Here is a 115,343-nt window from a genome sequence, read left to right on the forward strand (position 1 = left end):
TTGGACATTCCCCTAGGCCATAATCTGTCTACTAAAATTCTATATCCATCCTGTGGGGCAGGTTCTTCGTAGACACGTTTGATAAAAATATTTTTTACCATTCCCAGCTAAAGAGCTCCAGTCCTCCCCCTGGAGTCATCACCTCGGTACTGTTAATTGTCCAGGTTGGATGGGGTTGTCTTGGATCCTTGGCCATGAATTGCTGGCCATAACCCATTTCCTTGGGAGCCAATGGATTAATAATTTGAGGTCCTTGCCTTATTCCCTCTGGAATGATTCCTTTAGCCTTAGGTGGAAGTCCCATAGGAGCTTTTGGAGCTTTTTCAGGAGCAGGCTTTAAAGGAATTGGCTTGGGACGCTTTTCAATCTTTTTAGCCTGTGATACCTCAGGATCTCTTTTTGGAGGTTCCGCTGCAGAGGCTACAGTTAAGACTACAGATGCAGAAAAACCTATGAAAAGAAGGATGAGAAAAACCGATCCCCACTCTTTTTTCACAACTTATATTATGACACTAAAGGGGCTAAGAATAAAGAAAAATCATACCGAAATTAACCGGACATTATAAATGTCTTCAACTTTGCGTATCTGCTCTAGAACTTCAGAAGGAGGAACATTATCAAGGTTAAGGATACTGATCGCTTTTTCTTTTGCTTTTGCCCTAGCAAGGGACATCGCTGCGATGTTGATATTATGTTCTCCCAGTATTGTCCCCACTTTTCCGACTATACCTGGCCTATCTTTGTTTTCAAGAAGGAGTAAAATACCTTCCATGGAGGCTTCTATAGGATTGAAATTAAGCTGAACCAGTCTGTGTGATTTTCCATAGAAAGTTGAAGCAGCTTGATAGGTTTGTTCATCGGTCTTTGCTTCTATGCCTATGATTTCAGTAAATTCTCCACCACTACTCATTTTGACTTCCTGAACCTCGATACCCAAGGTGTTGATCAAGAACATCACGTTAACCTCGTTGACTTCTTTGCCAGCAACCTTTCTTAAAAGTCCTTTCAGAACAGCTCGGGTAATGGGGCTTGTATCATATTCGTTAGCTCTTCCTGAATAATAAATGTTTAAGGTATCAATTCGATCAACGATCCATTGACTCATAAAAATTCCCAGTTTTTCACCCAAGGCCATATAGGGACTAAGGATGGAAAGAACTTTAGGATCAATGCTGGGCATATTGACTGCATTCCTAATGATATTATGGCAAAGAACATCTGTTATCATAACCGCTATTTCGGTTCCGACATTTTCTTGTGCTTCAACAGTGGATGCGGCAAGATGAGGAGTGAGAATAACGTTGGGCAGTCCCCGGAGGGGAAAATCAGCTGGCGGGGGTTCGGGTTCATAGACATCGAGAGCTGCGCCCGCGACCCATCCCGATTTAAGGAATTCAGCCAAGTCGGCAACACAAATCAATCCACCACGAGCACAATTAATTATCCGGATACCCTGTTTACATTTTTTTAGGTTTTCTTTGTTGATAATCCCCTCGGTTTCAGCTGTCAAGGGAGCATGAAGAGAGAGAAAGTCAATCGCAGGGAAAAGTTCATCAAGGCTGTTTACCAGTTCGATTTGGAGGTTTTTTACTTTTGTAGGTGATAGGTAAGGATCAAAACATTTGACCTTCATTCCAAAAGCAAGAGCTCGTTTGGCAACTTCTCTACCGACTCTACCAAGGCCTAGGATTCCAAGGACCTTTCCATAAAGCTCGATGCCTTCAAAATTTTTCCTTTTCCATTCCCCTAACTGCATCGAAACATGAGCTTGGGGAACATTCCTAGCTAAAGCGAGCAGCAGAGATAAGGTGTGTTCGGCTGTGGCTATGGTGTTCCCTCCGGGCGTATTCATGACCACGATACCGTGTTCGGTGGCGGCATCTACATCAACGTTATCTATTCCCACTCCGGCCCTTCCGATAACCTTTAGCTTTTTCCCCGACTCAATAACTTTTCGGGTTATCTTCGTCTGACTTCTCACAATAACAGCATCGTAGTCAGCTATGATCTGAGAAAGCTCATTTTCCTTTAACCCATACTTTTCATCGATTTTAAATTGAGCTACAGACCGAAGTTCAGCGATTCCTTTTTTGGAAATCTGATCAGCAATAAGAATATGATAGATATTAGACATAGGCTTATACTTTCTTAATTAAAGATTCACGAAAAGATTAAATAAGTAAGAAATAGGGTTTTACTTTTTTTCATTGGAAAAAGGTAAAAAATAATGAATTCTCAATTTTTAAAATTTTTTCAATATAAAAGAGAGATTCATGTTTAAAATATTTTCGTAACCCATTTTTTTTAGACTAAATTTAGTATTTTTCTTTTTGTCCATAGGTATGAACAGCCTTTTATCCAATCTGATAAAAGATTCTCGGTATAATATACTTTTTGAGTTAAAAAGAAATCCAGGACTTTCTATCAGTGAATTGACTAAAAAAATTAACTTGTCTTACATGGGTGTAAAGCAACACTGCTTGGCATTGGAAAAGGAAGGCTTTCTAGAAACCCATAAAAGACAGAAATCGGTTGGTCGACCCGAGATTGTCTATTGTTTAACCGAAAAAGCCGATGTTTTTTTTCCAAAGGACCCTTCCTTTTTTGTCGAAAAATTGCTCAATGGAATCGAAGCTTTATATGGTTCTTTGGTTTTGGATCGGCTGCTATACTGGGTTTATAGAAAGGATGGAGAATACTTAAGCCAAGCTGTAAAAAATTTACCCCTGGAGGACAGAGCGAAAGAGCTTTTGAGTTTTAGGGAAGAAAAAGGATATATGGGAAGGCTTGTGATTGATAATGAGATAGAATATAAGATTATCGAGTTTCATAATCCTATTTTAGCTCTTTTAGATAAGTATCCGATAATAAGGAGTTTTGAAAAGAAAATGTTTGAAAAGGTATTAGGGGTTCCTGTTAAGCGCATCGAAGATAGGTCTTTTGGAAGCTATTATTGTACGTTCTTATTTCAATACCCACCCTCTAACTCAGTCCATCCCAATGCAGAACAGAATGGTTAATGTTTAATTAATCCTATGCAAGAGAGACTGTTCGACTAATTTTAGCAGGTATCCTATGTGCAAGTATTCTACTCCCCAAAAAAAGCTGTAAAGTTTTCCATCGAATCGGGTTTTATTCAACTTGGACTTTTTAAGGTTTTCTCAACAGCTCCTTAGCGTTGGTGTCCATTGCCCATGCTCTTCAACAAATGTGAAAATAGGGAAAGAAAAAAAGAAATTTCGCATATATAAAATTAATTAAATTATTTTATACTTGTTATAATTTGTAATTTTATTAAAATATATTATGATATGACAACAGAAGCATTTGCTATTATTTCTAATAAAGAAAATCTTGAATGGGAACAAAATATTAATTCAAATAATCTTACTGAAGGTACTTATTGCTTGCACAAGAGTTGGGGGTTAGGAAAGATCCGCCAGATAGATGAAAATGGGGGATGGCTTATTGTTGACTTTAAAGGGAAACCCGCTCACCAGATGGCTCTTGATTTTGCCATAAGTTCTTTGCTTCTTCTCTCTGCTGATCATCTTCTTGTTTTGAAGGAAGAAAAGCTTTCTTATGTTCAAAAGCTCTCGCTAGAAAATCCTCTTGAGCTGATAAAAATATTTGTATTTTCTTTTCGAGATAAAGCGACTTTAGAAAGATTACAACACGTATTATGTCCCGATGTCATTCAGGCCGAGCAGTGGAAAAAATGGTGGGAAAATACAAAAAGGATTTTAAAGAAATCCACTTACATTCATATTCCTTCCAGGAAGTCAGAGCCTTTTGTAATTTTAGAAAAAGCCCAGGATCATTTTGCTTCCTTCATGCATACTTTAGGCTCTAATCTCTCACCACGGAAAAAGCTAGAGTCTTTAAACAAGATTCTTAAAGAAATAGAGAAATGGGATGACCAATCCCTGGCTTTGAAAGCGGTTAGCAGCATAGATGAGCTATTGAATAAGCCAAATATTGAGCCTTTTCCCCTTTTGGATTTTGCTCTTTTAAAAGTTGAGATTATTCAGAAAGCAAAGATTCAATCCACCCAGAACACGGATTTAGATCTTTATACTTATATCCCCGAGCGGTATGAAAGCTTGTTGACCTCACTGCTGGGGCTATCCTCGGTAAACCAAGAAAAAGTTTTGCAGCTAATTTGGGAAAGAAAAAACCAACCTATCGATCTCTTTTTAAGCCTATTGAGTGAGGCGGATGGAAGGCTTGCGGACAATATCGTCAAGATTTTGGTAGAGGCTGGCTTAACGGATCTTGTTCTAGAACAATTCAATCGACTCATCAGAGAAAGAACTTTATCTGTGGAATTATTATATTGGTTATGTAAAAACAAGGATCAACTTTTCCAGCCTCTTTTTAATATCCATCTGTTTTATTGTATCCTTTATGTTTTAGAAAGAGAGCTCGGATCGGTGGGTAAAAAGGCAGAAAAATTATACGATCTTTTGACTACAGGGACAGAACTCATTTACTGCTTGCTTTCCAATGCCTCGCTCGATGACATCAAAGATGTCACCCGAACCATACTTCTTAGCCCAGTTTTCAAGGAACTAGATAAAAGATCATTGCTAGGAGCCATTGTTAAGATTACTCCAGAAGTACAGGAACTTATCAGCAATAATCGGGGGACTGAAGCCGAAAGCTTGCTTATCGTTTCGTGGGAAAGTTTAGAGCAAAAGAAAAAAGAACTAGATGAGTTAGTACGGAAAAAAATTCCCGAAAATAGCAAGGATATTGCTCATGCCCGATCCTATGGAGATCTGAGGGAAAATCATGAATATAAAGCTGCAAAAGAGATGCAGGTAGTTTTAATGAGAAGAAAGGCTGAGCTAGAATCCATGATCAGCAGAGCTCGGGCTACTGATTTTTCCAATGTGGATACTTCATCGGTAAACATTGGAACGGTTGTTCAGTTTAGGGATTTAAAAACAAATAGCACAAATTCTGTAGCGATCCTTGGAGCCTGGGATAGTAATCCGTCTAAGGGGATAATTTCTTACCTTGCCGCTTTAAGCCAGTCCCTATTAGGCCATAAGCCCGGTGATATCGTTCAGGTATCCCTTGACGATGGGACACAACGGGAAATTAGGATAGAAAAGATTAGCCGGTGGAACCCCAAATCTTAAAGGGACTGAGTTGATAGTTTTAAGATAAAGCTCTTAGAACGAAAGGAGTACTTTATGCCTACTTATCAATATGAATGCGTTCAATGTGCTCATCGGTTTGAAATCTTTCAACCCATCACAAAACAGCCTTTAGAACATTGTGTAGAAGAATGCTGTCCCATGAAACCTTGGGGCAAAGGAAAAGTAAAGCGGATAATTTCAGGAGGCATGGGTCTTCTCTTTAAAGGATCGGGTTTCTATATTACTGATTATCGCAGTCCAAGCTATCTTAAAGCCGCTAAAGCTGAAAAGGAGGTGTCCTCCAAGGCTTCTTCTTCAACAGGAAGTTCTTCAGTCAACCCGACACCGAAGCCTTAAACGGGCAGATTTTTAACCTTCAATTGTACTGATTTCGACAGGTTCAACATGCACCCCCTGTGATTCAAGCCAGTTCACAGCCTCCTTAATCACCTCTGCGCTGCCTTCAAGCTCGATACCTATGATCCCGATCTCTCCTGTTATACTCGCGTTTCTAATGTTAAAAACAAGATCAAAATTTCGGCTTAATTCCCAAATTAATGGCCTCTTACAGAGGTTGCCATCCAAACTTAACCAGTAGCGTTGTTTAATCATATTATCCCCCGGCAATGGCGGGGACAATGCTGACTTCATCACTTCGATGAAGCAGGGTATCCTGTCCATTTAAAAATCGTATATCCTCTCCATTAAGGTAAATATTTACAAAACGCCTGATCTCTCCCTTTTCATCACAAATGCGGTTTAATATTCCTGGAAATTGAGCTTCAAGGTTAGACAGAAGTTCTCGAATCGTAGTTGCAGAAACATGAACAACCTCTTGGTTTTGAGTTAACCCACGAAGTGGAGTTGGGATACGTACCGCAATTTCGTTTATAGTGGTATTCATAATTGTTATTTATTTCCTTTCTTTTTAATTTTCAAAGTCAATAATTTTATCGAAATCCTGAATGGTTGGGTCGATAACCTCTATGGGTTGCAGATGATCTTTAAGCACATCGGCTGTTTTTAGTCCATTGCCCGTTATACATAAGACGACTTGACTCGTTGAGGGAATATGCCCTTTTTCGATTAGCTTTTTTGCACAACCAACGGTTACTCCCCCTGCGGTTTCCGCAAAAACCCCTTCGGTCTCAGCTAATATTTTTATGCCTTCAATAATTTCATGATCATCGACATCTTCAGAAAATCCTCCTGTTCTACGAATCGTTTGTATAGCATAGTAGCCATCGGCAGGGGTACCAATTGCCAGAGATTTTGCTATGGTATTGGGATGAGCGACGGGCCTAATTAAATCCGTTCCCTTTTTGAAAGCTGCGGTGATTGGATTACACCCTAATGCTTGTGCGCCGTGAATGGCGTAGGGTTTTTCTTCAACCAGTCCACAGATAATCGCCTCTCTGTAAGCTTTATCAATCTTTGTCAGCAAAGAACCACTTGCCATGCAAATTACGGTATGATCGGGGATTTTCCAGCCCAACTGCTCAAGGATTTCAAATCCCATGGTTTTGGATCCTTCAGCATAGTAAGGCCTAAAGTTAACATTTACAAAAGCCCACCTGTATTTTCCAGCTATTTCTGAACAAAGTCGATTCACTTTGTCATAAGGCCCTCTGATACCGATGACTTTTGTATTATATACAAGACTACCGATGACTTTTGCTAGTTCAAGGTCTGCGGGGATAAGTACATAACTTTTCAATCCGCTGCTTGCTGCATGTGCGGCCAAGCTGTTGGCAAGATTTCCTGTTGATGCACAGGATACAACATGGAAATCCAGTTCTTTAGCCCGAGAAAGGGCAACAGAGACAACCCTGTCTTTAAAAGAGAGGGATGGGATATTGACGGTGTCATTCTTAAGATAGAGATCTTTGACGCCCAAAGCTTTTGCAAGCCTTTGAGCGTGGATCAAGGGGGTCATGCCTGTGTGTAATCCCACCGTTGGACTTCCTTCCAGGGGAAGGAAAGGTTCGTATCTCCACATCGAATGAGGTCCCGATTCGATGAGGTGGCGGGAAATGTATTTTTTGATCTTGTGGTAATTATAGGTTGCTTCAAGAGGACCAAAATCAAACTCGCAGACATGAAACGCTTCTTTGGGATAAGTTCTTCCGCATTCCTTGCACTTAAGGCAATCAAAAAATTCTTTCACCGTATTTTTCCTTTTATGAAGCTTATCGAGAAAAACGGAAGAAGCTGAGGGCAAAAAAGAGAAAGAAAATAATGTTTTCCTCTCATCCTTCCCTTACACTTCAAAGGGCTGGGATTGGCACCTAGACGAAAAGAATCCCTTTTCCGGTTGCCGCGGCTTCACAGGGCCAGTCCCTCCACCGCTCTCGATAAGAGATTTTAAAGTTCAAAAATAGAATAATAAAAAATAATGTCAAGAAGAAATGAGCTTGAATGATATTTTTGGTCGAACAAGATTGAAAAGATTGGCTATGAGAGAGGTAATTTGTTTTAGGTTTTAGCTTTTCTTTAGTTTTTATTCTGTCCATTAAACTATTCTTGCAATTCCCATTTTTAAAGCGAAGATTTTTTCTGAAAATAATGAATAAGAAAAACTCTAAATCCGATCCATTTTGGTATATCGCTTTTGAAGAAGCAAAAAGAGGCTTTGAAGAGGGAGGAATACCCATTGGGGCCTGCCTAGTTTATCAGAATAAGGTTTTGGGCAGAGGAAGAAACCGTAGGGTACAGCTTGGCAGTGTTGTAAGACATGGAGAGTTGGATTGCTTGGAAAACGCAGGAAGATATCCTGCTAAAGTTTATCACCAGGCGACTCTTTATACCACCCTTTCTCCTTGCTGGATGTGTTCTGGAGCTATTCTTCTATATGGAATAAAAAGGGTAGTTATTGGAGAAAATCGAAATTTTAAGGGGCCAGAAGAAATTCTCAGCCAAAATGGCATAGAGCTAATTCATCTGGATGATCAGGAATGCACAAGATTACTCTCTTCATTTATAGAAGCCAACCCCCAATTGTGGAATGAAGATATTGGAAAAACATAAAATAAAACAGTGGCGATGGACACGGCGGACAAGAAGCTATCTATCCTGAATGAAAAAGTCATTTCCTGTCGGCTATGTCCTAGGCTTGTAGCCTGGAGGGAAGAGATTTTAAAGAACAAACCGAAGAGATTTTCCACTGAGTCCTATTGGTCCAAGCCAGTTCCAGGATTTGGAGATCCCTTAGCAGAGCTCCTGATCGTGGGCTTGGCTCCTGCTGCTCATGGTGGAAATCGCACAGGACGCATTTTTACAGGTGATAGAAGTGGAGATTTTCTCTTTGATGCCCTTTATCGTTTCGGCTATTCGTCTAGCCCAAAATCGGTAAGCAGAGATGATAGGCTACAATTAAAAAATGTTTATATTACGGCCTCCGTGCGCTGTGTTCCCCCAAAAAATAAACCCACACCTGAAGAAATTGTTAATTGCAGGCAGTACTTAATTGAAGAGTTATCGATTTTAAAGAACTTAAAAGTGATTTTGACCTTGGGACGTATCGCTTTTGACAATGTTTTAACGACAGTCAAAAAGGTAGCTGAGACCGAAGGTAAGCATTTTGCTTGGAAAAAACTCTCTTTTATACACGGAATCGAACATAGTCTTCCTGATGGAAAAATCCTCATCGGTTCTTTTCATCCAAGCCAACAAAATACTTTTACAGGAAAACTTACCAAAAGTATGTTCGACTCCGTGTTTTCTCGGATTAGCAGCCTGTTGAAAAGCCTTTAAAGTTCAAAGTTAACTTTTACTGGATAGCCATGGTTATGTTCGCCTGAGCAAGCTTGATCAATGGGAACATCCACAGGCTTGTCAATTTTCTTAACATAATTTTTAGCGATAAGCCATTGTTCCAGTTCTTGGCCGCTAATATCAGCCAGCATCTCTCCATTTACTTCCACGCAAGGAGAAAAAGGCTGGCCACTTTTCATAATCATTTCTTCCCTGTATTCAGGAAAGTTGATTATGTCTTTATCTTCATAAGGAAGATTGTATTTTTTTAAGATTGCTCTTACCCCATTACTCCAACCGCAAGAGGGTTTTAAATAGGCAACAATATGTAGATTACTCATGTCATTCACTATATCCATGTTAGAATTTTTGACTAGAAATTTTTTTAATCCTCCAAAATTTTTCTTAAATTCATGCAATCGTCATCTAATCCATTTTCCTTTGGGGTTTCCAGTATCATGGGCAGACTAGAAAATCTTTTGTCATGGATTAATCTCCTGAAAGGCGCAACCCCTAAGGTTCCTTTCCCGATATGGGCATGTCTATCTATCTTTGAACCAAATGGGCTCGCTGAATCGTTAAGATGGATTGCTGCAATTCGAGATAAAGCCAACTCCGATGAAATTTTTTCTATCGTTTTTTCATAACCTTCAGGGGTTTTCAAGTCGTAACCCGCTGCCCATAGATGTGCGGTATCTAAGCAGAAACAGAATCTTTCAGGCCGATCTAGCTTTTCAAAAATTTCTCTAAGTTGTTCGAGTTTCCATCCAAGCTGTCCTCCTTGTCCTGCCATTGTTTCTAAGGCTATTTTAACCGTAGTTTTTCCAGTGATTTTAAGAGCTTGGTTTAAATGATAACAAAGGGCTCCTATCGCTTGAGAAATTTCGTTAATGTCCTTGGTTGCTGTTCCTGGATGAAGGACTACAAAAGGCAAGGTCAATTTTTCAGCTATCGCTAGCTCTTGGATCAATGCCGTGATGGATTTTTTTACCGTCTCTTTAGATGGAGAACAAAGATTAATTAAATAGCTGAAATGGCCAAAAAAAAGGATGCCTTCTTTTTCCTTGAGCAAAACAAAATCCTCTATGTCTTTTTCATCCAGTTTAGGCTCTTCCCACCTCCGGCAGTTTTTTAAGAAGATTTGAGCGGCTTTAAAACCACAAGAGCAGGCTCGTCTTGCCGCGCAGTGGAATCCTCCTGCAATCGATACATGTGCTCCAAGAAGAGCAGATTTGAGTTCATTGGGTAAAAGGGGTTGCGTACAGGTATCGGTAGAGGGAAGATTTTTGGATGAAGATCTCATATTTAAAAAACTTTTGATTTCCAAACTGGAGAAGCAAGCTTTCCTGTTCCATGGAATTCAAAGAGTTCACTCAAGGGATAAAAGAGATAACCTATAGGACCACGCATTGTGACTTTCATGTCCATATCTAAATTATCTTTGACAAAATTGTATTTCCCAGAACCGAGAACCGAAAAGGTAAAGCTCGAAATCTTTAGATCCCTGGTGATAATAAATCCATCCTTTATATTGAAGTGTCCTGAGGCTTCATCCGCTTTGGCCATAGCAAATTCGGTATCTTTTGAACTAAGAGCTTGGGAAATGATCCCTAAAAAAGGGATGGACATAATATAGCCATCGTGAATGTTTATTTTCCCATCCCCTTTGAGTGAGTATAAATCACCTAAATGACCACCAAAAGAAGTCTGAAAATTAAATCTTCCCGAGTCCTTATCTATATTGAATATGGTTAACATGGCTTTGTGGAAATCCCCATTATTGATATGGAAATTTGTTCTAAAAGGAATATTTTTTTTCCACAAGCTCGATTCATAGATTCCTTGGATTAGCCCGTCAAATAGGTAACCATGGTGAACTTTTATAGTGAGCTCTCTACCCTTTAATATAATTTCTCCTTTGGGCTTGGTTAAAGGGAATGTGACCTTAAAAATATCAAAATCCATGATTGAATTGGAATCGACATCTATATGGAGATCTGTTCTGGGTTCTTTTGAATATTTATCAATGTCTACAACACCATTAACTTTCAAAAAGGGAGGAGCGTGAAATCGGTAAGGCTTAACGTAAGAAAAAAATTCATTCCCTAAAGCAGGAGCAGATTCTATGACATTTACCGAGGAACAGAGATCTGTAATCCAAACAAGTTTTTTTTGAAAGTTATGACGGACCGTGCCGCTTACTGTTCCTTCGGGCCGACTTACATGTAAATTGGGTAAAAAAAGCTCAAAATTAGAAAAATGAAAATCTGATTCTGTTGAGCTTATAAAAACACCTTGATAGACAAAGTCCTTGAGTAGGTAGTGCCCCGAGAAGATCCAGTGTTGAGGGTTGAGAGAGTTGCCACGAATTTCAAAATTGACTATGGGAAATTCTTTTTTGAATTCCGTAACATCAAGGATGCGGTCAAATTCGGTACCAAAGACTTTTTTGAATATTTTGGGATTGATCTGCTGGCTATTGATTTTTGCCCAGAAACTATCATTTTGTCTGTCCCAGAGTATTTCACCCGAAAGGATGCCGGTATCTGTCTTGAGTTTAAGCTCCGGTGCAAAGAGTTTTTTCCCATCATAGGCGATGGGTAAAGAAAGTTCTTTTAAGGCGTGGTCTTGAAATGAGAAATTATGACAACGGATGTCAACGATCAGGTTGGTCATTTTTTGAGTGCCCCATTTTGTGGTGAATCTTCCACTAAAGGTAGGTAAATCAGTAAATTTTAATGTTTCAGTCAGGGATTGCCAGTTTTTGGGTAAAATGGATTTAATCAAGGATAGATCGGCGCTACTGAGAAACTCAAAAAAAGAGCTGGATCCTTTGAAATCCACTTCTCCCCAGGAAGAGATCTGTCCCCGGGGCAGTTCTAGAGTTAATTCTTCGAATTTGATCGCTCCTCCAGCAATCTTGAGTTCACTAAACGCATTTTCAATGGGAACATCCTTAAACAAGAATTTCTTGGAATAGAGTTGAAGTGAAGCGGTGACATTTTCAGGATCTTTAGTATTAAGACTAAAGCTCCCTTCGAGTTGAAGCGGTTTTTGGGTTTCGAATAAATCAACAATAGAGAGGATCTTACTCCAGAGAGAATCAAGGAATTGGATTTGTTCTTCGGTTAAAGGCTTGAATAGAGGAAAACCGTTGATAACGATTTTACCTTTTAAATCGAAATTGAGATTAAGCACTCTTCCTTTAGCTTTTTTAATTTCTATCTCATCGGCATTTAAATTAACTGAAGCATTGACTTGATGGATCTCTATTTCATTGTGGGGGGACAAAGGGATATCGATGGTGGCATTAGAAACGACAGCACTCTGGATAAGGGGATTGCCTTTCAGCCAAGAATACCAGTCGACCGATAAATGAACCTTGTCTACTTGAAGCCAGATCGATTGCCTATCTTTTTCACGAAATACAATAACTCTATTGGCAACAAGATTTCCTCTTGGATCTATGGATAATTTGTCCAGTGAGATAATCATTCCTCGCGACTCCAGTTCCGAGAGGACCAATTGTTTGACTTGGGGAGGAAAACCAAAAAATCGAAGATACAAAAATATAGCTAAAACAATTCCAAGTAGTGATACAATAAAGGAGATGAGAAGCTTTTTTAAAAAAGAACAACAGTAATGCCAAAAGGCACTGTAAAATCGATAGGGAATAATTTCAGCAGACTTTTGTTCTTTTTTTTTGACGACAGAATGAGATTTTGATGTCTTTTTATGCACGTGCAATTAAGATATACTATTTGTTTTTGTTATTTATGACAGAATTATCGCTTTTAGAAAAGATTGTTGCGCTTTGTAAACGGAGAGGAATTATTTTTCCTTCGTCAGAAATATATGGAGGGATCAACGGGGTTTGGGATTTTGGGCCGCTGGGTGTAGAACTCAAGAGGAATATCAAAGAGTCCTGGTGGAAAGCCATGACTCAGTTGCGGACAGATGTCGTAGGCATGGATGGTTCTATCTTGATGAACAGGGAGGTTTGGAAAGCAAGCACACATGAAGATCAATTTGTTGATTGGTTTGTCGATTGTAAAGTGTGTCATGCTCGGTTTAGACTGGATCATTTAAAAGAAAGTAGTTGTCCTTTGAAACCTTCAAAACATCCTGGAGAATGTGGAGGCGAACTGACCGAGCCGAGGCGATTTAACCTTCTTTTTAAAACTTATGTGGGTCCTCTTGAAGAAGAAAGCGCTCTGACATATCTTCGTCCAGAGACCGCCCAGTCTATTTTTGTTCAATTTAAAAATGTACTGGAAAGCTCCCGCATGAAAATCCCTTTTGGGATAGCCCAGATAGGAAAAGCTTTCCGGAATGAAGTCAATCCTCGCAATTTTATATTTAGATCTCGTGAATTTGAGCAAATGGAACTGGAGTATTTCGTTCCTCCAGATACCGGTTTGCAGTATATCGAGCAGTGGAAAGAAGAAAGGGTTAGATGGTATGAGTCTATTGGGATAGCCAAGGAACATATTCATGTGCGCGAAGTCCCGGAGGGAGAGAGAGCGTTTTATTCTTTAAAAACCTATGATTTAGAATACGATTTTCCTTTTGGCAGACAGGAGCTTGAGGGTATAGCTTACCGAACGGATTTTGATTTGAAACAACATCAAATCTTTAGTGGAAAACCCCTAGAATATTATGATGAGGAAAGAAAATGTAAATATATTCCTCATGTTGTAGAACCCAGTGCAGGGGTTGATAGAACACTTTTAGCCCTACTCTGTGAATCTTACAGTGAAGAAGAAATCATCGGGGAAAATGGACAGAAAGAAAAAAGGGTTGTGTTACGGTTTTCTCCTCGGATCGCTCCCATTAAAATAGGGGTTTTCCCTCTATTGAAAAATAAAGCTGAACTTGTCCAAAAAGCTCAATCAGTGTTTTCTCGACTTAAAGTTCATTTTAAGTCCTTCTATGATGAATCGGGGGCGATAGGCAGGCGCTACCGGCGGATGGATGAAATTGGAACCCCTTTTTGCGTAACCATAGATTTTGAAACCCTTGAAGGAGTTAGAGAAGGAAAGCTTGCGGGGAAAAAAGACACAGTAACGGTTCGCTATCGGGACAGTATGAAACAAGACCGGGTAGGAATCGAAGAACTCGTTGATTTTATAAGACAAAAAATAGGATAGTTTATCGGATAGAGCTTAAAGGAAAAAAGTGGCGGAGAGGATAGGGGTCATAACATTTTCTCTTCATCGACCGAGAAATCGGCTAAGGATGGATCATCATTCTGGATAGTGATTTGGAAAAACTCAAGGCAGTGTGTCTAGGGCATAGCATATCTAATCTGGAGAATTTTTAAAAACCGGCTGTGCCCTCCGGCTCAAGTGCTTGGAATGGTAATTTTTGGTTTTGATGGGCTAACTGAACTTTCGAAACTCTGAGACATAAAGTGTTGGAGCAGAATGATATTGACTTTTTATTCTGCCTACAAGGCTCACTTGGGCAGATGAGCAAAGAGCGTAAGCAGGTCGAGTTTTTGAAGCAACGCGTTGAACTCTTTATGGATCCAGGATAAGAGCCCAATCACAGTCTTTCCCTTGGTAGAGAGTTAGAACAAGCGGATTGCCTGTAGACCGCGGAGCCTTGGGTTATTCTTTAGATGAATCTTCGATAAAATTCTTTGTAACTCATTAAGGAAGATGTAATTTGGAAAACTAAAAATACAGCTATCTTCATATCCTTTTCGGACATAAGAGCTTAATAACTGATCTTCCTTATAATTTTGAGCATTATTTAGGCAGATCTAGGACTTAGGGCCAATAATGTAGGACGTAATATGTGAATAAATATTAACAATTCTTCTCTTTGACAGTACACATATAATGCTGGTAGACTGACGGCTGAATCGTCCGCAACACAGATTGCTCGGTAGAATAACCGACTTGGGCGATTTCAGGAAACACCCAGAAGGAGAACAACATAATGAGCGAATACGAAGAGAAGTGCTGTTGCGAAGAGAGGTGCCGTCACCATGAGGAAGCAGAAACGTGCCACGAAGGGGGCGACATCGTAGAACATGTCGCCAAGATGTGGCAGTCAGCCGGTTGTTCCGCCTGGTCGGAGGTTGTGAAGGAGATCCTTAAGGAAAAGATCCGGGCGCGGTGGGGCGCTGAGCTCGAGAAGGGGGCCGAAGCCTTTGTGGCTTCTATGGGTGCTGGCTGGCAGGCGAAAGTCGCTAAGGCCAAGGCGGAAGAGGAGTTTCGAAAGGCGATCGAAAAGGCGATTTTGGGCTAGCCAATTGCGCAGGGTTTTCGTCTTTTTTTGAACACGATGGCTGTTCCTTGAAAGGAGCAGCCATGTTTTTTACAGTCTCCGACGCCCCGCCAAGGCCTTTTTGTAAAAATCGATTTGCCGGCCGGGCTGGGCGGTTTAAGATCAAGAAAGAGGATGAGCCTTTCCAACCGAAAGGTGATTTTGGTCTGGCGACCGGAGGGAGCCCTCCGGAAAGAAAACTTCATCTTGCCGATACTCTGCGAGCGCGCAGTTTTCCTGAGCAAGCTACTTTTCTACACATCTAGTGATCACACCTTGCAATGCCGCGACTTTCGAGGGCCTGTAGGCAAGGCGGTCGGACAAAGCGATGTTTTTCATCTTCCACATAACATGCATCGATTCTTCATGGCGCTATTTTGCTCAGGGAAGTACTCCGCGGATGTTTGTGCCGATCCCTTACAGTGATCGAAGGCAGGCTAATTCCTGCACGCAACATTTTCAGGGCTAAAAGCCGCTGGGTACTTGGGGGTAAGAACGGGGTTTTTTAGATTTGAGAAGTGATATCGAAAATTTCTTCTATTCAACTTAATGATATTCTTTCTTTATCTTTGGCTTTAATTTCAGCAAGGATCTGTAGAGCCCTTTCTTTGGCCTTTTCCATTTTTGGGTACCGAACCTCTCTATATCCTGTAATTGCTTCTGGGAGTTCAAAAAATTCAACCCAGAGTTGGTATTCCCTTGAGTTGGAGTATTCAAATTGCTTGCAGCTATATAGAAACCAATCTCGAAATTCTTTTTCTCGCTTATGCCAACCTGGCAGAATACGCCTCAGGAATTTTGCTTTGCTCATGATTTTGAGCATCCAGGGTGAAGATTTTAAACGAAATCTGATCCTGAAATTACCCAATACAAATTCGGGTTTGGTCCAATGCTTGTATTCTACGCGATCTCCCTTGTCGAGTTGAATATGAAAAAGTTGTAGATTCTGAGATAAAGTCTGACTGTCTGTCAAGAGCCTAGCTACTTCTACTTCGTCTTTTATAGCCATGATCTTGTAAATGTTTTTTATTGCTGCTTTGGTTGCTGCAAAGCCAAGCTGTAAACAATCCTTGGTCAGTATGGTTTTTAGGGTCTCATAATAAAGCTGGGCGTACTCGATATCCTCGTAAAGATAAATATTTTTTAGTCTTAGGCTAAAGGCTTCAAGAATGGATTTATCAAGAGGAAAAGAGGAAATTTCAGAATGCCATTTCCAAAGCTTTTGAGCTTCTTCTTTTTTGGATTTTTGCAGATGGATTATAAAGCTATCCCAAGGGTTAGCAAAGAGCAGTTGCTCGGTATGTTTCTCGTTATTATTAAAAGTATTTTCTTTATGATTAACCACAAGAGCTCTTCCAAGCGAAAATGCCTCTATGTTGATCGGGCTTTTTTTGCCTAAGGTTTCCTGGATTGCCCATTCGATACTTTCTAAAGAAAAAGGAAGATAACCGGCCTGAAAAGCTACTCCAAATGCCATAAGGTTGGAATAAAGCTTGTTGTCAAAATATTCTTCAGAAAGTTGAGAAAAAGGGAATTTTAAGTAGCGCCGTTGATCAATCTTTGAAAGAATTTTGCTTTCTATTTCAGAAAAATTAAGGGTGTCTTTTCCGATTAAAGAACGGACGGTTTGAGTCAGTGTTTCATTGAGGATCAGGGCAGTTTTTTCAGGGTCACCAACCTTGTATCTTCCTCCTGGATCAATAATCCGGGCGGTTTCTAAGGGATCCAGGCCTAGAATTAAGTCTCCTTCACCATAGTTTCCGATTGGAGTTATAGGCAGATCCTCCTCTTTATTGGGTTTTTGATAGAAGACGATTTGAGAAACCACTGACCCATTACGAATAGCTAAACCATTTCGATCACAAAACTGCACACAAAACCCATCCCTGTGTGCTGCTCTAACGATAACTGCCGTCAAACTAGCAATTCCCATACCTCCAACACCAGCTATTAAAACTCTATAAGGCTTCTTCAATTCATCTTTTTGAGGGGGGATATCGATTTTTATGGGCTCTTCTTTAAAATGTGACCGGGGAGATGACCGAAAGACTGTTAGTTCTGCAAAAGCCGGGCAAGCCCCAACCCTTGCACAGGCTCCATCAGCAACACACCAGGATAGATCTGTAGCCATTTTTTTACCAAAATCGGTATCAATAAAGGTCAATCCAGGGCAGCCCGTAGACATAGTACATTCAAGACAGAATTCACAAACGTCGGGATTAATAAAAACGTATTTTTTTTGCGAAATGTATCCCTTTTGCCTTATTTCTTCTCTTTCTTTTTTTGTCTGTCGCCTTTGGGAAATTATTGCACATTCCTTTTCAGCAATAATGATCTTTACTCCCTCTTTAAGAATCGTCTGTTCCAAGATTATTTTGTACTGTTCTCTTTGTGAAGGATTGATTCGATATACGGGAAGCTTTGTTTTTTCAGTAATAGCGGCGATAATTTTATTGATATCCTGACAGGCTGTCTTATCCCCAAGAAGATCCTTATCCACTCCCGGCGTAGTTTGGTGTCCTGTCATCGCCGTAGTTCGGTTATCTAGGATGATATAAGTGATATCCTGTCCATTTTTGACAGAATTGGATATCGCAACTAGCCCAGAATGAAAAAAGGTGGAATCACCCATAAATACCACCTGTTTGTTCTTGATGAAAGGATCTATTCCTAGTCCTGTTCCTCCCCCAAGACCCATTCCACTATAGTTGTGCATAAGGCTTTGGTAAGGTTCGAACATCAACATTGTGTAACAGCCAGTATCTCCATGAAAAACCAGATCTATGGGGTCAGTTTTGTGATGGATTTTCATGTAGTGAGGATCTTTAAAGTTTTTTTGAATTTCAAGGAGTAGGGCTGCAGAATCCCTATGAGGACATCCAGGGCAGAAAGTGGGTGTCCTCAAAGGCAACTGGAAAGAGGGAGTTGGATTGTCATCCGAAAAACGATTGAATTGACACAGGCTTTTCCCACTAAGAGAAATCTTAGACAAAAGAGGATCTAAAATGTCTACTAGCAAAGAGGGATCAAGCCCTCCGGTTGAGGGTATGCCTCCTAGACCTAAAGGAAAACGTTTACCATAGATCTTTTTATGAACCCGTTCCTGGTTCAGAATGAGAACGATGGATTCTTCAAGGAAAGCTCTTCTTTCTTCTATGACGTAAAGTTCATCGACAGTTTGCGCAAATTGAACAATAACCTGGGGATTGAGAGGGTAGGTGAGACCAACTTTTAAAATGGGAATTTTCCCATAAACACCCAGATAATCGAGTGCTTGGGCTAGATAGCAAAAGGATAATCCTGAACAGACAAAACCGATTTTGGAATTTTGATCGGCAAAATAAGTTTTATCGAGTTGGAGTTCTTTGGCCTTTGACCAGAGTAGCTGGTATCGAAAGAGAAAATCTTTTTCTCTTTGTGAAGTCCTTGGAGGAAGAATCACTCTTTTTTCAAAGTCTATGGTTGAACTGTCCAGGGAAAATGCATTAAGAGAATGGTTAAGAGGGAAATGGTTTTTTTTAACCATGACTGTCCCCCCTCCGTCTGCTTGATTGGTTGTGACTAAATAGCCAATGAAAAGGTTAGAATACCGAGAAAGAATAAACCCCAAATTTACCCAGTCCTTGATTTCTTGTATAGTTGAGGGTTCCAAAATAGGCATGTGTAAATGTTTACAGAGAAAACGAGAATCGGCTGGAGTCTGGGTTGAGTCATTCCATGGGTCATCTCCAATAATAACGATTGCTCCTCCTTCAGGATGACTTCCACCTAAATTACCCAGTGCAAGGCCATCTGAAGCCACATGAAAGCCTACACTTTTCATTGCTGCAACAGCTCTTAAGCCTGCCATTTGAGAACCATTTAACATAGCCGCAGCCAAAGCTTCGTTATTCGCAAGAATAGCTTGAATGCCATGTTCTTTCAGAAGGCCAGAAATGGATTCGACAGTATCGAAAATTCCAGAGATGGGAGAGCCAGGGTAGCCGGTGATAAGATGAATTCCGCCATGAGTTTCAAGTAGGCCTTTTACGATCGCTTCATTACCCGTATAAACTTCTAAGCCTTCCTCTTTGAGAAATCTTGGATCAGCCGCTGCAATTACACTTTTAGTAGCCATGACTCTTTTCATTACTACTCTAATTTCTTTATAAAGTAAAACATTATAAAAAGGTTAGATTCAATAAAAAGGACTTGCCGATTTTCTTTCTCAAGTTAATATTTTGACTAGGGATCAAGCTAGACTCTGAAAAAGAGCTGGTTTGTGGATGAAGTATTTGAAAAATGAGTAAGTTAAGGACAACTTTCGAAACTTCTCCAATATTGAATTGAAAGAAAAAGACAAAAGGAGGCTTTTGAATATGAAGAGATTTCTTAAGGGATTAACCGTTTTCTTCTCTCTTGTTGTTTGTGGTTCGTTCTTTGCCACTCAGGGACATGGAAGAATGATTCAAACAACCCGAGGGGATATGGTCATTGTGGGAAAACAAGGGAATAATTATTTAGGAAAATCTGGAGAGTGTCCTTCCTGCAAAAAAGAGAAAAAACAAAAGAAAACGACTGAGTAGCATCGAGTTTTCTTTTGTTGGGAACATAGCCAAAGGATATTTATTCCTTTGGCTTTTTTTTTAAGCCTGTAGAGTCTTTGAATTTTTGAGGTTTCTATAGATAAACTTTTTATCTTCAGAAGGAGTTTCGGCCGGGTTTTCTTCTTGGATAATGCGCTCAATAATATGATGATGAGGAGAATAGATACAGGCTGGGTCTGTTGCCGCTGCATCAGAGGTAAGTAAGAAAGCTTGACAGCGACAACCTCCAAAATCGATCTCTTTTCGAGGACAGCTCTTACACGGTTCAGGAAGGAAATCGGTTCCTCGGAATTTGTTGAAGGCTTCAGAATTCCACCAGATATTTTCTAAACTGTCTGATCGAATATTTGGAAAAGAAAGAGAGCGAATGTCGCGTGCACTTTGACAGGGCAAAACGGTTCCATCGGCTGAAACAGTCATATAAATTTTCCCCCAGCCTTGCATGCAGGGTTTAGGAAAAGGACTATAGTAATCGGGAATTACAAAAAGGATTTCCATTTTTCCTTTGTATTTTTCTTTTGCCTTGGATGCTTCTTGAGATGCCTTTTCTATCTGTTGTTTGCTGGGAAGCAGCTTTTTCCTATTCAGCAGTGCCCAACCGTAGTACTGGGTATTGGCTAGTTCTAATCTATGGGCTCCCAAGCTTGCTGCAAAATCGATAATTTCAGCAATCCGATCAATATTATGCCTGTGAATGACCACGTTGATTCCCAGTGGAATTTCACTTTCAAGGATGAGTCGAGCAGCTTCTATTTTCTTTTCAAAGCTTTTTTTCACTCCAGAAATTTGGTCAGCTAAATCTGGCCTGCTGTCCTGGATACTGAGCTGTATACTGTCTAGACCTGCTTCTTTAATCTCTTTAAGAAGCTCTTTATGGATAAGGGTACCGCCCGTGCTCATGTTTGAGTAGAAACCAAGGTCATGAGCTGTACGAATTAAGGTCGTGATGTCTTTGCGCACTAAGGGCTCTCCACCGGAAAAATAGACTTGTAAAATACCCAGTTTTTGAGCTTCTCTTAAAACTCTTATCCATTGTTCGGTACTCAATTCGTTTTTAATCCATCCTGAATAGTGTGTGGAGTTGCTGCAATAAGGACACTGTAGAGGACAATGAAATGTAAGTTCGCAAAGCAAAGAAAAAGGTAAAAACCTTGATTTGGACATATAAGCCTCTCTAATGGATTTGTAAAAGACCCTTTTCATGAAGGGCTAATAAAAATTCCCATACATCTTTTTCCATCGCAACCCTATCTACAGAAAAATCTTTTTCCAGTTCGTTGATAATATCTGAAAGTTTTCTTTGACCATCGCATAGCTGCAAAATTCTGTAGGCGGTTTGATTCAAGAAGAGAAGACCTTCGGGGAAAAGCAGTACAGGCTTTCCTCTTGCTTCATCGAATTTAAGCCTAGTTTTAGGGGACAGTGCAGGAATTTTTTCAGAGTGCATAAAGAGGCCTAGGTACACGTATACCCAGTTGGTAATGCATATAGAGGGCATCGAGCATAGACCAGAGTAAATCACATTTGAACTGCAAGGCTTCAATTACCGATAGCTGCAGTTGTTGTGTTGTGCATTTTTCAAGGACAAGACCCAGGGTAAAACGGACATCCCGAGGGGCCTGTTCAACTCTCCTCTCAAAATACTTTAAACCCTTGGGATCGATCCAGGGATAATATTTAGGAAAAGCTGAAATCCGTATCCGATGGATCGTGGGAGCAAACAGCTCGGTCAGGGAAGAGGCCATAGCAATAAGCCAGGGCTGCTCTCTACAAAAATGAACATAAGCATCAACGGCGTATCGGACTCCAGGGAGTAAATAACGATGGGACAGCAGATCTTCCCTGCTTAAACCGACAGCTAAACCCAAATTAAGCCATCTTTCTATTCCACCAGGATCTTCTCCAAAGCCATCATGATCATGAATCCTAGAAATCCAGGCACGTCTCAGTTCTCTATCGGGACAATTGGAAAGAATAGCTGCATCTTTAATGGGGATCTGCGCTTGGTAGTAAAAACGGTTAGCTACCCATCCTTGTAACGCTTCTTTGGAGAGTTTCCCTTCATTCATAAGCAGATGGAAAGGATGCTTGTCATGATAGCTATTTGCTCCTATCTGTTTTAAAACTTCTTCGAATTGAGGAGCAGCAAGAGGAAGTTGTGAAACAAATGTTTCTTTGGGTACAAAAGAAGGGTAAACGGTCTGTGGAGAATAAAACACTGAGTTCATTTGTAGCATACAACTATAGCAAAAGCTTCATCCCATCGTAAGCAATTTCTACTCCAGATAAAGCCACGGCTTTTGCCTGTGCCGAATCAGGATCAATCATGGGATTAGTATTGTTGATATGAATGTAAATTTTTCTAGGTATTTTGAGGGATGAAAGCCAGTTTAAAGATCCATTTTCTCCACCTACAGGAACATGGCCCATTTGAGAGGCTTTCTTTTCTTTGATATTCCAAAGACAAAGTTCATTTTCAGACCAGAAAGTGCCATCAATAAAAACACATTCTGACTCCTGGATAAACTCTTCGAGCTGAGGGTTGATTTCAGGAAGTGCTGGACAATAAACTATTTTTTTTCCGGATTCCTCTTCTATACTCACAGCTATAACGTCATCGGGACGAGGTTCCCTTTGGGCATAAGGAGGGACTGATCGTCCTAAGTTTAAGGCATTAAATAAAAGAGAGCCGATTTTAAAGGGAAATGTGGCTTTTTTAATTTCAAGATATGAAGAAAGGATGCGTATCAAGGGATAAGAATTAGAAAGAAGGTCCCAACTCGATTCAGAACAAAGCAGTTCGATGTCTTTGCCTTCTCTTAATGAAAGTAATCCAGAGGCGTGGTCAATCTGGGCATCGGTTAGGACTACCGCTGAGAAGGGAGATGAACGAATTTCAATACCTGGAGGAGCCAATTCAGGCTCTCGAGAAAGTTGTGTCGGTAAATCAATGGATGCATTGAGAAGAACCCATTTTTCTCCTACCGCTCGGACAGCTATTGAAGACTGAGTTCTTCTCAAAGAGAAAGGCTCTTTTTTTTCTTTGATTTCTAATCTTGCTCGAACACAATTTGGACAAAGACAATTCCACTGAGGAATCCCTCCTCCTGCACCGGAACCAAGGACTAAGACTTCCATAAGAAGCAACAAGGGCAAAGGTTTGTTTGCCTTTGCCCTCAGCTGCAAACATTCGTTGACATCCGAAGATTAGCTCTCAGCAATAAATGCGTAAGCTGTAACTTCCATGCAGAGATTTAATTCTTCGAATACTGGTTTTTCCCAATTCATGTGTCCTCCTGTTTGTAAAATATATAATTTTTTTTAATCCTATTCAATTCCATATTTTTTTTAAAATTCAATTTTAAATTTTAACTTTTTTTGATTGAATATCTTAATGGGTTTTTCCAACACTCCAATCCCAGCTACATTTTCAAATGCAATTCAGATTGGTCATTAAAATCTATAAAAAGTTAGGTTTATTTCCAGCTTCTTTTTTCTTTAGATCCATTTGGAGTGTTTCTTTTTTTCTATTCTTTCTAGTTTTCTCTCTTTTTAGCTATGGCCAAGACTCTTCTTTAGGGTTCGTTAGTCATGAAGGAGGCATAACCCTCATCGATATAGCCAAGAATTTAAAACTTAAAGAGATAGTCTTGCCTGGGAGCTTCCTTCGGGGTATTGGTTTGAGTGCCGAGGGTAAGACTCTTTTTGTCGCCGATAAATCCAGTGGCTCTGTTTTGGTTGTAGACATCGATGAGGGTAAAATCATAAATACTATTGCTTTAGGGCAGAATCCTGAGTTTCTGAGAATCCATCCCCTTAAAAAAACACTTTTTGTCTCTTATGAACCAGACAAGAATCAGTCTGGGTCCAGTAATAGAGCAAAAATTGCCCAAATCGATATCCATAAAGAAAAGATCTTAAAAGAATTTTTGTCCGGAGAAGAAACCGAAGCCATAGAGTTTTCAGCAGATGGTACAAAGCTCCTTGTTTCCAATGAAGGAGAAAATACCATTGGAATTTACGATATTTCTTCAGGAAAGGAAATAAAACGGCAGAGTGTTCAGGCTATAGGCCTGAGACCTAGAGGGCTAAAAAGAGCTCCTTTTGGAGATATATATGCTGTAACTTTTGAAAACAGTAACAAAGTGGCCCTATTCGATAAAGATTTTTCTCTAATAAAAGAGGCTCCTACCGCTTCTGGACCTTATGGATTGGCCTTTGATCCTTCGGCCAAAAAATTACTTGTCCTAGCTTTCCGAGATCGAAAGCTGCAGGTCTTTGAGGTCCCAACCCTTAAACTTATTGCTGAAGCTCCTGTGGGTGAGAGGAGCTGGCATTTTACTTTTAGTCCTGATGGAAAAAAAATACTGGTAGCCAGTGGCCGATCCAATAAACTAATCGTTTTAGACGCAGTCAATTTTAAGGAACTGGCAACGATTGAAGGGATCAAAGCCCCATGGGGTATTGTTACTTTTCCACCGAGTTATGGAAGTTTAGATAATCCATAAAATATTTTAATGGAATAAATAAAAAAAATATTTTAATAATTTTTATTTTTGCATATTGATCTCTCGGGGAAAATTGGCTAATTAAATAAGTAATTAACAGATAAGTAAGTTAAAAAGTGTTTTGGTGATCAGGAAACAAGAGAAAAAATGTACTATTAAAAATTTTAACGAATTTGGGATTTTAGAAACGACTCATGATAATGAAAGAGATGGATCAGAAAATAGAAGATTTGTTGGCTTTTTATTCCACAAAACCTAATGGACTCATTCCTTTTTATCATAAGGTTCAAGAAGAGCTTGGATATATCCCTAAAGAATTTATTCCTCAGATCGCTTCTTCTTTTAATCTTTCACAAGCTGAAGTCTATGGAGTTCTGACTTTTTATGCCGATTTCAGAACACAACCTCCTGGAAAAAATATTCTAAGAATTTGCAGGGCTGAAGCTTGCCAGTCCAATGGTTGTCACAAACTCATAAAAAAAGCAAAAGAAGCTTTACGAATCGATTTTGGGCAAACATCGGCGGATGGGCAAGTTACTTTGCTGCCGACATTTTGTTTTGGTAATTGTGCTAACGGTCCTTCAGTTTCCCTTAACGGAAAACTGTATGGCCGGGTAGATGTGCAGAAAATGGAAAAACTTATTGCTTCAATTCAGCAATGCTATGCATAAGCTTTATATATCAAAAGACTATTCTTCAGTGGCTGTTGGGGCAGACGAAGTCGCGTTGGTTGTTGAAAAAGAGGCTTCATCAAGAAGCATTCCCCTAAGCATTATCCGTACGGGTTCCTATGGTCTTTATTGGCTTGAGCCTTTAGTTGAAGTGCAACTGGAGGGCACAAAAAGGGTTGCTTATGGCCCTGTTAAGCCAGAGGATGTAAGGCCCCTATTTGAATCAGGGTTCCTTAATGGTGGGGATCATCCCTTGTTCATCGGTGATGTCCAAGAGCATCCTTATTTAAAAAGACAGAAAAGACTCATTTTTGAACGCATGGGCCGTCTTGAGCCCCTTTCTTTAGATGCTTACGTTGAGATGGGCGGTTTTAGGGGTTTAAAAAATGCGCTAGAGTGGGGACAGAACCGAGTCATCGATGAAGTCACGAAGTCTGGGCTAAGAGGAAGGGGAGGGGCTGGGTTCCCTACAGGAATAAAATGGAAGACGACCTGGCTAGCGCCTTCTTCACAGAAATATATTGTTTGCAATGCGGATGAAGGGGATTCAGGAACCTTTTCTGACCGCATGGTGATGGAAGGCGATCCATTCCTTCTCATAGAAGGGATGATGATTGCAGGCTTCGCTGTTGGAGCCAATAAAGGATATATCTATTTGAGGTCTGAATATCCTCTAGCCTACGAGATACTCAACAAGGCCATTGATATTTGTAAGCAAAAGGGATATTTAGGGAGCAAGCTTTTCGGCACTTCCTTTAGTTTTGATCTAGAAGTCTATCTGGGCGCGGGAGCCTATATATGTGGGGAGGAAACAGCCCTTTTGGATAGTCTTGAAGGCAAAAGAGGCATGGTCAGGCCAAGACCCCCTTTACCTGCAGTAAAAGGACTATGGGGACAGCCTACGGTTATTAACAATGTAATCACGCTTGCTTCTGTGCCTTGGATTTTATCTTATGGCGGGGATGCCTATGCCCGTTTTGGAGTGAATCGTTCTAAGGGCACTCTGCCTGTACAGCTTTCGGGAAACCTGAAATATCCTGGACTTGTTGAAGTGCCTTTTGGGATTAGCCTTAAAGAGCTCATCTATGAGTTTGGAGGGGGAACTCGCACGGGCAAACCTTTGAAAGCTATTCAAATTGGTGGCCCCCTAGGTCCTTATCTACCGGAGTCTCTTTTAGACATTCCTTTGGATTATGAAGAATTAAGCAAAATAAAGGGTATTGTAGGGCATGGAGGCATTGTAGCCTTTGATGATTCCGTCAATTTGGCTCACATGGCTCATTATGCAATGGAGTTTTGTGCCGAGGAGTCCTGCGGAAAATGTACCCCTTGTCGGATTGGTTCTACACGGGGCATGGAGCTAATGGAAAAAATAATATGGGGAAAAGGGTCACGGAAGGATTTGGAACTCCTTTTTGAGCTGTGCGATACGATGATTAATGCATCGCTTTGTGGTTTAGGAGGAATGACTCCTTTTCCCGTATTAAGTGCTTTGAGGTATTTTCCAGAGGATTTTGGTTATAGTAAGCAAGATATTGTGGCTTTTGCTACTACGAACTAGAAGGAAGGAAAAAAAAGATAATTAAAGGAAAGTCTCTAATTAAAAAAGGAGAAAGGTTATGCTGACCGATAAACGCAATGATTTAGGAACTCCAGCAAGCTCAGCAGAAAGGAATTGGTATAGAAACGGCAAAAACAATGGCCGTGCCCAAGTTGAGCACAGTCGAGTTGATTTCAGCTCCAATGTCAAGTCAAAAACCGTTACTTTAACTATTGATGGGAATGAAGTCACTGTTCCAGAGGGCACTTCTTTATTGAGAGCTGCAGCATTAAATGGGATTATGATCCCAAAACTTTGCGCGACAGATAGCCTTGAACCTTTTGGATCCTGCCGGCTTTGCCTTGTAGAAATTGAAGGCAAAAGGGGCTACCCCGCTTCCTGTACAACATTGGCTGAGCAGGGTATGAAAGTAAAGACTTATTCACAGAGGCTGGCCAAGCTTCGTCGCAATGTCATGGAACTTTACATATCCGATCATCCTTTGGATTGTCTGATGTGTCCAGTGGATGGGGATTGCGAACTTCAAGATATGGCGGGAGCCGTAGGCTTAAGGGACGTACGTTATGGATTTTCAGGAAAAAACCATCTAAAAAGCGAAAAAGATAAAACAAATCCCTATTTCACCTTTGATCCAGCTAAATGTATTGTTTGTTTTCGATGTGTCCGGGCTTGCGATGAAATTCAGGGCACATTAGCTTTAACGGCTCGTCATAGAGGTTTTGATTCGATCATTACTCCCGGTCCTACGCATGAATTTCTTTCCTCAGAATGCGTATCTTGTGGGGCTTGTGTCATGGCTTGTCCAACCGCAGCGCTGATCGAGAATAAGGTTATTGAAAAGGGCTTACCCTTAAAAACGACAATTACAACCTGTGCTTATTGTGGAGTGGGTTGCTCATTTGAAGTTCAAACCCAAGGTCATGAAATTATAAGACTTGTCCCCAATAAGAACGGCCATGCTAATCATGGCCATTCTTGTGTAAAAGGGAGATTTGCTTGGACTTATGCATTAAGCCCCGAAAGGGCAACTAAGCCCTTAATGCGTAAAAGCATTGAGGAACCTTGGAAAGAAGTGAGCTGGGAAGAAGCCATAGCCTATGTTGCTTCTGAATTTAAACGAATAGCCGAAAAATATGGCCGGAATTCTATTGGAGCGGTCAGCTCATCTCGTTGTACAAACGAGGAAGATTTTCTTGTTCAAAAATTGGTCCGTGCTGTTTTCCGTAATAACAACATCGATACCTGTGCTCGAGTCTGTCATTCTCCTACCGGTTATGGACTTAAGGCTGCGTTTGGGACTTCAGCGGGCACAAATCCTTTTGATTCAATCCGGTTTGCTGATGTCATTTTCATCATTGGCGCTAATCCTACGGATGGTCATCCCGTCTTTGGTTCCCACATGAAACGGAGGTTGAGGGAAGGGGCTCGGCTCATTATAGCTGATCCAAGAAAAATCGATCTGGTCAAAACCCCTCACATTAAAGCGGATTATCATCTCCAACTTAAGCCGGGCACAAACGTTGCCTTGCTCAATGCCCTTGCTTACACGATTCTTGAAGAGGGACTGGAAAATCGAGCTTTTATAGAGCAGAAGTGTGACAAGATATCCTTTGGAAAGTGGATGGAGTTCATCCGTAGAGAGGAAAATTCCCCTGAAAGAGCTCAGGAAATAACAGGAGTAGATGCAGGGCTTATTAGAGCCGCTGCAAGGCTTTATGCCACAGGGGGCAATGCAGCGATCTACTATGGATTGGGTGTCACAGAACATTCCCAAGGGACAACGGCGGTATTGGCTATTGCTAATTTAGCGATGCTTACCGGAAACGTGGGCAAAGAAGGAGCTGGTGTTAATCCTCTTAGGGGTCAAAACAATGTCCAGGGATCCTGCGACATGGGCTCATTTCCACATGAATTTTCTGGCTACAGGCACGTTTCAGATTATCAAACAAGAGCCCTTTTTGAAGAAGCTTGGAATGTTCCCTTGGATCCTGAACCTGGTTTTAGGATCACCAACATGTTGACCGAAGCTGTCTATGGGAATTTTAAGGCCATCTACGTCCATGGAGAAGATCTTACTCAATCTGATCCAGATAGTAACCATGTCATTGAAGCCTTAAAATCGATGGAACTTGTCGTGCTCCATGACATTTTCCTGAACGAGATGTCTAAATATTGCCATGTGTTTCTGCCCGGATGTTCTTTCCTGGAAAAAGATGGCACTTTTACTAATGCTGAAAGAAGGATCCAGAGGGTAAGGCAGGTTTTACCTCCGGCATGTGGCAAACAGGAATGGGAGGTAATCCAAGAAATTGCTCAGGCAATGGGCTATCCCATGCATTACAATCATCCTTCAGAAATCATGGATGAAATTGCACGGCTTACTCCTACATTCCGAGGCGTAAGTTATGAAAAACTAGATAAACTGGGAAGTATACAGTGGCCATGCAATGAAGAGGCGATCGAAGGCACGCCCGTTATGCATAGGGAAAAATTCTTTAGAGGATTGGGTCAATTCCATATCACAGGTTATGTTCCTACACCTGAAAAACCGACACGCCGTTTCCCTCTTATTTTAACGACAGGTAGAATATTGCACCATTACAATGTAGGAACGCAGACACGAAGAACAGAGAATATCATATGGTTTAAGGAAGATGTACTTGAAATTCATCCTTCAGATGCCCAGGACAGAGGGATAAAAGATGGAGAACTTGTTGAAGTAACAAGTAGAAAAGGGAGTGGTTTTTTTAGGTGTAAAGTGACTGAAAGGGTGCAACCCGGTACGGTGTATGCGACATTTCATTTTCCAGAAAGTCGTGCGAATATCGTGACAACAGAAATATCGGATTGGGCAACCAACTGCCCTGAATATAAAGTAACCGCTGTGCAGGTTAGTGCTGTAGCTAAAGAAAAAGCAGTAAAAGAGGCTCTTTGTTAGGCAAGTAGGTACTAAGAGCGGCTATTTAAGATCTATTAAATTCTCTTAGGCTTATGAAAACGGTATACGAGGATCTCATCTTCATGGCCAACCAGATTGGAGATTTTTATAAAAATTATCCTTCAACTGAGGAAGCCATAGAAGGGATTGTCAGCCATTTTTGTCGATTTTGGTCACCCATCATGCGCCAAAGAATCATTAACTATGTCGAAGAAAATGGAGGAGAAGAGCTTTATCCTTTGGTTAGGGAGGCTGTGAAAAAACTCAAGGCCAGCAGCTGATGAGGATTTGCGAATATTTAACAATCATTTTTTCCTTCAAAGCTGCTGAAATCAACAGAAAATGGGTGAAAAGATCGGACTTGAAGCCTATTTGACAGATGATCCCGTTAAAGGAGCTCTTTTTTTTCTTGGAAAAAAAATATCTGTTAAAGATGAGAAGGGGATAGTTTCAGCAATTATTTTCGAAACGGAAGCCTATGGAGGAGCTGAGGATAGGGCTTGTCATGGATATGGGAATCGCATTACTCCAAGAAATAAGATCTTATTTCACCAGGGAGGTATCGCCTATGTTTATTTCTGTTATGGCATTCACTATCTTTTGAATTTTGTCCTTGGTCCTGAAGGCGTTCCTATGGCTGTGCTCATACGTGGGGTGTGGATTATCGAAGGAAAAGAGAGGGTTAGAGAGAGAAGAAAAGGAATATCTGAAAAACATTGGGCTGATGGGCCAGGAAAGGTTACGCAGGCTTTGGGCATCAAATCTTCGGATAATGGAATCTCCCTCGTAGGAGATCGCATCTGGGTAGAAAATACAGGAATAGTTGTTCCTCAGGTAGAAATTGAGAGAACAGCTCGAATTGGTGTCGATTATGCCGGAGAATGGGCTAAAAAGCCTTTTCGTTTCCTATGGAAAAAAGGAAAAGAAGAAATAGGTTCCTTAAAGCTATAAAATAGCAGTAAAGACAAGCATTAGAGTGCAAAAGTTAGCTTAGTATACAACCCCTAGACTTGATTCACAGGAAAGCGGCAGATATGTGCTCCATTTGCTAACTTTTATGGACTAATCGTTTCTTGGACATTCTGGATCCAGGATTAAACTCAATTATTCAGAAAAGATTCATTCCAGAATAGATTTGTATCATGATTTTGCCCCTCCCAAGCTTTTAATCAAAACCCTTGGAAGGGTTGGCAAATGAGTTTGGGAGGCAAATGGGTAATCAAAAAAGGGCCATAAAGTAAAGCAATAAGAGCAAAACAAAGCAATACCCAGTAGCTGATCTTATCAAAAATAAGCTGTGATCCCTTTAAAGATGGACCATGTATCAGTTGTGCAATAGGCATATCCGCCTGTCTTTCTTTTAATCCAAACAGAATAGTCATAATCATTACGAAGAAAAAAATCAGGAAACTCAAAAACATAAGACTTCCTCCAATGGCCGTTAAGGTTCCTGATATTTTCCAACCAGCAAGAGGTTCGTAGGGAATGAGTGCAAGAGCCGTGCGTCTAGGCATCCCTAGAACACCTCCACTCATTTGTCCAGATGAAAAAATAAGGACACCAAAAAAATAGATCCATGGCTGCCATCGTGCAACAGAACGGCCCCAGAGTTTTTTTCCTGTCAGATAGGGAACAAGCCAGTAAGCAATTCCTACAAGTGAAAGAGCCACAGCCGCTCCCACTGTTAAGTGGAAATGCCCAGGCAAAAAAGAAGTATTATGGAGCAATAAATCCATGTTGACACTCGCATGCATGATTCCAGTCATTCCTCCAGGAAGAAAGGCTAACCCAGCTAAAATTTGAGCACAAACCGAAGGATCCTTCCATGGTAACTGTTTGACCCATCCAAAAATCCCTTTTCCTCCTCGAGATAAGCCTCCCATTTCGAGGCTATAAACAACAGAAAAAGCTGTGACTAGGCTTGGAAAAGCAATACCAAACGTCAACACTGCAGCGGCCCATTTGTAGAACAACCCGATTCCTGGATCAGCATATTGATGATGGAAGCCAACAGGAACGAGGATTAAAAATGCTACAAATACACTGCGAACCATCAGATCACTGTATAATTTTGCTCCCACTTGCGCGGGTAAACAGAAATACCAGGAAACATAAACAGGTAAAAGCCAGAAATAGACTATTGGATGTCCTGTAAACCAAAATAAAGTCCTTGTGAGCGTGGCATCTGATCCTGGAAGAAGGTTTAAAGACCAAGGTAGCAACAAAAAGAGATCTTCAACTGCTGCCCCTATTGAAGAGATATCCCACATGATATAAGTCAAAATAGAAGCATAGGCAAGGAGAGGAATACGATCCGTGGGATGCTCCTTTTTCCACTTTCTTAAAGTAACAAGCTGTGCCAAAGAAATAGCCCATGTACTAATAACTAAAAAAGCTATTCCTACATAAAAACTCCAATGTGCCCTCATCGGGACATAAAAGGTGTAGAGAACTGCTGAGTTGCCAAAAAGTATGCCGTAAAAAGAAAGCCCTGTACCTACAATAAGGCTGAAAAGGCTTAAAAAAAGAAGAAATGGTGGCATTCTTAAACCCAAGCCACGAATAGTGGTCAGGGATAAAAACCCGTTTGAGGCTGCAAAGGGAAAAACAAAACCGTTGAGTACTCCATGCAAAGTCAATCCATGATAATAACTTTTTAAACCCGGAAAGAATTGATAGAGCCCTACACCCGCATAATTAAAAGCCTGGAGAAGCCCTAAAAATACCCCTAAAGCTAGAGAACCAAATCCAACTAGAATCATCCCCAAAATCAACTTTCGATCGATTTCACAAAGATCAAAATGTAATGGGTGTTGAACGACTGAATAAGCAGTGAGTGTTGTTTTCATCCTATTTAACTGTAATAGTTCCTGTCATTGCGTGGTGAAGCATCCCGCAGTATTCATTACAAATGATTCGATAGCTTCCAGCTTTTTTAAATTTATACTCGAAAACTGTGATTTCCCCAGGAATCAGCATGATGTTGACCGGGGTGGAAGCTATATAAAAGCCATGCTGCAAGTCCAGGGAGGTAGCCTTAATTCTTACCGTGGAATTTAAGGGAATTTCTATATCGGCTGGATTAAACGCCCAGGCTTGGCCAACGATGACAAGCTCATATTCTTTTTCTCCTCTTTTATAAAGGCCGGGATGATCAAAAGGAGGGGTTTGAAAGACGGATTGGACTAGTGATTCTCCAGGTTTGACAATAATTTTTCCTTTATCGGAAGGGATTCGAATCGATAAGACGAGCGTTGAATAGATGATGGCCATCATAAAAATGCCTAACATGACCGTCGCGATCCAAAGATAAATTCTTTCGAGCTTGTCCATTATTCATCCTCCAATAAGCATCCAATAAAAAAGAAACCAGAGCAGGATTCCTGCAGCCAAATACCCTAGTAAAAATACAAAAGTTCCTTTCGGCTTAGGAGGCTCTCCATTATTGTTTGTTTTCCTTTCCGCTAGCATTTTTCTTTCTTCTTAATAGTTTATTCGATTGCTTCTTATCTTTCTTTGATTTGGATCAAGAAGTCTTTTTTTTTATCTTTTGATATCCCCTTGTGTTTCCTCTATGTTTTAGCAGAAAGGAGGATAGAGACGTTAAGTTTTGAAAAGGAAAACTCGATTTTATTGCATGGGAGGAGCAGCTTTCGATTCGTTAAAAGCTAAAAGGTTTTTTCCCTACTTTTATGAGCAAAGAGAAGGAAGAGTTTTGTTTAACTGCTAGATCAGTTGTTATTGAAGGAGTCTTGAGACGTTGCCGTATATTTTCAGGTCTTTCTCTCGAGGAAATACAGAAACTTCTTCCCTGCACAAAATTGATTTATCTAGAAAAAGACCAGGTACTTTTTAGAGAAAGACAGCCCGTTCTAGGATTCTACATCATGATTTGCGGTTCAATCATGGTCTATAGGCTGACAGGAGAAGGAAAAGAACAACCCATTCATATTTTTTATCCTCCAGAATCTTTTGCAGAAGCTTGTCTTGTTGCAGACGGCTATCCTGCCGATGCAAAAGCTCTTTTACCGAGTCAAGTTTTATTGATTGCTAAAACAGAGCTTCAGAACCTGATCCGTTGTCGGCCTGAAATCGCCTTACGCATCATTGGTTTGATGAGCAATCACTTACGCAAACTCGTTGATAAACTAGATAGTCTTTCATGGAAAGATGCCGAGGTAAGGTTTATTCAATGGATTTTTAAACAGTCTCCAATTGATAATCCCCCTTCGACTTTCATCCCTCTTTTGATCCCCAAGAAAATCCTGGCCGCAGAGCTGGGTATAACTTCTGAAACTCTTTCTCGGATTCTTGCTAAACTGACCAATGAACAATTAATTCGGAGCGAACCTAAAAAAATTATCATTTTAGCAAAAGAGAAGCTCTTAAAGAAGTTGGAAGATCGGTTTGAGGAGGCTTCTCCGTTTAATTATCAATAATGAAGTCTCTTGCTCATTATTACTTTTAATTTTACAAACTCCATTCTTTATTTTTCTGCTCAATTTGGAATGTTTCTGATTGCTTAACGAATGTCTCTCAATATCGAAGCAGCTAGCTGTCTCCTTAAGAATATGAGCCAAAGATCGCCAACCTTTTTAGTGTGAAGCCGTTAAACTGATCTAGAACCGACTTTGGTTTTCTTTTTTTAAGTTGTCTAGCTATTTAGTAATACCTTCAGTGAAACCATGTGATTCAACAAAGTTTAGCGTAGAATACTCTTATGTAGGACTTTGGGAGTGAAAGTTGGCAAGAATTTTAATAGCAGTTGATTGGAAGAAGGAGTTCAAGAATAGGAGAGCCAAAGCCTCAAAGGTTCTCTAGAAAATAAAAATATACCCCATATTTAATCAATTTCTGCAAAAAACAGCATTTTATGTTGTTTTAGCTATTTTTTCATAAAAAAATAATAATAATTTTGATGATAAAAATAGAAGATGGCCGCAAAAGGAATGATTCCATTTCTCATGAGGATGATAAGAACTTGAGGCTATTTCTTAAGAGTTTTTTTAAAGAAGGATTTTTTCTTTTTTGAAATGAAAAAAATTTTACAGATCCTTCTCTTTTTGAGTAGCTGCCTCCATTTCAATATTTCTTTGAAAGCTATTTCCTTTGATGACTTTTTAGACTTTTTTGAGAAGGATAATAAGAATAATTACAATAAAGGTGTAATATCTGTTAAGGTATCGCTGAACAACCAAGCTCTTTATGTTTTAGAGGGCAATAAGGTTATTCTGGCCTCTCATGTCTGTACAGGAAAAAGGGATTCGACACCCACTGGATATTTCAAAGTTTTAGATAAACAGATGCACAAAAGATCATCTAGTTACGGATTTTGGGTTAAAGAGGGGAAGTACATTCCCTCGGATGTTTCAGGATGTCCGGGTCCAGGATGGAGATATGTAGGCTATCCGATGCCCTATGCCGTGGAGTTTTCTCCTGGTTATTATATTCATCAAGGCTATGTTTGGCCAGTACCAAGAAGCCATGGTTGTATCCGGCTGGAATGGAAAGAAGCAGAAAGGTTCTATAAGCTAGTCGATAGGGGAACTCCTATTTCGATCAAAAAAACACAACCCGAAGACAAAAAAGCAGGCAAAAGACTCAAGCAACCCAAAAGCTATAAAAAACCTGATCCCTCTCCTTCTCTTTTGGTATCAGAAAGAGCCTTTAATCCCTATTAACTGTTGCCCAGCCTTGAAAAGATGATCCCAATAGCAAAAATAATGAGGAAATGGCAAAGCTCTTGAGGAAGTCTAACAGGGTTGAATGTCCAGTTATAGTCTTATTATAAGCATATGCAAAACTGCTAAAGGAGTGGAAAAGCCGCTGCATTAGTATTATTCTTTCCAAGATCCGTATTATTTTCAAAGAAAATTACTTATTGGCCAATGTCTCTTCAGCAGGAAGGGGAATAGTTAATCCCTTGGTTTTGTTTTTCTTTGTATTTAAAAGATAAAATATTTGGGGTAAGATAATGAGGCTTGTGGTTAAACAAAAACTGATGGCAATAGTCATAACTAGCCCTAAGCTGTATAGTCCTTGATAGGAGCTTATTAGCAAGGAAGCAAAACCGATAACCGCCGTAAGTCCAGAAATCAGTATTGCTTTACCTGTACTTGTAGAAAACAGCTGGGCATTGCCATCCTCGCTAAATCTATCCACTGTATAGATCCCATAGGCGACTCCTGCTCCAATAGCCAAAGGTAAGGTAATGATATTAGCTGGGTTAAAAGGGATGCCAAAATATCCCATCCATCCCAAGGTCCATATTGCAGCCAGAACAAGGGGAAATAGGGCAAGAAGAGAATGCAAAAGATTTTGAAATCTCAAAACAATAAGGATCACAATGGCGACAAAAGCCCATTGAGCAGCTTCTGTGTAACTTTTTCTTAAAAGTTCTATATATTCGTAGTTTTGCACCGGTGTGCCTGTAACCTTGGGATCGACTTTACGAATGTCGTGAACAAATTGGACATCGGCTTTTCTTTCCCAAACGTTTTCTTTGGGAACAATCTCTATGAGGATTTTTCCATGGGGGGAAAGAAATCTTTCAAGAACTTCCTTAGGCAAGTCTTCAAGGATAACCCCTCTTGATGTATCCTGGGATCTTAACCAGAGAAGACCACTTTCCATTGTTCCAAAAATCTCAAACTGCGCCCTACTTAACCGTTTATTCAACTCCGCCTTGGGCAGTTTTTTCATCTGTTTCTGAATTCGGCTTAAGGCGGGAATAAGCTTCGAAAAAATATCTACTGCTTCTTTAGCTTGAGGGGCTATGGCTACAAATTTTTGTGCTGTTTTGTATCCTTCCTCAGATTTCTGGAGAAGGTCATCTATATCATTTTTTAGTCTTTCGGCGTTGACTTCCTTTTTAGAAGAATCTAGAGGGACATCTTTAAGCTTATCTACAATTTGTCTAACAATTTGTAATTTTTCTTCTTGGTGTTCAGGCAAAATGGTCGTGAGTGTTCTTACTTCAGCAACAGAGGGAAGGGCTTCAAAAGCTTTGGCCTTTTTTTTTGCTTCTTCTTCGTTATCGGCAACGGATAGTGCAGAGATCATTCCTCGAGAAGGTGAATTGAGTAGTTCCAGTTCCCATTGCACACAATCAAGATTTTGATTCTGCAGGTTCAACAGATTGTAATCAAATCCCACTTTAGGGATCATGAAAATGAAAAAGAGGCTAGCTGCTGTTGCCAAAACTAGCATTCCTCGAGGTGAAAAAAATAAAACTGTGTTAACCCATTTGGGGGCTGTCCATGTCGTCTTTATTGTAGATTGTCTAATTCTATCGAGTCCAATTTTTGAATCGATCCAAAAATATAGTGCGGGCAGCAAAGTTAAACTACTAAGGAGACAGAAAAGAATTCCAAAACCGGCCACGATACCAAATTCTTGTAGGCCGATAAAATCATTAAAACACATCGTGAAAAAGGCAATGGCCGTAGTGCATCCCCCTGTAAAAATTGCAGCACCGGTGTGTCGGGATGTGGTTTTTAAGGCTTCAAGAATGGTTTTTCCTCCTGAAATTTCTTCCTCATATCTACTCATGAACTGGATACCAAAATCGATACCCATTCCAATAACCATGGCTACGAAAGCTTCAGAAATGATATTCAGATGACCAATGGTGATCATTGGAAAAGCCAAGGCCCAACAAAGTGACATCGCTAGTACTACCAAACCAATGGCCGGACGTAGTATTTCACGATAACTGATAAAAAAGAGGATACTGACAAGGCTAAAAGCAAGAAGGGCTGAGTTTAAGCTATCCTTTGAACTTTCCTGGAGTTGGTCATCTTCAAGTACAGGTTCCCCGGTTAATCCGATGGAAAGGGAAGGATATTCCATGCCAATATCTGAGACAATTTCTCGAATCTTTTTTATTGTTTCAGTTCTTTTCTGCCCTTCGCTTGCTCCCTTTCCAGGAGAGGCCGTCACCAATACAAGCTTGCCATCTTCAAAGGAAAGAAATTCATGATCCTCCAAGATCGCTCGGATATCCTCTATCCTAAAATTTGACATCTCCTTATCCTGAAGTTTGAGGGAGGTCTTTTGCATTCTGACATGAGAAGTGGGGTTCTGCTCCAGTTGGTCAGCCAGTTGATTAAGGATGGCGACAAATTTATCGATAAAGGGGATAAACTCTTTCCAATTTTCGTGTTTACGGAGGTAAGATTCTTGAAACTTTGCATTCGCTTGGTTTAAGATGGTATTGAGATCTAGTTTTATTTCAGGTTCTTGCTTAAGGGTTTTTACATAGCCATCGATTTCTGATTCGATTTTTTTTAGGTCTTCAACCGGCAGATAAAGCAGAAGATGGGGTTCGAGTTTTGAAAGATCAAGTTTATCCCTTACATTTTGTACAAGCGGATAGAGTTTTCTCAACTTCTCTCCTACCTGTAGAGCTGCTTTTTTATTCTCATCCGGATCCGCTCCATGAATGACTACAACATAGTCTTCAGCAACTCCAAACTCTTTTCTGTATTCCAGATAATATTTATGGATAGGGGAATCTTTACGTATCAATGCATTGGTATCGTTAATGACTTTGAAACGGGTCGACAGGATCCATAAAGAGAATGCTGTTAGGACAAGGAAAAATAGAATAACAATCCGGCAATGAAGACAGGTTTTTTTTAAGACCCATGCCAAAAAGTTTTCTAAATTTTTTTTCATTGAGAATATCTTTTAGAGAGTTTTAATTATAAGACCCCTTTTTTCCAACTAAAAAGAATGGGCTTTAGATATTTCATAAATAAAATTAATAAATTCTATTTATAACTATTATAATTTTTATTGTTTTTGCAGAGCAAGAACAAAATTAAGAGTTTATTGAATGGGTCGTATTTAAAGTTTAAAAGGATTCTTGACACCTCAAAATTGACTTATTACAGATTTAATTGTTGCAACTAAGCTCAAGAAACATTTTAGACTCCAGTGTTCTGATTTTAAATCGGCTGTGGCAGGCAGTTAATTGGTGCACAGCAAGGAGAGCTTTTAATCTTCTTTATTGTGGTCATGCCTACGTTGTTCATAAAAACAAAGATGATTTTTATACTTTAGATTTTTTCGAATGGAAAGAACATTCTCAAGGATACAATGGGCATGATGTCGTTCATACGGTATCCTTTAAAATAAGAGTGCCCAAGGTTATCCTGCTTCTGTTTTTCGAAAAAGTGCCAATGAAGGAAGTTAAATTTACACGGCATAATGTTTTTGAAAGGGATGGTTATTTTTGCCAATATTGTGGAGAAAAATATGATACCGCTTATCTGAACTTAGATCATGTTATTCCGAAGGAGAGGGGAGGCAAAACCACATGGGAAAATGTCGTTTGTTCCTGTATTAGGTGTAACAGTAAAAAAGGCAACCGTACACCTCAAGAAGCGGGGATGAAACTTCTGAAAAAACCCAAAAAACCGAAGTGGCGTCCTTTATTTATTTCAGGAAAATTTCCTATCGACGAATCCTGGGAAAGGTTTTTAGATATTAATCGTTGGGAAGTCAATATTACGGAATAGGAACATTGTTTTATAAAACAAATTAATTAAATTGATCTTCTCCCTCTGGATCAGTAAAAGGCTGGCCTTCACCGATGGCCTAGACTTAGTCTTTAGTGGATAAATGCCTATGACTAGGGAAACATTTAGGGAGTAAAGAAATTTTTAATTTCGTCAAAATAAACTCGTCGAGGAGGCTCAAGGGTCGTCCTTCTATTGATCATTCGAATGGAAAAAGACTCGATCCATTGCCAGAACTCTTCAAGAACTGAAAAGGGAAAGGCCACTTCCTTAAGTGCGTACTTATAGCAAGCAAGCCATATTTCTCTTGCTTTTTCATCTATTGTAACTGAAAAATGGCGGGAACGCATTCTTGGTTCTCCTCGAGTAGAAGTATAGTAATCGGGTCCTCCACACATCTCCACTACGAAATCAGCCGAACGTTTGACCAATTTTTCCATGGCTTCTTTATCGGTTGGAAAAAGATAAAAAATCTGGCTTTTTAATAAATTTTCGTGATGTCTATGAACAAGTTCTCGAAGGAGCTTTTCGCCCGCAACTTCAAAAACTCTTCTCGAAGGAAATCTTACCTCTGGAAAAACGAAATCTACTCGTGGTTCACATACATGATCATTTCTGCGGTTAGAGCTAGCATTTTTGCTACAGCAGCAAGACCGATGGAATTCTTGAGTAAACATCTTTGTTTGGCTTTCAGAATGAGTTTTAATGTTATATAATAATGACACAATGCTACTTATAAAATCATTTTTCTATCCGTATTTGCCGAATTCTAGACTAAGGACTTTGTGAGAATAGGATAAGGAAAAGTGGGTACTTATTTTCAGTTATGATCTGCAACTACCCTATTTATCCTCCCTCGAAGGAAAAAGTAAAAATTTTTCTTTAAATCTAAAATTAGACAATCATCTTTTTTCTCTCTCTCAACCACCAATCCAAAAGCGTAGTCCAATCATCATGCCCATCACAACCCGAAGCAAAGCAAGAAAGAAAAAGAGGGCAAAGAGATAAAGAAGCTGTCGGATGATGTTTTTATCATTATCGTCTCCTTGAGGAGGCCATTTGGGATTTCCAACCATGAGTTTAAATTAATCCGAGAATCTCAAAATGGGAAATGAAAGTGAAAAAAAAATGTTTTGTTTATTTAGAATTTTGTTGAAAAGATTAGCTTTTAGGGAGAGAAGGTTACTTTGAATTTTTGAATTTTTATACGATATTTATTCATAGAATATTAGGGGGCGTTACCGGTGATCGATTCTCCGGTCAAGCTTGAAAACTGTGCAAGCCGAGGGCTCAGGTAGGTTGGCCTCGTAAAAAAACCTGCTAAAAACTTATAAATGCCAACGAAGAATTGGCTCTTGCTGCCTAAAAGAAAGCGGCAAGCGTTCTTTTCCACTTTTCCGGCGGAGTGGAAAAGGGCGTGTTCATTAGCCGGAGAGCATCGAAAAGTTTGAACCTTGTATTCGATGCTTAATTTAAAGGTTCACGTTGTGGAATTTTAGGTTCGCGGTTCCGCTTTTCCACGACGGTTAAAATGAAAAAACCGCTAAGCTTGTAGGACAATTTTTAAGCTTCCGAGAAGACGAGGGTTCGACTCCCTCCGCCTCCACCATTTCTATGTTTTTTTTGTTTTAAGTTCCTTGAAATCAAAACCCTTTTGTCCTTTTCACTTTGAGTAGTGTTTTTTCTTGAGTTGTACGTTGATCGAAAAAATTTGATGCCTCAAAAAGAGCATAAGCTATTTCTTGTAGCTGTTTTTTGCCTTTTGTTTACTGTCGCATAATAAATTGAGGAAGAAAAGTGCAGTTAGAGTCAAGATAAATCAATAAAGCCAACAAAAACATAAGCTACTCAATTTTGTTAGAGACATGGGTAGAGAGTTATGAAGTGGTAGAAGCTTAAATAGGTAATTCTCATAGACTTAGGCGGTCATTTCTTAGTTTTTTTGTTCTAAATTCTTTTTTGTGTACTTTTTCTGTTGGCTAGAGGAAGACCAGGAAGGACTGCGCGGATCAAGCGATGTCTAAACGAAGTTGTCTTAGGTTAGGAATGAGTTAAGGACAATGTTACAAACTTTTTGAACATAAATTCAAATCATTGCATGGCAATTTAAAATTGTAAGGATTTTGTCTATTATTCAGATTTCTCCAGCATAGGATGCAGACATAGAGATCAAGCATATCAGTCGAGGCAATTGACACTTTAGTCTAAGTGATAAGGATATAATGATCATGCAGATAGAGGAGGAGTTATAAACATTTTATAAAAGCTGGACTAGAGCAGATCGCCTCTTCTCTAATGTTGATAGAGCATCAGTAAGTAGATCGCCCGATCTATGGGATTGGTTCCTTTAGTGGCAGGAAAGAATTCCCCTATTTAGGCGAGGGGAGATAAGATTATTGCAAATGGACTTTCCCATTTCCTGGTATAATATTCCCAATCAAGTAGCCATCGATATGTTTAAGACACTGTTCTTTATATTCGGGTGCAATGACAAGGCAAAGCCCAATGCCCATGTTGAAAACAGTATATCTCTCTTCAATAGACAGAGAGCCAAGCTTTGTCAAAAAGCTAAATAGAGCAGGAATCGGCCATCTATTTGTATAGATAATAGCATCGACATCATGGGGAAGGATACGGGGTATATTTTCAAGGAAGCCTCCCCCCGTTATGTGGGCGATTCCTTTTATTGGGAGTAACCCTCTGAGAAGCTGTATCTCTTTAAGATAGCTTTTGTGGACTTCAAGAAGTTCTTCAGCAAGTGGTCGATTTAAGCCTTGAGGAATATCCCAGAGATCAAATCGATTTTGTTCAAAAAGAAGCTTTCTGACCAGAGAATAGCCATTTGTATGCAAACCCGAAGAAGGAAGCCCTATAATTAGATCATTAGCTCTGATCGTCTTTCCATCAATGATGTTTTCTTTATCTACTACCCCCACAATGGCTCCAACAAGATCAAAATCCTTTTCTTTATATAGACCAGGCATCTGAGCGGTTTCACCCCCCAAAAGAGCACATCCAGCCTTTTGACAAGCCTTAGCCATGCCTTGCAAAATTGGGAGAAAACGGGAGGAATCAAGTTTGCCACAACCAATGTAATCAAGGAAAAACAGAGGATCAGCTCCCAGCGAGCCGATATCGTTCACGCAATGATTGACAAGGTCTTCTCCAAGACTTTCCAGGCGGTTTGCCATCTGTCCCACAATGAGTTTTGTGCCCACTCCATCAATACTAGAAACAAGCACTGGATGTCGAAGATGAGGAAAAAAAGCTGAGAAAAGCCCACCAAAGCCACCAATATTTCCGATTACTTCAGGCCTCCTAGAAGGTGAGATAATTGAAGGGATCTTCGATTTAAAATCTTGGGCCGCGTTAATATCAACCCCTGCTTTGGAATAGAGATTCATAGAGTAAACAAGAAGATGATCATGAAAAGTTTTCTAAGAAAGAGCGTCGTTCGAGTATCAATTTGTCTAGATTGGGATCAAAATCTACGGGATAGTTACCCGTAAAACAAGCGGTGCAAAAATCTGTATGAGCTTCAGAACAAGCTTTTATCATGGCTTCATAGGAAAGATAACCGATCGAATCTGCTCCAAGATATTTACAAATATCTTCGGGAGCTAGCTGATTGGCTAAAAGACTTTTGGGGTTAGGAAAGTCTATACCGTAATGACAAGGGAAACGGTGAGGAGGGCAGCTTACTCTAATATGAACTTCTTTAGCTCCTGCTTCTCTAAGATTAACCACTCTGGCTCGAGCCGTAGTTCCTCTGACAATCGAATCATCCACGACAATAACCCTTTTGCCTTTTATGGCTTGCTGGATAAGATTAAGCTTTATACGGACACTAAAGTCTCGAATGAGCTGAGTGGGTTGAATAAATGTTCTTCCAATATAATGGTTGCGCACAAAGGCAGGGTAATAGGGGATGGCTGATTGTTCTGAGTAACCAAGAGCGGCATAATTACCCGAATCGGGGACTGGAACTACAATATCGGCATCAACGGGGTAAAGTTTTGCTAGTTCTCGGCCCATCTGTATACGGGCTTTACTGACATTAAGACCTGAGATATTGCTATCAGGTCGGGCGAAATAAACATATTCGAAAATACAGAAGGCTTTTCTATGCTCAGCTTCGTTTAAAGAATAAGAGTGAAGCCCATCTTCTCCGATAGATATAATTTCCCCAGGCTCGATATCTCTTAGGTATTCGGCATGTATGAGATCAAAAGCACAAGTTTCACTGGATATCACATAACCGTTTTCGATTTTTCCAAGGCAAAGGGGACGAAACCCAAAAGGATCTCGAGCAGCCATTATGCCTTTGCGAGTTAAAAGGACACAGGAAAAAGCTCCTTTGACTTTTTTAAGTGCATTGATAAAGCTACCTAGAATATCTTCTTTTGTGGGTTGAGCCATGAGGTGCAGTATCACCTCTGAATCTGATGTCGTTTGAAAAATAGAACCCTTGTTTTCGAGTTCCCTTCGAATTGAAGCTGCGTTGACTATATTGCCGTTATGAGCCAATGCAAGATCGCCTTTTGAACAGGAAACAACAATGGGTTGAGCATTAAGAAGCGTGCTCGAACCGGTGGTTGAATAGCGAACATGACCAATAGACATGGTCCCTTGGAGAGAAGATAAAGTATGCGTATCGAAGACTTGAGAGACTAGCCCCATCCCACGAAAAACTTCAAAATGAAGCTTCAGGGGGTTAAAACTTGCGATACCTGCACTTTCTTGTCCTCTATGTTGCAAGGCATATAAACCATAGTAGGTTAGTTCTGCCGCATTGGTATGACCATATACGGCAAAGACTCCACATTCTTCTCTAGGTCTAGCATTTTTCACTTTATGAAGGATTTTATCCGCCGATAAGTTCAATTTTTTTACTATTAGGATTTGATATTAAAATCTTTTTAGCTTCAAGATAATCATTCTTTATAATTTTTTATGATACAAACCATGACTCTAGATGAAATTATAAAAAGAATATTTTCTCTTCCTACCGTTCCCTTGCATGAAAAACTCATTGCTAAAGAAATATATTCTATTTTATCGGATTATCCGCAATCTAAAATCGAGGTGGATGAATATTCTAATCTTCTTGTAGGAGTTGATTCGACTATCAACGAGGAACAAAGTCCTTTGCTTCTTTTTACCGCCCATATGGATCATCCAGGGTTTTATGTCGATGGAAGAGGTCAGGTTTTTTTTCTTGGAGGAATTGATGAATCCTACCTAAAGGGTGCCCCTTTAATCTTTTTTAGGGAAGATAATGGACAACCGGTATGTGAAAGTTTTGTGATTGATTTCAAAATAGAGGGGAAAAACAAAAAGCTAAAATGCGATCCTCCTCCGCCGCCTTATTCGATTGGAATGTTCAATCTTTCTCCTTTTGAGACAAAAAATGGGTATTTTTTTAGTCGAGCGTGTGACGATCTCATTGGGGTCTGTACATTGCTCTACATGCTTATTCAAGTTGTCTCTAACAAAATTAAGACGAAGATAGCTGTACTCTTTTCACGTGCTGAAGAAGTTGGATTTTGGGGAACTCTCGCATTTCTTCAGAAGGGGTTATTAAATCCCCAAAATACCGTTATGATTTCCATAGAGGCCAGCAAAGCTCAAGGTTTTTGTTCTCTCAATGAGGGTCCTGTATTAAGAATCGGTGATAAAACAAGGCTTTTTGATTCTAATGTCGTTTCATGGCTCGAAAAGGCCATGGAGGATTATAAAAGAATACAGCCAGAGTTTGTTTATCAGAAAAAGTTTATGGGTGGAGGAACTTGCGAGACTACCCCATTCATAGAATTCAGCTATCCGGCTGCTGCTCTTTGTCTAGCTTTGGAAAACTATCATAATATGGGTAAGGACAACCATGTAACTATGGAGTCGGTTTCAATCAATGATTGGAAGTGGCTTTGTTCTTTTTTGGAATGGCTTGTAGAATACCCAAGAGATCTTTATACTCTTGCTTTAAAAAGAAAGGAAAGGCTGCTTGATCTTCAACAGGAAGCTGTTGTTAAATTAAAGGACAATCCTCTCTTTTAAGCTTGAGATTTATATCTAAAAAGAATACTTCCCCATGTTATACCTGCGCCAAAAGAAACAAGAAGGACAACATCCCCATCTTTAATTCTTTTGGAGGTTATGGCTTCATGAAAAGCGATGGGAATACAGGCTGAAGAAGTATTGCCATATTTTTCCATGTTTACAAAAAATTTTTCAGCAGGTATATGTAGCCTTTCAGACAATGCTTCGATAATTCGTAAGTTAGCTTGATGGGGAATAATACAGCTGAGTTGATCGGCAGAAACGCCAGCTTTTTCTAGGCATCTTTTTAAGGATTTTTCCATGGAATCGATCGCCAGTTTAAAGACTTTTTTACCAACCATATGGATAAAATGAAGCTTATGGTTAATGTTTTGAGAAGTGAGAGGAAGTCTAGAGCCTCCAGCAGGAATGAAGAGAATTTGCCAATGAGAGCCGTCCGCTCCAATGTCAAAAGAAAGCTGGCAATCCTTATTTTTATTATTTGAGATAATGAGAGCACCCGCACCATCCCCAAATAAAACACAAGTATTTCTATCTTCCCAGTTTACAATGGATGAAAGCTTTTCAGCTCCAACTAAAAGGATGTTTCTTGCGTTTCCAGATGCAATAAATTGGGAAGCGAGTACAAAACCATAGATGAACCCAGAACAGGCTGCTTGAATATCAAATGCGGGGATGGTCCGTGCACCGATCTTATGCTGAATATGACATGCAGTGGAAGGAAAGATAGTGTCGGGAGTTGTTGTTGCCACAATAATAAGATCTAAATCTTCAGCACTTAGCCCAGCATTTTGTAAAGCCATTATGGCAGCCATAGATCCCATTTCAGATGGGGTTTCTTTCTCGCCAGCAATTCTTCTTTCTTTAATCCCTGTTCTTTCCGTGATCCATTGATCAGTTGTATTAACCATCTTTTCCAGATCGTAATTGGTTAACACCCTGGAAGGTAAGTAGATTCCACTGCCCGCAATGGTTACTTCAGGCAATAGGCAAAGAGGAGGTTTTTTGGTCTTCGACAAGTTCATGATGGGCTTTTATTTCTTCGATAATGATATGATTAACTTTTTGAATCAGAGCTTCTCGGGCAACTTTTATCGCGTTGCAGATTGCTTTAGGGGTCGAAGAACCGTGAGCAATTATACAGGTTCCTCGAATACCCAAAAGAAGGGCACCTCCATATTCTTCATAATTGGTTTTTTTCTTCACAGAATCAAAAGCTCCTTTAGCCAAAAGAGCACCAAGAATACGAATAGGATTTTTTGTAAATTCTCTTTTAAGCCAGCGCACAACGGCTGTAGCTACACTTTCTGAAGTCTTTAAGACTACATTTCCTACAAATCCATCACAGACCACAACATCAACCGGGTTTTCAAAAAGATCTCTTCCCTCGATATTCCCTACAAAATTTAAATGGGTTTTTGACAAGAGCTTGAAAGCTCCTCTTGTTAATTCATTCCCTTTGATATTTTCTGTCCCTATGCTTAACAGTCCAACCCGTGGATTGGATACCCCAAGGATCTTTTTTGAATAGATACTTCCCATTATGGCAAAATCTAGTAGATTTTCAGGCGTAGAATCGATGATTGCCCCAGAGTCTATCAATATAAAAGGGTTCTTTTCAGTAGGGATTACACTGGCGATGCCAGCCCTGGAGATCCCTGGTAATGTTTTTAAAAATATGGTCGATGCAGCGACCACTGCTCCCGTGTTACCCGCTGAGACAATAGCTTCAGCCTTTCCATTTTTTACTAGCTCAACACATCGGCTAATTGAAGAATCCTTTTTATGTCTAACACTGTCAATTGCAGGATCCTCCATGCTAATAACTTGAGAGGCATGAAGAAATTCCACACGCTGTTCAACAGCGCTCCCTTCTTTTTTATAAAAAATATCTTTTATGATTGGCTCATTACCGACAAGTATAAGTTCTATATCTGGAAAACATTTAAGGGCATTGATCGCTCCTATTATAGGAGTGTCAGGAGCAAAATCTCCGCCCATGGCATCAAGAGCGATCTTCATGGGGGATACCTCTAAGCATAAGCATTAGGGTTTTTCAGCCGACTTTAAAGTTATGACTTGCCGGTCCTTATACATACCCGTTGTTGGATCTACACGGTGGGACATTATCCAGTTAGCTGTTTTTTTATTTTTTACAAGTGCTGGAGGTACCCACCGATTAGCCGATTTTCGTGATCTTTTTCTTGATTTTGAACTGATTCTTTTGGGTACACCCATAGTATTTCCTATTGTTTAAATTTTAATGATTACTATTCATTAAGGGTTTCTTTTATTTTTTGAAAATGAAATAGTCTATCTTTTTTTAATTTTTTCAAGTACTTTCCATATCCCTTCACCATGAAGGGACTTTTCTTCCTCAGGTTCTTTGAAAAGATCTTTTCCAAAACAACCATTGGTCACATCTGGTCCACAAAATCCAATCATGGGCAAAGCAAGTAAAATATCTTCTCTAATCCTATCCGATAAATCGATCTCTTCAGGTATTGGGTGATTCAATTGAAATTTAAAATGAGGGACTTCAATGGGATATTCGAACCAATTACAACATCTTCCGCATTGAATGAAAATAGATGTCTTTAAGCTTCCATAAACATAGACAGCTTGCTCGTCTTTATAGGCGACTAGATGAATATGGATAGGGGAAGATTCCTTTATATGGGGTTCTTTTAAATCAAGAATCGAAGAGGGGATATTGCTATCGACAACCAATGTTTCCTCTGCAAGAGTAGATGTGAGGATTTTCATAAGTTTAAAAGAAAATTAAATTTCTATGGAATACCAAGAATAAATTCGTGTAAACTATTTCAATATAAGGTTTATAAAAGATCTAATAATAATTGATCAATTAAGATAAATAAAATATGATAAAATTGTCATTTCAAGTATGAAATGCATCAAATGTGGAAATATGGAGGATAAGGTTATTGACTCCAGACCAATAAAAGAAGGAAAATCTATTCGTAGACGCAGGGAATGTTTGCATTGTGGATATCGGTTTACCACCTATGAAGAGATCCAGGAAATTGAGCTTTTTGTCCAAAAAAGAAATGGATCAATAGAGCAATTTGATAGGACAAAATTGATGATTGGTATTCAAAAGGCTTTAGAAAAAAGACCTTTTAGCCAGTCTCAGATCGAAGATTTAGTTGATCAAATTATTGAAGAATGCAGCATGGAAAAATCACCCATTATTCCTTCTTATGTGATTGGGACAAAAGTCATGAACAAACTGAAACAGATAGATGAGGTGGCTTTTATTCGTTTTGCCTCCGTTTATTGCAAGTTTCATGATGCTAAAGATTTTATGAATGTTATATGTGAACTAAAAATGAACGAAAGTCCTTCAAAACCATATTCCTTGCTTGCTCAAGCCTCATCACAATAAGACAAAAGCCTATGGCCTCTTTGTTTAGTCAGATTATTTCGCGAAAAATTCCTGCTGATATCATCTATGAGGATGAACATTGTGTCGCTTTTCGCGACATTCATCCTGTAGCCAAGATCCACATTTTGATTGTTCCTCGAAAGGAAATTCCACGACTCGGAGAAGCAACACAAGCCGATACGTCTCTTTTAGGACATTTGCTTCTGGTCGTAAATAAGATTGCACGTCAGCTAGGAATTTTTGATTCGGGTTACAGAATCATCATCAACAACGGTCCGGATGCCGGCGAAAGCATTGCTCATCTCCATTTACATTTGTTAGGAGGAGAACCCTTGGGATGGGGTCATGGAGGCATGGGGGATGATAAAATAGGCTAGAATAGTTCAAAAAGAATAATGGAGGAGGGCATGTGCCTGTTGATGTTAACTTCTTGAATGGATAATATAATAAAATACAATTTTAACGTTTTTATTTATAAATTTTAGAAAAAGGAGAGTATAACCGTGCAGCATGAAGAAGTATTTCAGACTCCTGAAACATCTGAAGAATTTCAGTTAAGCTTTTTTGCAGATATTAAAAAGGGGTTTTCTCAAATATTCTCAGACCCTTGGTGGTGGATAAAAGTTTTAATAGGTGGCTTTCTCCTCATTAATCCTTTTTTATTAGCGCTGATCCCTAAAATAGGCTCATCATATGGTGGAGGAAAACTGCCCAGTGCTTTCTTGGGACTCCTCATTATTAATGTATGCACTTTCTGGTTTCCTCTTGGGTTTACTTTCGAGGTCTTGAGAAGGGCCAAAAATGGTAAACCAAAACAACTTCCAGAATGGAATCTTTCTCTATTTTGGAACTATGCTAGGGAAGGCGCAGCTAAGCTGACGATCGCTTTGACCACTCTTATATTTCCGGCAATTCTATGGATGGGCATTGTTTATTACATTTTTATCCAGCTTTTAGGGTTACCCATTGCTTTACTGTCCCTATTTGTTCCTCCCATCTTATGGTTTGTAATTCCTTTTTGTGGTGTGGCTTGTTGTCGATGGCTTGATGGAGTTAATGTTTTTGATTGTGCTTTAAATTATTCTGAAAACTTCAAACTCTTTTCTTTAGCCAAGGCAGATTATTTAATTGCTTCCGCTTTCCTCCTTGGAGTAAACGCCCTTACGATGGCCTTTTATTATACGATTCCCTTTGGAGCATTCTTTGGTCTTTGTCTGGTAGATACTTGGTTTGGGCCTATTTATACAAAAACTGTAAAAAAAATAAATTGACTTCTTTATCTTTAGTTAATTCTCAAAACTAATTTTTAATCCCCTTGATTCTGTTTCTAAATTTTTTAAGGAATGCAAAACACAGCCGTCATAGCCGATTCGATTTATTTGGATCATCAATCTGCCGCCCCTGTTTTTACAGAAGCCTTTGAAATTTTAAAGCAATATTCTGTTGAACCTTTTTCTCCTACAAGCCTTCATCAACGAGGCATCATTTCTAAAAAAGTATTACAGCCAGCCCTAGAAATGATTGCTGCTTTTTTGGGGTGTGAGGAAAGCGAGTTGGTCTTTACGGGAGGGATTTGGGAAGCTGTTGTTCTTGGAATAGAGGGATTTTGGAGAAAAAACGCATTCAAAAATAAGCATATTTTAACAACTCCAATTGAACAAAAACCACTTTTGCTCCTTTTAGAGAGGCTCAAAAGAGAAGGGGCTCTTGTTAGCTATCTGCCCGTAGACAAAGAAGGATTCATCGATCCTCTATCTATTGAACAATTAGCTACTGATCAAACTGTTCTGTGTTGTGTACAGTGGGTTAACCCTGAAATAGGTACTGTGCAAAATCTAGAGGCAATTGCTCATGTTTGCTTGAATAAGGGTATAACTTTATTTTGTGATGGTGCTTATGCGGGTGGTTGGATCCCTATTGATTTAAAACGACACCCTGTTTCTTTTCTCGCTATAAATCCCAATCAGTTTAATGGTCCAAAAGGCATAGGGATACTTTATGTTAAGAAGGGTATTAAAATAGAGCCGATCATTCCGGGTTTAAGTGGAGATTTTGGTTTTTGGGGGGGAACTGAAAACATTGCCGCAGTTTTGGCTACGGCAAAGGCTGCGGAAATCACTTCTCAAATATTTAAAGAAAAAGTAGAAAAAATCGGAGAGTTGCAGAAATATCTCTGGAATAACCTGCAAAGCTATATTCCTCTTATCGCCCTCAATGGGCCCAAATTAGGTCCCAATCGGTCTGTTCAAAATTTGAATATAAGTCCCGAATATATTGGTGGAGAGTCACAAGTATTGAGTTGTGGTCTAAAAGGGGTTATGATCTCCAGTGGGCCCAGTTGTGTGGAGAGAAATTTAAGAATTTCTCATGTTTTCAAAGCTCTAGGATTAGGATACAACAGGGCTATGTCGAGTATAAGAATAAGCTTAGGAACCACGACAACAAAAGAGGAAATAGAAAGGTTTATAAAAATTTATAGCGAGGTAGTCTCTAAACTCAGAGAGATGTCTATAGGGTGGAAAAAATTTCTTTCTACAAAAAAGGATCAATGAAGAAGGAGTTTTTGTATATTTATGAGATATCAAAAGGCAAACTTTTGGGGGCTTGGAACAATTTCAAGGGTTGGAAAAGTTCTATAAAAATGAGTTTGCCTCTAATATGGCTTCTTTGTATCCTCATCGCTTTTCAGTTTGATATGCAATTTTACAGTTTTTTTTTAATAAAAGATGGGAAATTTTTACATATTTTAGCAGAAAAAATAAGTTATTGGGGAGACTTTCCCCAAGGCACAATCCCTTTATCCATAGGAATTTATTTAATAGGATTACTGTTTAAAAAAAATAGAATAAAGGAAGCAGCCGTAGGATGCTTTTTTTCTGCCTTAATTGCAGGATTCCTTGTGGATATAGCTAGAGATACACTCGGCCGTCCACGACCCTCTGCTGATGTCAAGGAAACCCTAAAACAGTTAGGTTATATCCCTACGCCTATTGTGAATTTCCATAGAATACATCAAGGAGGTTCTTTTGTGGATGGTTTTTATGGAATGCACAATTTAAGCATGTTTCATGGTTTTCCTTCTGGACATGCAGCCACTTCTATGGCAACGGCCTCTAGTTTTTTGCGTAGTTTACCTTCTCTTTGCTATATATTGCTTTTTGGTGCCCTTTTAGTTTGTTGGTCAAGAATGGCATTAGGGAGGCACTATTTTTCGGATGTCATAGCTGGAGGGCTATTTGGGTTTTTTATAGGTTTTATTTTTAGTGGATCTGAAAATCAGGGTTTGCTCGGTTTTTTACAAAAACCGGAACAAAAGATAAATAAAATAACAAATATTTTATAAAAGGTATAAAAATAGGGGATAAAAAGCTAAATTGGTCAATTGGAAATTGGATTTTTTAATTTTCATGATTTAATTAAAATATTTAATCAACAATTTAATTAATAGGACTGGACAGCTAGTTTTTCATAAAAAGGAACCTATTTTATTTTTTATTTTCTGGGTGAAAGGATTAGAAATAGCCTCATAATAGTAGTACCAAATCTGCTCAAAGGTCTTTTTCCAGCTGTATTTTTGATGGATCTTTAAAGCAAGATTTCTTCCTAATTTTTTCAAGTCCAGGGATCTGGCTTTATCCACAGCTTCTGCTAAAGCACGGAAATCTTTGCGGTCAGCCCAATATTCCGCAAACTCTTCTTCTGTCAAAGACTCCATGTGCGTTCCTCGAAAACCTATGACGGGGCATCCGCAGGCTTGGCTTTCGATAGTCACCAGTCCAAAAGTTTCAACTATTCCAGGGTGAATGAAAAGATCTGCAGACCTGTAAAAATCAGCTAAATCCTTTTTTGAATCGATTTGAGAAATCCAGGAAATTCGAGAGACATTCTTCTTTAGCTTAAGTACATCCTTTCTTAACGGTCCATCACCAATAATCAATAACCAGTAATCTTTTTTGGGGGAATGATCTAGAAGGTAAAGAAATGTTTCAAGAAGAAGGTTGATATTTTTTTCTCTAGCTAGCCTACCCACGTAAAGCAGCAAAAAAGCATCATCTGGAATTCCTAATTTAAGTCTACAAATTTGGTTATTGGGTGGTCCAGGGGCAAAGGTTTTGATATCAACACCTAGGGGAACATGAACCCCATTATTTACTCCCCATTTTCTTAGCAGTTTCAGAAGGGAAAGCGTAGGAACAAAAGTGAGATCAAATTGGCTATAAATTTCTTCGGCATACCACCGAGAGAGGGAAAAGAAGGCTTTTTCCAGAAATGAATTTTTCCACCCAAAATAGGTACGTACATAGGCATCTGGAAAATGAGAATGATAATATCCGACAACGGGAACTTTTAGTTTTTTAGCAGCCCATGAAGCTAACCAAGCGGATTGGTAAGGATCGCCTGCTTCTATGATGTCTGCCTTTAAATCGATCAAAAGATCAATTGCTTCTGAAAGGTTTAGTAATACACGGTGCTGCGAATACTGGCTAATAAAAGGAGAACGAATGCTATATATATGGATAGGGGGGGTGTGAAATGAACAGGTTTTTTTCCCTGGTATAATGAGAAAATGTTCATCTTCTCCCTTTTGACGAATAAACTCCTGTTTTTCGTCAATATACCTTTTAACTCCTCCGCTAGGAGCATAAAACTGAGTTATATCGCAAATTCTTATTCCCATTAGATTGATAATGGAAAGCTCTTAATGTTTTCATTTTTTAGGCATATCTTTCATGGATAACAACTTTAAAAAAAGATTTTTATTTAATTTAACCTTAAATTTTTTTTCTTTCTCGTTTTGTTTATATCCTGAATGAAAAGTTTTCTGTATTGGATAAATTCAGGATTCCCAGGATAAACTCAGTGATGGAGAAGCTCAAAATTGTCAAAAAATAGATGAAAAGAGACAAAAAATCCTTAAATCTGAATTATTATCACTGAACAGTGAAAAAATGATAAAAAGGGACGATTTCCGTAAGCCCCATTTTTGACTAATCAAAAAGATATTTGGAAAAGGCTTTTTTATTTACCCCATTTCGTTCTAAACCATTTTTAGGGGGAAAGAAAGGATGTAAATCCTTATTTTAACCGTGAAGAGTTTAGGAGATAATCTCAAAGACTTGTCCTGAAGATAATACTATTGGATCCTTTTAAAATTCAAATTTAGTTTAAAAATTTGAAAAAACTTTGGGCCCTCATACCCTAGAAGAATCATGACAGATAAAGATCCTCTTGAGATAAGGGCCCAGTTCTTTTTAATTTTCTTTTATATGTCGAAGTACATGTAAAACTCAAGAGGGTGAGGCCTAATCCTTAGCATGTCGTAATCCTTTTTCCGGAGAGAAAGTAGGGTATCGATAGCTTCTTTGGTAAAGACATCTCCTTTCATAAGAAACTCATGATCTTTTTCTAAGGCCTCAATAGCTCCTCCAAGAGAATCAGGAACCTTGGGAATATTTTTTAGCTCTTCAGGAGGCAGTTCATAAATATTTTTCTCCATAGGTTCTCCAGGATCTATCCGATTTTGAATGCCATCTATGCCCGCCATGAGCATTGCCGCACAGGCCAGATAGGGATTCGCAGAAGGATCGGGAGTACGGAATTCTATTCTTTTTGTTTTTGGATTTGCTGAATAAGTGGGAATTCGAATAGCCGCACTTCTGTTCCTTGCTGAATAGGCCAGATTAACAGGGGCCTCAAATCCAGGTACAAGTCTTTTAAAACTGTTTGTCGTGGGATTAGTAATCGCGGTGAGAGCCGAAGCATGCTTTATAATTCCCCCTATGTAATAGAGTGCTAGTTCACTCAGTCCAGCATATCGATTTCCAGCAAAAAGAGGCTTACCTTCCTTCCAAAGAGACTGATGGGTATGCATGCCCGAGCCATTATCACCAAAGATAGGCTTGGGCATAAATGTCACCGTTTTTCCATATTTTTTTGCCGTGTTTTTGATGACATATTTGTACATCATCATGTCATCTCCAATGTGAAGCAGGGTGTTGTAAAGGATATCGATTTCAGCTTGACCTGCAGTAGCAACTTCGTGGTGCTGTCTTTCCACTTTAACCCCCATCGATTCAAGGGTTAAAACCATTTGGTCTCTTAAATCTTGTAATGTATCTGCGGGGGGAACAGGAAAGTATCCCTCTTTATGACGGATTTTATAACCGAAATTCTGTCCTTCTTCTTTTCCACTGTTCCAAATGCCTTCAATGGAATCGACTTCATAGTAGGCGAAGTTTGCTTGGTTGTCATAACGCACACTATCGAGGATAAAAAACTCAGCTTCCGGTCCAAAATAAGCCGTATCGGCAATTCCTGTGCTTTTCAGGTAAGCCTCGGCTCTCAATGCGATGCTTCGTGGATCTTTGGGATAAGTTTGAAGAGTAATAGGATCATAAATAGAACAGATGAGGCTTAAGGTGGGTTCCGCAATAAAAGGATCAATGAATGCGGTGTAAGGATCAGGCATTACAAGCATGTCTGATTCCTGAATGCCTTGCCATCCACGAATCGAAGATCCATCGAACCCAATCCCTTCAGAAAAAGATTCAGGAGTTAATAGATCTATCCCTATAGTAAAGTGTTGCCATGTTCCCAAAAGATCACAGAATTTCAGGTTAACGAGTTTGACATTGTGCTCCAAGGCAAAAGCAATAACTTCTTCACCTGTTGCACATCTTCTATAGTATTCGGCCATCGGTTCCTCCTCTTATTGATTGGTTTAATTTTTTATTGAACTAGAATAGAATGCTTTCTTTCCCATTGAATAAAAGACCGTATTGAGAAGCTTAGCTCTTGGCCTTTGTATTCATGGGGAAGGGGGTGCAATTATTTAAAATGATGGAAACAAGACATATCCATGCTAGGGGAGAAAAACATCACATTTAAATCGCATTTTCTCCTTTTTCTTCCGTACGGATACGGATAGCTTCAGAGACGGGCAGTACGAATATTTTTCCATCCCCGATCTTTCCCGTTTTTGCCGATTTGATAATCGCTTCAGTGGCTTTAGGTAAAATATCTTCTGTAAGGACGATTTCGATCTTCACTTTAGGAAGAAAATCAACGGTATATTCGCTTCCTCGATATATCTCGGTATGGCCTTTTTGCCGGCCAAAACCTTTGACTTCAGTAACGGTTAGTCCTGCGATTCCTATTTCAGTAAGGGCTTCTTTAACTTCTTCCAGCTTAAAGGGTTTTATGATTGCTTCAATTTTGTATAGAGCCATTTGAATTCTCCTCGTTCGTTCCTAAAAACTTTTATTAACTCTTTTATCATAAAGGATCAACAATTGTCGAATCATCAATTGAAAACATCAAAGCATAAGCAATATATGTGCCACAAATCATACGATATAATTTTTTTCCCATTCATGGTGAGATTTAAGAGAAGAAATTAGGTCATTTTATTAACCAAGACAAGGATTTTCTATTGATTTTAGCTTCGAATTACATGGAGAAAGATTGCGATAAAAATAAGAAAGAAAACCAGAATGGGCTACAGAAGGAATTACCCTGTCTATTTTACATAACATATATTGTGCGAAGTCATATTATTTTTCTCTTTTCTCAAGTCGACCCTTACTCATGTTCCTCATGGAACATTTTTTTGTCTTTTTTTGATGTTGTGATGACCAGTTACTTTTATTTATAATCCAAATTATGGCTTCTGAAATATCCGTCGATGTCGCGATAATTGGTGCTGGAGGTGGCGGTTATCCGGCCGCTTTTTTTTTAGATAAATCTGGTTTTCAAGTCTTAATGATTGATCCTATTGGAAATCTTGGTGGCAATTGTTTAGCCGAAGGCTGTGTACCCTCTAAAGCAGTCCGTGAAGCAAGCCTGGTTCGTGCCCAAGCAAAAAAATACTCTTTTTTCGGACTTTCGGGATCAGTTCCAAGTGTCGACTGGAAAGCTATACTGACCTATAAGGATAATGTTCAAACTACACGGTACACCCTTCATAGAGAAGAAATTAATAACTCATCGATAAAATTTTATAAAGGGATTGGTAAAATAGTAGATGAAAGAAAAATTGAAGTGATAACCGACAACGATCATTTCTATGTTTTTTTTAAATACTTGATCATTGCTACGGGAAGTTGTCCCAAATATCTTTCTATTCCTGGTTCCCATTTAGCAGTAAGCTCTCATGATCTTTTTAAGTTAAGCGCTTCGGTTCCTTTCCCTTCAAATCCAATTATAATCGGTGGAGGATATATTGGCGTTGAGCTGGCTTCCATGCTTGAAAATTTAGGAGCAAAACCGGTTATTCTTGAATTTACCGATAATCTTGTCAGTGGACTCGATAGAGAGCTTTCTTTATTTTTAGCCCAAAGACTTAAAACAAGGGTTCAAATTGAGTTTGGTGCTAAGGTGGAGTGCATAAAAAAGGAAAAGGAAAAATTTGAAGTTAATTATTTAAAAAATAGCCAACACTATTCCATTGAGTCTGACCTAGTTATTATGGCGGTTGGTAGAGAATGCGTAAGCCCCGAAGGCATAGAAAAATTAGGTTATGCAACCGCCAAACCCTTGCCTGTAACCAATACCCTTCAGCTTTTTGATTTTCCCCACATTTATGCACCTGGAGATGTCAATGGGAAAAGCATGCTCTTCCATTCAGCCGTTCTTCAGAGTAGAGTTGCTGCTCATAACATTGCCGCTGGAGGTCAGCCCCTATCCCGGATGGATTGGAAAAGCGTACCCTATGCTGTGTTTACAGAGCCTGAAATTGCTGGTGTAGGATTAACCGAAGAAGAAGCATTGCATTTGTACGGGCATAATATTGAAGTGGTTAAATATGATTATGCCGTAGATTCACGAGCAGAAATTCTAGGAGAGACTGAAGGATTCATTAAACTGATATTTGATGGAGAAAACAAGCGCTTACTTGGAGCTCACATTGCGGGTATTGAGGCTTCCCAACTTATAGCTCCCCTCGCCTTGGCTGTTCGGCAACGTCTTGATGCTGAAGCCCTTGCTCATGTTGCTTTCCCTCATCCAATGATTTCTGAAGGTATTAACAAAGCGGCACGAACATTTTCTCCTTAAGAGTGTTTCTTTTAATGATCATTTTTAGAATAAAAGAAAGTTATAGCCAGCCGTTTTTATTGCAAAAAGTCCTGTGCTTTCCCTATCGATATACAGGAACTGTTTGATAAGTTCCTGGATATTCAACCCCACTAGACTCATCTTTTCTGGAAGGAACGTAACTTGTCCTATAAACTGGGCTATTTGTTTTCTTGCCTTCAGGTGGCAACCCATATTCGGCTTGACGCTTCCACTTGTCATTGAGAATTTCTGCTGTTGCTTCATTTTTGCCATCTACAACTCCCTGTTGGTAAGCGGTCAATCGTTTTTTATCAAAATACTTATTTAAAGCGTAAGCACCAATAGCTCCCACTCCTGCTCCCACTGCTCCCGCGGAGTTGGACTTACCGATATCCTTTCCTGCAAAGAATCCAGCTGCTCCCGCTGCTCCAATACTGCCGTAACGGACAATATTATCTCCCGCTTGAGCCAAGGGACCATCATAACGATTGTAAACTTGGGTAGAGCAACCGCCCATCAATACGATCCACGACATGAAAAGAAAAGGATTAGGGAAGAGCATAAAGAATTTTTTGGGCTTCATTTTCTATTCCTCCTGTCTTATCTATTAATAGATTTTCCCAAAAAATTCTGTCTGACAGGATTGCATCCATGATCATTTCTTCTATTCTTCTTACTTCTTTTGCCCAACTAATTTCACCGCCGATCGACTTGCTAATATGTGTGATAATTGCCTGTAATAGAAAAGGATTTTCTCTCATAGTTTCAGCCAGGGAATCTGTCCATATCTCTATAGCCTCTTTTCTGGATAACATCCATTGTGCGATAATAGGCGCCTGTCCCCCATACTTAATGATGAGAAAAACCGATCTTTTCCAATGCTCTGCGAATTGAGGACTTTCTAGCCAGTGGTTTAAAAGGCTACGAATGACGACAGGATCCTGGGCAATGGTTTCGCGAATATCTTCTGTAGGACTTCTTCCGCTGACAACAGCTATTTTTTGAGCGATCACTTTTTCTTCGGGACGTTCCAACGTATTTTCGGTAGCAAAAACAAGAATATTATTCAGTTCACTTAACCCGTCACAATGAATAATTGCATTTAAAATGTAATCTCTTTTCTCGACATCCTCCCAGATCGTATCCCAATTTGATGCACATATATCGGCTAATTCGTAATTCCATGAGCCGATTCCTTGAAGGATAAGCTCCATATCTTTTCCTGCAACAAGGCTGTTTGTGACTCTTTCAATTGCAGTTTTAGCACTGGGCAAAGCACATATCCCTCGGTACCATTTCCAAAACCCTTCCCTATCTGACAACCATTTGCTTTTTATCAGCTTTCTCAATTTCTCAGGTATTATTGTTTCGAACCAAAGTCTATTGATGATGTATTCCCATCCAGTTCCCATCGCCCATTTTACAAAGGAATCGATAAAATATTGAGCTTCGTCTCCCAAAACTGGTCCTCTTTTTTCTATAGCCTCTTTTAGTTGATCACCTGCCTTATTAAGCCACAAATCATATTGTTCAGTAGAAACTTTATGTTCAGGTTGATTATTGATCCACCTACCAAAAGCCTCAAAAGCTTCTTGATCGTTGTTAGCAAGACTTTCCAGCCAAGCTAAAGCACATTCTGGAGAATATTGAATAAGAAGAGGAAAAAATTTTTCGATGACCGGAATCTTTCCTGTCTTAGAATAGATTAAATCAGCCCATGCTTCATCACTTCTAATTAAATAGTTTCCAAGGACATCCCCAATGGCGAAAAGATCAGACCTTTTTAACTGACCATTTTGATAGGCCTTCCGGAGGGATGAAGGACTAAGATGCTTTGTTTGATCACACAAGTTCCAACTACTGCTCATTTGAAGTTCTCCTTCCCATTTGGGTCCAGCCTCCCAAATCCATTCCATAGCCATATTGCAAAGGGGTTCTTCTTTACACAAGCCTTGAGCAAGAGCTTCTTTTGATGCCTCAGATGCGGCTTCAGCAGGACGCGAAAGGTGCCAAAGAATAAAGTCTACCAACTTTGGATTTTTTTCTAAAGCTATTAAAAATCTTTTATAGGCTTCCTCGGCGAAATCGATGCGGAAAGCTGTTTTTTTGCCCATTAATGCTTCCCAAAGCCATAATGGCCTTCCTTTTAGCTGCTGCCTAATCTCGGTTCTGCCTACCAGATAATGGATAAAAAAATCCTTCCCTTCATAAGAATGTAAGGCTTCTTTAAAAGCCTTTACCAATACATCCCAGCTTTTTTTATTTCTTTCGAGCCTGTAAGCATATTCATGGGACAACACCGGGTCTTTCCGAACCTTTTCCCATGCCTTTTCCCAGAATGAATTGTAGAAAGTTTCCTCGTTTCCCATATAGGAAGAGGCTAAAAAATAGGCTCCTCTTCCATCATTGCCAATTCTGGAGAGCCTTCTGGCAATTTCCCAATTTTCTTCCAAGTTTTTTACCTTGGATGGCTTGACATCTATAGCTTTAAGTAAAGTTTCCATCACCAAGTCGGGCAATGCTTCAGAGGCTTTCTTTTCCCAATCTTTCAAGGCAAAGAGAACAGATGGATAGCTTTGGGGAATATTTAAAAGATAATTTCTTAATGGCCATAAAGCTTGAGGACTAGATAATAAGGGAATCCATAGCTTTGATTTTCCCTCATAAGCAAGTTCAAGCACTTCTTTCTTTGCCATATCACTTCCAACCCTAAGCTGATGAAATCCTTCTATCAATGCATCGGCTAAAAGCCCATCTCCACGGAGAAGATCATTTTGAATAAGAGAAAGTGATTGTTCATTTTTGAGAAATTCCAATATTTCGGTATCCATCCAATCTGGACGAATGAAATGATTGGATTCTCCGCTTTCAATCATCCATTTTAAGGAACGATCAGCCCATCCCGATTCAGCTAACAAAGGATTTAAATCGGCTTCTTCGGTGATTTCTTTTGCTTTTAAAGAATAAAAAAGTGTAAAGTTTAATAAAATAGATAAAAAAGTGCATAGGACAAGCCGATTTGCTCTTTGCTTCATAAAGAAAGGGCGGGTGTTATTGTGGGAATGTCCTGCAAGATCTTTGATTTTTCTTCTCTGACCCCAAGTGGGTATTGCAATGATAAAGCCTCTAAGGCTTGATGGATATCTCCATGGAAAGCTTTTCTTGCTGCCTCCCATGCCGGAAAATCTGCAGGAGTTGTGGTCGTTAACCAGTATTCTTCGGGTTCGATTTCTGCGCGAATAACTCCTGAAAGGGCATCAGGTCCCCTTCCCCTTAAATAAAAAGCTTCTCTCCAGAGTTCTACCTCACCATCACTAAAAACTCTTGATCCAGATCGAAGATGGGTTAATAGATCTCTTTGACCCTTTGATAATTCAAGCTCTTTGACAGCATATTCGATATGATGTTCCGTCCCCTGGGGAAAGAGGATCCAAGTATCGACATTCTGTATGACTGCTTTGGCTACGGCTGGGTTATCCACTAAATCCAGGATTGCCTGAGATTCGCCAATGACCGCACATCTTTTTTTTCTGTAGGTTTTAAAGGCTTCAATAATGAGGTTAGCGGTAGCAGTATTAGACACATGCTGCCACATTTCTCCAAATATGAGTATCTTAAAAACATGAGAATGGGATAATATAAGGTCAGAAACAAAAAGAACAGACATGGGGATTAGGGCGGCTGCCAAGTCTTTATCTTTGGAGATATATTCAAAATCAAAATGGACCACTTTTGTTTTCAAATGGAACTGGGTTGTCCCATTGAACCAATTTCTATACCGGCCGTCGATAAATGCTTTTAGAGATTCAGCTAAAAACTTCGCATCAGATCTATAAGCCATTTGCCTGGCAAAATCATCCAAGGTTACAAAGGTTGCTTTGTTCTTCACCGCATTAGAAAAAGTTTGTCTAGTAAGAGATTCAAGAATATTCCTTTCTTCAATACTAAGGGATTCTGCTCTTTGGGAAGTCGCCAGTATTTCTAAACAGTTGACAACTCTAATCAGTTCTTGATCTGAAGGTTCAATAAGTTCACCTTGGCTATTTCTTTGCGTATAAACTTCAAAAGGATTAAAACATTGGGGCTTAGACATATCGAGCCTGAGGGTTGTCCCTCCACAGATTTCTACAAGCCTATCGTAGCTGTTCCCTTTGTCTAAAATGATGAGTAACGAATCCTCTTTAAGGTGTCTTAGGGCTATAATCTGGGCTAGCGCACTTTTCCCCGAGCCCTTGATACCGCTAATATAGAGCATCGAAGCTCCTTCATTTCGTTTGTCTTCTAAATCAAGTGGGACGAGTCCTCCTGTCGTATTTCCAAAAAGTTGAATGGGTTTCTCATCACTTTCTAATCCTCTGCATATGGGCATCAAATCAGCAGCCATTCTTCCTCTTACAAGAAGGGGACGAGTAAGTGGAGCATAAACAGCGGGCATTTCACTCATAAGCACAGGCAAAAGACTTGATTGTTCAATCCAACCCTTTGCCCGTGAAAGATCCCCAAACCGGTTAAGCAATACTTTGGCTCTTTTTTTGACTTCTTCTTTTTGTTTGTGCCAAAAATGAATAGTGAGTTGGATCTGAAGAAGATCATCCTCTCCTGATCGAATATCTCTTAGTAAATTTTGTGCTTCTTCTATTTGCATCCATGCCTCTATATTTTGGATTCCTGACTCTCTTCGGTTTTCATGAGGCTTGTGAAGCATATCTATAAGGTTAAGTCCAAGCCGCATCCGCTGATCTGCCCAGTCTATCCGTTTTCTTAGTTTTTCCATTTCTTTTAGTTTATCTGTCTTTCTGACCACAAGGCTTACTCGAACATCTCTAAACGGTAAACCCACGGTCAGTTTTTCTATGTCTCGAGGACGCGTTTCTGTGGGCAAACCCACCATGGAGACTAGTCCATGGTAATAATCTCCAATCTGGATCATGTCTTTATGGATCGTTACTTCTTGAAGCATCCAGGAGTCGACAAAGGGCATTCTTTCGTAATCATAGTTGACTTTCATCGCTTCTTCGACAGCTAAACCTGGATTCCATAGCCTGAAAAAGTAATCGGCTATTTCATAGGTATCTAAAGGAACAAAACGGGCTGAAGCCTTTCTCATTATTTCGGAAAATACTGATTCAGATGCACGAAGACTTAACACCGCGGAGTCAAACTGGGCTTTAGAGATTCTTCTTCTTTCAATCTCTGCACTCTCTCTGCCGCCTATACGTAAAAACCATTCGCTTTGCTTGATTTTGTTTTGGGGGGCAACCGTTAAAATCGTATGTGTTTCAATTCGTACAAGTTTTCTTTTGATCATTCTTTGAAAAAGTCTTTGTGCTTTTTTTTCCCTGAACGATTTTATCTGTGGAGCTGAAGGTATTTCAGCAAAGGCATCAATTAAAGGTCCATAGTCTCCGTTACAGGTAAAAAGATGTTGGGTTTGAGAAATTTCATGGGGTAGTTGAGTGAGTAGCAGTCTTAGTTGATCCTGAAGTTCAATGAGCCGTGAAGGACTAGCGATATCCGCTTGTGGAAAATAAGTCCTATATAGGGCATGAACCGCTCCAAATTTATCCACGATGTATCGATCGTAAAGTCCTGCATAAGGACAGGCGTCAGCCCAATCTCTAAAAGCAGGGGTTTTTTTATGATGAAAGAGCTGGCTTGGAACAAAGAGCCGTAAAGGAGAGACAAAATTTTTCATAGAACCAAATCTCTAAGGCTATTTCTTCCTAAAGATTAGGTTTCTTCCTGTTGAGGAAGTTCTTCTTCAAAAAGATAAAGGGGTTGATATGAATGATGAATGTTAAAAAATCGATGCTCATAAATTTTAGGAATTCTCAAATAATCGATGATAAATCGTAAGAAGTGAGGAGGTTTATCGCTTAAGAAAATTTTAATAAAGAGATAAGTCCCAATGAAACAGGCTGTCGAGAGATAGAAATGGTGAGTATGATTATGGACTATAAGGAATACTAAGGCAGGAACAAAAATAAGAGGACCTTCTAGACCTAAGAAAGTGTCTTTTTCATTGATAAGTCTTACCGATTTGGTAACCGGAAATCCCTTTTCATCCCTATCCCTACCCCTGTTTTGATTAAGAGCAGAATAGGGTGCAGAGGGAATATAAAAAGAATAAGAAGGAAAAGAGGTCATTTTGCGCTATTTAATAAACCGTGTACTAGGTGGGGACCAGCATAAATTACGGCTGCTCCAACGATTGCTCCAATGGCAAAAGCGGGGCGCCTGAAAAAGAGCATGATCGCTCCAAAGACAATTAAGGATAAGCTGATCCAGTACAGATAATCTTGTAATGATGGGATAAATCCAGCAATCGGATTATCTGTCGAGGAAGAATTTGTATTATTAATAACATTAAAATAAAGGGAACCTAAAGTTTGGGCAGTGAGTAAAATAATAGAACCAGCTACGAATGCTGCCCATCTTTCCATCTCTACTGTATGAAGAGCATGATTTATTCCCAAATAGACGGTATAAAGAGAAAGGAAAGAAAGAAAAAGAGAGGATTGGAAACTCCATATTTGAGAAAGGGCTTGTTGTAAAGGTTCACATAAAAAGCAGGCTATCATCAAGCTCTTGTTCATTTTTTAGCTTCTCCAACTTATGTTTCTTACTGAGAAACAGCCCTTATGCCATTGGCAAGGTGAGGACCACCATAGATGACTGCAGCTGCAACCAATGCTCCGATGGTGAAGGCTGGTCTATTGAAAAACCACATTACACCCCCAAAAACAAGCAAACATAGAGAAATAAGATAACCATAATCCGAAAAAGCCATTTGTAATTGTTGTAATGTTGTAAAACCTTCAGCATCCGCTCCATTAAGAGGAGTGACGTTAAGAACTCCCGAGCCTCCCACAGCAAAAGAAATCGTAGGGGAAAGGATCAATATAGTTATTGTGCTTAAAATGGCTAAAGCCAACCGAGTTTGAAAAGAATAATTGATCGCCTTCATACCTTTATAATAGGCATTCAAAAAATGAAGATTGGAGAAATCTAAATGATTAAGGGCTTTGTTCAGTTTAAAATCAGATCCAATAAATTCGTTTTTTTATTTAAAATTGATGAGGATTTTCTCCGAGAATGCTGTTGAATCTTTATTTTCTTTAGGCTCGGCTCTCTGCAGAAGGATAAGAATATCAGGCCATTCAAATTGATATAATTTTTTTGAAAGAGGATCTAGCCTATATCTTAAGAAGGATTTAAAGGGAGAATATACATTCCTTAACTCATGCAAGGGACTTGAAGCTTCCCAACTTCCTTCAGCTGTCCAGATTTCTTCTTTTTGGGACTCCCTATCTTGAATTTCTATCCAGATGGGTGATCCGATAGGAATAATTTCTTCATTATTCACACGAAAAAGACTCAATGTTTGGCAAAGGCTCAATTTTTGTTTTTTTTCATATTCAGGTAGGATTTCTCCCGTAATGACTGAAGCTTGAAGAAAAAGATGTCCAAATTTGTTTTTGTCTATCCAGACAGGTAATGGATCGCTAATCTGTCTATCGGGCCCAATCCAATGGACGGTAGCAACCCATTTTTCTGTGCTAAAAGAGTAGCTTTTTTCAATGATTTCGGTTGTTAAAGAGGGGTCAATTTTTTGTAATAAATCCTCTTTGGCTTCAGCATCTTTTGGCTTTTGTTGATCCACATCCTTTAATGTTTTTTTTGCTGAATCAGTCGTTTTTTTTTAAAAAAATTCAAAAAATTATCCCCCTTCCCCAAATAATCGGGTATTTCTTTTGCTTCTAAAGGAAAGGAAAAAAAGACAAATAAGACTAATAAGCGGGAACCGATTAAATAATATCTCATTTATTCTCCCGAATTATTTATTGTAAAATTAATATTTTCTTTTCTAAAAATATTTAAAATGAAAAAATAACTTACCTTGGTAAAGGGTATTCTTCTTGATCGGTTTGATTTCGCGCCATTGGTGGCATGTTTATTTTTTGATCTTGTTCCATAGGGGTTGAAAAATCTGAAGAAAAGGATTTAGCCTGGTTATTTGTATTCATCAAGTTTTGCAATACATTTATATTTTGTAGTAAAGCCGATTGTCGCCGAGAAAGGGCAGCAATTTCTTCTTCATATATCCTTTTTTGTTGTTCTCCATTAGAGGTCACTATAAAAAGTTTTCCATCTTTAGATTCAACATTAAACATTCCACAGTTTCTTAAAGGGATAATTAGATCAGCAGCGGTGATTCCCTTAGGTTCTATCGTAATAACTAAACTACCTCCTATTTCTCGGGCTATTTTTTTAAGTTCCATCAGTTCTTTGATTCGAAAATCTAAAATAATAGGTTGAGTTATCTCATTATTTGATGGAAAAGGACCAGTATTTGAATCCTTTTGTGCCTCTACTTTGTTCTGCTTTTGTTGATCTTCTTTTGTTGCTTTATTTGGTTCAAGTTCGACTTCATTTTTCTTTATTGTTCGATTTTCTTTGGTTGTACTTCCTTCAGCATTAATAGGGGAATGAACGCTGCCTGTTTTTAAAGGAACTAATGGATCTAACTCTTCACCAGCAAATAAACTCCAGGGGAAAAAACAAAGCAATAGTATAACCCATAGATTGTAAACTGTGCACAGTCCTTTGAATTCTTTCTTCATTTTTTTCCTTCTGTCTTTTCAATAAAATAGGTCATATCTTCTTTTTTTTCTGTTTTTAAAAAAGAGCGTCTTGATTCTTGTATTTTATTTAGGGTTAGTCCAAGAATGATACGTATTTTTTTAAACGATCGAATAGCAACTATTGGCGCATTTTTTATCTTTTGAATAGATCTTAACATTCCCCAGAAGGGAACGAATATTCCAATAAGAAGCAAGATAGTGATACTAAAAGTCATTAAACCATAAAATCCTGCTTCCCAAGACAATTGCCAAAATCCTAAAAAAACAAGCCTGAAGGGAGCGGGCAAGAAGTCTAAAAAAGAAAAAAGAAGATAAGTTTTGCTTAAGGCCCTATGGATATCGTGGCTTGAGGAATGGAACAGATTAAAGTAAATCGATCTATCCTCAAAGATTGCACCATAAAGAGTGGTTAAAAAAATAAAACACAAATAAGAAAGAATCGACCAGCTCAGCATAGGAATATTGGCCCCTAGAAGGAAATGAAAAGATTTCCCTAAAAGTCGTAAAGATGGTTTATAAGGCAATAGTAGGGCAAAACAACAAAACAACAAAAGAGATAAATGAAAAAGACATTCTTCAATAAAGTTGAGAACAACGGAAAACAAAAAATATAGGAAAAGAGAAAGCTGAGAAAATAGGGTAGAAACAAAAAAAAGAAAATGAAAGATCCCCTTCCCTGTTAAAATGATCAAAGTAAGCAGTAAATGTTTTATTTTTTCAGGAGGATAATCATAAGGAATTATTTTTCTTATATTTTCTCGAATTTGAGATTCAAGATCTTCATAGCTATGATTAAAGTTTTTGCCAATAACTTGGCTTTTAGCTTGGCTATATTCGATAGATAATTTAGACCTTCCCGTTCCCCCTGATTCATAAAGCCAGCTATCCCACCATTCCCGAGGATATTTTCCCTGAGGCTGAACAGTCCCGATTTTAAGTTGATTAATAAAATCCAGTAACCCTTTGGAGATTGTACCTTGGGTAGGATCAAAGACTTTTTTATATGTACCAGAGATAATTATCCCAAGAACTAGAATACAAAGTATATAATCAATAATAAAGAGTTTAAGATTTTTTCTTTTTATTATCCCCATTCCTAATGAAGCAAAATGTAAGGCAATAAAAAGAGGCAAGGATTTGTAAAATAGAATAATCCCATATCTATCTAAAGATGAAAAAATCTCAGCGATTTTGTGTTCTCCCCTTTCGGTCAGAGAAATATTGATCTGATGAGAATCATTTCGAAGATTTTCTGCTTTGGTAGCCGAAAGAAAAACAAAAGGAAAAAATACGAATACTAGGAAAGATGATCGCAATACTTTCATATATAAGGAGGTGAGACGATTTCTTTTTAAAAAAACAAAAATAAAATAAAAAACATTATTTATAATTTTAGGGATAATATTAACATAATGTTATAAATATGTTACGATAATGTTACATTTGTATTACATTATTAATTTATTCTTGCCGATCATTATCGTCTTTTTAAAATAAATTTTTGAACCCCCTTAAACTTATGATGACTCCTCAATCCTTACCTATTTTAGAGTCTTCTAAAAAAAATCTTGAATATGAAAAAAGTTCAAAGACGAGCTGCCGATTATTCTATTGGCGAAATCAGCCAATAAGGAAGCCTTGGAATGGTTGGCTAGAAACTCTTTATCCATGAGACAACAGGTGGCTCGCTATTATTTGCCCTATCTACCAGATCAATGGCCAGATGCAGAAAATGTAGGATGGATCGGTATTCTTGACGCTTTAGAAAAATGGAAAGAAAAGATGCAAATTCGATTTTTTGATTATGCCATTTATCATGTGAAAAATAGGGTGCGCAATTATGCTAATTCCTGTCGAACAACGGTTCGTAGACCAAATTCTGCTTATAGGGAATATAGAAAAATTGAAAAATATTTAGAACAAGGACTAACTCTAGAAGAAATCGCAAATCTCCATGGATATTCTACACATCATCTAGAAAAAATCCTTCAAGTTTACACTGCGGATATAAGTCTACATTTTACTTCATTAGATGAACCAGAAAACTGTCCTCTGGATTTTATTGTTTATCCTGAAAATGATGAAGATTTCTTGGAAAAGGAAGAAAGACTACGAAAGCTATATATTGCATTGTCTCATCTTGATGAAATATCCAGAAAAGTTGTATTATACTTCTTTGGCATAGAAGAGGAATTAGGAGCCCAAAAAAAATCTACTGCTTGGATCGCGCATAAACTTGGAATTTCTCGAAAAAAAGTTGTTCAGCTTTTAGAAGATTCTTTGAAGCAACTAAAAAGAGATTTTTTCTTATTGGAGACTTTTAATATCCAACATCCTCTCCCCATAGGTTTATCTACCTCGGTGATTCAGATAGATTGGGCACAAGAGATAGAAGACGAATGATGAAAAGCATAGATAAGAAGAAAAAACCTCTTCTAAAACAGGATTCCAAATTTTCTTTGATTCCTGTTGATCAGATTGTTTTATCTCAGGATAACCCTAGAAAGCATTTTCAAGAAGAGCAGATCGAAGAACTGGCTGTAAGTATTGAAGAAATTGGGCTTATTCATCCAATCCTTGTAAGACCAGCGGCTAACAATACCTATGAGATCATTTCAGGAGAAAGGAGATGGAGGGCCTGTAAGAAATTAAAGAAACCCTTTATCGAGTGCTTCATTCATCCAATGGATGATAAAATGGCACTACAAGTAAGAATTGTCGAAAACATTCAACGACAAAATCTTAATCCCATAGAGGAAGCCCAAGGTTATAAAAAACTATTGGATGGTGGAATGAGTATTGCGGAATTATCTTCGGTTATTGGGAAAGGGCGCGACTACATTAGTCGAATGGTGATGTTATTATCTCTTCCGGAAGCCGCGAAGGAAGCCATTATTACTGGAAAAATGGCTAAAAGGACAGGATGGTATATTGCTCGGATTCCAGTTCCTAAACTTAGAGCTATCGTTGCCTCTGAAGCTATTGCCAAAAATTTAACAGTAACTCAAGTGGCTCAAATTGTTCTTGAAAATTATCTTTTGGATTTAAGAAAAGCTACTTTTTCTATTTCAGTGCCAGATCTTGTTCCTGGAGTACCTAGCTGTTTGGACTGTTCTAAAAGAACGGGAAATTCAAAAGATCTATTTGATGATATAAAAGATGAAATGATTTGCACTGATCCAGAATGTTTTGCTCAAAAAAGAGAGGCTGACTGGCGCCGTCAATGCTTGCTTGCTCACACTGAAAATAAAGAGATACTTAATGATGAAGAATCCTTTAAGCATTTTGTTCCAGGAACATCTAGACTTAGAACTGATTCTCAATTTGTCGATATTGATGATGTGTGTGAGTGGGATAAAAAAGAGAGAAAGTGGTCATCTCTGTTAGCAGAAGAACTTAAGCCCATGAATGGAAGAGCTCTTTTGCGGATGTACCTAGCGAGAAGTCCCATGGGGACCATCCATTCTTTTGTTAAAAAAGAAGAAGCTCTTCTAGCCTTGAGAAGACATGGCATTACCTTTGCCAATAATGCTATCAAGGAATGGACAGAAAAGGAGAATGCTCGAAAAGAAAGAAAAAAGAAGGAAGAGTTTTTAAATCTCAGTTGTTATTCTCTTTTGCAAAAAGTCTGTGAGAAGGCAAAAAAAGACAAGATGTGGAGTTTCTATAACATAATGCTTTGCTTAGCTCTTCGTGTTGTCCCAAGGGAGGTTTCAACTTTTGTCTTTCAAAGACATCATTATAAATTGGGGACAGAAGAAGAATCCATGCAAATCATTGAAAAAATTGAAGAAAAAGAATCTATGGCTATTCTATTGGATCTCTTTTTTTCAACAGATTTATATTTAAGCAGCTATACGGATCTTCCTCCTTTACTAGTCCGAGTGTGTAAAATCTTGGATATCGATGTTTCAAAGGTTGTTGAAGAGATTAATTCCATAAACATGTCGGATAAGTCGATCCTTTTTCCTTATAAAAAAAGAAAGTCCTTAAAGGTTTATTGAGGAACTGAAATTACCACTATATCTTGATCGGGGGGTGCAGTTTTTTCTAGGACATGCCCATTATACAAAACTTTTACTTTTCGATTAGGTAAAAATTCGACGATGACATATCCACCCCTAGGAGTTTTTACAACAAAATTTTGTCCTGGTTTGCCGAGGGGAACTTCAATTGTCGTTGAAGAGGAATATTTCTTTGGCTGCCCTAGACTATTCGCTTTTTTAGCTGATGGTTCTTCTTCTCCAACTGTGATAAAAGAGGATGACTTTGATTCATTATGGGATGAGCTAAAGACAGCGGTTTCCATGTCTGGATCTCCAACCACTATAGAAGGAAAACTAACAAGACTATTTTTTTTGCTTTGCGACTTTTTTTCTAAAGCATTGATTAATGCGGATTCTTTTAATTGCGGAGGTGGAAGGGAATCGACCAGTGTTGTTTCTATCTTTTCGAGTCTATTTCTCATGTTAACCAAGTCAATTTCTACCCCCTTGTCTTTGGTTGAGGGATTCTCTTCATTAGGAGTTGGGACAACCATTTGACCATTATCTGCTCGGATATAGGGTTTTCCTGAAAGTTCGGCTTCTTCAAGGCTCGCCCAATGCCCTGGATCAATAACTGTTCCTACATAGTGACCTCCGATCCATTGGCCAGTCTTTGGATCAACCCTCGCTTTAGTCCATCCCGTATTGATAACGGGAAGAATGTAGGCGGGTTTGCCTTTATCGTAAACATCGTAGGGTTTGGTATAATCATAGCTATTTTGAATTAAAGCGGGATCGATTGGTAGGTTGGCTTTTTTTTGTGAAACGCATCCAAGAAGAAAGATCAATGAAAAAACATAATGAAAAATTTTTTTCATGGCTTCTATATATATTTTGTTCCTTTATAAACAGTTATCTCCCGTAATCCGCTTTTGAAATATCCATGTAGCTTTTCAAAAAAACTCTAAATCTCGTTCCTGCAGGGACAAAAACATAAGGTTTGTATTGGTCAATGTCCTGTGCAAGAATGTTCATGATTTGTTGCAGAGCATTGGTTCCCCCATACATGCCTCCTAACATCAATGCTTGTTTGGGTCCACTGGTAGTTGGCTGTCCATAAAGACCCCATGGTGTCAACCCGTAAGGAGACATATAGTAATTGAAGGATTGATATTCCATGGCATAAAGAAATGCCTGTCCTAAAGCGGCTAAAACCGGACCCAGAAGTTGTTTCCCATATTCACTCACCCTATATCCTTTTATTCCTTCCGTTCCGTCCGTATGGAGAGCTACTCCTTGAATAGGTAGGGAACGACCGTCTTTAAAAATAATTTTATTAATATGAACCATCATTCTATCTCTGAGAGCTGAACCTCCTGCTGATGTTCCAATCAATCGATCTCCAGGTTCCAATAAACGATTTCCTTGAAAATAAAAAGGTAACCATACCGCTCCTACGACATCTACATCGGTATTGGAGCTGAACGCAGAATTAACTAATGCAGCTTCGATCATTTCTCCTTGAGGTGCAAAGGCATTAATATCAATATTAGCTGAAGAAATATCCGAATGGCCTATTTCTTGAGTACCTGTAACTTCAACCGCTGAAAGTGAAAGATTGCGAAAAGGGTACCGTTTCCTTGCCCATTTGATAATTACGGGCTGATCAGAAGACTCTGATTCTTTAGCCAGAGCCTTTTGATCCACTAAGCCTCGAGGAACTGGGGCAATGCGATTAGGAGGTTGTTGTTCAATAATTCCAAGAGTTTCTCTTCCCTTTGATTGAGGAGGAGCTTTAATTTGAGTTGGGGGTAAAATGGGTTCTGAACTATTTTCCTTAGAGAGTATAACTTCTTTGGGAACTGCTGCTTTAATGGGAGATTTATCACCTTTTTGGACAATGACCGTTGTATTTTTATCTGTACCCTGGTCCTTTTTTTTTTGTTTCTTTGAGTAAACTTGGGAAACTTGACCTCTAAAATAAAGGTTCCTTGCTCTGCCAACTACTCCAGACATCATTTTTGTCGCAAGGCCGATAGGATTGACAAAATAAAGGATCATGAAGATGAAAGGAATAGAGATGAATAAGATAATTTTATTTTTTAAAAATCTCTTCATTTTCTAGTTTCTTTCCAGATAAGGGAAAAGGATTGATCAGGAGAAAAAGGAGGATTAGAAATAATTAAAAAACCACTTGTAATCTCGGCTGGAGATAAAACAACTTTGTTTAACGACACATAATCTGGTATGAAACGGCTCTGACCAATGGCTACTCTTAAAGTCGATTCATCTAACCGGACTTTGTAAGGATAAATATTTTTCCATGCAAAAGAAATGGCCAAGGGTCCGGAAGAAAATCTATAAATATAATAATAATCGAATCCAGTAAGTTTTGACCTTTTAAATATAGCCATTCTTTTGATATCCATGGGCTTGATGGATCCTTCTCGAACTAAAAGATCATAATTGGCTATAATTTGAGCGATACTACCTACAGCAGAGATATCTCCATCGTTTTCCGCTGAAAAAGAAGCCAGTTGAACAGAAAAATTAGATCCATTTTTACTAAAAGGGGCTACTCGAATGAGACTGACAGCCTTTTTAAAATCTGACTCTACAAAAATATGGTAAAGGCGGGTGCGATTTCCTTGGAAAAAAACTAAAAGTGAAGTATCACCCGTTGTATCCAAGGATCTGAGAATGAGTTTTGTTCCCTGTTTAGAAATATGAATTAATTTTCCATCTCCAAGTTCCCATCCCAGGATCGGTTCGGAAAATTCAATAGCTAAAGGATATCCTGGTGCAGTCCTAAGAATTTCGACTTGGCCGTCTTCTTGATGGATCAGTCTTACTTTTTCTTGTAGAAATTCAACGAGCTCATCATCGGTGAGCTCTTCAGCCCTTTTTCCGTTAATGATGACCGGAGGAGCATCTTCTTCGGTAATTTGAACGTTTGAATTTTGGTTTGTGGAACCACTTTGAAAAGAGGAGTTAAGAGGGTTTCGTGAATCTAAGGGATCGATCTGTTGACTATTGATAATGAAAGGAAAACCAAAAAGAAAAAAAACAGCTAACTTTCTTTTCATTTTTTACTAGGCCCTTTTTTTGTAGTTGATTGAAATTCTTTTTTTAATGTATCAACCGAATCCCCTATTGGAATTGTATATGACCAGATCTTTTCAGCTTCGACTCCTTGATATTCTTCTACTCCTTCAAGAATAAGACCTAAGGGATTCAGAGGTGTATTACGACCTTCTGAAATGTAAAAGAGATTAACAACCGATTCGCTTGTTACATCGGGCATTCCGTTTAGAATTCTGTAACGAGCTCGATCACATTTTGCTGCAACAATTAAATATTTAGGAAGTTTTGGAGAGTGATAGCGACGTACCTCCCTTAGATTCCATACTATTCTTTCTCCACTAGCCGCATTCATTGCTAAGGGGATATAAACTTCTTTAAACGCTGCAACAACTCTAGGAGAAACTCGATCTGCAACGGTAGATAGTGTGTACGATCCAGGACTCACTTCATAAAGAGCTTTCCCTATTTGGTGGAGAAAAGAAAAAATCATGTCTTCTCTTAACTTGAACATTTCTGTTTTTGGCCATATGACATAACCGGGAAGGTCAACAATCATACGTGTGGGTTCATGAATCTTATAATAAAGGGTGCAGGCTAAAAAAATGAGAACCAGACTTTGGAAGAAGCAAAGAAGCAACAACCAACTATTAACAACGGCTATGTCTTCTTTCCATTCCCAGACCGTTCTTAAAAAAGTGGGTAGCCTAATCTTTTGACTTTTATAAAATACATCCCTTACCCTTTCGGGAGGGTTAACCTCGTGAGGGTTTTTAAAATTCATAAAATTTCGGACCATTTATTTAATAGAAAGTCATGGATAGAAATTTTTTTTATGCGCCAACGAATACAGAGATATATCGGAAAATTAGAAAGGAGCAGGATCAATTAGAGGCATTTCTTCTTAAAGAACGGCTTATCGTTGCTGAAACTCTAAAAGAATGGAAAAAATTAGATTCATTCTTTGATCTCGAAAAAATGTTGCTTCGAAATGCCTCACTTTTTCCATGGGAGAGATGGGCTGAGTCCTTTAATCGTTCTAATGGCTGGCCTCCTCTTTATCCGATGGATAGGGATCATCCCCTTCCCTCTACTGCTTTTGGTTCTTTGGGGAAAAAACTTGAGCAAGATTTTAATGCGATCATTTTGTGGAATAACCCTTTTCATGTGATAGGCATCCTTAATCCTTTTCGTTTAAAAGAGCTTGAAATTTATGCTGCAACTCATTTTGCCGATAAACCGCGTATTTTTTATTTATTGGCTCCTATTGATCTAGCAAATATGGTCCTAAAGAGAGAGAGGGGTATTGAAGGTTTTCCTGATTGGGAGCAGGAAGATAAGGAAGGATGGTTGAGGTTGTTAAGGCTGGAAAGTTCTTTTTATCCAAAAGTTGCAGATATTCTTGAGCAGATTCTATTTGGAGTAGATCCTAAAATAGTTGTACCTGAAGGAGCAATCCAATCTTGTGCAATCATAGAGGACTTTGAAAATGCTTATTTATGGAGAAAATCTCATACTTGGTCATGGGTTGTAACCCCTGAAGCCTTTAATTCAAAGCTTGAAGATAGACTGATTGAGACTTTAAAAACTAAAATCCAACTGGTTATCTGTTCTCCACGATATTTCCAAAAGTTATCAGAAAGAGTGGAAAGAAATAAAAAAGTCAGCGGGATAACTTCGGCTGATCCTCTTCATGTTAGAGAATGGCCACAGGTTGATCTCCACCAATTTAATCAATCTGGCATATCCCTATATTACGCCATTTTAGATAGTGCCATCAATATGGGTGCAAGTGATATTTCCTTAGAACCTAAAGCGGAAAAGGTCCGTGTCCGGTTTCGTATTGATGGCGATTATTATGAGCAAGCTCCCTTAAGCAGGCTTCAATACCAGATTCTTTTGGACAGGATAAAACTATTTGGAAATATGGCTGCTGATCAAAAGGGTATTTTTCAAGATGGGAGTAGCCATTACATCTATAAAGGAACACGTTATGATCAGCGCTATAGTATTGTTGTGGGTCAAGGAATGGAGGAATTTACAGCCATTCGGATTTTTTCTTCTCGAATTCCTATTCTGGATGATCTGAATTTAGCTCCACTTGAGTATTCTTTTCTTTTATGGTTTCTCCAGAATGGTCAAGGAATGTTTGTTTCAACTGGTCCAACAGGAAGTGGCAAAACGACAACTCTTTATGCAATGCTAAACCATATAAGTTCTCCGAGAAAAAAAATAATTACAATAGAGAATCCTGTGGAAAAACATTTCCCTGAAGCTTTGCAGATTGAAGTGCGCGAAAAAGCAGGGATTACTTTTGCCTCAGCTCTTCGAGGAATTGTGAGACAAGACCCAGATGTTATAATGATAGGTGAAATACGGGATAGAGAAAGTGCTCAAATCGCCGTTGATTCAGCTTTAACGGGACATCTTGTCTTTACCTCTATCCATGCTACTGATCCTGTCGGGGTAATGGAAAGAATGGTTCAGAGTTTTGGAATTGACCGGCTTGCTGTTTCTTATGCTTTGAAACTTGTTATTTCTCAAAGACTTGTTTCAAAATTGTGTCCTTATTGCAAAAAATTAAGAAATGCCACGGCAGAAGATCTAAGGTTTTTCCCTCACTGTGCGATTGCAGAACCTTGTATTGCCGAATCCCCTGGTTGTCAAGCTTGTAGAGGAACAGGAACTGCAGGTAGAATGCCGATACTTGAGCTTCTTCCATTTGATAGTGAGATCATTTCACTCATCGAAAAGGGGGCTAGTCCCAACAAACTGCGTGCTCACAATGAAAGTAGAGGTTTTAAACCACTGTCCATCCAAGCCGCAGAACTTTTTTTTACAGGGACAATATCCAAAGAGGAAGCTCTTCTGCTTCTATCCTCTCGTTCTTACGCTTCTCTTTTTTAAAATTTTTTTAGTTTCTTTTTTATCTTTCAACCTACTTCATAAATATGAACAATCCACAGGTTCATCTTGAAGCTACACAAGGCATGCCATCTTCTCTTTTAATGGCTCATTTTATTAGTCCAAATTTCCATAACCTGAATCTGGCCGAATCTTCTGCTCTTTCGTTCCAGCTACCTCCCTTTAAAAGAATTTCAAAGGCTTTACCGTTAATCTTGGGGTTGGGTGCAGCCGGTTATGGTGTTTACGCTCTTTTATCAAAGTTTCGATCAAAAGAACCTCATGAAGTTCGAGATGAAATTCAAAAAGAACCCATTCATTTTTTATCCCTTGATAAAGAAGATTCCAATAAGAAAGGGCTAATCCTTCCCACAAGCAATGAAGCAGAAAGACAGCGGTTAAAAGCAATACAAAAAGCTCAACAAAATGAACTTAGCGAAAAGCCTGAGCCTTTTGTTTTACGTGGGCTTAAGACAATGACTCGGTTAGGAGGCTCAAACTATGCAGGTCTTTTGGGAGCGGAGATTGCTGGTCCAAATCTCTACGCATCGATGCAATCCTTAACCCAAGGAAAGTTTGGAGATGCTCTGATTAATTTAAGTGAGGCGGCCTTAAAAGGCGGGGTAGCTGTAGGGCTTGGAAAAATCGGTGAAAATGTAGGTCAACATGTTATGGGAGGTATTCCTTTAGTTGGAAAACCAATTGGGGGATGGATTGGATGGGTAGTGGGTTCATCTATTGGTGAAAGAGTTGGAAGGAACATTGAAAAATTTTTAGATCAATTCAAAGCGCCTCCTGAAAGCATAAATAATCTAAAGAAATCTGAATCTTTTTTTACCAAAATTCAAAATTTTAAGAATGAAGAAGCCCCCTTTTTATATTTGCCTGAAAAGAGTCAACCTCATTTTTCTTCCTGTTCTATGCCTGTTCAATCCTACTATAAAGAAGGAGAGGAAAAAATTCGATAAAACTTCTTAATTAAAAAGGAGTAGAAAATGAATGAACAAAAACGGATCGAATTAATGGCTCATCGTGGAAACGAAGAAAAACCTACAGCTCAAGTCCAATCCCTGCAACATGTCCCCATAACTTTATCTCCTTCAGGAGATATGACTTCATCCAATAACAAAAATGCACACGGAATTCATTTAGATGAAAAAGAAAAATTATCTTCTACTCAATCCCCAGAAAGCGTTGAACCTTTAAATGCGCTGGGAATGTCGGATTTAAAAGCTATAGGAGAGACTAAAACTATTGCTCGTGAAAGGTTAAATGAAGCCATGAGCTCTACACCAGAGCAGCAAAAAGAGATTAGAGAAAATCTAAAATTCTTTTTGGAGAGAAATCAACAAAGGTTAATGACCAGAGATTTCAAAAGCTTGGGAGAAAAAGCAGAAAAACTTTCGGAGGAGCGATGCAGCTTTTGCTATTCTAACTCTAATCTAACTCCCAATAAAAACACTGAAATAAGCATAGAACAACAAAAAAAAGAAACTTTACCTTCTTATTGGAATTCACCCGAGATAGGCAAAGGACCTTTGATTCAGGGGGAATTTTGGCAAAAAGCCTATGAAAGCAGGGAGAGATTGAAAGAGATTGAGAGAGAACATAAAGAAGCTCCTCTTTTCAAAGCTGAAGGCTTAAGCCCTAATTATAATTATAATTCTTTAATTCCAGAGCTTGATCAACAGAAGACTCATCAGAAAGTTCGGTAAGAATAGATCAAAAACTTAACCCTTGTTTGATATCAGTTCATAAAAGGCACGTGTTTTTTTAATTTCTTTTCGGAGATAAGTATTCGCCTTTTTTAAACGATCTATAACTTGACGTTTGGTCAGTCCTAAGTAATACCCAATTGAAACATTGTTTAGGAACTCACCTTCAAACGATTTATTTTGAAAAGTTCCTAGAGCGCATATTCCTAAACAATTAAAAGGGCAGTCCCTGTTCTCAAGAACCATCCTCTTATTTTTACAACCTTTTACATACTGACAGAGAGAAACAGGTTGCAGATTACTCTCGGAGAAGGTCTTAGACCTTAAAGAAGGAAATAAAACTAGAAGGTCTTCAAAATAAATTTCGAGTAGTTTTTTAGGCCAACTCTGAGGATGAACCATTAAGTTTAGCCATTTTCCTTCTAAAAATATTGATTCAATGGCATGAGAATTGGGATGAGACTCATAAGTTAATAGTGTTTCAGGGATAGCAGGCAGAATTTTATGGAACTTGGCTATAGTTTTTTCCCAAAGGATTTTCTGGATAACCTCTCCAGTCTGATAGTTAGAATTGTGCGATAAGAATGAATTTAACTCGTTCATGTTTTTTCTGTCTATTTCTACTTTATTAATATGAATCCTTCAGAAGACACCTCTCATGTTTTAGAATCTTTTCGATTTAAAACCGTTTTCCCCTCTTATTTTGAACCTGGTAAATTTTTACATTTCTTTTTAGCCGAGCCTCGTTTATTTAAAGCAGATGTAATACGTATTCCCAATGATATAATTGAATCTCTTTGTTCTTTTGCTTCCATTTATCCCTCTTTTCCTAGTTTTTTTGGTGTCAGTATGACAGTAGATCGATTAAGTGAAAAAAATCTTCCTTTCTATGGAAGCCTCTCTACCTCATGGCATTATTCTTTTGTGGCTTGTGCCATTATTAATCATGCAGTTATAGAGTCCTGTGGGCATTTTTTACAAAATTATTTTTACTTTAAAAATCATCTCTCAAAAGAGAGCCAGAGCGTTATGGGACATCCTTTTTCACCGATTCTAGGTTGGTGTTATTTCGAAACAACTCAGTTTTGGTTAGAAGATTATGCTCCAATTGTTGGCAAGAGAAACGCTTTTGTGGATAATCCAGCTCTATTTAACAAACATGTTCAAAAGATTCAGGAATTTTTCCTTCCCTATCATCTTTTATTTAATGAAGAAGAAAATCCCTATATTTTTATAAGCGATAATTATTCAACTTTGGACTTCATTGAGTCATTGAATAAGACCCGTAAAGATATTCCTTTTTTGGCTGTTTCATCTGAATCTGAAACAAATTCTTCTCGCTCCTTTTAGTAACAGAGCAACCCTTAACTCTTATATTCTTTTCCAATTCTCCAGAATATCCAAAGGCAGATAAATTGTGATAGAATAGCTAAAAATATTCCCTTTTTCCAAAACAAGGCAATAATTGACATCGCGACACAAAAAAATCCAAAGAAAACTCCTAGGCGTAGAAGTCTAATTTTTGTATTATCGGGTGAAAAAATAATCTTCCTAAGCAATTCTAATAATTCAGGATAAAAAAATTCTCTTTGAACACGGCAAGAAAAATCGATTTTATGCGCCAACGACCGAACTTTTTGAAATTCGTCTTCATTAACCACGATAAAATTCATAATGAGTTTCTGATCTGAAAAGATCGATCCTCGAATAGCTCTTAAAAATCCCGTCCCAATAAGATTTCGGTATAATCCAACCATGAGAATTTTTGAAGGAGAGTCCGCTCGTATTGTTTTTGAGAGAAGAGCGGCAGCAAACTGTTCAAAATTTTCATATCCATAATTATTCCAGGCATTTTCGCGTAAAAGAAACCATTCCCCTGTCTCTGATTCCTGACTATAAACAACTGATCCATCGGGCCATCGATCAGGCCAAAATTCCTCATAGGCTTTTATCCAGAAACCTTCAATAAGATTCTGAGAGACTGCAATAGCCCATTTTCTTATTGGTTCAGGCCAACCTGTTTCATAGTTCATAAACTAAATATAGGGCTTATAAAAAGAACCAACCTATTAATACAAATGAAGTGAAAATCCTTGAACAATTAAAAAAAGCTTTTGTAGGAGGCAACAGTACACAGTATGTAAAACGCAGGTTGACTGTTGCGGAAAAAACCTTTGGATCATATTGGCCTCGAGAACCTATAAGTCTTTCTGATTTTGGAAAATTGTATTTTAGAGTTCAAAATGAGCCCCAAAAACTTATCGATGAATCTGGAAATCCACTAACCATTAAAGATCTTTATTCTCATGTTAGCATTTTAGGTGGATCTGGTGCGGGGAAAACAAGATTTGTTCTAACTCAATTTTTGGAGAGCATTTTCAGGGCTACTGATATTAAAAATCATGAGCTAAGAGAAGAGTTAAAATTTGCTGGTTTTATAATGGATGGGAAAAGCGAGCTCACCGAGATGGTCAAATGGCTAGCACGAAAATATGATAGAGAAAATGATGTTCTTTATTTTGGTCCCGACCATGATCTTGCAATTGATCCGCTTAATGATCCAGATTCTCTTCCTTCCGAACTTGCAGATTTAATGATTACTTTAAAGCAGGCCATAGACGATGGAAGAACAAGTCAAGATCCATTTTGGGATGCTGCTGGAAGAAAACTGTTTGATTCGATTTTTCAACTGCACAGGGAATTAGTTTTAGCTGCACAAAATAAAATTATAGAGCAACCTCCACCTCCACTCTCCTTTCCTTTACTCAACCTTCTTGTTATGGATAGAGGGCTGCCTGCAAACCAAAATCAAATAACATCAGCAGAAGCAGCCCTTAAAGAATATAAGGAGAAAATCGCTAATGGATTAGAAAAAACAAATCGTCTCGTAAATCGAATAGAAAATCTTCTCAACGGATGGAAAAAACAGATCAAAGAAATCTATGCAGCGAATAAAAACCCGACAGAATCTGAAAGTGAAGAAGAGAGGGAACAAAGGCTATTAAAAAAAATCGAGGCAGAACAAATTTTAAAATGCTTAAATGGGGAGCAAAGGTCCAAAGCCCAATTTGGTTCTTCAAGCTTACTTTCTCTTTTAGATGGATTACGCTCTTTTCATAGCGCTTTTTTTGCTTATTCTCAAAACGACCAATTTTATGACAATTTTTTTGTTGTTTGTTCCGAAGTCACAACGCGGCTTAAAAAACTTTTAAAATCCTTTAAGTCAGGTGTTCATCCTCATTTAGAACTTTGGGAAAACTGTCTTTGCCTTATCGATGAGATAGATCAACTCTTAATCATGTTCAATGTCACAAGGAGTCTTGAGATACCTTCCCCTGAATATGGTCCACTTCAGAAATGGCTAGCTATGTATGAGAAAGTACTTCATCATTATGGAAAGGATCCCTATTCAGATAAAATCTATCTCTATTTTAAGGGAGAATATCTGAATATTGCCAACGAAAGAACTTCAGGTTCCATTGGTATGACGGTATCTGTCCTTACTTCTCTGCTGACTCAGCCTCCTTTTGACCGTATGGTCAGCCCCCAAGGAAGTTTAAAATTTAGTGAGTTGATAGATAAGGGAAAAATTTTGGTTCTCGATATGAATTTTTCTCGTTGGAGAAATTCTGCCAAAGTCGCTAGCATTCTTTTAAAACTTGACTTTTTCCGTTCTGTACTTTCGAGAAAGCAACTTAAAACAGGTGATAGATTGATTAATCAGAAAAGGCCAATCATTTATCTTTGCGATGAATTTGCTACGGTTGTTACAACAGGAGATTGGACGGGAGAAAGAGGGTTTTTTGATAAAGCAAGAGAATACCAATGTGGGTGTATTATCGCTTTTCAGTCTTTGGCTTTGTTAGAATCGCGAATGACGAAATCTGAAATTGAGTCGATTCTGACCAATACCGCAACAATCATATTTCTAAGAAATAACCATTTAGAAACAAACGATTATGCTTCAAGACTTTTTGGTGAAATTGAAAGAAGTGATGGCTATCTTTACCGAGGAACCCAAGAACTTCTGTTTGATTTATCCAAACCGATCGCTCATCAAGATTTTCAAATCCAGTTTCGTAAAGAACCCCTTTATCCTTCCCACGTATTTACTCGCTTAAAAGATGGTGAAGCGATTGTAAAATTGCATCCTCGATTTGGGAAAAAGAGTATAAAAAGAGTCCAATTTCTGCTTCATCTTATACCCAGATAGAAAGAAAGGAAAGTTATGCTCGATCAACTCTCTAATCCTCAACCATCCGTTCATAATAATAATCTCCATATTATCGGTTTACTTATGCTTTGTATAATTAGCGGGGTGCTGACGGTTATGGGTGATCACCTATTGTTTTCAACAGATAAACTTAATTTCTGGGAACTGCTTGAGACATTTCCGATTGCTCTTTTCTATCTTTTCCTTCATTCTCGGAAAGAAGCCGATCTTTTGGTTTTTCTTTTTGACGTTGCCCTTTTTTCGTTTCTTTTTCTTGGATTATCCCATCTTTACTCTCGATATATCGGTACTCCCAAAAGAATATGGGCTATGGTCAAAGAAGGGGAATTCCAAGCCGAGCTTAAACAGCGATTTACCGATTTTATAAGATCAAAAAAGGGGATGTAATAAACGCTCACTCTTTTTTTATATCGTTACACTATTTTAATATGAATATTAAAAAAGATTATAAAAAAGATGCTGCTCCTCTCCTTTTTAGCTACGTCTCTTTTCCTCTTTTACTCTCTTTAATCTTTTTAAGAAATAAAACAACTGCTGATGTCGTTCATTTTATAGTCCAGGGATTTTTTTCTTTAGGAAATCAAGCCTTAAATCATGCAGGAAGCTATTTAGATATGATTATCCAGGATATTTCTACCATGCTTGAGAAGGGATTCATTGAAATTGGAGGAAATGGAAAATGAACAAAAAGATGATCTACCATTTAAAAGATAATGATACTTTAAGAACAGAAGAAAAAGAAGAAAAAGATCTTTCAAAGATCGTATTTCCAGAGGATCTGAGTCTAAACCATAATGATTATGGCCCTGAAGATCAGTCCTTTTCTCTTTCTTATAGGTCTCTTCTTTTTGAAGCCTATTTTTATCAAAGACTAGGAAAAGATCTACCTCGAAGTGCTGATAATGAACCTGCTTTCCCAGCTATTATTGTTGAAAGAGATTTTTTTCTTAGCCTTATCGAGGGAGACTACCCCTTATGGGCTCAAATGTATGATGAAGCACCTGAGGCCTGGGAAGAGTGGTTTGTAATCGATAATCCCAAGAAACCTGGTTCGATTATGTTATCTATGCCTATTGAAGAGAAAGAGATAGGAATCCATTCTATAAAATTTATTCAGAAATGTGATCATCCTTTAAAAGAAGAGCTATTGGATTGTTGTAAAAAATTACAAGAAAGCTGTGTACTGCTTCATTCGAGTTGGGAAAAAAGGGATTTTCGATTTGTTAGTTTTGAAAGATTACCCAAAGATTTTACCAACAAAAGATTCAGGTTAGAAGCGATAAAAAAACAGTATTCAACTTATAAAAATCCATGAAAAAAAACAAAACAAGAAATATTTCTAAAACCTTTTTTTTTAGTACTGTTCTTTTCCTTTATTAGCTCGTTATCAACCAGTATTGAACAGCCTTCTACTCCTATTATTCCTCCTAGTCAAAATTATCCTCAAGCTCCAGGGGCTCCTGGAGTAGGTCCTGGTGGAGGTTATCCTGCAAATATAACTGGGTTTTCAGGCAGTGCAGCTGAAGCGATGAATTACATTGTGAACAGGCTGCACGACATCCAAGATATTGTCAGAGACAACGATGAGCACATCCAACATATTGATCAGATGATTTCTGGTACTAAGCAGATAAGCCAGCAGTTGGCTTCTATTAATTCTATTACAGCCTATGGAAATGCTGTTGCTCAAGTCCATATTCCACAAAGTCCTTATGATAACAACTCTAGTTCTTTGGGCTCCTCTTCTCTTTTCCCTTCATTAGGGCAAAATCAGCCTTTCGCTTTAAATACCGCGCTTACACAACTTCCTTACGGTCTTCAGTTTGATGGGAATCAATTTAACGGAATGGGATTAGGATATGTAGGAAACATAATGGGTTTATCGGGCCTTCCTATTGGTTTAGATGCGTATCCCCCATTTATGCTCATTTCTCTTAATCCTCAACAATTTGCTATTGCATCCTCTCTTGCACAACCTTTCATGGCATCTAGTGGTAATTGGGGTCCTCTAGCGGGAGGATTAGGGCTTATGGCGATGAATTTCTTTCCCATGTATATGGCTTCAAATCCTCTGTTTAATAACATTGGGGGTCTGTCGAATTTAGCTGGACCGTTGAGTTGGGCAACTCTTGGCGCACAAAATTTTTTTCCAAATAATCTTAATGCACAAGTTCCCTTAGGTTCTCTGTTGCCTGCTATTCTGGGACAAGCCATGATTATTGGGTCTAATGCCTTGGTTCGACCATCGACTCTCAGCGATCCTCTCTACCAATCTGTGATGTGGACTGGCAATGCTTTGCAGCAACTCCTTTTCTGGATAAACAGTGGCTCTTTACGCAATGGTTTTTATAGTCCTATTAATGGATATAATTATTCTAATGCCTATGGATTAAGCCCTAATCTTTCTGATATCTATACGGCTGGGGCGTTTGGAGCTGTAGAAGATTATTTGATAAAGTCCAACCAAAGAAGTAAATCTAACTTCTTGTTTTCCTTTGTTCAAAATCATGCACAAGAAATTGTGCAATGCTCGTTGAGAGCAAAACCAACTGAACCGGTTATACCTCTTGAAAGGTCGGACAAGGCTGTTTTCCCCTACTCCTCCCTATTGTCTTTTAATAATAAAGACTTCACTTCAGAAAAGAAGACTTTATGTGAAGTAGGACATCAAAGGGAGGAAATAAAAATTATTCCTGTTCAATTTACTTCTCCAAGTTGGGGTTCGGGAACTTTAGTGACAGGGATAAGTCCTCAGTCCTATCAATCCTATATGCTTTTAATACAGGCAAATACGCTAAGAATACAGCAAAATGTCGCTATAGAAAGGCTGGATGCTCAATTATATCAAGATACACTGAATGTTATTCAACAATTAAATCAACTGGAAGCTAATCTTAAATCCTTAAGGATGCAATGTCAGCAAAATTATCTCTTAGCCATACCCCAAATATCCCAGCTTGAAATAACGGTGGTCAACCAGATCAGTAATCAACAACAATATTTAGAAAGATTAAAAAATAACATAGAAAATTATAGGCAGACTCGTTATCAGCTTCTGCTCGAAAGACTTCATATTATCGAGATGATGAAAGAAAAAGCAGCATTAGAAGCAGGACAGGCCGCCTCACATTATTTGAATGAAATACAGAGTCAACTGCCTTCTACGGCTCAAGCAGAGACGAATATGTAATGTTGAGATTTAGGTTAAATTCTGGAGAGGTGAACGAAAAAGAGTAATTATAAAGACCAACACAAAGCGTTGTTTGTTAGAATCACGTCTTGCTTGCTCTAGTTGTTATAGTTTTGATTTTTATTCTTCAATGAAAAGAAAAAATGAGAAAAAGAATAATTTTTCTCTATGATTTTCTGCCAGCAATATTTTCGTAGATTGAAGAAAAAACATGCTCTAACAAATTCTTTTAAAAGATCACTTTTTATTTATCTTCCATTAGAACAGATTTTTGGATGTTTTTGAGTCATAATTTCTGCCAGTTCACTTCTGACTTCTGCAGCCATCGACATCGGATTTTGCTCGAGATATTTCCGATCTTGAGGCAACGGTAAAATGCCTGCAATCAAGAATTGGCTCCATTCTAAAAGAGACATTTGCTGATTACGGATGCGCCAACAATCGCTGATGAGTCGAACGATTTCTGGGGGTGAAGGCTTTTTTTTTACACCTGGATGTCTGCGCAACTGGTTTGCTGTTTCAATAAAAATTGTACATAATTTTTTTGTCACCCAGGGATTGTACTTCATAATCAGTTTTATTTCATTTTCTACAGATGGCCAATTCATGTATATGACACGACATCTCCTGAGCAAGGCTTCTGTAGCATCCCGCAGATCATTTTTTGTAATAACGATGAGAAGATTATTGTTATTCGCTTTTAATTCCCCTCCTAATTGAGGAACAAAAATTTGAGATTCGTTTATGAAATCGAGAAGAAAACTATCAACGGAAACATCTGCTTTATCTAATTCATTAAGAATAAGAACAGTTTTATTTTCTTGAGAAGAAGAAACGGCTAGAGGAATAATCCCAGCTAAGATGCTACCATCTATGGCCTTGTCTCGAAGAAGTTCTTCTTTTCCGCAACCAGGAAAGAATTGAAATAAAAGCAGTCTTGCACTCAGGGCCTTGGCAACCGCTTTGCCTAAAAAGGTTTTACCGACCCCAGGCGGACCATCTAGCAAAACTGCTGAAAGTTCAGTCCCCTCTCCCATCGAATGAACAGCACATTCTACTACCCTTTTTGCAGCGATATCTGTTACGATATAACCCTCAGGAAAGATCAGGCTAGGAGCAAAATCTTTCATATCTGAAGAATAAACTAAATCTGTTCTTTTTTTCATATCGACCTATTAAATAGATAATGAAACCGATACGTTTCAATTATGTTGCATTTAAGACTGTTCAAGAATGTTTTCCTATTTATCAACCCGAGTTTCATCAACTTGAACGAATAAAAAACCCTACTCAGTATTTTCTACATACTTCAGGCAAATCACATGATACGAAAGACATAAATAAGCATGCTCAAAACCTTTCTCTTCCATCAAAAATTCCAAATGAAAGGGAAAGATAAAAGTAATGATATGATTGAATTTAACGGCTTTGCTCTTTTAGGCAGAAATGAAATTCAGCTTATAACTCGAAATGATCAAGAAAACTATTTTTGGCTTCCTTTACACTCCCTGAATTACGAAGAGATTGAAAAAATGAGGAAAGCCATTCAAAAGAATAATTGTCCGAATTATAATAAAATAATAACTGCTTTAAAGAAACGGCTTTCAGCCGATACTCTTTATGAAGTTAAAGAAAAAGCTCTTCTTTTTTCCATGCTTGCTGATGTTTGTACAGACGACAAATGGGAACAAAAACTTATTTTTATTGATCGCCAGGGAAAAAACGATTCTGCCATAAAAGAAAACTTTCTTCAAAAAAGCACCGAAGAGATCCTTTTTTTGGATAAGGAAAAGTTGGATTGGATAAAAAAATTTTCCACTCAACTGCAACATTTTTTTGATAGGCAAGAAAGAAAGCAACTTAGTTCTCTTTTCCAGTCTCTCAGCGAGCTTTACTATGAAAAGTATGAAAAGCAGCTTAAATATTCAAATTTATTATCATTTCCTGGATCTTTTAACAAACTTCCAAAAGATAAAAATAATCCGTGGATTGCAAAAGGATACTACAAGGTTAAAACCGATCCAAGGGGTAGGATAATAGCGAATTGGAAAGGAGAAATTCTTCTCGAGTATGTTCAGCCAGTTAAACCCTTAGACATAAGCAATTTTTTTCTAAAACTGATTAATCCTAGAAAAAAGAAAACTGAAATATCTCAACAGACTCAGAAATTTTTTAATGCCATGGATCTGTTTTGTGGCGAGATTGTGGGGGGGATAAACAATTTTTTTGAAAACTATTTTACAGCTGTATCTCATAAAGAAATCAAAGATCCCTATGCAAAAGCTTTTGCTCTGTTTTATTGGTCTTTGAAAGATTTTTTGGAATCACGAACGGGTAATTATTCTTCAAACAAAGACTTAATTTTCGATTATAGATTAAAAAGAATATTGCATCTTCTCGCCTTAAAAGAAAAACTTTCCTCTTTTGAGTTAGAAATGAATGAAATTGAAATGAAAGAAAACGAGAAGATAAAAGACCTTTTTCAAAAAGGGATTATTGTAAAAGAGCCTCTTTGTTCTACCCATTTTTGTCATTCTCAACAAAGCGATAGTAAAAGGAAAAAAGATTATGAAAAGTAATTGTTCAGAGATTAATGAAACAGAGTGGTGGAAAGAATCGATAAAAAAGTTTCAACAAGCTCTCCATGAAGAAAAACTTGCTTTGTTAGAAATTCCTTCAATAAAAAAGATTCTCATTGAAAGAATTATCCATCTCCATGAACCTTCTAAACAAAAAAGAATAAGTGCTATAGAAGTTGTTTTTCTTGTTTCATTAATTCTTTCTAGAAAAAAGAATAATGCTCAAAAAATTTTATCAACTTTAGATAAACTTCGATTAAATATATTGTGGTGGAATAGATTAAGAGAAGAAGCAGAAAAAGATAAGGGGGATCAAGCAAAAATATGGAGAAATAAAAGATTGAACCTTGCTCAGGTTACCGATCCTTTAATCATTAAGGGTGTGGAATTAGTTAACAAGGTAGTAAAAACGAAAAACTTAAATATAAAAGAGGCTGTATTTAGTGATGGACTCGTTGGATTTTACAGAGCCTTAGAAAAATATAATCCTTCTTTATCCCATCCTTTTCCCCCTTATGCTTTATACTGGATCAAAAATGAAATTTCTTCTGAAGCCCACAAATCAAAAACTGTTCAGATCAGTTCTTATCAAAAGAAAAAAAACGCACAGTTCCAAGAAGAATTTACTCAAAGATATTCTGAAAATAATCTTACATTAATGAGCTTAGACTCCCCCATAAATGACGCTGGAGATCCCTTTCATGAAGTTATTCCTAGTCAAAAAACTATTCCTTTACCCTCTGATAATGAAGATCTTAAAAAAGAATGGTTGCAAATTATGGATAGAGTCCCAATGGATTTTAGGCCTGTTTTAGCTTTAAGATATTATTATCCTATATGGGAGGTGCGATCCGATCAGTATTTTTTAGGGAGTGAGGTTTTTCATTGTCGCCAGACTCTCTCTTTCAAAAGAATTTTAATTGGGATAAATAAAAACTCTCCAAAAGCTAAAGACATCCAGGATTAATGAAATAATCGACCAATCCAATGAACAACTTCTTCCATAGCGTTGCCTATAATCTGCCATCCATTTCTGCACCAGCCTCTAAGTGGTTCTGGACAAAACCGGTCAATAGCAATAGCAGCGAGCAATGTGATCATGCCATCAAAAAGAAACTGTCCGATTTTTCCTCTCATGAACCTTTCATACTCCTTAGCAGATTATTTCTTTTGATTTTTAAATTAGTTGTAATCTGAAAAGAGCCTATAAAAGCCTTTTTTAAAAAAAATTTCAATAAGGAAAATTAAGATGGATCTTTTTTATTCTCTCCTTATTTATGGATTGCTTCTTTATTTTTTTAAGATTCCTGCACCAAAGCTTCAAGCATTAGAATATCCTTTGAATATACTTTATGGTTTAACTTTTCTTCCCCTATGGCTTCATAGCCTTTTGGCTCAGAGCTCAAAGAAAAAAGCCCTTTATATTTTTTTATGGATAACAGTCATTGTCATTATGGGTAAATTTAGCATTTTTTATTCCCATTATTCCTATTGCTATTATCTTGAGGCTTGTGGCTGTATCTTGTCTAACACTTCTCTTTTATTTTACATTCTATATCTAGGATTTTTATCTTCTTCCCCAATATCTTCAAAAGAAGAAAAAAAGAAAAACACTGACGAGATCCTTTATAATGAGCTTCTTGTAGTTTTAAAAGAAGATCCAGGGTTTTTATCCATTCCAGGGATTTCTTTTCAATCGGTTAGAAATCTACTTAGAGGAGTTTATGTGATTCCTAAGGAATCTTTCCCTTTTTTAACCAGAGATAACGTTGAACAATGGTGCCCCTGGTATGATGAATCAAAAATCATCGAAAAGAGTCTTAAGAGCCTTCAACAAGAACTCAAAGAACTTAAAGGAACGCTTTTAGTGTTTTCGGAAGAAAATCAGCGAGCGATAGCAAAAATTGAAAGACTTCAAGTTCGATGCGCAGAACTTGAAAAAACAAGGGATCAACTTCTTAAAGACATCCAAAAAATGCGTTCTGAGAGTCGACTCCAACATGTCTCAGATTTGCACAGACTGACTAATGAAGAACTTGAAAAAACAAAAGATAGCCGTATCCGGGAGATAAAAATTATCGATCAGATACTTTCCTTAAGACAATCCGCCGCTCAAGAAAATCATTAATCGTTTTGTGTATTTTAAATTTGAGGCGTTTTATACCTACAGGATCAACTTTTTCCCAACGGCATTGGCTCAATAGATCTAACACGCTTACCCTAAAAAGCCCCAAAGCTACAAAAGGAAAAATGATTCGTAACAGCCCTCTTAGTAGTGCCCACCTTAGGTTAGTTTTTTCATGCACAATTTTTAATCCCATTATCCGATGAAAAGGCCGACTTTTGATCCTCAATTCCCAGAAGACACACCAAGAAAAATACAGGAGAGGAAATACTATTAAAAGAGTCAATTTGTCGAAAACTTTAGCACAGAGGCTAAAAAGAAATGTCCATTCAAAACCACTGATCAATCCCCTTTCAATGAGAGTAGGCCTTTTTTTAGAGATTAATTTTTGTGAAAGCTTTCGACTTCTGTTCAAATCAAATATCTCCCCTTTTTTAATTAGTCTTTGGGCTAGTTTTTTTGTGATTGTCCTAATTATAAAATGATGGGAAACATCGATATTTCTGTATTAAGAATACTGAACAATTTTTTCTTACTTTTTTGCTTAAGTAGCTGTTCTATTCATCCTTCGCTGTCTGGCCGTTTTCCTGTAAACCTTGATTGCCAGAAAATTGATTATCTTATCTCTGCATCTCAACTCAAAGTAAAACCCTCGAAAGAAGGATTTGTCCTGATAAGTCCTTTGATCTATGGGAAAAAGATACTTTTGCCTACCGGGACGATATTCCATGCCCAGAGAGTATTTCCACAAGCATTGCCTCCAAGATATGCCGTTGATGCTCTTAGATTGAATGCTAAATCTCCTTTTGTCCCTGCCACAGGAGTAGTCTTTTATTCCGAAGGAGAATATTGGCTAACGTTAAGTAATCTTTATTTACCAAAAAAAAGTTAATCAATGTTAAACCCGATCAGCTCACTTGAGCATATAGTATTATGAAATCCAAAGAAGATTCAATCCGATCTGAACAGAAAAACCATCCTTGTCTATCTTCGCTTTTTTTTCTCCATCTCCATTCGAATAACAAAAAAGACAAGACGGCGAGTCAAACTCCTATTTTCCTTATCGATACTGAAAAACTATTCTCCCAGTTCTTTTTTTTCTTTCTAATTATCATTATTTTTATCCGCTTTTTTCAATTTCTATCCCTTTTGCACCATTATCCATGGAAAGTGGATTTTAAGAAGTTCGAAAAAATTAAGTTTGAAAAAAATGAAATAACTAGCCTTCTTCAGTGGAACGATCTTTTCCTTGATAAGATCCTCAATAAGATCCATCCGAAAAGTTTTGTTGCCTCTATCTGTTTTTCATCTGTACCCGGTATTCAGGTTGAGCAGTTTTATCTTGAATTTCCTGAAGCATGTCCCCGGGCAAAGTGCACTTTAAAAGTCAAAGCGGAAGATCCAGGGGGCATTGAAGCATTGGGTTTTTACACCGCTTATGCTTCGCTGGCATTTGAGAAGAGTACAGGCAAAAAGCTCAAGTTTGAGTTTAGCAACGTTCTCTTACCCAAAGAAAAAGGAAACCTGATAAATGCTGTGTTACTCTGTTTACCATTAAAAGAAGATTTCCAATGAAAATAGGAATTATCAAGTTATTCTTTTTGGGTTTGTCGCTTATGGGGAGCTGGATTTTTTCGGGAATACTCCTCGATTATGCCCAGTCCATCGTCAACAAAAGGCAAGCCATGGAAACAGAATATGAAGCTTCAAAACGATATGTAGAACAATTTTCTACCCAAGCAAAACGAATCAGTGAATTGAAAAGGGACTATGATACACGTAAAAAACAAAATACCGAAACCATTCTCATAGACGTTTTATCTCGTTTCCAAAGGAAAAGAAATGACTTTAGACTAGTCAGCATTTTTCAAAGTCCTTTGGGCATTGGATTAAAAGCTGAAGCCAGATCAGCAGCGGTTGTGGATTTTTTAGATTTCTGTGAACAAGAGATGCCCGATTTTTCTTTTCAATCCATTTCATTAACTGCTCCAAGCATAGATACACGAACAGGTGCTCTACTTTGCGAATTTATTTTTAGACGCAACGACTTTGAAGCATCTTCACATCAAACTGGATCCTTAACTGCAGGAGAAAAAAAAGATGAAAAAATCCAACTTCTATCTCCCTCTCCATCTCTTAAAAAATAAGCCTACTGAAAATCAAAATTATTCTGGAAACATTCCGAAAGTCATCCTTTCTTTTTTTTATTCCCATCCTCTTTTTATTTTAATGTTCTTAGGAGGATTTCTTCTTTTGCTCTTAAAGATAAATGAAGGGCAACTCTCTGAATCGTCTAATCAAGTACAGGTAAAGCTCACCGACTTCGAGCTAATCAGTTCAACCGATAAGGATGGAAGTATTGGCTATGGAATATTAGGTTCTAAATCACCTCATTTAGTTCCGAAACCCGTGCCTTTGCCTGCAAATGGTATCGATGCTTTTGGGCTTCCTGTTCAAGGAACATTTTTGATTGGTTCATCGTTTGAAGACCAAAATAGTTCCCTCTCGGATCTAGCTTCTTCTATTCCCATTCAGGGATTTATGGAAGGAAAAGAGGTTATTATTGGCAACCGTGTTTTTCATCCCGGGGATGTTTTTTTGTTAAGAACGCCAGCCCAGCTTCAAAAAATTAAAGTTATCGCTATCGAATGTGACGCTCTTATTCTTCAAGACCAGGCAGGAACCGAAATAAGGGTTCCTTGGCCTAGAGTGATACTAGATGAATATGGCGTATATGGAGAAATCCAAATTAATCATCATAGCAAGGGACAGAGCATAGAAAACCCTATTAATCGGTAAGATGAAAAGAAAAGTGCTTTTTATTTTAGCTTTCTCTTGCCTTCTATGTTTATGCCTTGCTCAAAATCAACAGGATTTTTCTTCTAGCTTCAATGAAGAAGATATTGGAGTTGAATTTAAAAAAAACGAACTCACGCCTCAAGTCCCTTTTGAACATCCATTTGAAGAGGATAAACCATACGTTATTTTTGATATGAGCCTTAACGACTTTCTTAGGGCTATGGCTCAGAGGGCAAAATTCAATTATGTTTCTAAAAAATTGATACAAGGAAGGGTCAGTGCTGTATTTTATGCTACTGATCCTGTCATTATGGCCAAAACGGCAACAAAAACCAATGGTTATAGGCTTCTTGTCAAAGATAAATCGTTTGTAGTTCAAAAAGAAGAAAAAGAAGAAAAAGGAAAGAAGTATTCTAAAAATTCAATTCCTTTGTCTAGAAAGGAACGAGAGCAATTTGAGGAGATTCTTGCACGGGGACAAGAACCTGCTTATGGAGTTTTTAGATACCGGGCTAAGTTAAAACCAAATGGATATAATCGTTCCAATCACCCCATAAAATCTGAAAAAATAAAGGTTATGAAAAATCAAGGATCTAAGGCTCAAGCAAAAAAAAAGCTATTTCCATCCTCTAAAACAAATAACAACATTGGAAAAGAGCTAAAAAAAGATCATAAATCTAGATGAAATCTGTAACAAAAGTTCAGTTTTGATTATTTGTTCTCTAATTTTTTTGTTCAATCTTTTGAAATTCTTTTCATAAAATCCACCTTGGTGACTATTCCAAACTCGTTGTCTAGTTGATTCCAGAGCAATTCAAGACTCTTTAAGCTTTGCAATAAGTAAATTATATATCGAGAGAGCTAATTATTATACAGTGATGTTTACGCCATTTTCAAACAGGTAAACAACTTTTCACACCAGCTATTATCATCCAAGAATAAGAGATGGTTATTTTCATATTCTTTTTGAGTCGGCGGGTTGTTTCTTCCTTTAACCAATTCATCATAGGAAGTGACAGAGAGTATAAATGATTCCAATTGAATATTGCTATTTTTAAGCCCCTTTTCTATATCCTTAATTTCTTTTGAAAACTGTATTTTTTCATCGTGTAATCCCTTGCTGTGAATTAATCCCTTTGGGTCTATAAAGACGATTGTTTGTTTATTATTCTCTTTTACCCACATAATAAAATCTGGATAAAATTTTGCCCACTGCAGTTGAAAACCCACGCCAGAGAATGGGTAATTTCTAAGAAGATATATCTCAACACCCATGTATTTGTCTTGGTTATTATTCCAATATTCCCTCAAACCTTTTACAAACTTATACTCACTGTCCACCAATCCTACTGGAGAAATTTTGTCTATGTTCTTGTTCTGAAGCAATATGGGCACATAGAGGAGGCGATCAAAATAGATCCTTGGCAGAAGTTTATCATCGTCATTAAACAGTTCTATTAAATCCTTGGCCAGTTTTTTTATACCCGTAATCAGATCATTTTTTCTTTTAGTTTTATCTATTTGTATTGTATAGCCATACTCTTTCTCAAGAGCAGACAAAGGCGATTGTGTTCCAATAGTAGTGTAATATAGGTTTTCTGTCTCAAAGCGCTTAGCATGGTTTTCATAGAACAAGTCCAGATACTTTTTTATAACCAAAAGAGCAATCTCTTCGACACGTAGCAAATCCTCCTTCCTTTTGATATCAAAAATATCTGGAAGCCCTATTACTTTGAACCTATTTGATAAAAGTAATCTTTTTAGTCCGTTTCTATCCAAAACCAAATTCCAGTAACCTTTGGCAACTTTAATTTCACAAACCTCCTGCCATATCCTATCCCAATCAAGTATATCCATTTTATCAGCTGGAAATTTCGAGCTCTGAACATTTTCTTTTATCTTCTCTTTTGTAATTTTCCCTTCCTTTCTCTCTGATGATAAATATACTGAGGCTTTTGGAAGAGGATCAATTGAGAAGCGAATTTTATCGTCAATATCGAACTTTAGAACTTTTTCCTCCTCAAACTTTTTGTTCTTATCTTTGGATAATATGTAAAGTGTTCTCCACCTATTTTCATGCAAAGGCTCTATAGGTATTTGAATAGTCTCAAATTCTACATCTTCCCTCCGTATTGCCTCTAAAAATTTACTCAGATAATCAGCTTTAATGCCATAAATGTTGAGCGTCTCTAATGGGTGGATTTCGTTTCTCTTGCTTCTCTTAAGAGACATTCCTTTACCTTTTAATCTTATTCCTCTTCCAAACAACTGAATAATCTGAGGTCCATGCCCTGTACCAATATTGAGAAGCCCCATTGAGGAAACACGCCAGCTATCCCATCCTTCAATAAACTTCTTGGCTCCAATGAGTAGATTGATCTTTGAGCCTTCTCTTTTGATATCCTCAAAAAGAGAAGTTGATATTGCATCCTGCTCTATAGAAATTCCATCTTTCTCTAGCTGCTTCTTAAACCCAGAGACATCACCGATATTTATAACTCCGAAATATTCTTTCTCAGAGATCTTTAACCCAAGTTCTCCCTCGCTATTTTTAAGTTCATATATACATAAACTTCCCCTTCCACAGAAAACCTTGCGATATAAGTCATCAATATTTACTCTTCTGCTTTTGAGGTACGTAAATTTATCGCTAAATACATCCAAGCCTTCTTCATTTTTTAGCTTTGTATTTCCTTGTAAAATATCATTTACGCTCTTCTTAAGCCAATCTTCATATTTGATAGCCTTGTTTATGAGTTCAAGAATCTGAATAACATCTGAATTGCCTTCCTTTCCAGTGACTGTTGTTCCAACAAAAATCCAGAGAGGCCTTTCAATGTTATGCTCTTTAGCTAAATTATTATTTTGCTCATATACCAAGAGCTGCTCATAAAAAGACAAAAGATTTGCTACAAACATTATCTCTTGGAATTCTTGATCCGAGATTTTTGGCTGTCCCACATTTAAAACAGAAAAGTCCTTACCATATCCATCGAGATAAAAGTATTTATAAGAATAGTCAAAAAGGATAGATTTGGCGTATTCACGAAGTGTCTGTTGATTTCTCTCACTTAAAATCTGCCCGAACGTAGCACTGTATTCAAAAACAAAGCCATTTTCGGCAAGCTTATTTCTAATTGCTGCCCACTTTTGCTCTTCTCTTTTACCTTTATGCCCTTCATCTACAAAAATAAGTTTTCTACCCTCAAACGAACTAACCGATAACGTCAGCCCATCCCCCTTCTTTTCCTCGACAAATTTGGTAATCTCTATGACTAGAAGTTGATTATCATTTCTAAAGTCACAGCTGAAACTGCCTGAATAAAGTTGACAAGGAATTCCACTTTTGCGTAATTCTTCGAAGTGCTGTTTTGAAAGCCCTTCATTTGGAGTGATAAGAAGAATACTCTCTGGAGAAAAAATTTTATATCTCAAAAATTGGTAATAGTTGATATGCATTATCAATGTCTTGCCAGAGCCCGTTGCCATCCAAAAAGCAAGTTTGTTTAAATCTTTTTCAGTAAATTCGTCTATGATTTCAATATCCTGCTTTTGTTTATAGCTCTTCAAAAATTCATTCAACTCAGCCAAAAACTCTTTTTTTTTATTCTTCAGATTATCCAAGACAATATCGGTAAAAAGCACTGCTAGGTATTGAAAATATTTTAGAGAAATGAGCTCACGCCTGTATTTGTTTATTGCTTCTACATAGGATTGAATGTTTGAGTTGTATCTAAGAAGATCAGCTTCGGATAGTTTGTCTTTCCTAAGATTATCAAGTAATCGGATAATATTGCCTGCTCCAACAGAAACATCCTTTAACTGCTCTTGCAACTTCTGCTGTAAATCTCTAAAATCATTGATGCCAAGAAGAGAAAAAATGTATTTATTTAATACATGATACTTTTCAATCTCAGTCTTCACTCTATCATTTTCTTAAATTCTGGTTCAATGTAACGAATTTCTACTGTATGTCTTCCAAGTTGAGGAGTTAAAACGCTCTGCCCGTTTATATAGAGAATCTGCGGTGCCCAAGGGTCAAGCTCTTGAATAATAAATTCTTTATCTTTCTTAAAATCATCGTTACTCCAAAAATCATCGTATTCTCTCCAAACAATAGCAACATGTTTCCCTTCTTTCTCGCCACCAATAAACATGTACTTTCTATTATTGTTTTCTCTTGTTTTTATTTTGTTGATCTTTATTCCTAAAAAATAGTTAAAAGTTTCTGGAATATCTATTATTTGTTCTCTTGGTTCACCTACCTCTTGAAGATTGACTTTAAGTTTATAATCAAAAGGTTTCTTTAGATTTTCAATGTTTAGAAGACATGGACTTTCTTTTGTTTCATAATCAAGAAAGTATTTCAAAAGATACTCATCTTTGAAAAGGTCTTCTATTTTTTGATTTTCTATAAGTGCAATGTTATCCAGTGTGTCTTCGTATTGCTCAAGAATGTGGTATTTGAAAAATACTCCGGGTCCATTTGTATCTTGGGGATGTCCATCTTCCCAATTAAAAGAACAAGCTATCTTCTTAATTCTTGGAATAATAACTGTATCAAAGTAATCTGCCATTTCTACAAGAATAAACTTTCTCTTGTTTCCATCTTTTTTATTAAGTTTCATAACAGCGTGAGCTGTTGTACCCGAACCAGCAAAAAAATCTAAAATAATATTTTCTTTATTTGTTTTAACCATGCTTAATAGGAATTCTATAAACTCAACGGGTTTTATTGAGATAATGGGTATCAATTCCATATCTCTAATAAATTTACTTTCGTTATTCATTTCCTTTTCAAAATCATAATAATCGTAATATGAAATTTCTTTTATCGGATTATCTAATGACTTTCTAACATTAATTGGTACTCCTTGATAATATACTGCATTTATTGTTTTTTGACTTGGATTTTTTATATATCTAAAACCAAAACCATCATCGCCTATTCCATATACTTTATAAAGAACGTCATAATTTTTTTCCTTTTCAAAAAAAGGTCTTAAATTTTCCTCATAGAATTTGCCTGTAAATTGTGCGGTTTTGATCTTTCCCCTGATTGATATAGCTTTTGCTATCCAAGGGTCTTTTATATCAGATATTTCTAGAATTTCATACTGACCAGGTAAAAATTCTTCTATTTTATACTTGCCTATGTTAAATACTCTATTAGGCTTAGTTTTTTCAATAATTTTGTATCTGTACTCTTTAAATTCATATTCTATTCTACGAAGTTGAATAGATGGTTTAGTTCCTTTTGAAAGGGATAAGCAATATTCTATTGATTTCTGGAATAACGATTTTTGAGCTAATTGCCGTGATGGCTCCCTCATTTTGACTTTTATAATTTCAATTTCTTTAAATGATGCAGACGTTATAATTCTTAAATTGTTTACTTCATTATCATCAATACTCACAAAAAAAACTCCATTTTCCCTCAACAACTCCCTTGCCACCCCTAGCCTATTTTCCATCATCGAGAGCCAGCTTGAATGTTGATATTTATCTCTATATAAAAAACCATCACTTCCTGTATTATATGGAGGATCAATATAAATCGTCTGAACCTTTTGTTTATACTTCTCTTGAAGTAAATTCAATGCCTGCCAGTTTTCGGATTTTATCAGTAACCCATCGAGCAAATCATCTAAGTTGTCATTCTCAGTAAGCTTCTCAAGAAGTTTTTCTTTGAATTGTTGACTGAAGTATTTTGTATCAATAGGGAGTTTACTTTGCCTTAAATCCCCTTTTTCTTTAGGTATTTCAAAGCCCAAATCGTCCCATTCTTTTTTCTGCTCCGTATTGTCCCATATCTTGTCATAAAATTCCTCGGGTAGCCGGTCCGTCGTAATTACATATTCCGTTTTCAAGACAAACTTCTTTTTCTCCCATAATTTCTTTTGAAAATTTTCAATCTGAGAGAGAAAATCAATTACATTCTGGCCAATTTCCCGCACTACTTTGGCACGGGTTAGGTGCTTATCTAAAAATCTTTCTTTTTCCAGTGTCTCTATGTCCAAAACCTCAGCTTTTATAAAGTAGTCCAGCTGGTCAGAGAGAAATTTCTTTAGGTTTTTGTGGATGAAATAATCCCTTGTGTTTTTAGCAGTAAACCTGTTTAACTGATAAAGAAGAAAAGGGGTTTTATTTTCAATGTTATATTCCTTTCCAAGGACCCCCTTTAATATAACATCTTTAACTTTCTTTAATGTTTCTTCATAAGTTTTCTGGTTGATCTTCTCTTGTTTTACAGTGTTGTTTCCGCTTTCTATCCCATAATCCTTTTCTTCTACTTCAGTAAGCTCTCTATATTGGAAACAGATGATTAAGTTTTTATCTTCAATGATATTATCAAGAATAAAAAACCTTTGCTTTGTGGCTTTGTTGGAAGCAAGCTCTTCTTTGGCTGAAACTATACGGAAGATAACCTTGTAATTATTTGCTTTGAATATGTAATCTCTGAAAAGAAGGCCTGTTTTTGTGTAATACTGCTCTGAATTTGCCCAGTAGAGCTTGATCTCTTCGCCATTATAAGGAATAGCATACTTATGCCCTTTTATTGAATAGCGGTAATGAGGGATAAAATCGCCTTCTTCATAGTATCGGGAGAAAAAGTTATAGAGATCATTGAAAACTTGTAATTTGATTTCGTCGATAGTCTCAGCCTCTTCCTTCTGTGCTTTTACCGAAAGATACTCTCTTCCGATTGGTCTATTCCAAAACGCTTCTTTCAGTTCTCCAGTTGAACTAAACGCATCTTCTCCTAATGCTTGAATGACCCTTTCTTTCAGCTTTTTAAGATTTTGATTTATATTGGTTAATCTTTCATCTTTATGTTTGGCAAAGGCAGTTTCAATTTTCTCTTTAAGGTCCTCATTAATAAACTTCTCAACTTTATCTCGTTTATAATTCAAAATACGATAGATCCCGAAGTCTAAATCCGAAGACTCAAACTGGAAAAGCTTCTTTAGTAAGTTCTGAAACTTCTCAATTGTGCTCATGATGGGTTCTGGGAATTTTCCGTCTCTCAGCAGAAAAAGCTCCATGAAAACCTGTTCCATCTTCTCTGCAAGGATCATGGGCTTTGCGTAGACTGAGGTGTTTAGTCTATACTGCAGTCACAAGCGAAGGAATTGGATCTAATCAACTGAAAAATCGGTTTTTAATAAACGAACACAGCAATTCTGCTGAAAATTCTCGTTTTGCATAGTCCAATCCCTAAGTTGAGCTCCTCCCCCCGCCTGAAGGCGGAAGATTCCTTCCTGACACCAGGGGCCTTGTTGCACCTCTTGGATCGGTCGAACAACCGACTCCCCGGCGCTACACCGGAGAACAGGCGATCCGGGCCAGTCCAGCCCTTAATGTGTTCATCGCTCCCACTGTGTCGGCATGGCCCTCATACCCGCACCTCTTGCAACGGAATGTCGTTTGCCTCGACCGATTCGCTTGGCTTACATGTCCGCATTCCGGCACCGGACAAGTCTGGCTCGTGTACGGGGCCGATACGGTCCCCAGCCACCCCCCCAACCAGTGGAGCTTGTAACCCAAGAACGTGTCAAATGCAATCCAAAGGCTATTTCTTTCTAACGTAAAGCTGGGCTTAAGGCTTAATATCTTCGTCAGGAATGGCATTAACATCCGCTTCACTGAGGGGAGCTGTTCTTGATTTATATTCCTCCCTGGCAGCCTTAACTTGTTCGACAGTTACCGGTGTTCCTTTATTTCCCCAAGATTGCCTTATATAAGTAGCCACTGCAGCAATACGGTCGTCAGATAATATGGCTTTCCAGGGTTGCATAACCCCATTGTATTGGGTGCCATCTACTTTAAAAGGTCCTTGGAGACCATTAAGAATAATAGCCACAACTCTTTTTGATCCTCCATTGACGATTTTCGTTCCAGACAAAGGAGGATACACTCCAGGAACCCCTGTTCCCGTAGGTTGATGGCAAGCCGCACAATTCATATCATAAAATTTTTTCCCTTCTTTCATCGCGTCTTGAGCAAAGAGAGAAGAACTTAAAAAAAGAGAGGCTATACCGAGAAGAACACCTTTGTAAAAATTTTTTTTCATAATAATTAATTTTAAAAATGTTAGAGTACCAATAACTTTCATAGCTAAAACTGAAGAATTATTTATAATAGAAGAACTTAATAGAAAAATTTTTGTCAATCATAAAATAAAATTTCTTTCGATCTTTTTAAGGAGCCAGCCTTTCAATTTTCCATTGGCCATTTGCTTCTTTCGAGTAAAGAAATCGGTCATGAAAGCGATTTTCCCTTCCTTGCCAAAATTCTATTTTTTCGGGCACAAGCCAGTATCCACCCCAGTTTTCAGGCATGGGGACATGCTCCGATTCAAATTGGCCCCGGTTATGATTAAAGAGATCTTCTAGATAAGCCCTTTCTTTAGGAACGGGTTGACTTTGAGGAGAGGTATAGGCGGCTATTTGACTGAGAAAAGGTCTTGTCTGAAAATAATGAAGCGATATTTCAGGACTTGTCTTTTCACATTTTCCACTTACACAAACCTGCCTATAAAGGGTTGGCCAAAAACAAGCAAAAGAGGCTTTAGGGTTTTCTTCTATATGTTTTCCTTTAATACTCAAGTAGTTTGTAAAAAAAAGGAAACCATTTTCATCCACAGCCTTAAGAAGAACATAGCGTACCCGGATTTCTCCTTTAAGATCAGAAGTGGCAAGTGCCACAGCATTAGGTTCGAAATGTTCTGTCTCCAAGGCTTGCTCATACCATTTGACGAATTGCTGGAGAGGATTTGAATCCAATTCTTCAAATTGTAGAGGACGACCAAAATATTCTCTTTTTTTTTCTTTAAGGATCATAGTTTACCATCGAGTTAAAAAATATTGGATTAATGTAACGAAGAACATTGACATCCTCCCCGGCCTGAAGGCCGGAGATTCCTACGGCGCTCAGGGGTGGCATGGTGCCTCTCCTGGGTCGCTTCGGTGGGTTCCTGCTTCCGACCGCCAGCGCGGTTCGATCCACAGGCCATCCGGGCTGACGGCTTGCGCCATCCCGCTGCAAGCGTGCAGCGTGTCCTGCCCTTCGTCCCGCAACATTTGCATCCCGCAAGATAGGATGTTGATTGCACCGACCACATCGGCGTTGTCCTCGAAACCACATTCCACACACGCAAACCGGGCCTGCGTCTGGCGGTTGTCCGCCGAAACGTGTCCGCAGCACGGGCAGGCGCGGCTCGTATTCTGCGGCGGCACGGTGATCAGCCGGCCGCCCCGCCATGCCAGCTTGTAGTCCAGTTGGCGACCGAACTCGAACCAACCTTGATCCAGGATCGACTTGTTCAGGCCGGACATGGCCCAAACGTTTCGGCCTGGAGCCTCGATGGTGCCCGCCGCCGACCCGGACATGTTCCGTACCTGCAGGTCCTCGACGAAGACTACAGCGTGGTTTTTGCTGATCGCGGTCGAGGTCTTATGGAGGAAGTCGCGGCGGACATTGGCGATGCGTGCGTGGATGCGCCCAACTCTTGCTTTTGCCTTCCTCCAGTTGTTGCTGAATCTGACCCTGCGGCTCAATGACTGCTGCGCCTTGCCCAACGCCATCTCATGCCGCCTGAAGCTGTGGAGCGGGGCGTAGAACGTGCCATCCGAAAGCGTAGCGAAGCGGGCGATCCCCATGTCGATGCCAACCGTACCCCCTTGCGGGACGATCTGCTCGACCTCCCGCTCGGCCTGGATGCTCACGTACCACTTACCGCATGACTGGCTTACGGTGACGTTCTTGACTACACCGAGCAGCTCCCGGCTGTTGCGGTAGCGCAGCCAGCCGAGCTTGGGCAGAAAGATGCGGTTGTTGTGCTGCTCCAGCTTGATCTGCTTCGGGTCGGGGTAGCGAAAGCTATCCGACATGCCTTTCTTCCTGAAGCGTGGGAAACCAGCCCACTTGGCAAAGAAGTTGGCGTAGGCTCGCTCCAGGTCTTTGAGGGATTGTTGCAAGGGATGCACCGGAGCGTCCTTGAGCCATGCCGTTTCCGCGCTGTTGCGCCACTCGGTGAGCAGCTTGCACAACCCAGCGTAGCCAAGTTTTTTCTCGCCTCGCTCGTGGCGCTCCTTCTGCAACGCCAGCGCCCTGTTGTAGACGAACCGGCATGAGCCAGCGAAGCGGCACATTTGCCGCTCTTGCTGGCCGTTTGGCATCAATTCGTACTTGAAGGCTTGGCGGATAAGCATGGAAACATTATACTGAGCCTATGGCGCAAAATCAAGATATAAGACATGGACGGCACTGTGTCTTCAAGATGCACGTCCATTTGGTCTTCGTGACGAAATACCGCCGCAAAGTGTTCGACGACGACGCCATCAACCGGCTGCGCACGATCTTCGCCAAGGTCTGTGCCGACTTTGAGGCGCAACTCGTCGAGATGGACGGCGAGGACGATCACGTCCATCTGCTCGTGGAATATCCACCCAAGGTCGCCGTCTCCAACCTGGTGAACAGTCTCAAGGGCGTATCCAGCCGGCTGCTGCGCAAGGAGCGGCCCGACATTCAGAAGCGTTACTGGAAAGGCGTGCTGTGGTCGCCGTCGTACTTCGCTTCAAGCTGTGGCGGTGCGCCGATTTCCATCGTGCGCCAGTACACCAGAGCAGCTGCAGACGCCACACTGAACCCAAGGACGGCTACGCCCTCCGCGCTATCCTTCCCCGCCCCAAGCGGCGGGGCAAGCCCGCGCACTTGGTCAAAAGGCCAAATTTAGCAATAATTTTTGAATTTTAATTTGGCTATGTACATTATCATTAGTCATGGACAAATCGTCTCCCACCACTCACCATAAGGCCCTCCAGATTAATCTCGATTCCCAGAAATATGGAACATTTGCAGAAATTGGTGGAGGACAAGAAGTTGTACGATGGTTTTTTAAGGTGGGGGGTGCAGCGGGAACAGTTGCCAAGAGCATTTCTGCTTATGACATGACGGTTAGTGATGCGATTTATGGTCCAACTGAACGATATGTTTGCCAAGAAAGATTGTTAAGAATGTTGGATCATGAATACGATCTCTTAATTGACAGACTACAAGTAAAGAGGGGCAAAAATACTCATTTTTTTGTTTTTGCTGATACAGTAACTATTCAAGGCTATCAACAGCGCATAGATTGCCATGGTTGGTTAGGGGTTCGTTTTCAAGACGAACCTATGGGAAAATGTAACGATATTATTGTTCATGTCCGATTTTTAGAGCAGGAACGGTTGCAACAACAAGATACCTTGGGGATTTTAGGAGTTAATTTAATTTATGGGGCTTTCTACTACAATCAGGATCCTGTTCTTCTCATTGAGTCGCTTATGGATAATATTGCCCCAGGAAAAATAGAGGTGGATTTGATTGAGGCTAGTGGCCCACTTTTTAACAATCTTGACTCTAGAATACTCAATCTACAACTGATTGTCTCTGGACTGAGTCAAGTCATTCTCTTTACTCCAAATGGGAAGACCGTTCAACCCTCTGACCTTCTCTATAAAAAAGCCGTATTGATCGAAAGAGGAAGATTTGAACCGGTAACTAATCTTAACATGGAGATGATGGAAGTAGCCAGAGCTCGGTTTTTGCAGGAACCAGAAATCACGGATGTACCTAAAATAGAACTCATGGAAATCACCACACGAAATCTTTTGACTGAAATGGGTACAATCGATAAAGAAAACTTTATTCAAAGAATAGATCTTCTTTGTGCCTTAAAACAACATGTACTGATATCTAATTATGCGGAATTTTACGAAATTTCTACCTATTTAAACCGTTTCACCAAAAATCTTATCGGTTTAGTTCTGGGTATTCCTCTTTTGCAAGAGCTTTTTAATGAAAAATATTATTCTTATGTCGAGGGGGGGATATTGGAAGCGATGGGTAGGCTTTTTAAAAAGAAAATAAAGCTCTATGTCTATCCCACTTTTGACGTCCAGACAAACCAACTCATTACAGCGGAAAATCTTGAGATCAAAGGACCCATTAAGCACATTTACAACTACCTTTTGGAATCAAACCAAGTTGTTCCTCTCCATCCTCTTCGTCCTCCGCCGAAATCTTTTTCTCCCAAGGAAGTTACCGAATATATAAAGAGAGGGGATCCCCGATGGAAGGAATTCGTTCCAGTACGAGCGGTTGAAATTATAGAAGAAAAAAAATATTTTGGTTATTGTGCAACCGCTTGATCTAACCATTGAGGGTAATGAAAGGAGCTTTCTTTTAGATTGTCCATAAATGCAGTCGGTATATGGTAACGGTCTTCTATCAGCTCCACAGCCATAGGAGAAATAGCTAAATTTGCATAACGATTCAATATCAGTCCTATTAGAGGAACAGCGGCCTTTAATATACTTTCTATGGTCAAAAAAGTGTGATTTAGAAATCCAAGCCTAACATGAGCAATTAAAATGACTGGGCAACGCAAAGATTGAACGAGATCTCTCAGAAGCCATTTTTTCGAAAGTGGAGTTAACCATCCTCCAATCCCTTCAATCACAACATGACTATAGGCATTTGTTATTAATGAAATCGATTTTTTTGTCTCCTCAAGCAAGATCTCCTTACCTTCAAGGATCGCAGCGATAGCAGGAGCTATGGGTTGAGAAAAATGAAAAGGGTTAATATCATCTAGGGTCATAGTTTTTCCTGAGGCTTCCCATAGTCTTAGGGCATCTTCTCTTCCACCCGTAGAAATGGGTTTTAATCCAATCGCATTATATCCTCTTGATCTCCAATATTTAACCAATTCACAACTGAATGTTGTCTTGCCTACACCTGTATCGGTCCCTGTAATAAAAACAATCATTTTTTTTTAATTTAACCATTATCTTTTGTTTTCTATGAGGAGTTTGTCTTGACTTTTCAAGCTTTAACAAAAAATAAAAAGGAAGAAATGGGTCTCGATTATTTTTCTAATTGAATCTTTTACTCTTTTATCTATATAAAACCTAAAAGATTTTTTTTGATTGCAAACAACACAATTATCTACTAAATACAAATAGAAAGTAGAGAATAAAATTGAGGTTAAGATGGCTGATAGAATTAATAAATATCCAGATAATGTCTTTGGAAAATATTACGTTGATACACAATGCATAGATTGTGATTTATGCAGGGAAACCGCACCCGCAAATTTTAAAAGAAATGATGATGGCGGGCATTCTTACGTTTATAAACAACCCGAAACTCCTGAGGAAGAGGAACAATGCAGGGAAGCAAAGGAGGGTTGTCCGGTAGAAGCAATCGGAGATGATGGGGATTTAGATGTCATGGAGTTACAAGAAGAAAAATTGACTGAATCTTAGTCCCTTTCCTTCTGATTGTTTGTCGAATAGTTTCATGGATGATGTAAACAGCTTATCCATTCCAAAAGCAGAAATAGAAAAAGGGGTGGGGAAAAGAATTGATCTTTTTCTTTCTTCACTCCTCAATGTTTCAAGAAACAAAGTTAAAAAGAAAATCCTAAGCGGGGCTCTCCGTTTAAAAAATGGATCTGTTTTGGAGCCTTCGCATAGAATTCGGGGCATCGAAGAGATCGAAATCTTGGGGGGATTCAACGAAGAAATTGCTCCTCTTCCTAAAGCTGAAAAAATTCCTCTTGATGTGCTTTTTGAGGATGAAGACATTCTTGTGCTTAACAAAAAACGAGGCATGGTTGTTCATCCCTCTTGTGGCCATTGGACAGGGACAATAGTTAACGCTCTTATCTTCCGTTATGGACAGTTATTGCCTGGATCCTCTCTTTTACGCCCAGGGATTGTTCATAGACTGGATAAAGATACCTCTGGAGTAATGGTTATCGCAAAAACTGAGGAAGCCTTAAAATCTCTTCTTTTGCAGTTTTCGCAAAGAACTGTTCATAAAGTATATATCTGTTTATGTAAAAACCGCTTTCCCTACCCTTATTATACGTTCGAATCAAATATTAACAGGCATGCTTCCGATAGGAAAAAAATGGCTGTCCATCAGTTCAAGGGGAAGAGTTCGAAAACCTCTTTTACTGTTCTTTTTGCTTCCGATCAAGCCTCTTTACTTAAATGCGAACCTATCTCTGGCAGGACTCATCAAATAAGGGTTCATCTTTCTTATTTGGGTTTTCCTATTATTGGCGATCCTTTATATGGTAAAGGAGTAAGAAAATACCCTTTTGCCTTACTATTGCACGCCTATGCTCTTAAGTTCATGCACCCAAGGAGTGGAAAAAGAGTTGAATTTGTTGCTCCTCTTCCACAAGATTTTCAAGAGGCTTTTCAATTTTTTTATGGAAAAAATTTCTCATGGAAAGATTGTTCCTTCTCTTTATAAATACTTAGAGATATTGAGATTTCTTGGTTTCTCTCATCTTTATCTTCCTCGATTACCCCATTTTAGCAAAGAAAACATAGCTCAAGGATCGAAAAAGAGTGACCAGAAAGAAATGCCCCCTTCTACATTAAAAAAAGCTTCTTCACTGTCGCAAAATCTTTCGAAGGAAAAATTGACTGAAGAATTATTGTTGTTGGAAAACAAAGTTCAAGCTTGTAGAAATTGTCCGCATCTTGTTTCTTTTAGAACTCAAACTGTTTTTGGGACGGGAAATCCTTATGCTCAGTTGATGTTTGTAGGGGAAGCTCCAGGGGCTGAAGAAGACATGCAGGGACAGCCCTTTGTTGGACCTGCAGGCCAGCTTTTGACGAAGATGATCAAAGCTATGGGACTTTCTCGTGAAATAGTCTATATAGCCAATGTTTTGAAATGTAGACCTGACATACCTAAAGGACAAAAGGGAAACAGAAAACCCACAGCAGACGAGATGTCTAGATGCCTACCTTATCTTCTTTCTCAAATAAAACTGATCAAACCCAAGGTCATTGTTGCCCTAGGTGCTACAGCCTATGAAGGGCTTACGGAGCAATTTGGAGTAAAAATCAGTGAGGTCAGAGGCCGGTGTTTTGATTTTCATGGAGCCATCCTTATCCCCACTTATCATCCTTCTTTTCTCCTTCATAACCCCTCCTTACCAAATAAAAGAAAAGTATGGGAAGATCTCCTCACAGCGATGGAAAAATTGGGAATGCCGATTTCAGAAAAACAGAGAAATTATTTTCTTTCTTGAAGTCTTGAAAATTACTTCTTTATAAGTTTTCCGTAAGATTTTATATTTCAAAAAGTGGGATTCTTATTTAGCTTCTTTCTCATTCCCTTTAAAAGATGAAACTTTCTACTACCAAAAGAAATTTACCTCCACAAAAAAATAATGAACCTCCCTTTCCTTACGTCAGATTTTTAATCCAAATAGGCATTGCCCTTTTTCTAGTTTGGATTTGGCAGGAAAGCCTACATAAAGCTACCGTTTCAACAATTCCCTATAGCGAGTTCCTTAACAAATTAAATCAAAAGGAGATCATAGAATGTAAAATCACTCCCGATGAAATATATGGAAAGATGCTTATTAGCAAACCTGAAGAAAAGGGAAAACCTCCTAAGATTGGTCTTTTTTCAACTGTCCGAGTTGATGATCCTGACCTTGTCAAACGACTGCAAGCGGCTGGGGTAGTTTATGGAAGTGTAAAACCAAGTTTACTTTCTCAAATTCTTTTTTCTTGGGTCGTTCCCATTCTTATTTTCTTTCTTGTATGGTTTGTTCTTGCGCGATTTGTTGGTGGAGGGGGAGCAGGATATTCTTTGCTTAACATTGGCAAAAGCAGGGCTCGGCTTCTTGTAGACGAAAGTACAGGAGTAACGTTTGCTGATGTAGCCGGCTGTGATGAAGCAAAGTATGAGTTACAGGAAGTCGTTGACTTTTTGAAAAATCCTTCTCGATATAGGGCTTTAGGAGCAAAGATTCCCAAGGGAGTGTTGCTTGTGGGTCCTCCTGGTACAGGAAAAACATTGTTAGCCAAAGCGGTCGCAGGAGAAGCGAAGGTTCCCTTCTTCTCAATAAGTGGGAGTGAATTTGTCGAAATGTTCGTGGGTGTTGGTGCTGCACGGGTTCGTGATCTTTTTGGCCAAGCTAAATCCAAGGCCCCTTGTATTGTTTTTATTGACGAGCTTGATGCAATTGGAAGGCAACGAGGCGTCAGAATTCAGATAGGGTCAGATGAACATGAACAGACACTCAATCAACTTCTTGTAGAGATGGATGGGTTTGATCCTAATGAAGGCATTATTGTGCTAGCTGCAACCAATAGGCCAGAAATTCTAGACCGAGCCCTACTCCGGCCGGGTCGATTCGATAGGCAAGTTGTGGTGGATTTACCAGATGCAAATGGGCGTGAAGCGATCTTAAGAGTTCATGCACGAGGTAAACCCTTGTCAGCAAATATTGATTTTAAAGAAATAGCGCAAGCAACCATGGGTTTCTCAGGAGCTGACCTGGCTAACTTGCTTAACGAAGCAGCTCTTTTGGCTGCACGGAGAAAATCTTCAAGTATTGAACAAATCGACCTATTAGAAGCGATGGAGAAGGTTATAGCGGGTCCCGAAAGAAAGAGTCGCATTTTATCCGAGAAAGAAAGAGAAAGGGTAGCTTATCATGAAGTCGGTCATGCCCTTACCGCTTACTATTGTGAACATGCTGAACCTGTAAGAAAAATTAGTATTGTCCCTCGAGGAAAATCGGCTTTAGGTTATACCTTACAACTGCCTACCATCCAAAAATACTTGATGACGAAATCTGAACTGCTGGATCGGATATGTGTTGCTATGGGGGGGAGAGCGGCTGAAGAACTGATATATGGAGATATCACCACGGGTGCAGAAAATGACCTTGAGGTGGCCACCACTATTGCACGGCAGATGGTTTGTTTATATGGAATGGGAGAAAAATCTGGGCTAGCTCACTATGTCCCTCCCCAACCCTTATTAGGAGGGCTAGATAATTCTTATTTAAAGGAATGCAGCAATGAAACAGCACGAATAATAGACTTGGAGATAGAAAAAATTCTTGAAGAAAATTATCAAAGAGCCTTATCCCTCTTGCGTCACCATCATGCTGAACTTAAAGAGGTGACGAAACATTTGCTGGAAAAAGAGACTTTAAATGCCGATGAATTCAAAAGAATTCTAGATCAACTCAAAGAAAAAGAACAAAGAAAAGAAGCCCCAAGCTACTCTTCTTCTTCCCTTTAAACTCAAGTAGAGAAACAAAATAACTTGAAATTTTTTTCCATTTGACCAATATCATGAGAAATGCCAATCTAAGGCTATATGGCTCAAAATTTTCCTTTTCGTAAGCCCTTACCCATAAGTCCTAACGAGCATAAAGAAAAAAAACACTTTCCTAATCCATCAGGGGTTGCTCCTCATCCTTCATTTCCTTTCTCTTTAAAAAATCATACACCTTTGACTCCAGAAAGTCCGTCGTCCAGCCCTTTAGTTCATATCCATACCCCATTTATTCCCAAATCATCCCTTCACAGTCCGTTAGTCTATCCCCAAAGCTTTTCTTTTCCTCAACAATCTCATTATTCGCCCCTTTCTGGAGAGCCTAGTGATATTTCCAAAAACGATAATAAAGCTCATTCCTCTTTAAAAACGGGTAATTTTCCCTTTAATCCTCTTTCCCAACAGCCTTTTCAGAAGACAAATCCAACAAATCCAGCTTTTGCTTTTCAGATGTCAGGGCCCCAGAGAAAAGAAGAAGCTTTATCCTCATTCCCGACAGACACCGCTTACAAGAGAGTTCAACAAAGTCCTCCTCATTTCTTTTCGCCCTCCCCTCCAGAGAATAAAACCAATAGTCCTGAGATCTCCACAAACATGATCAATTCTCCTTCGGCTAGTGATTCTAAAAAACCACAAGAGGACCCTACTCGACATGAAACCAATCGAGTCGAGGCTGAAAAGAAAAAAGATAAAAAACAACCCTCATCTCATCCTAGCCAGCAGGCTCATTCAAATGAAAAAGACACCGAGCCGGCAGAGCCAACTGCTCGGTCCAATAGACTCCTTATAGGATTAACAGCTCTTGTCAGTCTTTTGACAGCCACCTATTTTGTATTAGCATATTATGATATATTTTAAATAAATGAGTAGAATAGGAGTAAAAGCATGGCCTCTCAATTAATACCGAATGTAACAGCAAAAGAGTTCGAAAGTGAAGTTTTAAAATCTCCTCAGATTGTAGTCGTCGACTTTTGGGCTGAATGGTGTGGTCCTTGTCATATGATTAGTCCCGTTTTGGATGAATTAGCTAAGGAGCTTGATGGAAAGATTAAATTTGTAAAGGTAAATGTTGATCAAGAGCCAAATCTGGCCTACCAGTATTCGATTCAGTCTATTCCTACTTTATTAATTTTTAAAGGAGGCCAGGTTAAAGGAAAACAGATTGGAGTAACCTCAAAAAACCATATTCTTAGCAAGATCAAAGACGTAGAAATTTCTTAAGAACTGATAAATTAACCTTGATTTTTTAACTTTCTCCATTTTATTTTATTGACATCGCGGGGTGGAGCAGCCTGGTAGCTCGTCAGGCTCATAACCTGAAGGTCGCTGGTTCAAATCCAGCCCCCGCCATTTTTGATTTTCTACTACATAATCAATAGGGATAGATCGTGGGGGCCAAAGTTTTTTAGCATTTTGTAGTTTGATATGATGATTAATGTTTTTTTTAGACTTTCTTTTTTAAAACAGAGATCATTTTCCTAAAGCATAGCCAATCCCTACGACAAAGTTATTGGAAAAATATTGTATGGAATGAATTTCTTTATTCCCAATACTTATTTTCGATGGACCAAGCCAACCCATGAATGATTCAATACGAAGAGACCACCTGTTATTCCAGTGGTAACGAAAACCCACATCAGCAAGGGCTGTTTGGACAATTTCTGTTTCCCCTTTTTGAGGGGAAAGAATTCCAATTCCAGTTCCAACGCCTATAATAGGTTCCCATTTTTCCATACGATATCCCACGGTGCCAAACAGAAAGACAAGACCTGTATTTGTAGAAATACTTTGAGAATGGGAGCCTTGGTTTACCGAAATACTTGAACCGTTGTAGGCAGAGGTTAACTCAAGGGTAAAACTAAAATGACCAAATCGCTTGGGGTCATACCAATAATAGCCAAAAGTAGGAGAAAAAATGACACTAAAATCATTATTAAGAGAAACAACTTTATTGCCGGGTTCTAAATGGCCTCCTTCAGATCGAATCCATTGAGGACCAACAAATCCCGCAACGAAGAAGCCACTTCGTTTTTGATCCTTTTTTTCTACAATGGCAGTCGAAGGTTCCTCAATCAACATGCCCTCATCTTCACCTATAGTGAGAGAAAGGCCCTTTATTAAATATAGCGATAAGTTTAATCCATGGAGAAAGATAAAAAGAAGCCTTTTTTTCATCTTTATCTTCGATCCGATACTCCGTCTATTTGCCTAGGGATTGATTTAAAAGATATTTATATCCCTATAATCTTCTCCCTGATTCAGGGATCATTAATTGAGCAAAGACTATGCCAATATCAGCGGAAAGGATTCAGCTAGATTGCGAAAAAAAAAATATGATAAGGAAAAGAACGGACGCTGTCTAAAATAAAGACATAACGATAAAAATTTGAGTTAAAAAAAGACACTTTTTCTTCTTTTTTCTTTTATATATCGATTTTGTGTTCTTTCATTTTTATATAGAGCAAACTGCGATGGATGTTTAATAGACGCGCTGCTTCGGTGCGATTACCTTGGCTTTCCTTAAGGGCTTTTTCTATAAGGAATTTTTCGAGTTTCGCGATGGCTGAAAAAAAATCTAATTGAAGAAAATCTTCTTTTTCTAATTTCGGTTCTTTGTCTACTAGGGGGCTAATTTCAAGGTCAGCAACGTTGATCAACTGTCCTCTAGATATAATTCCTGCTCGACGGATGACGTTTTCTAACTGTCGAACATTTCCTGGCCAGCAATATTCTAAAAGAACTTTTTGTGCATCAAAACTGAATTTTTTGGATGAGCCAGCAAAATATTTATCTAGAAAATATTCCGAAAGAAGAAGAATATCTGATTTTCTTTCACGCAAGGGAGGTATTTCTATTTGCAAAACCTGAATTCGGTAAAAAAGGTCGGCTCGGAACCTACCATTCATTACCTGATCTAATAGATTCTTGTTTGTCGCAGCAACAATACGGACATCGACTGAGAAAGTTGTTTCTGACCCCACAGGGCTAATTCTTTTTTCAGAAAGAGCTTTTAAAAGCTTTGCCTGCATAGGTAGAGGCATTTCAGCTATTTCATCAAGAAAAAGAGTTCCCCCACTAGCTTCAACAAATTTTCCCTTTCGATCTTTAAATGCTCCTGTAAAAGCGCCTTTAGTATGACCAAAAAATTCGGACTCAAAAAGATGTTCGGGAATCGCAGCACAATTGATCTCAACAAAAGGCCCAACTCCCCTTGAGCTGTGCCGATGTATGGCACGAGCAACTAATTGTTTTCCTGTTCCAGTCTCTCCAGATATAAGCACAGGATAGTCACAAGAAGCGGCAAAGCCGATAAATTTTTGGACTCTGCGCATAGATGGGCTCTGACCTATGATATCTTCTTGTTCTTCGGGTTGAATTTTTAAAGAAGGCAATGATAAGTTGCTGTTCAAAGCTCTTTCTATAACTTCTCTAATCTCCTGCCTTTTGATCGGTTTAGCAAGATGATCAAAAGCCCCCTTTTTCATCGCTTCAATGGTATTAAAACTATTAGAAAAAGCGGTGAGAATGATGACGGGAGGTTTTTTATCCAGCTTTTGGATTTTTTGCAGTAGATCAAGACCGTCTTGATCCTTAAGTTTTAAGTCGAGGAAAACTAGATCGGCTTGTTTGGCAAGTTCTATTGCTTCTAAAGCATCCGCAGTTTCCGAAACGCCATAACCCAATAAACGGATGGTTTTTGAAAAAGCTCTACGGAAAGACTGATCATCATCTACAATCAATATGCTTGCCATGGTAGTTCAATATCAAATCGGGCTCCTCCCTCCCTTCCTTTCTTGCACACTATATGACCATTATGTGCTTCAACAATTTCTTTGACAATAGATAAACCCAATCCAAAGCCATAGCTTTTCTGGGTATAAAAAGGCTCAAACACTACAACTTGTAGGTCTTCATCGATTCCCTTTCCTGAATCCTCCACGGATAAGCACAACTTTTCATCTTTTTGTACCAGAGCAACTTCAATCCATCCTCCTCTAGGAGTATGTTCCAGTGCGTTTTGCAAAAGATTTCCCAGTGCCCTAGACATTCCTTGCGGATCGAAATACCAACTTCCTTTACAGGGAATAATCTTCAACTCTACTCCCTGTTTATTAGCCATAATCTCAAATTGCTGGAGTTGGGACGTAAGCCACAGGGAGAGATCAGTTTCTTTTGGAGTGATTTCGGCTGCATGGCATAACAAAACAATGCTTTCTAAGTGCTTCTTCATCCGCTCCACCTGTTCAAGAATATGTTCTAAAGTCTCCTTATTTTCTTGATCCCTGGACTCCAAAGCGTTTTCAACTTCAAGTTGAATAGTTGCTAACGGGTTGCGAAGTTCATGAGCAAGTGTAGCAGCCATCCTACCTAAGGTTACAATCCGTTCATTTTGTGAAATTTTTCGCAAAAGCTCTTCTTTTCTATTTTTTTCAGCAATCAAACTTTTCCTTGCTCCTACCAGTGTTTCGACTAGCTTATCCAACTCTTTGTAACCCGATGAAGGAAAAGAAGGAATCTGATCTGGAGGACTACTCGCTATAATATTCTCAACTCGACTAATTTCTTTTGACCAAGCCTGGAGTATACGCAGTCCAAAAATTCCGAGCAAAAGAGAAAGAATCAAAATGGAAGACAAAAAGAAAATTAGTTTTTCATAATCGGAAATAAGTCGGGTAGGAACACGAGTCATGGTCCAAACAACGGTGCCATCGTCTCTGAAAGATAACGGTTTAACATGGAGAAGAAGACTTTCCCTTTTACCGTCAAATCTTTCTAAAAGAGGCTTTTTTTGTTGTATAGATAGCTGAGATAAACGAATAATTCGGTTTTTTTCAGCCGAAGGCACGTCCATTTTTAATGAGCCTTCATAAGTGGGATAGCTATAAGCAAAAAAACCTTTTTCAGGATTCCAAAGCCCTCCTTCTACTCCGCTGAAGGAAGAAAGGGAGCTGGCAAGGATGAAGTTTAAATTTATGCCTTGTCCTACTTCTTTTTGTTCAAAAACAGTCTTGAGGTTTTCTTCTATCCGTAAGAGCCCCCGCTGCAGATTCTCTTTTCCTGTGGATATACGGGCAGAAACTCCCCAAAACAAGGCAATCATACCACATAGAGCAAAAGTCACACTCAAAACTACCAAAAGTACCCATAAAAGAAGAAGTCCTATCCATAAAGGATAACGGCGAAAAATTACCATAGGATTGAAATCAATATAGAAAACAACTCAGCGAGGAGCAATCAGAGAACAGCAAAAGAAGAATTTAAACTCATATCAAAAAGAAAGGGAAAGGATGGAAGCCGTGAAAAAATTTTCAATTTACAATCCATGGAGAAAAGCTTATTACTCGATAGGGTTCTTTTCCCTTTTCTTTAAACCTCGGGCAGTTTTTTTCTTATCCATTGAGAAATTATTGTTATAGAATCAAAGATTGTTTAGGGTTGAGAGTCATGAA

Annotated in this window: 109 protein-coding genes, 1 tRNA gene, 1 other RNA gene, 1 pseudogene and 1 riboswitch (2 of these 113 running past the window's edge); of the genes and pseudogenes, 55 read left to right on the forward strand and 57 right to left on the reverse strand. The window is 38.6% G+C overall.

Annotation, left to right across the window (positions count from 1 at the left end; all coding sequences use genetic code 11):
• The 3 genes in view from IT6_RS00560 to serA are tightly spaced (at most 42 nt apart) and all read right to left on the reverse strand, a layout consistent with a single transcriptional unit that may run on beyond the window.
• On the reverse strand, positions 1-101 hold the 5' end (the start) of the coding sequence (locus tag IT6_RS00560; protein WP_134440933.1) for a DUF488 domain-containing protein. Its footprint begins 268 nt before the window's first position; only the first 101 of its 369 coding nucleotides appear in the window; its start codon is at positions 99-101; its stop codon lies off the left edge, out of view.
• Positions 95-496: a hypothetical protein gene (locus tag IT6_RS00565; protein ID WP_134440934.1), complete on the reverse strand. Its 402-nt coding sequence runs from the start codon at positions 494-496 to the stop codon at positions 95-97. Before IT6_RS00565 ends, IT6_RS00560 begins: the two co-directional genes overlap by 7 nt.
• 42 nt (positions 497-538) lie before the next feature.
• Positions 539-2,134, reverse strand: coding sequence for a phosphoglycerate dehydrogenase (serA, locus tag IT6_RS00570; RefSeq protein WP_206826804.1), 1,596 nt, complete (start codon positions 2,132-2,134; stop codon positions 539-541).
• 208 nt (positions 2,135-2,342) lie between these two features.
• On the opposite strand from serA, the gene IT6_RS00575 reads away from it, so the two are divergent.
• The 3 genes from IT6_RS00575 to IT6_RS00585 all read left to right on the forward strand — a co-directional run bounded on the left by IT6_RS00575 (position 2,343) and on the right by IT6_RS00585 (position 5,504).
• A complete protein-coding gene (locus IT6_RS00575; protein ID WP_134440936.1) occupies positions 2,343-3,020 on the forward strand; it encodes a helix-turn-helix transcriptional regulator in 678 nt (225 codons plus the stop codon).
• Positions 3,021-3,311: 291 nt separating this feature from the next.
• Positions 3,312-5,147 carry a GreA/GreB family elongation factor gene (locus tag IT6_RS00580; protein WP_206826806.1) on the forward strand — a complete coding sequence of 612 codons (1,836 nt, stop codon included), beginning with the start codon at positions 3,312-3,314 and terminating at the stop codon, positions 5,145-5,147.
• 54 nt (positions 5,148-5,201) lie between these two features.
• Positions 5,202-5,504, forward strand: coding sequence for an FmdB family zinc ribbon protein (locus IT6_RS00585; RefSeq protein ID WP_134440938.1), 303 nt, complete (start codon positions 5,202-5,204; stop codon positions 5,502-5,504).
• A gap of 12 nt (positions 5,505-5,516) precedes the next feature.
• Here the strand turns inward: IT6_RS00585 and IT6_RS00590 are convergent, their stop codons facing one another.
• The 3 genes from IT6_RS00590 to thrC are packed head-to-tail and all read right to left on the reverse strand — an operon-like array spanning position 5,517 to position 7,314.
• Complete coding sequence (locus IT6_RS00590; protein WP_134440939.1) at positions 5,517-5,759, reverse strand: NIL domain-containing protein; 243 nt, start codon at positions 5,757-5,759, stop codon at positions 5,517-5,519.
• A gap of 1 nt (position 5,760) precedes the next feature.
• The gene (locus IT6_RS00595) at positions 5,761-6,051 is read right to left on the reverse strand and encodes a MoaD/ThiS family protein (RefSeq protein ID WP_134440940.1); all 291 of its coding nucleotides are present in this window, start codon (positions 6,049-6,051) and stop codon (positions 5,761-5,763) included.
• 24 nt (positions 6,052-6,075) lie between these two features.
• Positions 6,076-7,314, reverse strand: coding sequence for a threonine synthase (gene thrC, locus IT6_RS00600; protein ID WP_134440941.1), 1,239 nt, complete (start codon positions 7,312-7,314; stop codon positions 6,076-6,078).
• Between the two features lie 79 nt (positions 7,315-7,393).
• Positions 7,394-7,508: riboswitch (SAM riboswitch) on the reverse strand.
• Positions 7,509-7,712: 204 nt separating this feature from the next.
• Here thrC and IT6_RS00605 point away from each other — a divergent pair.
• A complete protein-coding gene (locus IT6_RS00605) occupies positions 7,713-8,174 on the forward strand; it encodes a nucleoside deaminase (protein ID WP_206826808.1) in 462 nt (153 codons plus the stop codon).
• Positions 8,175-8,189: 15 nt separating this feature from the next.
• Positions 8,190-8,900 carry a uracil-DNA glycosylase gene (locus IT6_RS00610; RefSeq protein ID WP_206826810.1) on the forward strand — a complete coding sequence of 237 codons (711 nt, stop codon included), beginning with the start codon at positions 8,190-8,192 and terminating at the stop codon, positions 8,898-8,900.
• Here the strand turns inward: IT6_RS00610 and IT6_RS00615 are convergent.
• The 3 genes from IT6_RS00615 to IT6_RS00625 are packed head-to-tail and all read right to left on the reverse strand — an operon-like array spanning position 8,897 to position 12,641.
• A complete protein-coding gene (locus IT6_RS00615) occupies positions 8,897-9,241 on the reverse strand; it encodes a glutaredoxin family protein (RefSeq protein WP_242524248.1) in 345 nt (114 codons plus the stop codon). The genes IT6_RS00610 and IT6_RS00615 overlap by 4 nt on opposite strands.
• Positions 9,242-9,285: 44 nt before the next feature.
• The gene (locus IT6_RS00620; RefSeq protein WP_242524249.1) at positions 9,286-10,203 is read right to left on the reverse strand and encodes a deoxyribonuclease IV; all 918 of its coding nucleotides are present in this window, start codon (positions 10,201-10,203) and stop codon (positions 9,286-9,288) included.
• Positions 10,204-10,205: 2 nt separating this feature from the next.
• Positions 10,206-12,641, reverse strand: coding sequence for an AsmA-like C-terminal region-containing protein (locus tag IT6_RS00625; RefSeq protein ID WP_242524250.1), 2,436 nt, complete (start codon positions 12,639-12,641; stop codon positions 10,206-10,208).
• A 35-nt stretch (positions 12,642-12,676) separates the two neighbouring features.
• Between IT6_RS00625 and IT6_RS00630 the strand changes: the two genes are divergently transcribed.
• The 3 genes from IT6_RS00630 (at position 12,677) to IT6_RS00640 (ending at position 15,442) form a co-directional block, all read left to right on the forward strand.
• A complete protein-coding gene (locus IT6_RS00630) occupies positions 12,677-14,050 on the forward strand; it encodes a glycine--tRNA ligase (RefSeq protein WP_206826821.1) in 1,374 nt (457 codons plus the stop codon).
• 796 nt (positions 14,051-14,846) lie between these two features.
• Positions 14,847-15,158 carry a hypothetical protein gene (locus IT6_RS00635; RefSeq protein WP_206826823.1) on the forward strand — a complete coding sequence of 104 codons (312 nt, stop codon included), beginning with the start codon at positions 14,847-14,849 and terminating at the stop codon, positions 15,156-15,158.
• Between the two features lie 62 nt (positions 15,159-15,220).
• Positions 15,221-15,442, forward strand: coding sequence for a hypothetical protein (locus tag IT6_RS00640; RefSeq protein WP_206826825.1), 222 nt, complete (start codon positions 15,221-15,223; stop codon positions 15,440-15,442).
• A 275-nt stretch (positions 15,443-15,717) separates the two neighbouring features.
• Here IT6_RS00640 and IT6_RS00645 read toward each other — a convergent pair whose 3' ends face one another.
• Positions 15,718-19,293 carry a DUF6537 domain-containing protein gene (locus IT6_RS00645; RefSeq protein ID WP_242524251.1) on the reverse strand — a complete coding sequence of 1,192 codons (3,576 nt, stop codon included), beginning with the start codon at positions 19,291-19,293 and terminating at the stop codon, positions 15,718-15,720.
• A 241-nt stretch (positions 19,294-19,534) separates the two neighbouring features.
• Here IT6_RS00645 and IT6_RS00650 point away from each other — a divergent pair, with 241 nt between their 5' ends.
• The gene (locus IT6_RS00650; protein ID WP_134440351.1) at positions 19,535-19,741 is read left to right on the forward strand and encodes a hypothetical protein; all 207 of its coding nucleotides are present in this window, start codon (positions 19,535-19,537) and stop codon (positions 19,739-19,741) included.
• A gap of 60 nt (positions 19,742-19,801) precedes the next feature.
• On the opposite strand, the gene pqqE is transcribed toward IT6_RS00650, so the two are convergent.
• From pqqE to pqqA, 5 genes are all read right to left on the reverse strand, one after another.
• Positions 19,802-20,926, reverse strand: coding sequence for a pyrroloquinoline quinone biosynthesis protein PqqE (gene pqqE, locus IT6_RS00655; protein WP_206826840.1), 1,125 nt, complete (start codon positions 20,924-20,926; stop codon positions 19,802-19,804).
• Between the two features lie 10 nt (positions 20,927-20,936).
• On the reverse strand, positions 20,937-21,209 hold the full coding sequence (gene pqqD / locus IT6_RS00660; protein ID WP_166792873.1) for a pyrroloquinoline quinone biosynthesis peptide chaperone PqqD: 273 nt from the start codon (positions 21,207-21,209) through the stop codon (positions 20,937-20,939).
• A complete protein-coding gene (gene pqqC, locus IT6_RS00665) occupies positions 21,199-21,999 on the reverse strand; it encodes a pyrroloquinoline-quinone synthase PqqC (RefSeq protein ID WP_242524252.1) in 801 nt (266 codons plus the stop codon). The genes pqqD and pqqC overlap by 11 nt, the downstream gene beginning before the upstream one ends.
• 4 nt (positions 22,000-22,003) lie before the next feature.
• The gene (gene pqqB / locus IT6_RS00670; RefSeq protein WP_206826842.1) at positions 22,004-22,900 is read right to left on the reverse strand and encodes a pyrroloquinoline quinone biosynthesis protein PqqB; all 897 of its coding nucleotides are present in this window, start codon (positions 22,898-22,900) and stop codon (positions 22,004-22,006) included.
• Between the two features lie 69 nt (positions 22,901-22,969).
• Positions 22,970-23,050 (reverse strand): pyrroloquinoline quinone precursor peptide PqqA, encoded by an 81-nt coding sequence (pqqA, locus tag IT6_RS10555; protein ID WP_134440363.1) that lies wholly within the window; start codon positions 23,048-23,050, stop codon positions 22,970-22,972.
• Positions 23,051-23,196: 146 nt separating this feature from the next.
• Here pqqA and IT6_RS00680 point away from each other — a divergent pair, with 146 nt between their 5' ends.
• From IT6_RS00680 to IT6_RS00705, 6 genes are all read left to right on the forward strand, one after another.
• The gene (locus tag IT6_RS00680; RefSeq protein ID WP_206826844.1) at positions 23,197-24,270 is read left to right on the forward strand and encodes a beta-propeller fold lactonase family protein; all 1,074 of its coding nucleotides are present in this window, start codon (positions 23,197-23,199) and stop codon (positions 24,268-24,270) included.
• 209 nt (positions 24,271-24,479) lie between these two features.
• Positions 24,480-24,941 (forward strand): NAD(P)H-dependent oxidoreductase subunit E, encoded by a 462-nt coding sequence (locus tag IT6_RS00685; protein ID WP_242524253.1) that lies wholly within the window; start codon positions 24,480-24,482, stop codon positions 24,939-24,941.
• Positions 24,934-26,502, forward strand: a complete 1,569-nt coding sequence (locus IT6_RS00690; protein WP_134440357.1) for a formate dehydrogenase beta subunit — start codon at positions 24,934-24,936, stop codon at positions 26,500-26,502. Before IT6_RS00685 ends, IT6_RS00690 begins: the two co-directional genes overlap by 8 nt.
• Before the next feature lie 58 nt (positions 26,503-26,560).
• Positions 26,561-29,440: a formate dehydrogenase subunit alpha gene (gene fdhF, locus IT6_RS00695; protein WP_206826846.1), complete on the forward strand. Its 2,880-nt coding sequence runs from the start codon at positions 26,561-26,563 to the stop codon at positions 29,438-29,440.
• A 53-nt stretch (positions 29,441-29,493) separates the two neighbouring features.
• Complete coding sequence (locus IT6_RS00700) at positions 29,494-29,721, forward strand: formate dehydrogenase subunit delta (protein ID WP_134440359.1); 228 nt, start codon at positions 29,494-29,496, stop codon at positions 29,719-29,721.
• A 61-nt stretch (positions 29,722-29,782) separates the two neighbouring features.
• Positions 29,783-30,391 carry a DNA-3-methyladenine glycosylase gene (locus IT6_RS00705; protein WP_206826848.1) on the forward strand — a complete coding sequence of 203 codons (609 nt, stop codon included), beginning with the start codon at positions 29,783-29,785 and terminating at the stop codon, positions 30,389-30,391.
• 218 nt (positions 30,392-30,609) lie between these two features.
• On the opposite strand, the gene IT6_RS00710 is transcribed toward IT6_RS00705, so the two are convergent.
• Together IT6_RS00710 and IT6_RS00715 are read right to left on the reverse strand one after the other, a co-directional pair.
• Positions 30,610-32,289, reverse strand: coding sequence for a cbb3-type cytochrome c oxidase subunit I (locus tag IT6_RS00710; RefSeq protein WP_134440361.1), 1,680 nt, complete (start codon positions 32,287-32,289; stop codon positions 30,610-30,612).
• Between the two features lies 1 nt (position 32,290).
• Positions 32,291-32,773, reverse strand: coding sequence for a cytochrome c oxidase subunit II (locus IT6_RS00715; RefSeq protein ID WP_206826850.1), 483 nt, complete (start codon positions 32,771-32,773; stop codon positions 32,291-32,293).
• A 359-nt stretch (positions 32,774-33,132) separates the two neighbouring features.
• Here IT6_RS00715 and IT6_RS00720 point away from each other — a divergent pair, with 359 nt between their 5' ends.
• Together IT6_RS00720 and IT6_RS00725 are read left to right on the forward strand one after the other, a co-directional pair.
• Positions 33,133-33,879 (forward strand): Crp/Fnr family transcriptional regulator, encoded by a 747-nt coding sequence (locus IT6_RS00720; RefSeq protein WP_206826857.1) that lies wholly within the window; start codon positions 33,133-33,135, stop codon positions 33,877-33,879.
• Between the two features lie 594 nt (positions 33,880-34,473).
• Complete coding sequence (locus tag IT6_RS00725; protein WP_206826859.1) at positions 34,474-35,121, forward strand: L,D-transpeptidase; 648 nt, start codon at positions 34,474-34,476, stop codon at positions 35,119-35,121.
• Between the two features lie 193 nt (positions 35,122-35,314).
• Here the strand turns inward: IT6_RS00725 and IT6_RS00730 are convergent, their stop codons facing one another.
• Positions 35,315-38,119 (reverse strand): MMPL family transporter, encoded by a 2,805-nt coding sequence (locus IT6_RS00730; RefSeq protein ID WP_134440874.1) that lies wholly within the window; start codon positions 38,117-38,119, stop codon positions 35,315-35,317.
• Between the two features lie 227 nt (positions 38,120-38,346).
• On the opposite strand from IT6_RS00730, the gene IT6_RS00735 reads away from it, so the two are divergent.
• Positions 38,347-38,964, forward strand: a complete 618-nt coding sequence (locus tag IT6_RS00735; protein WP_134440873.1) for an HNH endonuclease — start codon at positions 38,347-38,349, stop codon at positions 38,962-38,964.
• A 125-nt stretch (positions 38,965-39,089) separates the two neighbouring features.
• Here the strand turns inward: IT6_RS00735 and IT6_RS00740 are convergent, their stop codons facing one another.
• Together IT6_RS00740 and IT6_RS00745 are read right to left on the reverse strand one after the other, a co-directional pair.
• Positions 39,090-39,641 (reverse strand): globin domain-containing protein, encoded by a 552-nt coding sequence (locus IT6_RS00740; protein WP_134440872.1) that lies wholly within the window; start codon positions 39,639-39,641, stop codon positions 39,090-39,092.
• Positions 39,642-39,884: 243 nt separating this feature from the next.
• Entirely contained in the window at positions 39,885-40,040 is a 156-nt protein-coding gene (locus IT6_RS00745; RefSeq protein WP_153300116.1) for a hypothetical protein, read from the reverse strand.
• 155 nt (positions 40,041-40,195) lie between these two features.
• Here IT6_RS00745 and ssrA point away from each other — a divergent pair.
• Positions 40,196-40,573: a transfer-messenger RNA gene (gene ssrA / locus IT6_RS00750) on the forward strand.
• 784 nt (positions 40,574-41,357) lie between these two features.
• Here the strand turns inward: ssrA and purM are convergent.
• Together purM and purF are read right to left on the reverse strand one after the other, a co-directional pair.
• A complete protein-coding gene (gene purM / locus IT6_RS00755) occupies positions 41,358-42,368 on the reverse strand; it encodes a phosphoribosylformylglycinamidine cyclo-ligase (protein WP_134440871.1) in 1,011 nt (336 codons plus the stop codon).
• Positions 42,369-42,387: 19 nt separating this feature from the next.
• Positions 42,388-43,815 carry an amidophosphoribosyltransferase gene (purF, locus tag IT6_RS00760; RefSeq protein WP_242524254.1) on the reverse strand — a complete coding sequence of 476 codons (1,428 nt, stop codon included), beginning with the start codon at positions 43,813-43,815 and terminating at the stop codon, positions 42,388-42,390.
• A gap of 114 nt (positions 43,816-43,929) precedes the next feature.
• Here purF and IT6_RS00765 point away from each other — a divergent pair, with 114 nt between their 5' ends.
• The gene (locus IT6_RS00765) at positions 43,930-45,018 is read left to right on the forward strand and encodes a M20/M25/M40 family metallo-hydrolase (RefSeq protein WP_206826862.1); all 1,089 of its coding nucleotides are present in this window, start codon (positions 43,930-43,932) and stop codon (positions 45,016-45,018) included.
• Here the strand turns inward: IT6_RS00765 and IT6_RS00770 are convergent.
• The 4 genes from IT6_RS00770 to IT6_RS00785 form a co-directional block, all read right to left on the reverse strand.
• Positions 45,015-46,046 (reverse strand): beta-ketoacyl-ACP synthase III, encoded by a 1,032-nt coding sequence (locus tag IT6_RS00770; RefSeq protein ID WP_134440868.1) that lies wholly within the window; start codon positions 46,044-46,046, stop codon positions 45,015-45,017. The two genes, IT6_RS00765 and IT6_RS00770, sit on opposite strands and share 4 nt — an antisense overlap.
• Positions 46,000-47,043 (reverse strand): phosphate acyltransferase PlsX, encoded by a 1,044-nt coding sequence (gene plsX, locus IT6_RS00775; RefSeq protein WP_134440867.1) that lies wholly within the window; start codon positions 47,041-47,043, stop codon positions 46,000-46,002. The genes IT6_RS00770 and plsX overlap by 47 nt, the downstream gene beginning before the upstream one ends.
• Before the next feature lie 24 nt (positions 47,044-47,067).
• The gene (gene rpmF / locus IT6_RS00780) at positions 47,068-47,259 is read right to left on the reverse strand and encodes a 50S ribosomal protein L32 (protein ID WP_134440866.1); all 192 of its coding nucleotides are present in this window, start codon (positions 47,257-47,259) and stop codon (positions 47,068-47,070) included.
• 75 nt (positions 47,260-47,334) lie between these two features.
• Entirely contained in the window at positions 47,335-47,787 is a 453-nt protein-coding gene (locus IT6_RS00785) for a YceD family protein (RefSeq protein ID WP_206826864.1), read from the reverse strand.
• A 139-nt stretch (positions 47,788-47,926) separates the two neighbouring features.
• Here IT6_RS00785 and nrdR point away from each other — a divergent pair, with 139 nt between their 5' ends.
• From nrdR to IT6_RS00810, 5 genes are all read left to right on the forward strand, one after another.
• Positions 47,927-48,427 (forward strand): transcriptional regulator NrdR, encoded by a 501-nt coding sequence (gene nrdR, locus IT6_RS00790; RefSeq protein WP_134440864.1) that lies wholly within the window; start codon positions 47,927-47,929, stop codon positions 48,425-48,427.
• An 11-nt stretch (positions 48,428-48,438) separates the two neighbouring features.
• Entirely contained in the window at positions 48,439-48,804 is a 366-nt protein-coding gene (locus IT6_RS00795; protein ID WP_134440863.1) for a histidine triad nucleotide-binding protein, read from the forward strand.
• Positions 48,805-48,930: 126 nt separating this feature from the next.
• Positions 48,931-49,698 carry a hypothetical protein gene (locus tag IT6_RS00800; protein WP_134440862.1) on the forward strand — a complete coding sequence of 256 codons (768 nt, stop codon included), beginning with the start codon at positions 48,931-48,933 and terminating at the stop codon, positions 49,696-49,698.
• A gap of 72 nt (positions 49,699-49,770) precedes the next feature.
• Positions 49,771-50,979 carry a cysteine desulfurase family protein gene (locus tag IT6_RS00805; protein ID WP_206826866.1) on the forward strand — a complete coding sequence of 403 codons (1,209 nt, stop codon included), beginning with the start codon at positions 49,771-49,773 and terminating at the stop codon, positions 50,977-50,979.
• An 89-nt stretch (positions 50,980-51,068) separates the two neighbouring features.
• The gene (locus tag IT6_RS00810; RefSeq protein WP_242524255.1) at positions 51,069-51,770 is read left to right on the forward strand and encodes a phosphatase PAP2 family protein; all 702 of its coding nucleotides are present in this window, start codon (positions 51,069-51,071) and stop codon (positions 51,768-51,770) included.
• 123 nt (positions 51,771-51,893) lie between these two features.
• On the opposite strand, the gene IT6_RS00815 is transcribed toward IT6_RS00810, so the two are convergent.
• The 3 genes from IT6_RS00815 to IT6_RS00825 form a co-directional block, all read right to left on the reverse strand.
• Positions 51,894-53,105: a glycosyltransferase gene (locus tag IT6_RS00815; protein WP_134440859.1), complete on the reverse strand. Its 1,212-nt coding sequence runs from the start codon at positions 53,103-53,105 to the stop codon at positions 51,894-51,896.
• Positions 53,106-53,690: 585 nt separating this feature from the next.
• Positions 53,691-55,124, reverse strand: a complete 1,434-nt coding sequence (gene glnA / locus IT6_RS00820; RefSeq protein WP_134440858.1) for a type I glutamate--ammonia ligase — start codon at positions 55,122-55,124, stop codon at positions 53,691-53,693.
• Positions 55,125-55,311: 187 nt separating this feature from the next.
• Positions 55,312-55,656 (reverse strand): P-II family nitrogen regulator, encoded by a 345-nt coding sequence (locus IT6_RS00825; RefSeq protein WP_134440857.1) that lies wholly within the window; start codon positions 55,654-55,656, stop codon positions 55,312-55,314.
• 433 nt (positions 55,657-56,089) lie between these two features.
• On the opposite strand from IT6_RS00825, the gene IT6_RS00830 reads away from it, so the two are divergent.
• On the forward strand, positions 56,090-57,481 hold the full coding sequence (locus IT6_RS00830) for a dihydrolipoyl dehydrogenase (protein WP_206826878.1): 1,392 nt from the start codon (positions 56,090-56,092) through the stop codon (positions 57,479-57,481).
• Between the two features lie 82 nt (positions 57,482-57,563).
• Here IT6_RS00830 and IT6_RS00835 read toward each other — a convergent pair whose 3' ends face one another.
• From IT6_RS00835 to IT6_RS00875, 9 genes are all read right to left on the reverse strand, one after another.
• On the reverse strand, positions 57,564-58,043 hold the full coding sequence (locus IT6_RS00835; protein WP_242524256.1) for a hypothetical protein: 480 nt from the start codon (positions 58,041-58,043) through the stop codon (positions 57,564-57,566).
• Positions 58,030-60,516 (reverse strand): hypothetical protein, encoded by a 2,487-nt coding sequence (locus tag IT6_RS00840; RefSeq protein ID WP_206826889.1) that lies wholly within the window; start codon positions 60,514-60,516, stop codon positions 58,030-58,032. Before IT6_RS00840 ends, IT6_RS00835 begins: the two co-directional genes overlap by 14 nt.
• On the reverse strand, positions 60,513-63,176 hold the full coding sequence (locus IT6_RS00845; protein ID WP_206826891.1) for a VirB4 family type IV secretion system protein: 2,664 nt from the start codon (positions 63,174-63,176) through the stop codon (positions 60,513-60,515). Before IT6_RS00845 ends, IT6_RS00840 begins: the two co-directional genes overlap by 4 nt.
• Before the next feature lie 35 nt (positions 63,177-63,211).
• Positions 63,212-63,628, reverse strand: a complete 417-nt coding sequence (locus IT6_RS00850; protein WP_206826893.1) for a hypothetical protein — start codon at positions 63,626-63,628, stop codon at positions 63,212-63,214.
• Entirely contained in the window at positions 63,625-64,077 is a 453-nt protein-coding gene (locus IT6_RS00855) for a hypothetical protein (protein ID WP_134440851.1), read from the reverse strand. The genes IT6_RS00850 and IT6_RS00855 overlap by 4 nt, the downstream gene beginning before the upstream one ends.
• A 26-nt stretch (positions 64,078-64,103) precedes the next feature.
• Positions 64,104-64,448: a hypothetical protein gene (locus IT6_RS00860; RefSeq protein ID WP_206826895.1), complete on the reverse strand. Its 345-nt coding sequence runs from the start codon at positions 64,446-64,448 to the stop codon at positions 64,104-64,106.
• Positions 64,449-64,544: 96 nt separating this feature from the next.
• Complete coding sequence (locus IT6_RS00865) at positions 64,545-65,144, reverse strand: hypothetical protein (RefSeq protein WP_206826897.1); 600 nt, start codon at positions 65,142-65,144, stop codon at positions 64,545-64,547.
• Positions 65,145-65,376: 232 nt separating this feature from the next.
• Positions 65,377-66,105: a hypothetical protein gene (locus tag IT6_RS00870; protein ID WP_242524257.1), complete on the reverse strand. Its 729-nt coding sequence runs from the start codon at positions 66,103-66,105 to the stop codon at positions 65,377-65,379.
• Entirely contained in the window at positions 66,102-67,451 is a 1,350-nt protein-coding gene (locus tag IT6_RS00875; RefSeq protein WP_206826905.1) for a hypothetical protein, read from the reverse strand. The genes IT6_RS00870 and IT6_RS00875 overlap by 4 nt, the downstream gene beginning before the upstream one ends.
• Positions 67,452-67,794: 343 nt before the next feature.
• Between IT6_RS00875 and IT6_RS00880 the strand changes: the two genes are divergently transcribed.
• A complete protein-coding gene (locus IT6_RS00880) occupies positions 67,795-68,529 on the forward strand; it encodes a sigma-70 family RNA polymerase sigma factor (protein WP_206826907.1) in 735 nt (244 codons plus the stop codon).
• On the forward strand, positions 68,526-70,130 hold the full coding sequence (locus IT6_RS00885) for a ParB/RepB/Spo0J family partition protein (protein WP_242524258.1): 1,605 nt from the start codon (positions 68,526-68,528) through the stop codon (positions 70,128-70,130). The genes IT6_RS00880 and IT6_RS00885 overlap by 4 nt, the downstream gene beginning before the upstream one ends.
• Here the strand turns inward: IT6_RS00885 and IT6_RS00890 are convergent.
• From IT6_RS00890 to IT6_RS00905, 4 genes are read right to left on the reverse strand one after another with little or no spacing between them, the layout of a single operon-like run.
• Positions 70,124-70,990: a hypothetical protein gene (locus tag IT6_RS00890; protein ID WP_134440845.1), complete on the reverse strand. Its 867-nt coding sequence runs from the start codon at positions 70,988-70,990 to the stop codon at positions 70,124-70,126. The genes IT6_RS00885 and IT6_RS00890 overlap by 7 nt on opposite strands.
• Before the next feature lie 34 nt (positions 70,991-71,024).
• On the reverse strand, positions 71,025-72,230 hold the full coding sequence (locus tag IT6_RS00895; RefSeq protein WP_206826909.1) for a TrbI/VirB10 family protein: 1,206 nt from the start codon (positions 72,228-72,230) through the stop codon (positions 71,025-71,027).
• Positions 72,227-73,198, reverse strand: a complete 972-nt coding sequence (locus tag IT6_RS00900) for a hypothetical protein (RefSeq protein WP_206826911.1) — start codon at positions 73,196-73,198, stop codon at positions 72,227-72,229. The genes IT6_RS00895 and IT6_RS00900 overlap by 4 nt, the downstream gene beginning before the upstream one ends.
• Positions 73,195-73,977 (reverse strand): hypothetical protein, encoded by a 783-nt coding sequence (locus IT6_RS00905; RefSeq protein ID WP_134440842.1) that lies wholly within the window; start codon positions 73,975-73,977, stop codon positions 73,195-73,197. Before IT6_RS00905 ends, IT6_RS00900 begins: the two co-directional genes overlap by 4 nt.
• 32 nt (positions 73,978-74,009) lie before the next feature.
• On the opposite strand from IT6_RS00905, the gene IT6_RS00910 reads away from it, so the two are divergent.
• The 3 genes from IT6_RS00910 to IT6_RS00920 are packed head-to-tail and all read left to right on the forward strand — an operon-like array spanning position 74,010 to position 77,812.
• On the forward strand, positions 74,010-76,100 hold the full coding sequence (locus IT6_RS00910) for a GspE/PulE family protein (RefSeq protein ID WP_206826912.1): 2,091 nt from the start codon (positions 74,010-74,012) through the stop codon (positions 76,098-76,100).
• A gap of 44 nt (positions 76,101-76,144) precedes the next feature.
• Complete coding sequence (locus tag IT6_RS00915; RefSeq protein ID WP_206826915.1) at positions 76,145-77,065, forward strand: hypothetical protein; 921 nt, start codon at positions 76,145-76,147, stop codon at positions 77,063-77,065.
• Positions 77,066-77,092: 27 nt separating this feature from the next.
• Positions 77,093-77,812 (forward strand): hypothetical protein, encoded by a 720-nt coding sequence (locus IT6_RS00920; protein ID WP_206826917.1) that lies wholly within the window; start codon positions 77,093-77,095, stop codon positions 77,810-77,812.
• A 15-nt stretch (positions 77,813-77,827) separates the two neighbouring features.
• Here the strand turns inward: IT6_RS00920 and IT6_RS00925 are convergent, their stop codons facing one another.
• Positions 77,828-78,415: a hypothetical protein gene (locus IT6_RS00925; protein ID WP_134440838.1), complete on the reverse strand. Its 588-nt coding sequence runs from the start codon at positions 78,413-78,415 to the stop codon at positions 77,828-77,830.
• A 30-nt stretch (positions 78,416-78,445) separates the two neighbouring features.
• Between IT6_RS00925 and IT6_RS00930 the strand changes: the two genes are divergently transcribed.
• Entirely contained in the window at positions 78,446-79,162 is a 717-nt protein-coding gene (locus IT6_RS00930; protein ID WP_206826919.1) for a hypothetical protein, read from the forward strand.
• A 14-nt stretch (positions 79,163-79,176) separates the two neighbouring features.
• Here the strand turns inward: IT6_RS00930 and IT6_RS00935 are convergent, their stop codons facing one another.
• Positions 79,177-79,845, reverse strand: a complete 669-nt coding sequence (locus tag IT6_RS00935) for a hypothetical protein (RefSeq protein ID WP_134440836.1) — start codon at positions 79,843-79,845, stop codon at positions 79,177-79,179.
• A gap of 50 nt (positions 79,846-79,895) precedes the next feature.
• On the opposite strand from IT6_RS00935, the gene IT6_RS00940 reads away from it, so the two are divergent.
• From IT6_RS00940 to IT6_RS00960, 5 genes are all read left to right on the forward strand, one after another.
• Positions 79,896-82,025: a type IV secretory system conjugative DNA transfer family protein gene (locus IT6_RS00940; protein ID WP_206826929.1), complete on the forward strand. Its 2,130-nt coding sequence runs from the start codon at positions 79,896-79,898 to the stop codon at positions 82,023-82,025.
• A gap of 15 nt (positions 82,026-82,040) precedes the next feature.
• Positions 82,041-82,433: a hypothetical protein gene (locus IT6_RS00945; protein ID WP_134440834.1), complete on the forward strand. Its 393-nt coding sequence runs from the start codon at positions 82,041-82,043 to the stop codon at positions 82,431-82,433.
• 41 nt (positions 82,434-82,474) lie between these two features.
• On the forward strand, positions 82,475-82,729 hold the full coding sequence (locus IT6_RS00950) for a hypothetical protein (RefSeq protein ID WP_206826931.1): 255 nt from the start codon (positions 82,475-82,477) through the stop codon (positions 82,727-82,729).
• A gap of 8 nt (positions 82,730-82,737) precedes the next feature.
• Complete coding sequence (locus tag IT6_RS00955; RefSeq protein ID WP_242524259.1) at positions 82,738-83,361, forward strand: hypothetical protein; 624 nt, start codon at positions 82,738-82,740, stop codon at positions 83,359-83,361.
• Between the two features lie 213 nt (positions 83,362-83,574).
• Positions 83,575-85,236 (forward strand): flagellar export protein FliJ, encoded by a 1,662-nt coding sequence (locus tag IT6_RS00960; RefSeq protein ID WP_242524260.1) that lies wholly within the window; start codon positions 83,575-83,577, stop codon positions 85,234-85,236.
• A gap of 248 nt (positions 85,237-85,484) precedes the next feature.
• Here IT6_RS00960 and IT6_RS00965 read toward each other — a convergent pair whose 3' ends face one another.
• Positions 85,485-86,402 carry an AAA family ATPase gene (locus IT6_RS00965; protein WP_206826941.1) on the reverse strand — a complete coding sequence of 306 codons (918 nt, stop codon included), beginning with the start codon at positions 86,400-86,402 and terminating at the stop codon, positions 85,485-85,487.
• A 243-nt stretch (positions 86,403-86,645) separates the two neighbouring features.
• Between IT6_RS00965 and IT6_RS00970 the strand changes: the two genes are divergently transcribed.
• A complete protein-coding gene (locus tag IT6_RS00970; RefSeq protein ID WP_206826944.1) occupies positions 86,646-87,815 on the forward strand; it encodes a hypothetical protein in 1,170 nt (389 codons plus the stop codon).
• On the forward strand, positions 87,805-88,782 hold the full coding sequence (locus tag IT6_RS00975; RefSeq protein WP_206826946.1) for a sigma factor: 978 nt from the start codon (positions 87,805-87,807) through the stop codon (positions 88,780-88,782). The genes IT6_RS00970 and IT6_RS00975 overlap by 11 nt, the downstream gene beginning before the upstream one ends.
• Here IT6_RS00975 and IT6_RS00980 read toward each other — a convergent pair.
• Positions 88,779-88,952: a hypothetical protein gene (locus IT6_RS00980; protein WP_166792901.1), complete on the reverse strand. Its 174-nt coding sequence runs from the start codon at positions 88,950-88,952 to the stop codon at positions 88,779-88,781. The two genes, IT6_RS00975 and IT6_RS00980, sit on opposite strands and share 4 nt — an antisense overlap.
• A 112-nt stretch (positions 88,953-89,064) precedes the next feature.
• On the opposite strand from IT6_RS00980, the gene IT6_RS00985 reads away from it, so the two are divergent.
• Entirely contained in the window at positions 89,065-89,943 is an 879-nt protein-coding gene (locus tag IT6_RS00985) for a hypothetical protein (RefSeq protein ID WP_242524261.1), read from the forward strand.
• Here IT6_RS00985 and IT6_RS00990 read toward each other — a convergent pair.
• Entirely contained in the window at positions 89,891-90,355 is a 465-nt protein-coding gene (locus tag IT6_RS00990; RefSeq protein WP_134440828.1) for a hypothetical protein, read from the reverse strand. The genes IT6_RS00985 and IT6_RS00990 overlap by 53 nt on opposite strands.
• Positions 90,356-90,421: 66 nt before the next feature.
• On the opposite strand from IT6_RS00990, the gene IT6_RS00995 reads away from it, so the two are divergent.
• From IT6_RS00995 to IT6_RS01015, 5 genes are read left to right on the forward strand one after another with little or no spacing between them, the layout of a single operon-like run.
• A complete protein-coding gene (locus IT6_RS00995; protein WP_134440827.1) occupies positions 90,422-90,832 on the forward strand; it encodes a hypothetical protein in 411 nt (136 codons plus the stop codon).
• A gap of 41 nt (positions 90,833-90,873) precedes the next feature.
• Positions 90,874-91,515 carry a hypothetical protein gene (locus IT6_RS01000; RefSeq protein WP_206826948.1) on the forward strand — a complete coding sequence of 214 codons (642 nt, stop codon included), beginning with the start codon at positions 90,874-90,876 and terminating at the stop codon, positions 91,513-91,515.
• The gene (locus tag IT6_RS01005) at positions 91,512-92,087 is read left to right on the forward strand and encodes a hypothetical protein (protein WP_206826950.1); all 576 of its coding nucleotides are present in this window, start codon (positions 91,512-91,514) and stop codon (positions 92,085-92,087) included. Before IT6_RS01000 ends, IT6_RS01005 begins: the two co-directional genes overlap by 4 nt.
• Entirely contained in the window at positions 92,041-92,739 is a 699-nt protein-coding gene (locus IT6_RS01010; protein ID WP_206826952.1) for a hypothetical protein, read from the forward strand. Before IT6_RS01005 ends, IT6_RS01010 begins: the two co-directional genes overlap by 47 nt.
• 1 nt (position 92,740) lies before the next feature.
• Complete coding sequence (locus IT6_RS01015) at positions 92,741-93,424, forward strand: hypothetical protein (protein ID WP_134440823.1); 684 nt, start codon at positions 92,741-92,743, stop codon at positions 93,422-93,424.
• 197 nt (positions 93,425-93,621) lie between these two features.
• Here IT6_RS01015 and IT6_RS01020 read toward each other — a convergent pair whose 3' ends face one another.
• The 6 genes from IT6_RS01020 to IT6_RS01045 all read right to left on the reverse strand — a co-directional run bounded on the left by IT6_RS01020 (position 93,622) and on the right by IT6_RS01045 (position 102,953).
• Positions 93,622-96,663 carry a DEAD/DEAH box helicase family protein gene (locus tag IT6_RS01020; protein ID WP_206826962.1) on the reverse strand — a complete coding sequence of 1,014 codons (3,042 nt, stop codon included), beginning with the start codon at positions 96,661-96,663 and terminating at the stop codon, positions 93,622-93,624.
• Positions 96,660-99,818, reverse strand: coding sequence for a site-specific DNA-methyltransferase (locus IT6_RS01025; RefSeq protein ID WP_206826971.1), 3,159 nt, complete (start codon positions 99,816-99,818; stop codon positions 96,660-96,662). Before IT6_RS01025 ends, IT6_RS01020 begins: the two co-directional genes overlap by 4 nt.
• Before the next feature lie 241 nt (positions 99,819-100,059).
• The gene (locus tag IT6_RS10560; RefSeq protein WP_390881560.1) at positions 100,060-100,377 is read right to left on the reverse strand and encodes a zinc ribbon domain-containing protein; all 318 of its coding nucleotides are present in this window, start codon (positions 100,375-100,377) and stop codon (positions 100,060-100,062) included.
• Positions 100,340-100,813, reverse strand: a complete 474-nt coding sequence (locus tag IT6_RS01035) for a c-type cytochrome (protein WP_134440820.1) — start codon at positions 100,811-100,813, stop codon at positions 100,340-100,342. Before IT6_RS01035 ends, IT6_RS10560 begins: the two co-directional genes overlap by 38 nt.
• 127 nt (positions 100,814-100,940) lie before the next feature.
• Positions 100,941-101,582 (reverse strand): pyridoxamine 5'-phosphate oxidase, encoded by a 642-nt coding sequence (gene pdxH, locus IT6_RS01040; protein WP_206826975.1) that lies wholly within the window; start codon positions 101,580-101,582, stop codon positions 100,941-100,943.
• Positions 101,583-101,672: 90 nt separating this feature from the next.
• Positions 101,673-102,953, reverse strand: coding sequence for an RNA-guided endonuclease InsQ/TnpB family protein (locus IT6_RS01045; protein ID WP_206826977.1), 1,281 nt, complete (start codon positions 102,951-102,953; stop codon positions 101,673-101,675).
• 20 nt (positions 102,954-102,973) lie between these two features.
• Between IT6_RS01045 and tnpA the strand changes: the two are divergent.
• Together tnpA and IT6_RS01055 are read left to right on the forward strand one after the other, a co-directional pair.
• Positions 102,974-103,388, forward strand: a pseudogene (gene tnpA, locus IT6_RS01050) (IS200/IS605 family transposase).
• 135 nt (positions 103,389-103,523) lie between these two features.
• Entirely contained in the window at positions 103,524-104,933 is a 1,410-nt protein-coding gene (locus IT6_RS01055) for a TonB-dependent receptor (RefSeq protein ID WP_206826979.1), read from the forward strand.
• Here the strand turns inward: IT6_RS01055 and bioD are convergent.
• Positions 104,915-105,553, reverse strand: coding sequence for a dethiobiotin synthase (bioD, locus tag IT6_RS01060; protein ID WP_134440817.1), 639 nt, complete (start codon positions 105,551-105,553; stop codon positions 104,915-104,917). The genes IT6_RS01055 and bioD overlap by 19 nt on opposite strands.
• Positions 105,554-105,776: 223 nt before the next feature.
• Between bioD and IT6_RS01065 the strand changes: the two genes are divergently transcribed.
• The 7 genes from IT6_RS01065 to IT6_RS01095 all read left to right on the forward strand — a co-directional run bounded on the left by IT6_RS01065 (position 105,777) and on the right by IT6_RS01095 (position 111,243).
• Entirely contained in the window at positions 105,777-106,052 is a 276-nt protein-coding gene (locus tag IT6_RS01065) for a ferredoxin (protein ID WP_134440816.1), read from the forward strand.
• Between the two features lie 34 nt (positions 106,053-106,086).
• Positions 106,087-107,052 (forward strand): RluA family pseudouridine synthase, encoded by a 966-nt coding sequence (locus IT6_RS01070; protein ID WP_134440815.1) that lies wholly within the window; start codon positions 106,087-106,089, stop codon positions 107,050-107,052.
• The gene (locus IT6_RS01075) at positions 107,009-107,842 is read left to right on the forward strand and encodes a uracil-DNA glycosylase (RefSeq protein ID WP_206826981.1); all 834 of its coding nucleotides are present in this window, start codon (positions 107,009-107,011) and stop codon (positions 107,840-107,842) included. The genes IT6_RS01070 and IT6_RS01075 overlap by 44 nt, the downstream gene beginning before the upstream one ends.
• Positions 107,843-107,937: 95 nt before the next feature.
• The gene (ftsH, locus tag IT6_RS01080; protein WP_206826990.1) at positions 107,938-109,857 is read left to right on the forward strand and encodes an ATP-dependent zinc metalloprotease FtsH; all 1,920 of its coding nucleotides are present in this window, start codon (positions 107,938-107,940) and stop codon (positions 109,855-109,857) included.
• A 78-nt stretch (positions 109,858-109,935) separates the two neighbouring features.
• On the forward strand, positions 109,936-110,751 hold the full coding sequence (locus IT6_RS01085) for a hypothetical protein (RefSeq protein ID WP_206826992.1): 816 nt from the start codon (positions 109,936-109,938) through the stop codon (positions 110,749-110,751).
• Between the two features lie 27 nt (positions 110,752-110,778).
• Positions 110,779-111,114, forward strand: coding sequence for a thioredoxin (trxA, locus tag IT6_RS01090; RefSeq protein ID WP_206826994.1), 336 nt, complete (start codon positions 110,779-110,781; stop codon positions 111,112-111,114).
• A gap of 55 nt (positions 111,115-111,169) precedes the next feature.
• A tRNA-Met gene (locus IT6_RS01095) sits at positions 111,170-111,243 on the forward strand.
• A gap of 120 nt (positions 111,244-111,363) precedes the next feature.
• Here IT6_RS01095 and IT6_RS01100 read toward each other — a convergent pair.
• From IT6_RS01100 to IT6_RS01110, 3 genes are all read right to left on the reverse strand, one after another.
• On the reverse strand, positions 111,364-112,068 hold the full coding sequence (locus tag IT6_RS01100) for a hypothetical protein (RefSeq protein WP_206826996.1): 705 nt from the start codon (positions 112,066-112,068) through the stop codon (positions 111,364-111,366).
• Between the two features lie 248 nt (positions 112,069-112,316).
• Positions 112,317-113,645, reverse strand: coding sequence for a sigma-54-dependent transcriptional regulator (locus IT6_RS01105; RefSeq protein ID WP_206826999.1), 1,329 nt, complete (start codon positions 113,643-113,645; stop codon positions 112,317-112,319).
• Positions 113,630-115,087 carry a sensor histidine kinase gene (locus tag IT6_RS01110; protein WP_206827001.1) on the reverse strand — a complete coding sequence of 486 codons (1,458 nt, stop codon included), beginning with the start codon at positions 115,085-115,087 and terminating at the stop codon, positions 113,630-113,632. Before IT6_RS01110 ends, IT6_RS01105 begins: the two co-directional genes overlap by 16 nt.
• A gap of 251 nt (positions 115,088-115,338) precedes the next feature.
• Between IT6_RS01110 and bioB the strand changes: the two genes are divergently transcribed.
• On the forward strand, positions 115,339-115,343 hold the beginning of the coding sequence (bioB, locus tag IT6_RS01115; RefSeq protein WP_206827003.1) for a biotin synthase BioB. It continues 931 nt past the right edge of the window; 5 of the gene's 936 nt are visible here — the first part of the coding sequence; its start codon is at positions 115,339-115,341; its stop codon lies off the right edge, out of view.

Origin of the sequence: Methylacidiphilum caldifontis (assembly GCF_017310505.1) — a bacterium.
GTDB lineage: Bacteria > Verrucomicrobiota > Verrucomicrobiia > Methylacidiphilales > Methylacidiphilaceae > Methylacidiphilum > Methylacidiphilum caldifontis.

Excerpts from the sequence above, each read along its gene's own strand:
- serA (WP_206826804.1), bottom strand. The coding sequence starts at position 2,134 with ATGTCTAATATCTATCATATTCTTATTGCTGATCAGATTTCCAAAAAA.
- IT6_RS00575 (WP_134440936.1), top strand. The coding sequence starts at position 2,343 with ATGAACAGCCTTTTATCCAATCTGATAAAAGATTCTCGGTATAATATA.
- IT6_RS00580 (WP_206826806.1), top strand. The coding sequence starts at position 3,312 with ATGACAACAGAAGCATTTGCTATTATTTCTAATAAAGAAAATCTTGAA.
- IT6_RS00585 (WP_134440938.1), top strand. The coding sequence starts at position 5,202 with ATGCCTACTTATCAATATGAATGCGTTCAATGTGCTCATCGGTTTGAA.
- IT6_RS00590 (WP_134440939.1), bottom strand. The coding sequence starts at position 5,759 with ATGATTAAACAACGCTACTGGTTAAGTTTGGATGGCAACCTCTGTAAG.
- IT6_RS00595 (WP_134440940.1), bottom strand. The coding sequence starts at position 6,051 with ATGAATACCACTATAAACGAAATTGCGGTACGTATCCCAACTCCACTT.
- IT6_RS00605 (WP_206826808.1), top strand. The coding sequence starts at position 7,713 with ATGAATAAGAAAAACTCTAAATCCGATCCATTTTGGTATATCGCTTTT.
- IT6_RS00610 (WP_206826810.1), top strand. The coding sequence starts at position 8,190 with ATGGACACGGCGGACAAGAAGCTATCTATCCTGAATGAAAAAGTCATT.
- IT6_RS00615 (WP_242524248.1), bottom strand. The coding sequence starts at position 9,241 with ATGAGTAATCTACATATTGTTGCCTATTTAAAACCCTCTTGCGGTTGG.
- IT6_RS00620 (WP_242524249.1), bottom strand. The coding sequence starts at position 10,203 with ATGAGATCTTCATCCAAAAATCTTCCCTCTACCGATACCTGTACGCAA.
- IT6_RS00630 (WP_206826821.1), top strand. The coding sequence starts at position 12,677 with ATGACAGAATTATCGCTTTTAGAAAAGATTGTTGCGCTTTGTAAACGG.
- IT6_RS00635 (WP_206826823.1), top strand. The coding sequence starts at position 14,847 with ATGAGCGAATACGAAGAGAAGTGCTGTTGCGAAGAGAGGTGCCGTCAC.
- IT6_RS00640 (WP_206826825.1), top strand. The coding sequence starts at position 15,221 with ATGTTTTTTACAGTCTCCGACGCCCCGCCAAGGCCTTTTTGTAAAAAT.
- IT6_RS00645 (WP_242524251.1), bottom strand. The coding sequence starts at position 19,293 with ATGGCTACTAAAAGTGTAATTGCAGCGGCTGATCCAAGATTTCTCAAA.
- IT6_RS00650 (WP_134440351.1), top strand. The coding sequence starts at position 19,535 with ATGAAGAGATTTCTTAAGGGATTAACCGTTTTCTTCTCTCTTGTTGTT.
- pqqE (WP_206826840.1), bottom strand. The coding sequence starts at position 20,926 with ATGTCCAAATCAAGGTTTTTACCTTTTTCTTTGCTTTGCGAACTTACA.
- pqqD (WP_166792873.1), bottom strand. The coding sequence starts at position 21,209 with ATGCACTCTGAAAAAATTCCTGCACTGTCCCCTAAAACTAGGCTTAAA.
- pqqC (WP_242524252.1), bottom strand. The coding sequence starts at position 21,999 with ATGCTACAAATGAACTCAGTGTTTTATTCTCCACAGACCGTTTACCCT.
- pqqB (WP_206826842.1), bottom strand. The coding sequence starts at position 22,900 with ATGGAAGTCTTAGTCCTTGGTTCCGGTGCAGGAGGAGGGATTCCTCAG.
- pqqA (WP_134440363.1), bottom strand. The coding sequence starts at position 23,050 with ATGAATTGGGAAAAACCAGTATTCGAAGAATTAAATCTCTGCATGGAA.
- IT6_RS00680 (WP_206826844.1), top strand. The coding sequence starts at position 23,197 with ATGCAATTCAGATTGGTCATTAAAATCTATAAAAAGTTAGGTTTATTT.
- IT6_RS00685 (WP_242524253.1), top strand. The coding sequence starts at position 24,480 with ATGGATCAGAAAATAGAAGATTTGTTGGCTTTTTATTCCACAAAACCT.
- IT6_RS00690 (WP_134440357.1), top strand. The coding sequence starts at position 24,934 with ATGCATAAGCTTTATATATCAAAAGACTATTCTTCAGTGGCTGTTGGG.
- fdhF (WP_206826846.1), top strand. The coding sequence starts at position 26,561 with ATGCTGACCGATAAACGCAATGATTTAGGAACTCCAGCAAGCTCAGCA.
- IT6_RS00700 (WP_134440359.1), top strand. The coding sequence starts at position 29,494 with ATGAAAACGGTATACGAGGATCTCATCTTCATGGCCAACCAGATTGGA.
- IT6_RS00705 (WP_206826848.1), top strand. The coding sequence starts at position 29,783 with ATGGGTGAAAAGATCGGACTTGAAGCCTATTTGACAGATGATCCCGTT.
- IT6_RS00710 (WP_134440361.1), bottom strand. The coding sequence starts at position 32,289 with ATGAAAACAACACTCACTGCTTATTCAGTCGTTCAACACCCATTACAT.
- IT6_RS00715 (WP_206826850.1), bottom strand. The coding sequence starts at position 32,773 with ATGGACAAGCTCGAAAGAATTTATCTTTGGATCGCGACGGTCATGTTA.
- IT6_RS00720 (WP_206826857.1), top strand. The coding sequence starts at position 33,133 with ATGAGCAAAGAGAAGGAAGAGTTTTGTTTAACTGCTAGATCAGTTGTT.
- IT6_RS00725 (WP_206826859.1), top strand. The coding sequence starts at position 34,474 with ATGAAAAAAATTTTACAGATCCTTCTCTTTTTGAGTAGCTGCCTCCAT.
- IT6_RS00730 (WP_134440874.1), bottom strand. The coding sequence starts at position 38,119 with ATGAAAAAAAATTTAGAAAACTTTTTGGCATGGGTCTTAAAAAAAACC.
- IT6_RS00740 (WP_134440872.1), bottom strand. The coding sequence starts at position 39,641 with ATGTTTACTCAAGAATTCCATCGGTCTTGCTGCTGTAGCAAAAATGCT.
- IT6_RS00745 (WP_153300116.1), bottom strand. The coding sequence starts at position 40,040 with ATGGTTGGAAATCCCAAATGGCCTCCTCAAGGAGACGATAATGATAAA.
- purM (WP_134440871.1), bottom strand. The coding sequence starts at position 42,368 with ATGAATCTCTATTCCAAAGCAGGGGTTGATATTAACGCGGCCCAAGAT.
- IT6_RS00765 (WP_206826862.1), top strand. The coding sequence starts at position 43,930 with ATGACTCTAGATGAAATTATAAAAAGAATATTTTCTCTTCCTACCGTT.
- IT6_RS00770 (WP_134440868.1), bottom strand. The coding sequence starts at position 46,046 with ATGAACTTGTCGAAGACCAAAAAACCTCCTCTTTGCCTATTGCCTGAA.
- plsX (WP_134440867.1), bottom strand. The coding sequence starts at position 47,043 with ATGAAGATCGCTCTTGATGCCATGGGCGGAGATTTTGCTCCTGACACT.
- rpmF (WP_134440866.1), bottom strand. The coding sequence starts at position 47,259 with ATGGGTGTACCCAAAAGAATCAGTTCAAAATCAAGAAAAAGATCACGA.
- IT6_RS00785 (WP_206826864.1), bottom strand. The coding sequence starts at position 47,787 with ATGAAAATCCTCACATCTACTCTTGCAGAGGAAACATTGGTTGTCGAT.
- nrdR (WP_134440864.1), top strand. The coding sequence starts at position 47,927 with ATGAAATGCATCAAATGTGGAAATATGGAGGATAAGGTTATTGACTCC.
- IT6_RS00795 (WP_134440863.1), top strand. The coding sequence starts at position 48,439 with ATGGCCTCTTTGTTTAGTCAGATTATTTCGCGAAAAATTCCTGCTGAT.
- IT6_RS00805 (WP_206826866.1), top strand. The coding sequence starts at position 49,771 with ATGCAAAACACAGCCGTCATAGCCGATTCGATTTATTTGGATCATCAA.
- IT6_RS00810 (WP_242524255.1), top strand. The coding sequence starts at position 51,069 with ATGAGTTTGCCTCTAATATGGCTTCTTTGTATCCTCATCGCTTTTCAG.
- IT6_RS00815 (WP_134440859.1), bottom strand. The coding sequence starts at position 53,105 with ATGGGAATAAGAATTTGCGATATAACTCAGTTTTATGCTCCTAGCGGA.
- glnA (WP_134440858.1), bottom strand. The coding sequence starts at position 55,124 with ATGGCCGAATACTATAGAAGATGTGCAACAGGTGAAGAAGTTATTGCT.
- IT6_RS00825 (WP_134440857.1), bottom strand. The coding sequence starts at position 55,656 with ATGGCTCTATACAAAATTGAAGCAATCATAAAACCCTTTAAGCTGGAA.
- IT6_RS00830 (WP_206826878.1), top strand. The coding sequence starts at position 56,090 with ATGGCTTCTGAAATATCCGTCGATGTCGCGATAATTGGTGCTGGAGGT.
- IT6_RS00835 (WP_242524256.1), bottom strand. The coding sequence starts at position 58,043 with ATGCTCTTCCCTAATCCTTTTCTTTTCATGTCGTGGATCGTATTGATG.
- IT6_RS00840 (WP_206826889.1), bottom strand. The coding sequence starts at position 60,516 with ATGAAGCAAAGAGCAAATCGGCTTGTCCTATGCACTTTTTTATCTATT.
- IT6_RS00845 (WP_206826891.1), bottom strand. The coding sequence starts at position 63,176 with ATGAAAAATTTTGTCTCTCCTTTACGGCTCTTTGTTCCAAGCCAGCTC.
- IT6_RS00850 (WP_206826893.1), bottom strand. The coding sequence starts at position 63,628 with ATGACCTCTTTTCCTTCTTATTCTTTTTATATTCCCTCTGCACCCTAT.
- IT6_RS00855 (WP_134440851.1), bottom strand. The coding sequence starts at position 64,077 with ATGAACAAGAGCTTGATGATAGCCTGCTTTTTATGTGAACCTTTACAA.
- IT6_RS00860 (WP_206826895.1), bottom strand. The coding sequence starts at position 64,448 with ATGAAGGCGATCAATTATTCTTTTCAAACTCGGTTGGCTTTAGCCATT.
- IT6_RS00870 (WP_242524257.1), bottom strand. The coding sequence starts at position 66,105 with ATGAAGAAAGAATTCAAAGGACTGTGCACAGTTTACAATCTATGGGTT.
- IT6_RS00875 (WP_206826905.1), bottom strand. The coding sequence starts at position 67,451 with ATGAAAGTATTGCGATCATCTTTCCTAGTATTCGTATTTTTTCCTTTT.
- IT6_RS00880 (WP_206826907.1), top strand. The coding sequence starts at position 67,795 with ATGAGACAACAGGTGGCTCGCTATTATTTGCCCTATCTACCAGATCAA.
- IT6_RS00885 (WP_242524258.1), top strand. The coding sequence starts at position 68,526 with ATGATGAAAAGCATAGATAAGAAGAAAAAACCTCTTCTAAAACAGGAT.
- IT6_RS00890 (WP_134440845.1), bottom strand. The coding sequence starts at position 70,990 with ATGAAAAAAATTTTTCATTATGTTTTTTCATTGATCTTTCTTCTTGGA.
- IT6_RS00895 (WP_206826909.1), bottom strand. The coding sequence starts at position 72,230 with ATGAAGAGATTTTTAAAAAATAAAATTATCTTATTCATCTCTATTCCT.
- IT6_RS00900 (WP_206826911.1), bottom strand. The coding sequence starts at position 73,198 with ATGAAAAGAAAGTTAGCTGTTTTTTTTCTTTTTGGTTTTCCTTTCATT.
- IT6_RS00905 (WP_134440842.1), bottom strand. The coding sequence starts at position 73,977 with ATGAATTTTAAAAACCCTCACGAGGTTAACCCTCCCGAAAGGGTAAGG.
- IT6_RS00910 (WP_206826912.1), top strand. The coding sequence starts at position 74,010 with ATGGATAGAAATTTTTTTTATGCGCCAACGAATACAGAGATATATCGG.
- IT6_RS00915 (WP_206826915.1), top strand. The coding sequence starts at position 76,145 with ATGAACAATCCACAGGTTCATCTTGAAGCTACACAAGGCATGCCATCT.
- IT6_RS00920 (WP_206826917.1), top strand. The coding sequence starts at position 77,093 with ATGAATGAACAAAAACGGATCGAATTAATGGCTCATCGTGGAAACGAA.
- IT6_RS00925 (WP_134440838.1), bottom strand. The coding sequence starts at position 78,415 with ATGAACGAGTTAAATTCATTCTTATCGCACAATTCTAACTATCAGACT.
- IT6_RS00930 (WP_206826919.1), top strand. The coding sequence starts at position 78,446 with ATGAATCCTTCAGAAGACACCTCTCATGTTTTAGAATCTTTTCGATTT.
- IT6_RS00935 (WP_134440836.1), bottom strand. The coding sequence starts at position 79,845 with ATGAACTATGAAACAGGTTGGCCTGAACCAATAAGAAAATGGGCTATT.
- IT6_RS00945 (WP_134440834.1), top strand. The coding sequence starts at position 82,041 with ATGCTCGATCAACTCTCTAATCCTCAACCATCCGTTCATAATAATAAT.
- IT6_RS00950 (WP_206826931.1), top strand. The coding sequence starts at position 82,475 with ATGAATATTAAAAAAGATTATAAAAAAGATGCTGCTCCTCTCCTTTTT.
- IT6_RS00955 (WP_242524259.1), top strand. The coding sequence starts at position 82,738 with ATGATCTACCATTTAAAAGATAATGATACTTTAAGAACAGAAGAAAAA.
- IT6_RS00960 (WP_242524260.1), top strand. The coding sequence starts at position 83,575 with ATGAATTACATTGTGAACAGGCTGCACGACATCCAAGATATTGTCAGA.
- IT6_RS00965 (WP_206826941.1), bottom strand. The coding sequence starts at position 86,402 with ATGAAAAAAAGAACAGATTTAGTTTATTCTTCAGATATGAAAGATTTT.
- IT6_RS00970 (WP_206826944.1), top strand. The coding sequence starts at position 86,646 with ATGATTGAATTTAACGGCTTTGCTCTTTTAGGCAGAAATGAAATTCAG.
- IT6_RS00975 (WP_206826946.1), top strand. The coding sequence starts at position 87,805 with ATGAAAAGTAATTGTTCAGAGATTAATGAAACAGAGTGGTGGAAAGAA.
- IT6_RS00980 (WP_166792901.1), bottom strand. The coding sequence starts at position 88,952 with ATGAGAGGAAAAATCGGACAGTTTCTTTTTGATGGCATGATCACATTG.
- IT6_RS00985 (WP_242524261.1), top strand. The coding sequence starts at position 89,065 with ATGGATCTTTTTTATTCTCTCCTTATTTATGGATTGCTTCTTTATTTT.
- IT6_RS00995 (WP_134440827.1), top strand. The coding sequence starts at position 90,422 with ATGATGGGAAACATCGATATTTCTGTATTAAGAATACTGAACAATTTT.
- IT6_RS01000 (WP_206826948.1), top strand. The coding sequence starts at position 90,874 with ATGAAATCCAAAGAAGATTCAATCCGATCTGAACAGAAAAACCATCCT.
- IT6_RS01005 (WP_206826950.1), top strand. The coding sequence starts at position 91,512 with ATGAAAATAGGAATTATCAAGTTATTCTTTTTGGGTTTGTCGCTTATG.
- IT6_RS01010 (WP_206826952.1), top strand. The coding sequence starts at position 92,041 with ATGAAAAAATCCAACTTCTATCTCCCTCTCCATCTCTTAAAAAATAAG.
- IT6_RS01015 (WP_134440823.1), top strand. The coding sequence starts at position 92,741 with ATGAAAAGAAAAGTGCTTTTTATTTTAGCTTTCTCTTGCCTTCTATGT.
- IT6_RS01025 (WP_206826971.1), bottom strand. The coding sequence starts at position 99,818 with ATGATCCTTGCAGAGAAGATGGAACAGGTTTTCATGGAGCTTTTTCTG.
- IT6_RS10560 (WP_390881560.1), bottom strand. The coding sequence starts at position 100,377 with ATGTTAATGCCATTCCTGACGAAGATATTAAGCCTTAAGCCCAGCTTT.
- IT6_RS01035 (WP_134440820.1), bottom strand. The coding sequence starts at position 100,813 with ATGAAAAAAAATTTTTACAAAGGTGTTCTTCTCGGTATAGCCTCTCTT.
- pdxH (WP_206826975.1), bottom strand. The coding sequence starts at position 101,582 with ATGATCCTTAAAGAAAAAAAAAGAGAATATTTTGGTCGTCCTCTACAA.
- IT6_RS01045 (WP_206826977.1), bottom strand. The coding sequence starts at position 102,953 with ATGCTTATCCGCCAAGCCTTCAAGTACGAATTGATGCCAAACGGCCAG.
- IT6_RS01055 (WP_206826979.1), top strand. The coding sequence starts at position 103,524 with ATGGACAAATCGTCTCCCACCACTCACCATAAGGCCCTCCAGATTAAT.
- bioD (WP_134440817.1), bottom strand. The coding sequence starts at position 105,553 with ATGATTGTTTTTATTACAGGGACCGATACAGGTGTAGGCAAGACAACA.
- IT6_RS01065 (WP_134440816.1), top strand. The coding sequence starts at position 105,777 with ATGGCTGATAGAATTAATAAATATCCAGATAATGTCTTTGGAAAATAT.
- IT6_RS01070 (WP_134440815.1), top strand. The coding sequence starts at position 106,087 with ATGGATGATGTAAACAGCTTATCCATTCCAAAAGCAGAAATAGAAAAA.
- IT6_RS01075 (WP_206826981.1), top strand. The coding sequence starts at position 107,009 with ATGGAAAAAATTTCTCATGGAAAGATTGTTCCTTCTCTTTATAAATAC.
- ftsH (WP_206826990.1), top strand. The coding sequence starts at position 107,938 with ATGAAACTTTCTACTACCAAAAGAAATTTACCTCCACAAAAAAATAAT.
- IT6_RS01085 (WP_206826992.1), top strand. The coding sequence starts at position 109,936 with ATGGCTCAAAATTTTCCTTTTCGTAAGCCCTTACCCATAAGTCCTAAC.
- trxA (WP_206826994.1), top strand. The coding sequence starts at position 110,779 with ATGGCCTCTCAATTAATACCGAATGTAACAGCAAAAGAGTTCGAAAGT.
- IT6_RS01100 (WP_206826996.1), bottom strand. The coding sequence starts at position 112,068 with ATGAAAAAAAGGCTTCTTTTTATCTTTCTCCATGGATTAAACTTATCG.
- IT6_RS01105 (WP_206826999.1), bottom strand. The coding sequence starts at position 113,645 with ATGGCAAGCATATTGATTGTAGATGATGATCAGTCTTTCCGTAGAGCT.
- IT6_RS01110 (WP_206827001.1), bottom strand. The coding sequence starts at position 115,087 with ATGGTAATTTTTCGCCGTTATCCTTTATGGATAGGACTTCTTCTTTTA.